Origin of the sequence: Nocardioides sp. LML1-1-1.1, from assembly GCF_040676175.1 — a bacterium.
Classification (GTDB): Bacteria; Actinomycetota; Actinomycetes; order Propionibacteriales; family Nocardioidaceae; genus Nocardioides.
Map to the genome: position 1 here is coordinate 1 of NZ_JBEGHK010000009.1, position 89912 is coordinate 89912.

83 protein-coding genes and 1 pseudogene are annotated in these 89912 nt (G+C 68.9%); 19 read left to right on the top strand and 65 right to left on the bottom strand.

The genetic code is table 11. The annotated features are described in order from the left end of the window. Positions 1–140: 140 nt before the first annotated feature. Positions 141–431, top strand: a pseudogene (locus MRBLML1_RS22495) (integrase core domain-containing protein); the annotation flags it as partial. Positions 432–647: 216 nt separating this feature from the next. Here MRBLML1_RS22495 and MRBLML1_RS22500 read toward each other — a convergent pair. The 28 genes from MRBLML1_RS22500 to MRBLML1_RS22635 all read right to left on the bottom strand — a co-directional run bounded on the left by MRBLML1_RS22500 (position 648) and on the right by MRBLML1_RS22635 (position 28234). Then, positions 648–1349: a helix-turn-helix domain-containing protein gene (locus MRBLML1_RS22500; RefSeq protein WP_364520330.1), complete on the bottom strand. Its 702-nt coding sequence runs from the start codon at positions 1347–1349 to the stop codon at positions 648–650. Between the two features lie 5 nt (positions 1350–1354). Further along, the gene (locus MRBLML1_RS22505; protein WP_364520332.1) at positions 1355–1903 is read right to left on the bottom strand and encodes a hypothetical protein; all 549 of its coding nucleotides are present in this window, start codon (positions 1901–1903) and stop codon (positions 1355–1357) included. Positions 1904–2067: 164 nt separating this feature from the next. Then, positions 2068–3543: a type IV secretory system conjugative DNA transfer family protein gene (locus tag MRBLML1_RS22510; protein ID WP_364520334.1), complete on the bottom strand. Its 1476-nt coding sequence runs from the start codon at positions 3541–3543 to the stop codon at positions 2068–2070. Between the two features lie 31 nt (positions 3544–3574). Next, positions 3575–4063 (bottom strand): hypothetical protein, encoded by a 489-nt coding sequence (locus MRBLML1_RS22515; protein ID WP_364520336.1) that lies wholly within the window; start codon positions 4061–4063, stop codon positions 3575–3577. A 34-nt stretch (positions 4064–4097) separates the two neighbouring features. Further along, positions 4098–4685: an ATP-binding protein gene (locus tag MRBLML1_RS22520; RefSeq protein WP_364520338.1), complete on the bottom strand. Its 588-nt coding sequence runs from the start codon at positions 4683–4685 to the stop codon at positions 4098–4100. Between the two features lie 94 nt (positions 4686–4779). Continuing rightward, positions 4780–7449 (bottom strand): endonuclease/exonuclease/phosphatase family protein, encoded by a 2670-nt coding sequence (locus MRBLML1_RS22525; RefSeq protein ID WP_364520340.1) that lies wholly within the window; start codon positions 7447–7449, stop codon positions 4780–4782. 69 nt (positions 7450–7518) lie between these two features. Next, on the bottom strand, positions 7519–9054 hold the full coding sequence (locus MRBLML1_RS22530) for an ATP-binding protein (RefSeq protein ID WP_364520342.1): 1536 nt from the start codon (positions 9052–9054) through the stop codon (positions 7519–7521). Positions 9055–9056: 2 nt separating this feature from the next. After that, complete coding sequence (locus MRBLML1_RS22535; protein ID WP_364520344.1) at positions 9057–9485, bottom strand: hypothetical protein; 429 nt, start codon at positions 9483–9485, stop codon at positions 9057–9059. Between the two features lie 105 nt (positions 9486–9590). Beyond that, positions 9591–9998 carry a hypothetical protein gene (locus MRBLML1_RS22540; RefSeq protein ID WP_364520346.1) on the bottom strand — a complete coding sequence of 136 codons (408 nt, stop codon included), beginning with the start codon at positions 9996–9998 and terminating at the stop codon, positions 9591–9593. A 205-nt stretch (positions 9999–10203) separates the two neighbouring features. Beyond that, the gene (locus tag MRBLML1_RS22545; protein ID WP_364520348.1) at positions 10204–11742 is read right to left on the bottom strand and encodes an SCO6880 family protein; all 1539 of its coding nucleotides are present in this window, start codon (positions 11740–11742) and stop codon (positions 10204–10206) included. Then, positions 11739–13220 (bottom strand): hypothetical protein, encoded by a 1482-nt coding sequence (locus MRBLML1_RS22550; protein ID WP_364520350.1) that lies wholly within the window; start codon positions 13218–13220, stop codon positions 11739–11741. The genes MRBLML1_RS22545 and MRBLML1_RS22550 overlap by 4 nt, the downstream gene beginning before the upstream one ends. Next, complete coding sequence (locus MRBLML1_RS22555) at positions 13112–13930, bottom strand: hypothetical protein (protein ID WP_364520352.1); 819 nt, start codon at positions 13928–13930, stop codon at positions 13112–13114. Before MRBLML1_RS22555 ends, MRBLML1_RS22550 begins: the two co-directional genes overlap by 109 nt. Position 13931: 1 nt before the next feature. Next, positions 13932–14261, bottom strand: coding sequence for a hypothetical protein (locus MRBLML1_RS22560; protein WP_179652860.1), 330 nt, complete (start codon positions 14259–14261; stop codon positions 13932–13934). Between the two features lie 18 nt (positions 14262–14279). Further along, positions 14280–15209, bottom strand: a complete 930-nt coding sequence (locus tag MRBLML1_RS22565; protein ID WP_364520355.1) for a hypothetical protein — start codon at positions 15207–15209, stop codon at positions 14280–14282. Beyond that, positions 15206–15457 (bottom strand): hypothetical protein, encoded by a 252-nt coding sequence (locus MRBLML1_RS22570; RefSeq protein ID WP_364520357.1) that lies wholly within the window; start codon positions 15455–15457, stop codon positions 15206–15208. Before MRBLML1_RS22570 ends, MRBLML1_RS22565 begins: the two co-directional genes overlap by 4 nt. Positions 15458–15532: 75 nt before the next feature. Further along, positions 15533–16420, bottom strand: a complete 888-nt coding sequence (locus tag MRBLML1_RS22575; protein WP_364520359.1) for a hypothetical protein — start codon at positions 16418–16420, stop codon at positions 15533–15535. A gap of 317 nt (positions 16421–16737) precedes the next feature. Continuing rightward, positions 16738–19956, bottom strand: coding sequence for a LysM peptidoglycan-binding domain-containing protein (locus MRBLML1_RS22580; protein ID WP_364520361.1), 3219 nt, complete (start codon positions 19954–19956; stop codon positions 16738–16740). Between the two features lie 24 nt (positions 19957–19980). Then, complete coding sequence (locus MRBLML1_RS22585; RefSeq protein ID WP_364520363.1) at positions 19981–20406, bottom strand: pilus assembly protein TadG-related protein; 426 nt, start codon at positions 20404–20406, stop codon at positions 19981–19983. After that, positions 20403–21008, bottom strand: a complete 606-nt coding sequence (locus MRBLML1_RS22590; protein WP_364520365.1) for a TadE/TadG family type IV pilus assembly protein — start codon at positions 21006–21008, stop codon at positions 20403–20405. The genes MRBLML1_RS22585 and MRBLML1_RS22590 overlap by 4 nt, the downstream gene beginning before the upstream one ends. Positions 21009–21112: 104 nt before the next feature. Next, positions 21113–21526, bottom strand: coding sequence for a TadE family protein (locus MRBLML1_RS22595; protein ID WP_364520367.1), 414 nt, complete (start codon positions 21524–21526; stop codon positions 21113–21115). Positions 21527–21573: 47 nt separating this feature from the next. After that, entirely contained in the window at positions 21574–21771 is a 198-nt protein-coding gene (locus MRBLML1_RS22600; protein WP_364520369.1) for a hypothetical protein, read from the bottom strand. Between the two features lie 38 nt (positions 21772–21809). Further along, positions 21810–22709, bottom strand: coding sequence for a hypothetical protein (locus MRBLML1_RS22605; RefSeq protein WP_364520491.1), 900 nt, complete (start codon positions 22707–22709; stop codon positions 21810–21812). A gap of 5 nt (positions 22710–22714) precedes the next feature. Further along, positions 22715–23590 (bottom strand): type II secretion system F family protein, encoded by an 876-nt coding sequence (locus tag MRBLML1_RS22610; RefSeq protein ID WP_364520371.1) that lies wholly within the window; start codon positions 23588–23590, stop codon positions 22715–22717. Beyond that, positions 23590–25086, bottom strand: coding sequence for a CpaF family protein (locus MRBLML1_RS22615; RefSeq protein ID WP_364520493.1), 1497 nt, complete (start codon positions 25084–25086; stop codon positions 23590–23592). The genes MRBLML1_RS22610 and MRBLML1_RS22615 overlap by 1 nt, the downstream gene beginning before the upstream one ends. After that, entirely contained in the window at positions 25086–25919 is an 834-nt protein-coding gene (locus tag MRBLML1_RS22620; RefSeq protein WP_364520373.1) for a hypothetical protein, read from the bottom strand. Before MRBLML1_RS22620 ends, MRBLML1_RS22615 begins: the two co-directional genes overlap by 1 nt. Then, positions 25919–26698 carry an SAF domain-containing protein gene (locus tag MRBLML1_RS22625; RefSeq protein WP_364520375.1) on the bottom strand — a complete coding sequence of 260 codons (780 nt, stop codon included), beginning with the start codon at positions 26696–26698 and terminating at the stop codon, positions 25919–25921. Before MRBLML1_RS22625 ends, MRBLML1_RS22620 begins: the two co-directional genes overlap by 1 nt. Before the next feature lie 4 nt (positions 26699–26702). Beyond that, complete coding sequence (locus tag MRBLML1_RS22630; RefSeq protein WP_364520377.1) at positions 26703–27665, bottom strand: hypothetical protein; 963 nt, start codon at positions 27663–27665, stop codon at positions 26703–26705. Further along, positions 27644–28234, bottom strand: a complete 591-nt coding sequence (locus MRBLML1_RS22635) for a hypothetical protein (protein WP_364520379.1) — start codon at positions 28232–28234, stop codon at positions 27644–27646. The genes MRBLML1_RS22630 and MRBLML1_RS22635 overlap by 22 nt, the downstream gene beginning before the upstream one ends. A gap of 589 nt (positions 28235–28823) precedes the next feature. Between MRBLML1_RS22635 and MRBLML1_RS22640 the strand changes: the two genes are divergently transcribed. The 4 genes from MRBLML1_RS22640 (at position 28824) to MRBLML1_RS22655 (ending at position 33922) form a co-directional block, all read left to right on the top strand. Then, complete coding sequence (locus tag MRBLML1_RS22640) at positions 28824–29180, top strand: ArsR/SmtB family transcription factor (RefSeq protein WP_364520381.1); 357 nt, start codon at positions 28824–28826, stop codon at positions 29178–29180. 208 nt (positions 29181–29388) lie between these two features. Continuing rightward, a complete protein-coding gene (locus MRBLML1_RS22645; protein ID WP_364520383.1) occupies positions 29389–29808 on the top strand; it encodes a hypothetical protein in 420 nt (139 codons plus the stop codon). 572 nt (positions 29809–30380) lie between these two features. After that, positions 30381–32531: a hypothetical protein gene (locus MRBLML1_RS22650; protein ID WP_364520385.1), complete on the top strand. Its 2151-nt coding sequence runs from the start codon at positions 30381–30383 to the stop codon at positions 32529–32531. A 92-nt stretch (positions 32532–32623) separates the two neighbouring features. Next, a complete protein-coding gene (locus MRBLML1_RS22655) occupies positions 32624–33922 on the top strand; it encodes an AAA family ATPase (RefSeq protein ID WP_364520388.1) in 1299 nt (432 codons plus the stop codon). A 49-nt stretch (positions 33923–33971) separates the two neighbouring features. Here the strand turns inward: MRBLML1_RS22655 and MRBLML1_RS22660 are convergent, their stop codons facing one another. The 5 genes from MRBLML1_RS22660 to MRBLML1_RS22680 all read right to left on the bottom strand — a co-directional run bounded on the left by MRBLML1_RS22660 (position 33972) and on the right by MRBLML1_RS22680 (position 38550). After that, complete coding sequence (locus MRBLML1_RS22660; RefSeq protein WP_364520390.1) at positions 33972–34793, bottom strand: hypothetical protein; 822 nt, start codon at positions 34791–34793, stop codon at positions 33972–33974. A gap of 20 nt (positions 34794–34813) precedes the next feature. Next, a complete protein-coding gene (locus MRBLML1_RS22665) occupies positions 34814–35422 on the bottom strand; it encodes a hypothetical protein (protein WP_364520392.1) in 609 nt (202 codons plus the stop codon). Then, complete coding sequence (locus MRBLML1_RS22670; RefSeq protein WP_364520394.1) at positions 35419–36366, bottom strand: ParA family protein; 948 nt, start codon at positions 36364–36366, stop codon at positions 35419–35421. The genes MRBLML1_RS22665 and MRBLML1_RS22670 overlap by 4 nt, the downstream gene beginning before the upstream one ends. 565 nt (positions 36367–36931) lie before the next feature. Next, positions 36932–38275: a type II toxin-antitoxin system HipA family toxin gene (locus MRBLML1_RS22675; protein ID WP_364520396.1), complete on the bottom strand. Its 1344-nt coding sequence runs from the start codon at positions 38273–38275 to the stop codon at positions 36932–36934. Beyond that, positions 38275–38550: a helix-turn-helix domain-containing protein gene (locus MRBLML1_RS22680; RefSeq protein WP_364520398.1), complete on the bottom strand. Its 276-nt coding sequence runs from the start codon at positions 38548–38550 to the stop codon at positions 38275–38277. Before MRBLML1_RS22680 ends, MRBLML1_RS22675 begins: the two co-directional genes overlap by 1 nt. 215 nt (positions 38551–38765) lie before the next feature. Between MRBLML1_RS22680 and MRBLML1_RS22685 the strand changes: the two genes are divergently transcribed. Beyond that, on the top strand, positions 38766–40094 hold the full coding sequence (locus MRBLML1_RS22685; protein WP_364520400.1) for an ISL3 family transposase: 1329 nt from the start codon (positions 38766–38768) through the stop codon (positions 40092–40094). Positions 40095–40218: 124 nt separating this feature from the next. On the opposite strand, the gene MRBLML1_RS22690 is transcribed toward MRBLML1_RS22685, so the two are convergent. From MRBLML1_RS22690 to MRBLML1_RS22715, 6 genes are all read right to left on the bottom strand, one after another. Next, positions 40219–40650, bottom strand: coding sequence for a hypothetical protein (locus MRBLML1_RS22690; protein ID WP_364520402.1), 432 nt, complete (start codon positions 40648–40650; stop codon positions 40219–40221). A gap of 9 nt (positions 40651–40659) precedes the next feature. Then, complete coding sequence (locus MRBLML1_RS22695) at positions 40660–41595, bottom strand: hypothetical protein (RefSeq protein WP_364520404.1); 936 nt, start codon at positions 41593–41595, stop codon at positions 40660–40662. 145 nt (positions 41596–41740) lie between these two features. Next, complete coding sequence (locus tag MRBLML1_RS22700) at positions 41741–43150, bottom strand: hypothetical protein (RefSeq protein WP_364520406.1); 1410 nt, start codon at positions 43148–43150, stop codon at positions 41741–41743. Positions 43151–43264: 114 nt separating this feature from the next. Beyond that, positions 43265–43744, bottom strand: coding sequence for a hypothetical protein (locus MRBLML1_RS22705; RefSeq protein WP_364520408.1), 480 nt, complete (start codon positions 43742–43744; stop codon positions 43265–43267). An 88-nt stretch (positions 43745–43832) separates the two neighbouring features. Further along, the gene (locus tag MRBLML1_RS22710) at positions 43833–44141 is read right to left on the bottom strand and encodes a hypothetical protein (protein WP_364520410.1); all 309 of its coding nucleotides are present in this window, start codon (positions 44139–44141) and stop codon (positions 43833–43835) included. A gap of 187 nt (positions 44142–44328) precedes the next feature. Next, positions 44329–50175, bottom strand: coding sequence for an SNF2-related protein (locus MRBLML1_RS22715; protein WP_364520412.1), 5847 nt, complete (start codon positions 50173–50175; stop codon positions 44329–44331). Between the two features lie 129 nt (positions 50176–50304). Between MRBLML1_RS22715 and MRBLML1_RS22720 the strand changes: the two genes are divergently transcribed. Next, positions 50305–51567 carry a DUF1173 domain-containing protein gene (locus tag MRBLML1_RS22720; protein WP_364520414.1) on the top strand — a complete coding sequence of 421 codons (1263 nt, stop codon included), beginning with the start codon at positions 50305–50307 and terminating at the stop codon, positions 51565–51567. 164 nt (positions 51568–51731) lie between these two features. Next, positions 51732–56528 carry a DEAD/DEAH box helicase gene (locus MRBLML1_RS22725; protein ID WP_364520416.1) on the top strand — a complete coding sequence of 1599 codons (4797 nt, stop codon included), beginning with the start codon at positions 51732–51734 and terminating at the stop codon, positions 56526–56528. 49 nt (positions 56529–56577) lie between these two features. Here the strand turns inward: MRBLML1_RS22725 and MRBLML1_RS22730 are convergent, their stop codons facing one another. From MRBLML1_RS22730 to MRBLML1_RS22755, 6 genes are all read right to left on the bottom strand, one after another. Further along, positions 56578–56733 (bottom strand): hypothetical protein, encoded by a 156-nt coding sequence (locus tag MRBLML1_RS22730; RefSeq protein WP_364520418.1) that lies wholly within the window; start codon positions 56731–56733, stop codon positions 56578–56580. A gap of 23 nt (positions 56734–56756) precedes the next feature. Next, entirely contained in the window at positions 56757–57668 is a 912-nt protein-coding gene (locus MRBLML1_RS22735) for a hypothetical protein (RefSeq protein WP_364520420.1), read from the bottom strand. Between the two features lie 191 nt (positions 57669–57859). Beyond that, positions 57860–58018, bottom strand: a complete 159-nt coding sequence (locus MRBLML1_RS22740) for a hypothetical protein (protein WP_364520422.1) — start codon at positions 58016–58018, stop codon at positions 57860–57862. Between the two features lie 20 nt (positions 58019–58038). After that, positions 58039–59100, bottom strand: coding sequence for a DUF4192 domain-containing protein (locus MRBLML1_RS22745; protein ID WP_364520424.1), 1062 nt, complete (start codon positions 59098–59100; stop codon positions 58039–58041). 77 nt (positions 59101–59177) lie between these two features. Further along, positions 59178–59786: a DUF3145 family protein gene (locus MRBLML1_RS22750; RefSeq protein ID WP_364520426.1), complete on the bottom strand. Its 609-nt coding sequence runs from the start codon at positions 59784–59786 to the stop codon at positions 59178–59180. 19 nt (positions 59787–59805) lie between these two features. Continuing rightward, complete coding sequence (locus MRBLML1_RS22755; protein ID WP_364520428.1) at positions 59806–60543, bottom strand: hypothetical protein; 738 nt, start codon at positions 60541–60543, stop codon at positions 59806–59808. A 323-nt stretch (positions 60544–60866) separates the two neighbouring features. Here MRBLML1_RS22755 and MRBLML1_RS22760 point away from each other — a divergent pair, with 323 nt between their 5' ends. The 4 genes from MRBLML1_RS22760 to MRBLML1_RS22775 all read left to right on the top strand — a co-directional run bounded on the left by MRBLML1_RS22760 (position 60867) and on the right by MRBLML1_RS22775 (position 63765). Next, complete coding sequence (locus tag MRBLML1_RS22760) at positions 60867–61340, top strand: hypothetical protein (RefSeq protein WP_364520430.1); 474 nt, start codon at positions 60867–60869, stop codon at positions 61338–61340. A 293-nt stretch (positions 61341–61633) separates the two neighbouring features. Beyond that, positions 61634–62752, top strand: a complete 1119-nt coding sequence (locus MRBLML1_RS22765) for a hypothetical protein (RefSeq protein ID WP_364520432.1) — start codon at positions 61634–61636, stop codon at positions 62750–62752. Further along, entirely contained in the window at positions 62749–62985 is a 237-nt protein-coding gene (locus tag MRBLML1_RS22770) for a hypothetical protein (protein WP_364520434.1), read from the top strand. The genes MRBLML1_RS22765 and MRBLML1_RS22770 overlap by 4 nt, the downstream gene beginning before the upstream one ends. Positions 62986–63486: 501 nt before the next feature. Beyond that, positions 63487–63765 carry a hypothetical protein gene (locus tag MRBLML1_RS22775; RefSeq protein ID WP_364520436.1) on the top strand — a complete coding sequence of 93 codons (279 nt, stop codon included), beginning with the start codon at positions 63487–63489 and terminating at the stop codon, positions 63763–63765. A gap of 60 nt (positions 63766–63825) precedes the next feature. Here the strand turns inward: MRBLML1_RS22775 and MRBLML1_RS22780 are convergent, their stop codons facing one another. The 5 genes from MRBLML1_RS22780 to MRBLML1_RS22800 form a co-directional block, all read right to left on the bottom strand. Further along, complete coding sequence (locus MRBLML1_RS22780; protein WP_364520438.1) at positions 63826–64029, bottom strand: hypothetical protein; 204 nt, start codon at positions 64027–64029, stop codon at positions 63826–63828. Continuing rightward, positions 64026–64661: a hypothetical protein gene (locus tag MRBLML1_RS22785; protein WP_364520440.1), complete on the bottom strand. Its 636-nt coding sequence runs from the start codon at positions 64659–64661 to the stop codon at positions 64026–64028. Before MRBLML1_RS22785 ends, MRBLML1_RS22780 begins: the two co-directional genes overlap by 4 nt. Before the next feature lie 422 nt (positions 64662–65083). Further along, positions 65084–65602, bottom strand: a complete 519-nt coding sequence (locus MRBLML1_RS22790; RefSeq protein ID WP_364520442.1) for a flavodoxin — start codon at positions 65600–65602, stop codon at positions 65084–65086. A gap of 232 nt (positions 65603–65834) precedes the next feature. Then, positions 65835–66689 carry an aldo/keto reductase gene (locus MRBLML1_RS22795; RefSeq protein WP_364520444.1) on the bottom strand — a complete coding sequence of 285 codons (855 nt, stop codon included), beginning with the start codon at positions 66687–66689 and terminating at the stop codon, positions 65835–65837. 53 nt (positions 66690–66742) lie between these two features. Beyond that, positions 66743–68146, bottom strand: coding sequence for an MFS transporter (locus MRBLML1_RS22800; protein WP_364520447.1), 1404 nt, complete (start codon positions 68144–68146; stop codon positions 66743–66745). A 103-nt stretch (positions 68147–68249) separates the two neighbouring features. Here MRBLML1_RS22800 and MRBLML1_RS22805 point away from each other — a divergent pair, with 103 nt between their 5' ends. Genes MRBLML1_RS22805 through MRBLML1_RS22815 form a run of 3 tightly spaced genes read left to right on the top strand, consistent with a single transcriptional unit; the run spans position 68250 to position 69616 of the window. After that, the gene (locus MRBLML1_RS22805; RefSeq protein WP_364520449.1) at positions 68250–69131 is read left to right on the top strand and encodes a helix-turn-helix transcriptional regulator; all 882 of its coding nucleotides are present in this window, start codon (positions 68250–68252) and stop codon (positions 69129–69131) included. Positions 69132–69161: 30 nt separating this feature from the next. After that, entirely contained in the window at positions 69162–69323 is a 162-nt protein-coding gene (locus tag MRBLML1_RS22810; protein ID WP_364520451.1) for a low temperature requirement protein A, read from the top strand. A 29-nt stretch (positions 69324–69352) separates the two neighbouring features. Next, a complete protein-coding gene (locus MRBLML1_RS22815) occupies positions 69353–69616 on the top strand; it encodes a hypothetical protein (RefSeq protein ID WP_364520495.1) in 264 nt (87 codons plus the stop codon). A 114-nt stretch (positions 69617–69730) separates the two neighbouring features. Here MRBLML1_RS22815 and MRBLML1_RS22820 read toward each other — a convergent pair whose 3' ends face one another. From MRBLML1_RS22820 to MRBLML1_RS22830, 3 genes are all read right to left on the bottom strand, one after another. Then, complete coding sequence (locus MRBLML1_RS22820) at positions 69731–70459, bottom strand: SDR family oxidoreductase (RefSeq protein ID WP_364520453.1); 729 nt, start codon at positions 70457–70459, stop codon at positions 69731–69733. Positions 70460–70483: 24 nt separating this feature from the next. After that, positions 70484–70765: a carboxymuconolactone decarboxylase family protein gene (locus MRBLML1_RS22825; protein WP_364520455.1), complete on the bottom strand. Its 282-nt coding sequence runs from the start codon at positions 70763–70765 to the stop codon at positions 70484–70486. A 78-nt stretch (positions 70766–70843) separates the two neighbouring features. Next, on the bottom strand, positions 70844–72001 hold the full coding sequence (locus MRBLML1_RS22830) for an aldo/keto reductase (RefSeq protein ID WP_364520457.1): 1158 nt from the start codon (positions 71999–72001) through the stop codon (positions 70844–70846). Between the two features lie 105 nt (positions 72002–72106). Here MRBLML1_RS22830 and MRBLML1_RS22835 point away from each other — a divergent pair, with 105 nt between their 5' ends. Further along, positions 72107–72748, top strand: coding sequence for a TetR/AcrR family transcriptional regulator (locus MRBLML1_RS22835; protein ID WP_364520459.1), 642 nt, complete (start codon positions 72107–72109; stop codon positions 72746–72748). A 52-nt stretch (positions 72749–72800) separates the two neighbouring features. Here MRBLML1_RS22835 and MRBLML1_RS22840 read toward each other — a convergent pair whose 3' ends face one another. Next, entirely contained in the window at positions 72801–73073 is a 273-nt protein-coding gene (locus MRBLML1_RS22840) for a hypothetical protein (RefSeq protein ID WP_364520461.1), read from the bottom strand. Between the two features lie 338 nt (positions 73074–73411). On the opposite strand from MRBLML1_RS22840, the gene MRBLML1_RS22845 reads away from it, so the two are divergent. Beyond that, entirely contained in the window at positions 73412–74467 is a 1056-nt protein-coding gene (locus MRBLML1_RS22845; protein WP_364520463.1) for a tyrosine-type recombinase/integrase, read from the top strand. 91 nt (positions 74468–74558) lie between these two features. Here MRBLML1_RS22845 and MRBLML1_RS22850 read toward each other — a convergent pair whose 3' ends face one another. Next, on the bottom strand, positions 74559–75497 hold the full coding sequence (locus tag MRBLML1_RS22850; protein WP_364520465.1) for an SDR family NAD(P)-dependent oxidoreductase: 939 nt from the start codon (positions 75495–75497) through the stop codon (positions 74559–74561). Between the two features lie 49 nt (positions 75498–75546). Further along, the gene (locus MRBLML1_RS22855; RefSeq protein WP_364520467.1) at positions 75547–76446 is read right to left on the bottom strand and encodes an SDR family oxidoreductase; all 900 of its coding nucleotides are present in this window, start codon (positions 76444–76446) and stop codon (positions 75547–75549) included. A 160-nt stretch (positions 76447–76606) separates the two neighbouring features. On the opposite strand from MRBLML1_RS22855, the gene MRBLML1_RS22860 reads away from it, so the two are divergent. Further along, complete coding sequence (locus MRBLML1_RS22860; RefSeq protein WP_364520469.1) at positions 76607–78100, top strand: OB-fold domain-containing protein; 1494 nt, start codon at positions 76607–76609, stop codon at positions 78098–78100. Continuing rightward, positions 78097–79290: an acetyl-CoA acetyltransferase gene (locus MRBLML1_RS22865; protein ID WP_364520471.1), complete on the top strand. Its 1194-nt coding sequence runs from the start codon at positions 78097–78099 to the stop codon at positions 79288–79290. The genes MRBLML1_RS22860 and MRBLML1_RS22865 overlap by 4 nt, the downstream gene beginning before the upstream one ends. 31 nt (positions 79291–79321) lie before the next feature. On the opposite strand, the gene MRBLML1_RS22870 is transcribed toward MRBLML1_RS22865, so the two are convergent. The 9 genes from MRBLML1_RS22870 to MRBLML1_RS22910 form a co-directional block, all read right to left on the bottom strand. Continuing rightward, positions 79322–80053, bottom strand: coding sequence for an SDR family NAD(P)-dependent oxidoreductase (locus MRBLML1_RS22870; RefSeq protein WP_364520473.1), 732 nt, complete (start codon positions 80051–80053; stop codon positions 79322–79324). A 13-nt stretch (positions 80054–80066) separates the two neighbouring features. Then, positions 80067–81584 (bottom strand): long-chain-fatty-acid--CoA ligase, encoded by a 1518-nt coding sequence (locus tag MRBLML1_RS22875; RefSeq protein WP_364520475.1) that lies wholly within the window; start codon positions 81582–81584, stop codon positions 80067–80069. Between the two features lie 38 nt (positions 81585–81622). Then, on the bottom strand, positions 81623–83218 hold the full coding sequence (locus tag MRBLML1_RS22880; protein WP_364520477.1) for an AMP-binding protein: 1596 nt from the start codon (positions 83216–83218) through the stop codon (positions 81623–81625). A 12-nt stretch (positions 83219–83230) separates the two neighbouring features. After that, positions 83231–83827 carry a thioesterase family protein gene (locus MRBLML1_RS22885; RefSeq protein ID WP_364520479.1) on the bottom strand — a complete coding sequence of 199 codons (597 nt, stop codon included), beginning with the start codon at positions 83825–83827 and terminating at the stop codon, positions 83231–83233. Next, positions 83824–84915: a CaiB/BaiF CoA transferase family protein gene (locus MRBLML1_RS22890; RefSeq protein WP_364520481.1), complete on the bottom strand. Its 1092-nt coding sequence runs from the start codon at positions 84913–84915 to the stop codon at positions 83824–83826. Before MRBLML1_RS22890 ends, MRBLML1_RS22885 begins: the two co-directional genes overlap by 4 nt. Continuing rightward, complete coding sequence (locus MRBLML1_RS22895) at positions 84912–85640, bottom strand: ABC transporter ATP-binding protein (protein WP_364520483.1); 729 nt, start codon at positions 85638–85640, stop codon at positions 84912–84914. The genes MRBLML1_RS22890 and MRBLML1_RS22895 overlap by 4 nt, the downstream gene beginning before the upstream one ends. Beyond that, complete coding sequence (locus MRBLML1_RS22900) at positions 85637–86329, bottom strand: ABC transporter ATP-binding protein (protein ID WP_364520485.1); 693 nt, start codon at positions 86327–86329, stop codon at positions 85637–85639. Before MRBLML1_RS22900 ends, MRBLML1_RS22895 begins: the two co-directional genes overlap by 4 nt. 55 nt (positions 86330–86384) lie before the next feature. Then, a complete protein-coding gene (locus tag MRBLML1_RS22905; protein ID WP_364520487.1) occupies positions 86385–88406 on the bottom strand; it encodes an ABC transporter permease in 2022 nt (673 codons plus the stop codon). A gap of 76 nt (positions 88407–88482) precedes the next feature. After that, on the bottom strand, positions 88483–89730 hold the full coding sequence (locus MRBLML1_RS22910) for an ABC transporter substrate-binding protein (RefSeq protein ID WP_364520489.1): 1248 nt from the start codon (positions 89728–89730) through the stop codon (positions 88483–88485). Positions 89731–89912: the final 182 nt, after the last annotated feature.

Consider the following 89912-nt stretch of genomic DNA (forward strand, 5'->3'; position numbering starts at 1 on the left):
ACAAGGCCATCGGTGGTTCTCCTTCAGTGCGTGACTTGGTCGTTTCACACCGAAGATCCCGCCGATGGCCGCCTACTTCACGCCACCACGCCGGTCCTCAAACCCCACCACTCCACGGGACTCTCCTCGAGGCTGTTGCGTCGGTCGGATCCAGAGGCGATTCCTATGACAACGCGATGGCCGAAGCGCTCAACTCGCTGTTCAAAGCCGAGTGCATCCGCAACCCCGCCATGCGCCCCAAAGGCGGCTGGAAGTCCGTCGGGGACGTCGAGATCGCGGTCGCCGAGTACGTCGACTGGTTCAACCACCGACGCCTTCACGGCGAGATCGGTCTCGTCCCGCCCGCCGAGTTCGAGGCCAGCCACTGGGCCAACGGAATCGTCACCGGCTACGTTGAAACACCCGTCCCGACCGGGGCTGGTTCCAAGTAACCGAGCCTCCACGAAACCCGGGGCGATTCATGGTCTTCGAGCCAGACCGCTTTGCGGTTGTAGTTGATCCAGCAGCCGTTTTGCGGTGCCGAGCGGCCGCCTTCCAGTGTCCCGCGGTCGCGGAGGCGATCGATGAGTGCGTCGGCCGCCATCCCGGCGCCCAGTGACCCCAGCAGTTGCTGTTGGTCCCGGCTCAGCATCGCGCTCGGCCCTGCACTACCTGGAGGGCGCGGCGGAGACCGCGAGCCGCTGGCCGTCCTCGTCCTGGTGGCGGCGGGCGGTGTCGTTGCGGGTCTGGTCGAGGGCGGCCAGCTGCAGCGTGGTGCTGCGTCCGCCGTCGGGGGCGGCGAGGTCCTCGGCGGGGATGCTGGTCGGGTCTGCGTAGTGCTCGTCGAGCTGGTCGACGATGCGGGCGCACACTGCGTTGAGTCGGGGGTTGTTCACGACCTTGTTCTGGGCGTACATGACGCTGGTGTGGTCCTTGCCGAAGTAGGTCGCGATCGCCGGCAGGGTCAGGCCGCCGCGGCGTGCCGCGGTCATGGCCACGGCTCGGGCGTCGCTCACCGCCCGGTGGCGGTCGGCGCTGAGGACGGCGTCGCGGGTGATGCCGAAGGATTGCGCGGCTGTGGCGATCGCGATCGCGCAGATGCCGTCGGGGCCGACGTCGGCCATCTCGCCGGTGGCGGTCTCGGCGGCGTTGACCTGGGTGGCCAGTGCGATCGCGAGCGACCGCAGCTGCTCGGCGTTCATCTGGTCCAGCGTGCGCTCGACGGCGGCCTGATTCGCGTTAGCGACTAGCGCGGCGAACGCCGCCGCCTGCTTGGCGGTGAGCCCACCATCATCGGGCGCTTCGGCGAGCTGGTCCTGCTGGTCGTCGACGAGCCGAAGCCGTCGGCTGTTGTTGTCTGGAGTGGCCATCGCGGCTACCACCTTTCGTGAAGGTCGTCGTGGTCGGGTCTGGCTTCGCCGGCCTCGCCGATGACCGCGGCCAGCTCGCCGGCGCGCTCAACGTCGTCTCGGTAGTGCTGCTTGCGGCCACGGCGCACCGGGGTGGAGGCGTGGCTCTCGTCGCGTTCGCGGCGGGGCCGGGGCTGGTGCTTGCTTGGCTGGCAGCCGTCGCCGAGCCGGTCACGTAGCCGCTCGAGGAAGCCGGGCAGCCCGTAGCGGTGCCAGTCCTCCAGCGCGGCCGGGGTGACGGCAAAGCTGGTGTAGTAGCGGCTGCAGGCGAGCACCGCGAGGTCGTGCACCAGGTGCGGGTGAGCGGGCCAGCACTCGGGGATCCCGGGGCGGGTCACGTTCCACAGGTGCTGCTCGTTGACCCACATCGCGACCAGGTCCAGCCACGCCCACAGCTCGGTGCGCATCAGCCCGGTGCACGTGGCTGGGTCCCACGGCCGCGGCATCTGCGCGAGCTCGCGCAGCTCTTCCTCATCGGCTGGAGGCTCGACGGTGGCCTGCTGCAGCTGCTCCATCGCCGTGCGGATCGTGGGGCCGGGTTCGGGGAACGGTCGCACCATCAGTCCGACCAGTGGCATCATCCCGTTGCCGTTCGGTGCGGCGGCCCCACCAGCTGCGCGGGAGGCGACCTGAGAGGGGTGCCCAGTGAACCCTTGTGTCGTCATCGGCTTCTCCTCGCCTACTTGGGCATCCCGAGCCGCTGCCGGGTCCGGGACACCGGCTCGGTCGGCGGCGTCGGTCCGGTGGTCACCGGGTGGATGGGCAGCTGCGTCCCCGGGGCAGGGCCGCGGGCCGCGAGCCGGGCACGCTTCTGCGCGGCGAGAAGCTCCTTGCCGCGCTTCCCGTCAATGCAGCGGTGCAGGTTCGCGATGATCGGGTCGTACATCTCGGCCAGCACGAGCGCCTTGCGCTGCTCGATGCGTCGCAGTTCGGCCGGCTCGAGGATCGGCACCCGCCGCTGGTCGTAGGACCGGTCCATCACCCCGAACAGCTCGTGGCCGCGCGCCGAGTACCGGGTTTCGGTGTGGCTGGTGAACCCGATCAGGTCGGACAGCTCCTTGTAGAAGCCGATGTCCTTGCCGCCACCGAAGACCACCAGGTTGTTTGATAGCCCGTAGATGGTGCGCGCCTCGTCCTCCCCGTAGCAGACCACGAACTGCCGCCATGTCTGGGCGGCGAGGATGAAGGAGAGCCCGAGCGCGCGCTCGTTGGCCATCCGGGTCGACAGCGTCGGGATGGGCGCTGTCGACGGGAGCTCGTCGAGACAGGCCAGGAACGGTGGGCACAGCCGCCCGTGCGGTGAGGTCTCCCCCAGCCGCTTGGCGGTGTCCAGGATCTGCTCGGTGACCGCCGTCATCAGCGGCGAGGCACTGGCGTACGGGTCGTCGCGGCCCAGCAGGTAGATAGTGCCGCCGTCCCGGATGAGGGCCTCGAGGTCGGTGGCCGGGCGGGTCGCGGAGGGAACGCAGCGTTCCCGGATCGAGCGCTGGAAGAACAGCGCCATCGCCTGCTGGACGGTCGTGATCGTGTTGCCGGCGGTCCTCTCGTCGCCGTACAGGGCTCCGCGCAGCAGCCCGTCCCACAGCGGCTCCGTGGCGGGGTGGGTACGCAGGATCTCCTCGGCCTGCGGGTACTCGCGCGGGCTGGAGACCCACATCAGCACCTCTTCCAAGCTGATGCCGGCGATCGCCGCGGCGTGGAAGTACGCCTGAAGGACCTTCGCGCACTCGCCGGCGTAGAACCGGGCGGCCTGGTCGGAGGACTGCGACGTCGCGCCCTTGATGGTTCCGTTCGCGAATGCCTTCGCCCGACGTTCCGCGAGCATCGCGTCCTCGCAGCCCGCGATGCAGTCCCACACCAACTCCGGGGTGCCGGGTGCGGCGTTGAACGGGTCCAACACGGCCACGGGACCGAGCTTCTGGCGGGCCTCCAGGGTGAGGAACAGGTCCTCGGGCTTGGTCAGGGTCACCAGCGCGGCACCGGGCGCATCGAGAAGTGCAGGCACCAGCAGGTCGAGGGTCTTGCCCGAACCCTGCGGGCCGATTACGCAGGTGGTCCGGTCGAAGGGCACCCACAATTCGGGTCCGCTGCGTCCGGCCTGGCCGAGTCGCCAGCCGACGTCGTGGGGCTTCACGTGCTTAAGGGCGGTGGTCACGTCGGGGATCCTCTCTGTTGTCGGGGGCCGGCTACTTGGTGCCGACGGGGGTCCGTCGGCCGGAGCGGGCGTAGAGGTCGGGTCGGATCACCGCGGCGCTCTTGCGCAGCCGCGGCACCCCGAGCGCCTCCGCGGCCTGCGTCGGGGTGGCCAGGCCGTGCCGGGAACCGGCGCCGGTCAGGTCGCGCATCCACATCCCGACCACGACGCCGGCGCCGAGAACCAACCCCTCGCCGAGGAGCGTGAGCACCCACATCACCGCATCCGAAGGCAGGGCAGCGGCGACGCCGCGGGGCAGCCCCGCACCGAAGTGGCCGTGCAGCAGACCGCCGTAGGCGTCGAGGAGCTGCCCGTTCGGCAACGCGAAGTCCCCCGAGGTGGCCCCCGCGACGACGCCCTGGACGACCAGCGGAGTGACCAGAAGGAAGAACAGGCCGGCCAGGAGGACGGCCACCGTGAACTCTCCCGCCGTCGGGGCGACGTTGGTGAACCGGGCTCGCCGGGACCGTTCCATGCTCATGAGACTTCCTCTCGGGAGGTAGTTGTGGTGGGGGTCATCGCGCAGCCGCCAACCACGCGCCTGCCGGTGCCTGCCAGCGATGGCACGGGAAGTCGATCGGCCCCCGCTGATCCGGGATGACTGCGACCGTGCCCATGGGCCAGTCCAGGCGCCCCTGCCCGTCAAGGACCGCCGCCTCGGCCGGGTCCGCGTGATCGGGGCGGACCAGGCCCAGGCATGCGATGTCGGCGGCGAGCAGTGCGCGACCCGCCAGGCTGTTGCCGCCGTGAGAGGTCAGGACCGTTCGTGCCCGGCCCACAGGCAGCAGGTCGAGACGGTCGTCGTCGAGCAGGTCCATGTCGTCGACCACGACCAGACAGGCTCCCGGACGGCAGTCGCGGCCGATCGGTTCGTCCAGCCGGTCGGGGTGCGCCGGCTCGCAGCGCAGGTCTGCCCACTCGCTGGGCGCTTGGGCGTACACGTGGGCGTGCCGCCGGGTGTTCGCCAGCCACCACCGGGTGAGGTAGCGCGCGGTGGTGGTCTTGCCTCGGCCGACGTCGCCGACCAGCAGCAGCGGCCGGGCGCTGCTGGTGTCGAACCCGGCGGCCTGGCCGTCAACTGTGGTGCCGATGCGTACGTCCATGCTTGGAAAGGCAACTCAGGGCGGCGTCGATCGGACACCGCAGAGCGACCGATTTCGACTTTTTGGTGGCGATCGCCTGTTGTTGGGTAGCGGCTTACGCGGCCGCGGCCGGCATCCCGCCGAGGTCGAAGGCCTGCTTGGGCAGCGCCCAGGTGACCGAGCCGCCGGGTGTGTGGACGTCGGCGAAGCCGACGCAGCCGTAGACGCCTTTCGCGCTGCAGCCATAGTCGTTGCCGAAGATCTTGCCGCCGCCCACGTAGATCGCCACGTGGCCGACGCCGTTGCCGGTGTTGTAGGAGACCACGGCGCCCACGGGCGGGAGCGGGTCGAGGCCCGTGCCGTGGGACTGGGCCAGTCCGGCGTTGATGATGCCTTGGGCGACGTCCTGCCCGTTGCCGTAGCCGCGTCCGACGCCGGGTCCTCCGTAGAGCGCGTCGACGACCTTGGGGCACTGGTTGTCGTACGTGCAGGGCGCACCCCTGGTCCACGACAGCGCACACAGGCCGTTGGGGGTGTTCATCATGGCGTCGAGGCGGGTCTTGAGTGCGGCCGAGAGCTCGCCGGCGACCTGGATCGGTGAGGCGGAGCAGCTGGTGCTGGCGATGTTTGTGGTGCCGCCGCCGGTGGCCGCGACTGCCTGGCGGGCGACGGCGAGGTATTGGTGGTAGTCCTGCTTCTCGAACGGGATCCAGTCGGCGAACTTGGCTTCTCCTGCCCCGGGTCGCGCGGAGTAGAGCGCGAAGGCGTACTTGGCGTTGAGGAGCGGGTCGAAGATGTCGGCCTGCGTGTTCCAGCCGGGCACCTTGCCCTTGTGTTGCGCGGAGATCTGCCACAACCCGAAGTGAGTTCCGTTGGTGGCCTGCGGATTCCAGGTCGACTCCACGCGGGCGATGGCCACCGCGGTGACCAGGTCCTCGCCGCGGAAGCCGGCCTGGTAGGCGGCCGAGGCTGCAACCTTGGCGGCGTCCAGGGTGCCGGTCGCCGCGACGGGCTGGAGCAGCACCGTGCTCAGGCTCCCGGAGGTGGGGCAAGGCGGGCAGCCGGCCGGGGTGGTTCCGCCGGGTGCGTTGCCGGGGGCGTTGCCGGGGCCGGCGCCGTTCATGGCCATGCGTGTGAACAGAGCGGGGTGATCGGAGTGGACGGCGGCCTTGCTGATCTCCCAGGTCTTGGTGACCTTCATCGGGGCGGCGTAGAAGTTGTAGATGACGCCGGAGTCCTTGGTGTACCGGTAGCCGGCCGCCGCCATCCGGGGCGCGGCCGCGTTGGGCCCGTCGTTGGGATGAGAGTTCATGTCGCCACCCATCAGCACCGGTCCGTACGGCGCCAGGACACCGACCAGGTCAATCAGGTAGTCCATGCCGAGGCCGTACTGCTCGGCGCGGCTCATCGGCGGGTTCCCCCACTGGCGGGGGAACCGATAGGCGTTGGTCATGTGGTGGGTTGCGATGACGGAGATGACCGCGCCGTCGGAGCGCTGGAAGATGCCCCAGGTGGCGAACCGGTCCCACAGCTTGTTCTTGCCCTGGAAGACGGTGTGGTCGTCGTCGACGATCTTGATGCGACCGCCGTCGAGCATGGTCCAGGTGTCGGAGCGCCACATGATGGCGCTCCCCATGGCCTGCCCCGCATCGTTCTTGTCCGCCGGCTGCTTCTCGCGGTAGGCGTCGTAGCCGGGTGCGGCGGCCCGCATCTGTGACAGCGGGACGTCCTCGACCTCGTTGAGGGTGATGAAGTCAGGCGACGGGCCGGCGAGGGCGCGGATGCCCGGTGTCGCCCCGGACCGGAGCTTGATGTTCGCGTTCGCGACCAAGACATTGCCGTTGACCGGGCCACCCGGTGTGGCCGTGATGCCGGTGGGCATGACACCGAGCCCGGGCGCGCTGCCTCCGGGCTGGCCAGGGGTAGAGCCGGCGAGCTGCACGCGGGAGTGCACGAACGGATGGTCGGTGTACTTGTGCGCCCTGTCGTTGGTGCTCTGGTCGACGACGGTCCCGGAGAAGGTGACGGCAGGGCTCCCCATGATCCAGTCGATCTGGTGGTTGCTGGGGTTGGCAGCTGACCAGCCCGACGCCAGAGACAGGAACAGCCGCTTGAACCTGGCCTGGTCGTTCATGTCGCCGGTCAGGAACAACGGGGTGCTGGGCTCGGCGGTCTGCAGCCGCAGTAGTGCCTGCGCCTCGGCACGCACGGCCTGATCGCGCATCGCGTCAGTTCCGCCCACCGCGCCGGCCGGGTTGTGGGTGTTGAGGACCCAGATCGACCCGAGGCCCGCGGTGGAGGTGAACCGAGCCATCGGGATCTGGATCATCGGTCCGCCGTAGCGAATCGACACGTAGCGGACCTCGTCCAGCTTCCAGGCGGAGGGCTGGTACGCGATGGCGTTCACGGTCGAGGCGTGCGGGCCACCATGCTTGCCCTTCACGATCGCCCAAGCGCCGTCGGTGGCCTCGAGGAAGGCCTGTGCCTGCGGCGGCTCGAACTCCTGGAATCCGATGATCGAGGCACCGGAGGCGCCGATCTTGGTCACCATGTTCGGCACGCGCTCGCCGTATGGCCGCTCACCCGGGTGGGGGTTCTTCTTGTAGTGCGACGCCCCCCGCCAGTTCAGTGTGCCGATCCCGAACGATCCACCTGCACCCGAGCTGCCGGTGGTCGCGCACGCCGCGCGGACCGCCTCAATGTTCGCGCTCCCCATGCCCAACATGAGCAGCATCAGCGGCGCGATCATCACCAGCGGCAGGCCGAGGAGGACGCCCTTCTTCACGGCTTACGGCCTCCTCCGACAGGCGCCGAACGGGTGCCGTCGCGAAACCGTCAGAAATCCGGGGAACATTCACGCCGCCGGATCGATCGCGTCGTTGGTGTACGTGAGCCGCCGCTCCAGCGGGGTCAGCAGCGTCTGCACCTTGTAGCGCTGGTCGCCGACCATCCACAGGGCGCGTCCCTTCTCCTGCATCGCCCAGTTGGTGATCACGCTTTGCTGCATCTCCGAGAGCCCCATCAGGCGGCCGAGCTCGTCGGCGACAGACTCGTCCTGGCCCATCAGGATGCGGACGTCGGAGAGGTTGAGCAGGTCCTTGGCGATCTGGGCGGCCTGGCTGCCTTGGTCGCCGGCCGAGAGCGGGTCGGACGGCTTGTGGTAGGTCACCAGCTGGATGTCACCTTCGGTGCGGGAGAGCCGCAGGTTGGCGTCGAGCGCCATCACCGCGTCCAGCGACAGGCGGGTTTGCAGCCACGCCTCGTCACGCAGCACGATCCGGCGATCCCCCGCCGACGCGGTCTCCCGCATGCCCTGACCCCAGGAGTTGAGGCACATCAGCGCGATGCCCACGGCGACCTTGTTGCCGGTCTCGTGCAGCGAGCGCAGCGACAGCGTCTGGATCGGCGCACGCCAGTCGGGGTTGAAGGTCGACTCGGTGTCGAACATGCCCTGCAGCGATCCCTCGCAGAGGGCACCCAGCGCGTCGCGCAGCGGCCGGGTGCCGTTGTAGAACGCCTGAGGGCTCTCGTAGCGGCAGTCGTCGACCAGCTCCTTGGTGGGCGAATCCAGTGCCGCCCACACCTGCGGGATGGTGACCGGCTTGAGCCGGGAGGCACCCACAGACCAGCCGGTCAGGTGCCGCAGCACCTTGTTGATCACCCGCTCCTCGGTCGGAGTGAACGTCACGCCTTGGGAGCCGATCAGGCCCCGGATCAGAAACAGCCAGCGGTTGAAGATCACGTTCGCGCGGCGGTGCTGCTCCTCGCAGGACTGCTTCTCCCAGTCCACGCCGAGAGGGCCGAGGTCGAGCGGGTTGATCCGGCCCGCGAGACCGGGGCCGATGCGGAACGGGTCGACGCCGAGGAACCGGGCCAGGTCCTCGTACTCGTCCTTGACGTCGCCGAGCACCAGAGACCGGTAGCCGTAGCGGATCATCCGGAGCATGAACGCCTTGACGGTCGCGGACTTCCCGCGGCCGGGCTTGCCGAAGATGAAGATGTTGGGGTTTGTGACCGGGATCGAGTCGTCGAGCACCCAGCCCATCGGGTCGCAGTAGAACTTGCCACCCGAGAGCACGTCGTAGCCCATCTCGGCGCCCCAGGGAGGGAGCCCGTCACCGGAGATCAGCGGCCACAGGACCGGGGTCTCCTCAGATGTCATCTGGTAGCCGGCCAGCGGCGGCATCGTGGCCGCCCACCCATGCCCCATCCGGCGTACGCCGTTGGCCTTGACCGAGCCGGGGAACAGCTTCTCCGCCGGCGGCTCCGCGACCGGCGCCGCCTTGCGTGGCATCGTGGTCCCGAAGTCCGACAGCAGGTCGTCGATCGTCCGCGATGCCGGCCTCGCGTTCTTCGCACCGCCACGAGAACGGGTCTTGGTCGCCACCACGCTCACCACTTCTCCGTGCCGTCGTTCGGTGAGCTGGAGGTCGCAGACCCCAACGCGAGCGGATCGAGCGTCACGTCGTTGACCGTGGAGAAGTCGAACGGCTCTACGGCCGCCGCTTCGTCGAGGACCACCACGGGCCGTCCCGAGAACCGCAGTGCGTCCATGTAGAGCCACCGCATCAGTGCGGTCTTGCTGCCGTCCTGCCGCAGCCAGCTCTTCGATACGCAGACGGCGCTCTGGCCGCGGCCGAGCTGGCCGAGCATCGCCATCTGCGGGCTTTGGATCAGCGCTTGGCCGGCCAGGCGCGGAGGCTGCCCCCACATCTGCGACGCGGGCGCGGTGGACACGGGGCGCGTGGTCGCCAGCTCGTGCAGGCGACCAACCAGCGGCGGTTGCGACGTCCGGGTGCGGTTACTCGATCGCGGCAACACGGGTGACTCCTTCGACAGGGCGGATTGGTGCTCCATGCCCGGAGAAGCAACAGCCCGGCCGCCAGATCGGACATCTGGCGGCCGGGCTCTTTGGGAACGCGGTGTTCAGCAGGACAGCAGGTAGTCGAAGCGGTACTTGAAGACGACGACCCGGGTGCCCTTGTAATGCGTCCTGGTCACACCCGAGAGGTGGTGGTCCCCGACTGTGCACTCGGATGCCTCGAGCCGCTTGTTGAGCCGCCCCTGGCGGTCCGTCATCGCGCGATAGGTTCTCTTGGACCAGCCCTTGCGGACCTTGCAGCCCTGGTACTTCGCGACCATCCCGTCTCGCCCGTAGGGGTGCTCCCAGAGGTTGTCGAACACGACCATCCGACACCCCATGTCCTCGACCGGGGTTGCCGCGGCAGCCTGCGACCCACCACCGACGACGGTCACCGCCGCACACACGAGCGCGAGGAGAGTGAGGCGGGCAGCCGGGCGCGCTCGGGCGGGCCCCGCAGAACTGTTGCTCATGGTGTCTCTTCCTTTCGTCGGCGCCCCGCACGGCTCGGCAGGGCGGACTTGGTTTAGGGCGGGCGACAGGTTGTGCGCGGGCGGGGACTGCGTGGTGACGCCCACCGCTCTTCCGTCTGCCTGGAGAAGCAACAGCCCGGTCGCCAGATCGGACATCTGGCGACCGGGCTGTTTCAGGCCGGGCCGGGTCTGCGCGCTTCTCGGGTTAGCGGCGCTTCTTCGGTAGGCCTGCCCCCAGCGGGATCGCGGACACCGCGAACGCCGCGTCGTGTGCCCCGTCCAGAGGGAGTGGGGTGAAGCCGCTGATACGGATTGAGGCGTCGAGACGACGGCCGAAGTCCTGCACGTTCCACCCGGCAGGAACCGTGACTGAGACTGCCGAGGACACCTTGACCAGCGAGCGACCCATCTCGAGCTTCTCGTCACGCTCGTGCAGCTTGCCGACCGACTGGCGGTCCTTGGCTCGCTCGACCTTGCCAGCCTTCTCCCGCAGCGTGCCGGCCATCACTGCTGACATCTGTGCCCGGCCGGTGGACCTGTCGGCCGCCTGCTGCGAGACCGGCCGGTAGAACACCGTCAGTGCGCGCCGCTCGCCGGGCTGGGAGGGGACCAGCACCCGCGCCAGCGCACCCATCCTGGCGCCCTTGCGGGGAAGAAGGATGGTGGAGGAGATCGACTCCCACTCCCCGTGCCGGTAGGACCGCATTGCGGTCGACGCGTTCGTGGGACCGGCGGCGCCAAGCGGGACACCGGCCGCGATCGACGGGTCGTCACGGTGATGGATCGCCGCGTCCGCGAGCGCCGGCGCATCACCGGGCTCGAAGCCGGTGCGGATCGCCACGGCGAGCTCGGAGCTATCGAGCCAGTTCACCCGCGTGCAGCCGATCGATCCGGTCAGCCGGGCTTCGACCTCGGCCAGCACGGAGTACAGGATCCTCGCCCGGCCCATCACGCCGCGGCCGGCGCGCTTGGCGTCCTTGTTGATGACGTCTTCTCGAACCACCACGGTCACGAACGCCTCGCGGCGCACCGCCGCGCCGGCAGTCATCGCCTCCAGTTGGGCATTGACCCGGGCCGAAACCTCCGGCTCGTCGGGTCGCGCGTTGTGACGCACCCACTCGTCGCGCTCGGTGCCGTCGTCGGGGATGGTGCGGACCTGCACCACGACCAGGTCGATCTGGTTGCCAGCGGTTGCGGCCTCCATCATCTCGGTGAGGCCGGCTCCCATGCGGAACCGGTCTGCGTCGTCGCTCATCCCGATGCCCGGGTGGACGACCCGCGCGGTGGCCGCCCACGTGCGGGTTGCGTGGTTCTGGATGATCGCGGGGCGCGCGGTCTGCCCGGTCATCGGCGGGCCGTCGTGGATCTGGATGCTGGACAGGATGCCGGGCAGGTCCGCCTCGCCTGCCTCGCCGTTGTCCTCCTCGTCGTCCTCGTCGCCGAGGTCGAGGTCGCCGGCGGCAGCCTTGGACTGGAACCGGGACCAGCCGAACGCCGCGCCGACCAGGTGCCGGAACAGGACGCCGATCCACTGGAATGCCGAGTGGCCTCGGATCGGTAGGCAGGTCAGTAGCGCAACCAGGCCCCACATCGGGACGAGGCCCAGCAGCGCGAGCCACTGCCCGATGGCGATCGCCATCCAGGTCGGGAACCCGGCGGCCAGCACCAGGAAGAACTGGGGTCCGGTCAGGCCGAAGAGCCAGGCCTGCCGGTCACGGGTTGCGGATGCTCCGTAGACGCTCATGCGACGAACGCTCCGTCCTCAACTGCGGCCTGGGCCTCGGGTGGGATGTCGTTGGCGACGCCGTCGCCGTTGGTGTCGTTGAACGGCCGACGCTGCTGGCCGTGCTGTCCTTGACGCTTCTGCTTGGGGGTGTGGTCGGTCGGGTAGTAGCCCTGGTTGCCGATTCCGGCCTGGCCGAGCACGTCGACACTCATCGAGGCGCCGGCCTGGGCGACCTTCCCGGTCTTCTCCATGGCACCACCGACGACCCCGCCGACCTTGCCGCCGAACTTCTTGAACCCCGAGGACTGGAACCTGTTCGCGGTCTCGGCATCAGCACCGTTCTCCGAGGTCGTGCGGCCGTCCGAGGCGGTCTCGCTCGCGGCACCGGATCCGGACGCCTGGGCGCCGGCGCCCTTGCCCTTCAACAGTCCGGCGACGCCGCCGTTGGCGTCCATCGTCGAGCGGAACGAGGCACCCGACGCGGTGCCGGGGTCGACGAAGGCCAGCATCCGGAACAACACCAGCGGCATGAAGCAGGCCACCAGCATGATGATCGACCCGACCACTGACATGCCGATGTTCTCTGACGTCGAACTGAAGTGCAGCGGATTGTCGCCGAGGCCCTGCTCCTGGCCGTCGGGCATGCCGGCCCACGCGAACTGCGTGCCCATCCCCACCACCAGCGCCAGGAGGGGCTCCATCAGCACGCAGGCCATGAACCAGCGGATCGACTTCCACATCCACGACTTGGTGCCCTCCGACAACGCTCCCGCCGCCGACATCGGCATGGTGGCCACCAGGATCAGCAGCGCCGCCGAGCGCACCATCATGATCACCATGTGACCGAAGGACGCCGGGATCAGGATGAACAGCGCACAGATCCCGAGCGTCGCTGCCTGTGTCGTGCCCGAGACGCGGTCGACGAACCCGTCGCCGGCCGCGTAGCCGGAGAAGCTGTCCACGCCGAGCAGGGTGTCCAAGATGCCCTTGGTCAGCCCCGAGGCGGCGGCGATGAGCCCCGCGCTCACGGTGATCCAGCAGGACAGGACTGCGCCGTACTGGACCACTCCCGCGGCGAGGGTGCCGAAACCGCGGCCGTCCTGCCGGAGGACCGCCAGCCCGATCTGGCCGAACGCCATCACCAGGGCGATCACCAAGGCGATCCACAAGGTGACGGAGTAGAGCTTGGCCAGGTCCGGGTCGGCGACGTTGGGGGTGAAGTTGTCGATCAGTCCGAAGGCGGTCTTGAGCAGCCACAGTGCGCCTGACCAGATCGACATCATCATCGAGGTGAACCCGTCGGCCAGGCCCTCCTTGGCCTTTTCCCCGAGCCAGTTCAAGGGGTTGAGATCGATCATCGGGACGATGCCCGCAATGGTCTGTGTGCTCATGACTGCGGGACCTCCAGCCACTGGTAGCCGGCGTCGAAGGAGGCCTGGGAGCCGGGCCACAACGACGGCGCCGGCGCCGGCTCCTCGCCCTCGCCGATCACCCACCGGTCGTCCTGCCACACCATGCGCTGGCAGTCGGCGGCCGCGACCTGCTGTGGCCGGCCCGACGCGGTGGTGGCGGTGATGATGAAGTCGATGCACGGGATGACGAAGTCGTCACCGACCGTGCCCTTGATGAATCCCATCTTCGGCTCTGCACCGATCGTGATGGTGTTCTGGGCGTCCGAGGACATTCCGGCCGACTCCAGGAGCGCGGCCAGGCCCTGCACACCCGACCAGCTCTCGGCCGTCGGACCGCCGGGCGCGGCCCACGCGGTGATGACCTCCTGGGCCACTCGGACCGACGCCGACGTCAGCGCGGTCGTGTCGATCGCGGCGAGCTGGGCCAGAGCGCCCTCCGGGGTGTGCGGGAACCCGGTCGCAACACCGACCTCCCCCACCTCCATTGGTGCCGGAATCTCGATCGTGCCGGTCTCGCCCGACGACAGGCTTCCGGGTTGCGCGGCCTCCAGGGGCGCGTCGGGCAGCTGCTTGTCGGCGAGCTGGTCCTGGGCGGACACAGCCGAATCGGACCCGGTTCCGTCTCCGGATGACGAGCCGGTGAGCATGCTGACCACCGACCACACGCCGCCCGCCGCCATGGCGAGGACGACGACGGCAGCGATCCCCAGCAGGATCTGCAGCCTGCGGCGGGTCCACTCGGTGTCGGGGTCAACCAGCTTTGCCTGGTAGACGTGTCGGGTCCGGTCGAACATGTCAGCAGCCGTTCCCGACGATGCCGTTGAGGATGGCGTAGATGCAGACGAACGCGATCGCGCCGATCACGGTCCAGAACAGCCCCGAGGCGCCGATCTGAGCGGCCCGGCCCATCTGGCCGAACTTCCCCACGATCAGTGCGCCCGACGAGGCGAAGCCGGCGCCGATGATGATGGCGATCACGCCGTACTTGACCCAGCCGAGGATGTCGTTGACGTACGGCTTGACGCCGGTCGGGGCCTGGGCGCAGACGTCGCCGACACCCTCGGCCCTGATGTGTCCCGCGGCCGCGATCTGGGTGGCGACCTCCGAGATGGTCTCGATGATCATCTTCTTCTCTCTTTCCTTTCAGGTCCGGTTCGCGGTCAGCGGGCCGGTGATGGTGGTGATCCGCTCCAGCAGGCGCTGGGAGGGGCTTGTGAGCTGCTTGGGCAGCGGGTCCGGGCCCAGGCCCGGCAGGGCCTTGGCGGGCAGCAACGGCATGAACAGGACGGCCTCCTGCTGGCGCGCTGTGCGCAGCAGCCGGCCGGCGGCCGCGAACTCGCGGTCGCTCCAGCGGTCTGCACCCACGACGACGACCACGACCCCGCCGCGGCCGAGCTGGTCCTCGACGTCGGCCAGCGCCGCCTCGGTCTGGCTCAATGCCAGACCGTGCGGCCGGGTCACCAGGACCTCTGCGCGTGCCGGCGTCGTGGCGACCCAAGAGCCCGCCCCGGAAGCGGCGAGCTCACGCATGGACCATCCGGCGTCCAGAACCGTTAGGTCGACGCCATCCACCGACCGCGGGCGGGGCACCTCAGCAAGGACTCTTACTGGGTCCTCGACACGGTCGATCAGTACGCCGTCGCCGCGGCGGCCGCGGCGCCAGCCCTCGGCGGCGCCGAGCTCGGTGACAGTGGCGCCCAGCAGTCCCGACCAGGCCGGGGCTGCGGCATCAAGTACGCGGGTGCGGATACCTGCGGCGTCTGCGGCATCGGCCAGGGCCAGGGCGATCGTCGAGGCCCCGGCGCCAGCGTTGGCGGCACGCACCCGCACCAGCGAGCCCGTCGACACCGTCGCCGCGGCGGCCTCGTCCGGCGTGCGGTCGGTGCCTCGGGGGGCCCGATCCCGATTCTCGGCCGCTGGCGGGGGCGCCGCGATCGCCTGCGGGTCCTGGTCCTCGGCCGCGTCCGGTGTCGCGGTTCGCGGGGCCGTAGTGGAGAACGTGCCGGCTGCCAGTGCGGCAGCTGCGGCCTGGAGCTCACGCGTGGAGTAGCGGGGCACGGTGCTGGTGCTCATCGGGCCGCCTCGATCCGTGCCGCCGCCCGGAGCCGCAGCGCCTCACGGAGAACGGCGGCAGGGGTGTTGCGGAGCACTTCGCGTGCCTCCGCGGCCTCTTCGGCGTCGGCGCGCAGGCGCGCAATCATCCGCTCGATGTCGGACAGCGCGTGGTCGACGCTGTGGTCGGCCACCACGTCCAGCAGCTGCGCGACGACCTCAGGGGTCGGCTCGGAGTCAGTGAGTGCGGTGGGTGCCTGCTCGCTCATGTTTGGAGAAGCAACCGCGCCCTGTCCGGATCGGACAGGGCGCCGGAAATTCTTCGAGAATGCAGACTGAGGTCTTCAGGCGATGGCGGCCAGGTACTTCGGGGCGGCGTCGCGCAGCCGCGCGGCGGTGCGGTCGCGTCGGCGTCGGATCGTCCGCATCGCGACGCCGTGGCGCTCGCCGACGACCCGCTGGGCCTGTTCACGGGGCATGCCGTCGTTCTCGGCGGCGAGGAGCTCGACGAGGAGGTCGATCTCGTCGGTGTCGATGACGCCGACCTCGCGCGCCCAGGTGAGCAGATCGGCCAGGTCCTCGACGGGGTCCTCGACCTCCGGGACCGTGAGGACCGCGTCGCGGACCAGGTTGACCGGGCCCGACCCGGGATCGCTGCCGATCCCCAACGAGTTCATCCGCTCGGACCGCGCTTCCAGAGACGTCGTGTCGACCCGGGAGACCATTCCGGCGGCCGGGCGGCTGAGGCGCTGGCGGGCGCGTCGCAGCAGGTACGTGGCGGCGTGGCAGCCCATCTGCGGCTCGGCTCCCTTGACCTCCTCCCACACCGTGGCGTTGACGTCGTCGATCTCGCACACGTCGGTCAGGGTCATCGCCACCCGGTTCACGCCCTCCTCGAGCAGCACCGCCACGGCCAGCGCTGCGTCGTCGTCATCGCCTCCGCGGCGGGACCCGAGGGCGGTCAGGCCGGCGACGACTTGGTAGCAGCGCTCATCGCGTCGACGCCATCCTTCCCGGGCCTCCTCGAGGCTGGTGAACCCGGCCAGACGGGGTTCGACCTGCTGCCACTCGGCCCACTTCCCGGAGCGCTCCAGGCTGCTGATGACCGAAGTGGCCAGCGCGCTTTGTGCCCTGCGGCGCTGGTGGTGGGCGTCGCTCCAGGACGGGCCAGGAGCCGTGGTGCGAGTTGGGGCGCCGATGGTGACTTCGTGGGCGGGGTGACTGGCAGACATGGCGGTCCTCCGAGAGAGGCGATCAGGACGCGCCTACTGCAGAGCCGACCCCTCACCACCTCGCTCACCACAGCGCTCACCCCACGCGCTGACCGGCCCGATGACCGCTCACCAACCCGCTCACCAATCGCAAAACCGCAGGTCAGAGCCGGTGAGCCGGCTCACCAGACCCTTCGGAGAAAAAGTCAAAAAAGTTCGTCCGAACGGGTTGCGGATACCCCGTGGACGACCCGAAAACGGGCTTCGGCCCTGTCCCACCATCCAGGTGAGACAGGGCCGAAGTCGTCCTCGGGGCCCCATTCGGAGCCTGCGGCGAGCTACCCGGTCGCTCCCCACTCGCGCTGTTCCACAACCGCCTCCGAGCGCGGCGGGAGGTCCTCGTCGTACGGGTCGAGGACCTGCTCGCGGATGAGCTCGCCAGCGGCGTCACGACCGCTCTCGGCTTCCGTGGCCGCGGCCTCGTCGAGCCACGCGATGTCGCTGTGAGGGCTGGCCTTCCGGGCTGCGTCGCAGGCCACCCTGACCAGGTCGGTCCGGCCAGCCGTGACCGCCCGCGTCGCCAAGATGTGGGCCGCGTCGTGGATGGCTCCCACCAGGATCTCGTCCCACCGCTGCTGCCCCGGCTTGAAGAGCCACTTGAACCGGTGCTCGGTGGCCGCTTCGAACGGTGCACCAGTCACCAACGACAGCGCGGTCACCAGGTCCTCCTCACAGCCCTCATCACCGCGGCGCTCGGCGCGGTGCTTGAGTCGCACGAACAAGTCCGCACTGTTCAGGACCCCGCCGGTCCCCCGCACGAGTTCGTAGGTGGGGCTGGTGCCCCGGCGGGCGCCGGCGCTCATGCTCGCGTCCGGCAGCCAGTCGCTGCCGTCGGGTCGGGTGCCCAACAGGAAGCGGGCGTTGGTGGCACGGTTCTGAACCGTCTTCTGCGTCTTCCACCCGCACGCTACGGCGGCCCGCTCCCCGGTGACCCCATGGTCTTGAACGGCCAGGTAGGCGATGAAGGAGACGGTGCCCCCGGCGTTGTCGATCGCCGCGGGGTCGCCACCGTCGCGTGCGCTGACCGACACCGGACCGAGCAGGTGCACCTTGGGCCGCGGCGAGGACTCGTCGAACCAATCAGCCACGTCTTGGTCCAGCGTCGGGTCGAGTGCCGCGATCTCGGCACGGACCTCCTTGGGAACACTCGGCGCGGCCGCAGCGAGGTCCTCCGGGGTCGTGGCCGCGGTGGCCATGTAGACCTCGTCGGCATCGGGCAGCATCGAGGAGGGGTCGTTGCCATCGGTGCGCCGCGGCTCGGTGTACTCCTCACGCAATGACCCGTCGGCTCGGGCGTACTTGCCCAGCGGCCCTTCGTCAGACTGCGTGTTCGGCACCGGCTCGTCTTCGAGGTTGCGGGTCGACGCCACCAGCGCTGCCATCGCCTCCGCCTGGGCGGTCGGCAGGGTGAAGGCCTTGACGCTGATGCCCCACATCGGCAGGAACGCCATGCCGTCGCCGGCCAGCTCCACGGCCGGCGACTCCTCCTCGCCGTGCACGACCACGACCCGGGAGCGGTCCCGGTCCTCGATGTCGGCGACGAACTCGCCCTCGGGGCGAGAGGACACCACGACCACCACCGGGCTGGTGCTGTCCAGCAGCAGCCCGTCTCGGCGACGAGTCAACAGGTCAGCATCCAGGTTCTGCTCACCCTCGCCCATCTCACCGGTCAGCACAGCTGCCCGAGCCAGGGCGTCGCTGCGCTGGACCTGCCGCAGGCGGGCCGGGTTGAGGCCGATGGTCTCGGCTCCGAACTGGTCGGCAAGCAGCACCTCACTGCCCTCCGACCATGCGTTGACCGCCAGCTCGGCCACCATGAACCGCGCCAGGTCAGCCACCTGCTCGGGATCGCCGCAGATCCCGCACATGCCCAGCGTCTCCAGGTCGAGCAGCCAGGTACGACCGCCCTCGTCCTGGCCGATGGTCACCAGTGCCGGGTACGGGGCCGGCTGGTTCTCCAGGTCCTCCTCGAGGAACGTCCAGCGCGGCAGCATCCAGGCTCGGGCGTCATCGGTCGCGGTCCAACCCTCCGGCACCTCGCCGGGCGCGGGGTGGGTGAAGAGCAGGGTCAGGTCCTCATCGCCCAGCACCGCGGCGCCCAGCTGAGGAAGCGGCTGACCGGCCACCTTGCAGCATGCGGCCACGTGTCGCAGAGCCCGGTCGAGGAACGTGACATCTTCCTGCGCCCCGGAGCCGTTCTCGATGATCGCCTGCTCCACCTCCACGAGCTCGTCAGGAGTCGAGGCAATCGTGCGGCCGATCCGGCGGCGACGGAACTGGCGCCGCCGGTTAGCGGCCACCATCCCCAGGGCTCCCACCGCCAGACACGCAGCGGTGGCCAGCAGCGCCCGCAGGCCCGTGATCCCGCCCTCGTCGCTGGCCTCTTCCGAACCGTCGGCTGCGGCCGGCACCTGCTCCGTACTTCCCGGCGCCTCCTGAGCCGACTCCTGCGACGGTGCGATCGGGGTAGCCGGCTCCTCGGGAGTCTGCTGCTCGTCTTGCCCAGCCTGGTCGTCGGCTCCCGAGGATCCGCCGGTCCCCTGACCACTGGTGGACTTGCCGGGCAGGTGGTCGCGCTCTCGCTGCGGCGCCCGGTCCGTGCCTGGGTCGACGTCGCCAGCGCCCGGCAGCACGAGGACCTGCCCGGGGTAGATGAGGTCAGGGTCGCTGCCGATCACCTCCTTGTTGGCCTCGTACAGCGCCTGCCAGTTGTCCGGGTCGCCGGTCGTCTCCTCGGTGATCCCGGTCAGCGTTTCACCGGCCGTGATGACGTGCTCGGTCTCGGGGGTCTGGTCGCCGGGCAGGTTGGTCGCATCGGCGGGCAGCAGCAGCTCCCAGCCGGGCTCGATACTGCGCGGGTTGTTGAAGGTGCGGCCGTCGGCCATGCCCCGCCCCTGGTTCAGGTCCGCGATCTCCTGCCACCGGAACCCGTCTCCCAGGTGCCTCTCGGCCAGGCCCCACAAGGTGTCGCCCTTGTCGGTGACGATCTTCGGAGGGTCGGCCCGGTGGTCCTGGGCCGTGTTCGGTGCGGCCTGGACTGGTGAGGCTGTGGGACTCGCATCCGGGTGCGCGGCCGGCGACTGGTGTGCGACATGGGTTACGGGCCGCACGGGTGCGGACGAGGCAGCCTCCGCGGTGGCTGCGTGCGAACCGAGCAGAGTTGTCGAGGTGACCCCGACCGCGAGGACGGTGTGGACAAGCATGCGGATGAACCTCTGCTGGCCACCAACCGCGATCGGCAGCCTCGAGGCCCCCTGGGGCTCGTGGCGCAGCGCAGGGGGGATCTCCCACAGGGTGCACAGCAGGAGCTGCGCCCACACGAACCAGCCCAGCAGCGAGATGATTCCGAGCACGGCCGAATTGCTCATGAGTGAGAGCTCGTTCAACCCCCCAGCGGGCCACGGGTTGCCCACGGCCGCGATCAACAGGGCGGGGAACCCGACGAGGAGCCCCAGCAGTAGTGCGAGGGCTCCGAGTCGCTTGACCAATCCCAGCATGGTGTGTCTTCTCTCTCCCGGAACCTAGTTCGGGCCCGTGATAGACGTTGCGGTGCCGGTCTCGTCGACCGGGAAGCTTGTGAAGCCGAGGACGTTGAGGAACGCGTTGTCTGACTTTCCCGTGACCCTCACGGTGACGTCGAGCCCGTTGATGTTCACGGTGCCGCTCCATCCGGCCTGCTGCAGGATCTGGTTGGCGCGCGCGGTCGCGGTCGCCTGGTTGATTCCCTCGGTCCCGTCACGGACGCCGCGCATCTCGTCGGCGGCCGCACGCGCGGCCTGTTCCGCGGCGCGGTGGGCAGCGATGCGCTGGTTCATGGCGTTGCCGCCGTCATAGACGAGGCCGAGCAGCACCAGGAACACCCCCGAGGCCATGAGGATCGTCCACGTAGAGACCACTCCTCGCTCGTCGCGCCGGTCCCGCAGCCGTCGAATGAGTCGCGACATCATGGCAGCCGCCGGTACTGCTCGATCGGGACCACGGCCGTGCTGGTGAAGGCCTTGGCGCCAGGCAGGCCGAACCCGACGACGTCGCTCAGGTTCGCGTGGCAGGTGACCTCGACCCGCACGTGACCCGAGGTCCGGAAGTCGGTTCCCGCGAACGACACCGTCAACTGGGTGCAGGCCTTCCCCCGATCGGCCAGCGAGTCGGCGGCCGCTTCGCGGCCTGCCATCTGCCCGGCCTCGAAGTTCGTTTCCAGGGATGCGGCCCGTGCAGCCGCGTATGCAGCGTCATCAACCTGGCTGTTCGAGTCGACGAACCGGCCGCCGCCGACGACGACGGTGATGAAGCCGACCAGGACGGTGGTCATCGCCAGCAGCTCGACGGCGGTGTAGCCGCGCTCGTCTCGCGGTGCGCGGAGCCTCTCGCGCCAAGGACTGCTGTCGCGGTGGCGGTGGCGAGAGGAGCGGAGCGACTGGACTACGACCCATGGTGAGGCAAGGTTCCGGTCGTTCCCGACGCGCCAGGCCCCATCTGGTTGGCGGGTGATGCTGTCGCGCCCGATCTGCACCGGCACGTCGCCGGGCATCAGCTTGTGCAGGGCAGCCACCAGGTCAGGGTGCTGGGCTGCGAGCGCTTCATCGCCTCCGGGACCGTCGTGGCTGAAGGAGTCGATGGCGTCTCGCCAGTCTGTTGTCGTGGTCGGCGGCCGCGTCATTCTGCGAACCTCTCCCGTGGCACAGTGGCAGTGGCCGTGACCCGCTTGGTGAACCCGGGCAACAGCGTCATCACGTCGCCGGAGACGGTGACGGTCACTTCGGTCGCCCCCACGTTGATCCTGACGCTGGTGTTGGACAGGTCGCTGCCAGAGTCGGCCAGGTACTCGTTGGCGGTCTGCCTGCCGGCGTCTTCGGTGCCTTCCCAGGCGGCAGCGTCGACGGCCGCCTCACGGGCCGCGGCGTGAACGATCCGGTCGTTGTACAGCTGCACCGACCACTGGACCAGCGTCAAGAAGATCAGCATCACCACCGGCATGACGACCACGAACTCCGGGGCCGCGATGCCGCGCTCGTCGCGGCGGCGCACCCGTAGACCCCAGAGGGGCCGGAGGCGCTTCGGGATGGTCATAGCTGGCTTCTCGTTCTCGGTGTCAGGAACAGCTGGCTCTCCAGGCCCTACCGGCCGTTGAGCTCGTTGCCCTTGTTGGTGACGAACGTGCGGACCGCGACGATCGCCAGCCCAGCGATCACCAGAATGCCGAGCAGCAGCACCAGGTACTCCGGCGCCGAGGCCCCGCGCTCGTCACGGCGAGCGACCTCCCAGCGGGAGCGCCAGTACTCCATCGCCATCTTCAGGTGGGTGAACTCGTTCATGAGGTGGGTTCCTTTCTTTCAAGCAAACGACGTGGGTACTAGGCGGAGAACAGGAACAGAACGCGGGCGAGGATCACGTAGGCGGCGGCCACGAGGGCCATGACCATCAAGTTGTTGCGCATCGCCTCGGTGGATTTGTTCGCACGGGCGTAGGAATCGGCCAGTCGGGCATCGCGCATCGACTGAGCGCGGGCGATGAGGGTGTTGCGGATGCTGGTGCCCTCGTCTTGGGCCAGGTTCAACGAGGCGCAGAGGTCGATCAGCTCCACGACGCCGAAGCGCTCACCGACCTCGCCGAGCGCCTCCCACGGCGTCATGCCGTTGGGTCGAGCGTTGTCGATCGCGTCGTACAGGGTGTGGAAGGCCCAGCCGGTGCCGATCTGCGCCACGGTGGGCAGCGCGTCGGCGTGGCTGCGGCCGCCCTCCATCGACATCACGACCAGGTCGAGGAAGTCCGAGAGCGCGTCGCACAGTTCCTCGCGGCGCTTGCCGGCGATTTCCCGCAGCTGCCGGACCTCGCCGATGACCGCGACCACGGCACTCGCGAGCCCCAGGGCGGGAGCGATGAGCATCGGGATACCCAGCCCGGCGCCGTTGCCGAGCAGCACCAGCGCGACCGGGCCGAGAAGGCCGATCAGGAACCACACCAAGAGCTTGGCCAGCCACTCCTCCATCGGCTGACCTGTGACGGCGAGGTCGCGCTCGTAGGTCTGCACGTCGTCGGGCCGACGGTTGCGCAGATGCTCTGCGAACCATTCCGCCGCCCTCTTCGACCAGGTCTGGTCCTCGGCGGCGATGTCGAGGCGGGCACGTCGGCCGGCCCGGGCGCGTGCCCGCTCCCACCGGGCCGCTTGGTCGGCCAGCGGCGGTGCGGCGGGGAACGCCAGCCGGTGGAGCCGTAGCAGCGCGACGCCCGCCACCGCGGAGACGATCAGCATCGGAATCACCAGGCCACCTCCCGACCCGTGGCCTGTGCCAGAGCGTCCGCCCCGGACAGGAACCGTGGGTGCGGCTCAGGTGCGGCCAGACGCTGCAGCCGCACCAGTAGGCCCACGTAGACCGCGGCCAGCACTGCGAGGACCATCTGGCCGTACACCGTGCTGTAGGGCTCGACCCAGCCGCGCAGGAAGACTGCCTGCAGCCCGGCCAGCGCGAGCAGGCCGAGCGCGACCTGGTTGGACTGCCGGCGTACGCCGTTGCGCTCGGTGAGCACCTTGCGGCGCATCTCGAGCTCCGCGCGGGTATTGGAGGCCAGCGTGGTGAGCACCCGCTTGAGGCTTCCGGCACGCTGCTGTGCGGTCAGCGAGAGGGCGATGACGACCTTGTCGGCGCCCCGGTCGTCGACCTCGTCGGCGAATTGAGCCAACGCGACCGGCAGAGGCGTACGCAGGTCCAGGGCGTTGACCAGGTTCCGCAGCGGCCGGCGCAGCAGCGCGGGCGCACCGTCCAAGGTGGCCGGCAGCGCCTGCTCCAGACCCGACTCGGAGGCTGCCGCATCGCGCAGCGACTCGGTCCAGTTCGCGATCGCCTCGATCTTGGCCACGCTGTGCTTCTCGATCGCACCCGAGCGCGCGAGCTTCGGCCACAAGATCACCACGGCGACCGCCATCAGTCCGGCCACCGGCCAGCGGGTCAAGATCCCGACGACGACGCCGACGATCAGCGCGATCGTGACCTGCCGGGCCGTCTGCTGGGGATCGGCAACCTTGCGCCGGGCCGTGGTCACCCGCGCCGGGAGCAGGTTCTTGCCGCGGGCGGTGCGGATGATCCCGAAGATGCCGAGGCAGACCGCCAGGACGCAGCCGATGAAGAGCGTCATTAGATCCGCCACCCCTCATCTCCGGGGTTGCCGCTCGGCTCGACAAACCTGTTCAGGTCCGTCGAGCCGTCGGGGTCCCAGCCGACATCGAGAAGGGCCTCCTCGCGAATGATCGCCTTCCGCGTGAACTCCGTGCGGCCTGTGGCCTTGTTGAACTTCCACAGCTCGGTCGTCTTCACCCCGTCCTCATCGCGTCCGGCAACCTCACGGATCGACTCGACGATGCGGCGCTGACGACCATCCTCGGTACGGATCCGGCGAAGGAACACGATGAAGTTCAGGGCGTTCGCGATCAGGCCGTTGGTTGCATCGAACGGCAGTCGCTCCTCTGCCTGCAGGGCGTAGGTCTGGATCTTTCCGATGACGTCGCGTGAGGAGTTCGCGTGAATCGTGCTCAGCGACCCGTCGTTGCCCTGGGCCATCGCGTTGAGCATCGTGATGACCTCATCGCCCAAGACCTCGCCCACGATCACCCGCGAGGGGTTCATCCGCAGCGAGTTGCGGACCAGGTCAGCCAGCGATACCGCGCCCTCCCCCTCAACGTTCGCCAGCCGCTCCTCGAGCGGCACGATGTCGGGGTGACGCTCAGGGTCCTCGTGCAGCCCGAGCTCGATCGACCGCTCCACAGTGATGAGCCGCTCAATCGGGTCAATCTCGGAGGCCAGCGCTCGCACGAGGGTGGTCTTCCCCGCGCTCACGGCTCCGGCGACCATGATGTTCTGACGCGACTTGACCAGCGCGGACAGGAACGCCGCGAGGTCGTGATCAACGGTCCCCTCACTCAGCAGGTCCTTGGTGCGCAACGACGCCGGCACGCCGGCTGCGGCCTCCCGCTCGGCCAGCCCGGGGACCGGAAGGAGGGTCGCCCTCTTGTGGCGGTGCTTGCGGATCGAGATCGACAACCCGTTGGCGCTCACTCCCTGGACCGCGTGAAGGCGCGAACCGTCGTGCAGCCTGAGGGTGACGTTGTAGTTGATCAGGTCGAAAGGACGCGTGGACAGGCCGTCGTGAGCCGAGATCGTCTTGACGATCTCCTCCAGCTCCTTGTCTGAGGAGGCCACGGGCGGCAACTGTGCCTTGCTGCCGTCGGCGTAGGTGACGAAGACGTTCTGCCAGCTATTGATCACGATGTCCTCGACCTCGGGATCCTCCAGCAGCTGGTCGAGGTTGCCCGCCCCGAACAGCTGCGCCTTGAGCGCGGCCTCCAGCCGAGCCCGGGCGTCTTCCTCCAACGGGGTACGGCCGTCCTCGACCAGGTCGGACTCGTACTCGGTCAGAACCGAAGCCAACAGCGCTTCGGTGTGCTGTCGGGCGTCCTCCCCCTTGGGGACCGGTTGGCCGTTGCGGCGGAACTCCTCCAACGCCTTCCCGCGACGTGCACCCACGCGCGACTGGAGACGCTTGACCAGTACCTGGTCGACCGGAACGAGCTGCTTCAGGTGCATCCCGTTCACGTGCGTGCCCCGGCCGTTCGAGCTGGTTCCGTTGCTCTCCATCACGCCTCTCCCCCCTGGCCGGCGTATGCGTCCACCGCTGCGGCAGCATGCGCGCCGTACGGCCCGAGATCAGCGGCCTGGTTGATCTGGTCGTTGAGGACGCCAGCCGACTTCAACAGCGGCGAACGCGCGTTCTTGCCGCCGACCTGGCCGGCGTGCATCGCCTCGACCCCTGTGGGGTCCAGCGCGATCCACCCGATGCCGGCGATGACGCCGGCGGCGTTGCTCGGCGCCAGCATCCGACCGACCTCCGCGACCACCCCGCCGGCCTGCCGCTTCGACGTCACCACCACCGGAACCACCACCGGAGGGGCGTTGCGGATGTTCGCCAGAACCGGAGCGAGCCGCTCCAGCCTGTCCTTGAGGTGCATCACCGCACCCACCTCCGGGCGGGTGACCATCACCATCACATCGGCGGCAGCCGCAACGGGGATCGTCGGCGAACTGGAGTGGATCCGCCCCAGGTCGGCAACTACCCGCGATGCGGAGGCCCGCAACGCCTCCGCCAGCGGAGCCCAGTTCTTCACACCGGCGGCCTGCTCGGCCGAGAAGTGACCCGGCACGATCCGCGTCGAGCCTGTGAACTCGTGGGCCTTGCTGGCCGCCAGACCGGGGGTCACCGACGTGCGAGCCTCGGTCGCGAGAGTCAGGACCGTCGGAGTGGGTGGGAACGCCTCACCATGGCCACCGGGTGCGACGCACCGCAGCGCCAGGTCACCGCCATAGGGGTCGGTCTCGACCACGATCGTCGGCTCCGGTGTCGAGACACCCAGTGCCAGCGACGTCGTCGTCGACCCGGGGGCGCCGCGGTCGCAGCACACAGCGATCAGCATCAGCCCTGCCCTCCGGTAGCGCTGTCGTCCTGAGGAGCGGAGTCAGCCGGGTCACCCTCGGTGATCGGGGCCTGCAGCAGCGTCAGCTGCCCTACCGCCCCATACGCTGCCACCGTCCTCGCGTCGGTCTCCGAGATCAGGATCGTCACCACCACGGTGCCGTCCTGGGACTTCTTCGAGGAGTAGACCGTCGCGCCGGCGGAGATAACCGTTGGGTCGTCGAGCGTCTTCGGGTCGCCCGACTGGCCTTCCTGCGGCACCGCGATCGCGTCGACCACCGAGCCGGGCGCCAGAGTGTCCGGCACGCGACCGGCCGGGAGATTCACCGCGATCAGTCGCTTGCCCGTCTGCGGCAGAAGGTCGCTGGTCAGCGAGTCCTCGGTCAGCACCTGACCGGGGAGCAGTGCCACCGTGGTGCGCTTCCCGAACACCGAGTCCACCTCGGAGACCGGGATCGCCCCGTCGATCCCGGAGACACTGCGCGAGACCAGCAGCGGGTCCTTGGAGGTGCGGACGTCGTCCTCAGTGATCGGGTGCCCGGCCGGAATCGGCTGGGCAACCACCAACACCTCCTCCACGCCGCCCTTGTTGACGTAGAGCCACCCGCCCGCGATCACAGCCGCGATCACGACCAGGACGCTGATCAGCATCTGCCCGTACTTGCGCGGCGCCTTCGACACCGCCTTCGACAGCGAGCCTGCACTAGGCAGGCCACCCGGCAGAGGTGCCGCACGCGGGTCGTTGGCGCGGCTCGAGGTCCGAGAATCCAGAGAGGTCACTTTGTCATCCGCCGTTCTTGTTGACCGTTTGGCGCTGGTAAACCGTGATCGTCGTCGAGTCACCGGCTGCGGCGAGCTGCGAGCCGAGGTCTCCACTGGTCGCGCCGCCACAGTTGCCCGTGCACGTCCACGCGAGCGTGTAGCTGATCTGCGCGGACACGGTCCACGTATCGCCCTTGGGGTCTTCCATCTCGTCGTAGGAGTAGGAGCAGTTCGTCGGAGCGTTCTCGGGCATCCCCTTCACCCACTCGCGACCCGGACCGACACACGACTGCGTGTCGCCGTTGCCCATGTCCCACTCGACGTAGGACGGAGTCGCCGTCAAAGTCACCGTCGCCCCTCGCACCGACTGGCTCGCAGTCACTGTGTGCCACTGCCCCGACTCGATCCACAGCCAGTTCTTGTACGAGATGTAGGTGTGATAGGTCGGCGGGGGCGCGATCTTCGCGTCAGCCAGCTCGAACGGGATCGTCACCACCAACTGGCGGGCGACCGCGGCGCCATCGACCGGCGCCGCACCTCCGGTAACCCACCAGACCGCGTAGCTGACTGCGGTGCCGCTCGCACCGGTCTGACAGGTCCACCACTGGCCGTTCTCGTTCTCATGGCCACGAGGAGGCGGACCCTGGGGGTTCTGCGGCTCGGCATAGCACCAATGCGGGCCGCCCCACCAGGTCAACCCGTCCTTCGTGCACGGAACCTCAGTTCCATCCTTGTCGTGGCACGATGCCGATCCGCCCGTGTCGCCGGGGTTCCCGGGGGTGGGCGACGGGTCGCCGGGAATCTCCCATTGGATGCAGGCACCTGTCTCCGGGTCGTACTTGGTGCACTCGCCGGGGCCGTCCGCCCACGATGTGCTCGTAGGTCCAACAGACACCAACGTCAAGGCTGCAAGGACCGCAGCAACTACGCCCAGGACGCTGAAACTCGTCAGGGCACCACGGGTCACGGTGCGGTCGGCGTGCACGTCTTCACCTCTTCGTCGTTTAGGTACCGCTCCTTCAACCAGCCCTTGGACGTCTTCCGCATCCGGATCGTGCGCTCAACGAGGTACGGCTTCTTCTGCGGCGTTACCTTCCCGTCAACCGTGATTCGAATGTTGGTGTTGTCGAGGCAGTACCTGAAGTCGACGGTGTCCTTCCCGATCTTGGCGGCGCTGGTCCACAAGACCTCGGGAGCAACCTCCATCCGCGCTCCGCCACGAACGTAGGTGTCCAGGAAGTTCGAGTACTCCCCCAGCGGAGACATGGAGTACTGCTCGAACCCCGACCTCACGCCGGGGGTGTCCACGCCTTTCCGTGCGGCCTCTGTGTAGAAGCGCCAGAACTCCAGCCAGCGGTCGCGCGCGGCGCGGTATCGCTGGAGCTGTGCGGGGGTGTACTTGTCGTCCCACGTGGGCTCTGGCGTCGTGGTGGCCGAGCTCGAGGGCGAGGCTGACTTCGTTGGTGTCGGGTCCGCCTTCGGCTCGTCGTCGCCGCAGCTGGAGAGTGTTCCGGCCATCGCGAGGGCGATGGCAGCGATCAGAGTGCGCTTCATGAGCGTCCTTCCTGAGCCCGAGTCGCCCGATGCACGGGCCTTGGGCACCAGTCTTGACGACATGGCCGACGGGTTGCCGACCGCGCCGTACTGCGAGTCGGGTTCAAGGTGAAGTCCTTCCCTCTGGGTGCGGCTCTCTAACAGCGAAGGCAACCGGCGATGGATGAGATCGGACACCGGCGGCGAACAATCTTCGGGACGCGCGATCAAGCGCCTCAGATGGGCGTCGCCAGCGTCAGAAGGGGCACTGGGTGCGGCGAATCGGCCGCTGCCGGCGGCTGGCCGCGGGACAGCGGGGGCGTCTCTACGCGGGACAGCGACGGCGGAGTCGGGCGCACCGGTGTCCACCGGGGTGTCTGTTTCCCCGGTCGTCGTCTCTGCTGACGCATCCCCAAGACCAGCGCCCTTCCCGCCCCGGCCCGAACCGGGGGCCTCCATTGTCCGCTGCGTCGCCAAGTCCGACGCACCAGGCGTGACCCGTGGTTCCCACCATCGGGTTCTGATCTGCATTACCCTGAGCATGACACATGACGGACGCTAAATATCCGTCATAACGAAAAGAGTTCGGCGTGTTTCGGGGTCCGGCACAATGCAGCGCGTGCCACGTCTGTCGAAGCCGCCCAGGATGCCCGAGGGGGTGCTGGCGATCATCGACGCGACTGGCAACAGTGCGCGCACCGAGATCCTGCGGCATCTCTCACTCCGGGCGATGAGCGCCACGGAGCTGGCAGAGGTGATCGCCGCGGACCCCCGCGTGGTGCGGCGTCACCTCTCTGTACTCGAGGACATGGGCCTGGTCACCGCTGACCATCCGCGAGGCGACCGACGCGCGAAGGGCAGGGTCGTGCTGTGGGCGACAGATCTAGCCCGCGCCGAGGAGGTCGGGCGCATCTGGCTCGACTACGTCGCTGGTCGTCCCCTGCCTGATCCAGAGCAGGATCAGTAGGGGCGACGCGGGGGTGGGACAGAATCTCGGGGCAAGTGTCCGATCCCGTGTTGCTGGTGTTGCTGTTGTTCGCGTGACGGGTTCGCAGACCGCCGGGGACACATGCCAGGCCCCCGGCATCCCGACCGGCCCTATTTCAGAAATTTTGCGACACGCCGCAGACCGCTGCTTGCGGCGGGCTCGGGTCGCCAGCCGGTTGGATATTCCTATGGGTCGCAAATCCAAGGGTGAACGCCACACGTTCATGACGCGCGTTCCGGAGCTCGCAGGTAAGAGAGTCCGGGCCGAGGCTGTTGCGCTCGGTTGCTACTACACCGATTACCTCGCCTACGTGATCTGTCGCCATGTCGATGTGCCGATGGAGTTGCCGACCGGCGACGTCGTCAACCACGCCGAGCCCCCGGCGGTTGGTGATGGCCGAGTTCAGTTCATCGCCAAGGTCCCGATGAGGGCCGCTTCCATCGTGAAGGACGAGGCCGAGGACATGGGTGTTTCGCTCAGCGACTACATCGCCAAGGCGATCTGCGATTTCCACGACGTCCCCTTCGAGCCAAGGGTGATGAAGAAGGCCCTCAGGGCCTGGGCGAAGGCCTCTGAGGCCGGAGAGCAGCTGCCGATGACCGGATGACCGGGTCAGGGCAGTGCCCTGAAAACGACGAAAGCCCCGCTGGAACGGGGCCTAGTCGGAAGCTTCACCGGGTTGCCGCCCGGATTCGCAATGAAAGTTCTGATCCTCACGAGGAGGTGTTGTGCTGCCCACTGTAGAGCAGGTCCACGTGGCGCGGAGGTCATTCCCGCGCTGGCGTGTCGACGCGCGAACGCAGCCGCCCGCCACCGCTCGTGCTGGTGACGAGAAGCGAGTCCTGCTCGCGGCACCGGCGCGAGGCGCCTGGCCTATGAGCTTCCTGCCCCTGCGAGCACGGAAGGCGGTGGTCGAGGCCGGCAGCGTTCGGGACGGCCCATAGGCCCAGAAATGACGAAAGGCCCCGTTGGCGCGGGACCTGACCGTCTTGGTGATGACCGGGACCAGTTGGCGCTGGTGACCGGGGTGCCTCTGAAAGGAGGTAGAGCAACTTGTTGCCGGTAACTGTACCGGCGTCGCATGGCGATGCCGCACACCCTGATGCAGGTCGGCGTGTCCCGCCGGGACTGCTGGCGCTCGATGAGCACCTGTTCAACCCTGACGCGTCCCAGTGGCTGGTGATCGACTCCGGCAACACTGCTGTCCCCCGGACCGTGGTGCCGTCGCTGGTCGACGGGCTCGAGTTGGTCGGCAAGGGCCGGATCGCCGCACTGGTGGGCCATTTGCGTGACGGCGTCGGTGTGATCGACGTCGACGTTCCCGGCCCGCTCGGTGACTTCCTGGCGGCTGAGGTCTCCGATTGGTTGTCCCGGCGCGACTGCTGGGTGCTGGAGCGACCCTCCGGTGGCGCGAAGGGCCGCTGGCACATCTTCTTCGCCCACCCCGACTTCCATTACGCCCCCGCCGCTGCCCGGACCGGGTTCGCGGCCGCGGTCAGCGACTACCTCGTCGCCCTGGCTGAGGGCGTGAAGGTTCCGCGCGGCGAGCTTGACCTGCGCGACGCTGTGCGCCCCCTGTCCTCACCTCACCGCTTCGGTGCGGTGACCAGGCCGAAGGGCGACCTCCGTGAGGCGCTGCGGGGCCTGAAGCGGCTGCTCCCGGATCCGCCCGCCGCCTCGCCGCTGCGGCCCCGCGTCAAGGTGAAGCCCACGAACGGTGGCCACAAGTCCGCTGCTGCGGCGGCCGGCTCGGGCCTGGTGGTGCCGCTGGCATTGCAGCGGTGGAAGCGCCAGCTCCGCACTGAGTGGCGCAACTACCTGCTGACCGGCGAGATCCCGGCCGGGTCGTGGGCCGCCGGCGCGACGAAGACCCGCACGGCGGTCGAGGTCGACCGGTCCCTCGTCGAGGCGGCCTGCACCCGCGAGATGGTGTGGGCGATCGGCGACCCGGAGATGGCTTGGCGGATCATCCGCGAGTCGCACCCGACCGCGATGACCAAGGCCAAGCACCAGGGCTACTCGTGGTGGCTCGGCTACGTATGGAACGACCTCGTCCGCTCCGCCAGCGAGTTCAACACCACCCCTGAGAAGCCCAAGCAGGTCGAAGCGCCGCCGGCCGAGGTCCTCGAGGCCGTCGCGGCCGCCCGCCAGGAGCTGGACCAGCTGAAGTGGACCGTCCCGGCCCGTCAGCGTGCCGCCTTGCTGCTGGTCGGACACCAGCTGCTCGATCGGGTGCTGCGTAAGGGGAAGCTGCGGGTCCCCTGCCCGGAGCGGGATCTGCTCCTCGACACGGGCCTGGGTGACCGCAAGACCGTCCGCGCCGCTCTCGCCCGGCTCAACGGCCGTCTCGGCACCCTGCACACCGACTGCCTGTCCCCGACAGAGCGGGACTCGACCAGCTATGAGTTCGAAATCAACTCCGCTCCGCTCCGGGAGGGACGGCAAATCCCCCCACCTGTGTTTGACCCACCCCCCACGCCCCGCGGCCTCTGGGTCCTCCTCCCCCGGACAAGCCACGCCCTCTGGCGCGCGCTGCTGACCAGCCCGGGGCCCCTGGACTTGGCTGACTTGGCAGTGAAGGCAGGACTGGTGGAGGACCGGGCTGATGAGCCGTCGAAGTCCCAGCGCTCGACCACGAAGGCCGCACTGGTGGCGCTGAGCAAGGCGGGGATGGTCCGGGTCGACGAGCATGGACACTGGCAGGCAGCGACACGACCTCGATCGGTCCAGGTCGAACGGGACGCGGCCGCGGCGTACGCCCGCCAGCTGGAGACGATCGAAGCCGAACGCGCCGCGTACCGCGCCGGCACGACGTCGAGCTGGACCGCCGGCCGGGCACGCGCGATCAAGGTGCAGAGGGCGAAGGAGAAGGCCTGGTGGGACCACCTCTCCCCCGCCGCCCAGGCAGAGCGTGCCGCGACCAAGCGGCTGGAGTTCGAGCAGATGTCGATCAGCCAGCAGGCCGCGCTGAAGGCCCGTCTCGCCGAGCGACGCATCCGCTCCGGTCTCGACGAGCTCGAGACCTACCACCTCTGGCTACGCAACCTCCCGGCCGACGAGTACGTCGCACGGAGCCTCGAACGCAAGCAACGCTTCCAGGACCTCTCCCCCGCCGAACGCGGCGCGTCCGTCGCCTCGTGGGACCGCCACAGGCTCCGCTACGGCCTCACCGCGCAACGTCTCACCACGCCTGCCCTGGACGAGCGGCCCGGGACGCCTGACGAGGAGCGGACAGCAGTGCTCCCCGACGGCGCGGCCGAACGCGATGCGGCGTTCCTCGAACGCCAGGGCAACCTTCTCGAACAGGATCAACGTCAGGTCGCCGGCTAGCAGGGTGTGTCCTCGGCGGGTCGTTCTGTAAAGAACGCCGCCCCGGCGTTACAGTTCCACCGCTCTGTAACCAACAGTAGGGAGTTCGGCCAGTGATCCCCAACCCTTACACCCCGAGCGGCCGCCCACGGGTATTCGTCGGGCGCGAAACCGAGCGCCGACGCCTCCGCGACCGACTAGCGCGCGTGGTCGCCTACGGGGAGATGATGGGTCCACTCGCCGTCACGACCGGCCCGCGAGGACTGGGCAAGACCTCCCTCATGCGCGACATGCAGGCCCAGGCGGATGAATCCGGGTTCGTCGTCGCCTGGGCGTCCGGCCTCAAACACCAGCCCTTCCTCGCCGACGTCGTCGACCGTGTCACCCGATCCCTCAGCGCGGCCGAGCAACTGCCCAAGGTCGGACGCCACCAACTCCAAGAGATCGGCGTCGAGGTCGGCGTGGGCCTCGCCAAGGTCTCAGCCAAGATCACCCGCACCGAAGAAGCCGCCGACGGCTCCCCCGCCCTGGTCGGGCCGCTCGAGGACTTCCTCCACCGCGCGTCGAACCTCGTACGCGACGCGGGCGGGGCCGGCCTGCTCATCATCATCGACGAGCTGCACGCGCCGCTGCTGTCGCGTCGCGAACGCGAATACGAGCCAGATCCGCGAGCCGTCCTCGACGCTGCAGTACTCCTCAACGCCGTGCAGAACATGGACGGCGAACGCGAGAAGTTCCCTCTCGGGGTGGTCGGCGCCGGCCTGCCCGAAACCAAGGCCTACCTGACACGTGCCGCCACCTTCGGCGAGCGCACGCACGAGTTCGTCCTTCGCGAGTTCGACCAGGCCGCCGCCCGCGCTGTGCTCGTCGAGCCCGCCGAGCAACTCAACGTCCGATGGGACGACGACGCGCTCACCGAAGCCGTCGCCGCGGCCGGCGGCTACCCGCAGTCGCTGCACATCATCGGCTCAGCAACCTGGGACGCCGCACAGCCCGAAGAGGGAGACACCCTCACCCTCGCCCACCTCAACGACGGCCGGGCCACCAGCGACGCCGACCTGGCCTCACTGTTTCGCGCCCGATGGGAAATAGCGACCAAGGCCGAACGAGACATGCTCAGCGCGATGGCCAACCTCACCGACACCGAGGTTGAACGCGGCGCCGTAGCGGCCGAGCTCGGCGTCGACACCGAAGCCCTCGGCATGACGCGGCGCAGCCTCATCAGCAAGGGCATCATCGAGGCGCCCCGCCGCGGCATCCTCCGCTTCACCATCCCCGGCTTCGCCGACTGGGTCCGCGCCAAGGAGATCGGAGGCGGTCACCCGGCCGTAGCTCTCCGCCCCGACCACTCCCCGGCCGTCCCCCCGCACGATCCTCCCGCCAGCCCGCCGCCGCGGCGCCCCTCCCGGTAGCCAGCCCGGGCCGCCAACCCGCCGCCCCAGGCCAGTCCGCCTGGGGGCGTCACCCGCCGTCGGACAGGCCCGACGTCACGGCGAGAGAGCGGGGCACCTGGGTAGAGGTGAGCACCCCACGGCGGTGAAGCGTGTCGATCATCGCCGACGCCAGCGGCCCCTCAACGCCAAGAGCGGAGGCCAACTCACGCCAAGTCGGCCCCTCCCCCGTTTCGGCCCACACCCTCGCGACATACGCACGGGCGGCCCCGGCGTGCTCGTCGGCCAGCTCGCCGGCCCGCTGCCGGCGCTGGGCGGCCCGCTTCCGCTGCACATCCCTGCGCCGCTTCTCCTCGGCGTAGATCTCCCGCACGTGCGGCACCTCGTCGCGGCCCTGGGCGCCGTTGAGCAGCGCCACCGCCGCCTTCCACCGAGGCAGTCCCGGCTTCCCGGCATGCGTCGCGAACCGGCGGTGCGCATCGAGGACCTCCGGCGTGATCGCCCGGTTGTATCCGGCCGCCTGCAGCAGCTGCCCGACCCGCTCGTCGGACGCCTTCGGGCGAGGTGGCCTTCCGCTCCGCGGCTGGCCACCAGCCTCCGCCTGGTCGTCGGTGGCCGCTTCAGCCGAAGGTGCCGCCTCTGCTGACCGGGTCGGCGCCGCCGGCGGAGACTGCGGCGGAGACTGCGTGAGCCTTCCCTTCGCGGCGTGACCGCAGGCCTGGCAGACGGCGTACGGCCACTCCCCCGCTCCGTCCGGCCCGCCGGTGTGGTCCTCGCGGCGCCACTCGATCCAGGTGCTGGTCGACCCGCAGGCCCGACACGGCTTGCCCAAGGGGCGCCGCGCATGGCCGACCCGCGCCCGCGTCGTCGTCTCATCGAGTCCTGCGCTCACCGTGCACTCCCCTCCAGTGTTCAGCTGAGGTACGCCGACAGGGCCGCTGCCACGAGCTGGGACCGCGAGTCGGCGCCATGCTTGTCGGTCAACTGATCGATCACCTCGAGGTTGCCCGCCTTGATCCGCAACGAGACCCCGACGAACCGCTCCCCCTTCGCGCCCGGGGTCCGGTCGAACAGGCCGTCGCTCACCGTCGGCTTTTCGCCCCGAGCCGCCACCAGGTCCGTCAACTCGGCCTGATGTGCCACGAGAGCGTCGAGCAGCACGTCCACCTGCGACGTCCGGTCCCGCTTCGCCCGGTCCCGCCACGCCTCCGCCATCGTCAGGGGCACCGACACCGAAACAGGCTTCATCGTGTCCGCGCTCGCACTGCGGGCCGGCGCCTTCTCCGTGCGCGGCTTGCGGGACCGACCTTGCTGCTTGGATCCCGACTCGGCCTTCGTTGTCGCTCGCGCCGTGTCCGTCGCCGGGGAAGGCGTCGTGGCGAGGTCCTGCGACTCCTCCGGCGTCGGGTCCGGGCTCGGCGCAGGCACCACCTGCAAGGTCTGGGGTCGGGCGCTCGGGGCAGGCAGGTCCGTGGGCTTCTTCAAGCCTGCGATCGGCGCCATCGGCTCGCGGCGGCTCACGCGCTGGCCTCCGCCCGGTTCGCCGACTCGAGCTTGTCGATCCTGGTCAAGATCGCATTGGTCAGCAGCAGGTGGTCATCGGCGAGTCCGCCGACGCTGCCCGGGATGCGTTCCGGTCGCCGCCCCTCCCGGAGAGCCTTCCACCACGGCTCGCCGGCCTCTTCCTCCTTCGCGATCTCCGCGAGCTCGTGCACCAGCTTGCCGGCGTTGCGGGCGTCGACCGCAGCGCTGGAATGGCGAATCGTGATGACCTCGCCCTCCTGATCCAGGAACAAGCTCGACGCCCCGTCGAGCACCGCGTTGATGTCCTCGACGGCGTTGCGTCGGATGCGGGCGCCGCTGGTGTCGAAGTCGAACGGGACCACCCCGAGAACCTCGACATGCGGATTTGCCTGCCGCACCTCAGTGAGCTCGGCGGCCAGCTCTGCGAGGTTGCCGATGCTGGACCGGTCACTCTTGGTGGGGACGACGACCCACCTCGTCGCACCCAGGACCAACTGCAAGATGATCGGCCGGGTCGGAGGCGTGTCAATCACGATCAGGTCGTAATCGCGTGCCAACGGCGCCAGCGCCTCGGCCAACATCAACCGGTACTCGGTGCCGCGGCGCTCCTTGCCCAACAGGACGTCCTCGATGTCCTTCAGCGCGTCCCGGCCCATGGGAATGACGTCGAGATTCGGGCGGATCTCGCGCAGCACCGGCTTCAGCGGCTGGTGAGCGTCGAGGACCTCAAGCATGTGGGCGCCGCGGTCGTTGTCCGGGGTGTGCTTGTAGCCGAGATCGTCGCCGGCATCGCCCTGCGCGTCGAACTCGATGAAGAGCGTGTGCCAGCCCGCGGCCGCGCTCAGGCCGGCAAAATTGGCTGATGTGGACGTCTTGCCGACGCCCCCCTTGCCGTTTGCGAACGCGATGACTCGGCTGAGCACATCTTGGGTCAAGGCCATTGGGGGAAGAGCCTCTCTGTGCGAAATCCAGGACTAGGAACGCGTCCGATCATCCCGCAGCGCACCACCGCAACGCAGTAGCGACACGCGGTAGCGCGGTGCGGTAGTGCGGGCACCATCGCAGCGCGTTACGTTCGTGCGGGGGTGCGCTGCGGTGACGCGGACCACCACGGCGACGCGGCGCCGCGAGGCACCATTGCCCACGGCAATGCGTGCCACCACCGCGCGTAAGTAATGCGGAGAACCACCGCCCGGCGTTGCCACCCTGCAATGGTGAGAGCGGCCCGCGCCTGCGCCACCGCCGCCCACTGACGCGGCGCGGCACCTCGCCTCACCATCGCGGCGCGGTAGTGGCGTGCGGTAGTGGTCTGCGGCAACGCTGCGCGGCAGTGCGGCGCAGTAGTGCCTGACCCGGAAGCAGGCTCTCTCGTGCGTTGGCCTCGTGAGGCGTGGTCTTGCCCGCCGCAACCCTGTTCGGCGGGCAGAGGGCCGTTCTAGCGCGTCTGATGAGGCCTGTGTGACAGGGCATGACCACTGAGTTGGAAGCGGGCCGCGGAACCGGCGATCAGATGTTGAACGACCCAGGCCGCCGGGGGAGTAACCCGGGTCCCGTCGCGGTGTCGGCTGCTGACGATCCCGGGGCCTCCAGGGCACCAGCTTGGAGGGCGGCGGACCGGTGTGCCGTGCGGCCGCCGCCGGCCCGTGGTGGGTGGGGGAGGACATCCGCGAACAGACGCTGCTCGTGTTCGGGGATGCCGTTACCGGCGGCGATGGTGCGCCACGACGCGACGGCGGCGTCGATCTCGGTGAGCACCTCGACGCCACGATCGGCCGTCATCCCGAAGTAGGGCGCGGCCTGAAGGAGTGCCTCGCGTTCCTCGGATGCTGAGGTTGCGCCACTGATCGAGGTTGCCCGGGCCTGGTTCGGATCCGGATTCGGGTTGACGTCGAACGCCGGCGCGAGCATCCAGCCGCCGGGGGAGTGAAGGAAGCCGTGGTTGCGGAAGTGGTCGTCGATGTTGTGGATCGCGGTGAAGACTGCCATCCGCCGCCACAGATCAGCCAGGTCGGCGTCGGGTCGGGCGGAGTGATCTGCGATCGCCGCGGCGAGGTCCAGATAGTCGGCCGAGGCGCCGTCGCTGAGACCGGTCAATGTCATGGCGCTGGCATAGCCCAGCCGGCCCCCGTCGGTGTCGCGGTCGAAGCGGCGCAGGATCAGGACGCTGCGGCCCTCGATCTTCGTCAGGTGTCGGGCTGGAACGTCGAGTCCCGCGTTTTCGGCGAGGTCCAGCGCGGTTTTCTCCCACGCCATGACGTCCCACTCGTCGCCCGGGTGCGGGAACTTCGCGATGGACAGGGCTCCGTCGGCATCGATCACCGAGGCCTTCGGGCGGGCACCGCCGAGGGTCGTGCCACCGACGTCGAGGAGCTCACGTACCGCGTGCATCTCGTCCTCGTCATGTCGGCGGCCGCCGCGAGCGAGCTGGTCGGAGGCGTGCAGCAGCCGGCCGAGGTCGACCAGCCGTGGGATCTCGTGCCCGTCGGCGACGTAGGCGGTGCCGTCGGGGCGGCGGTAGCGAAGGGCGCCCTGCCGGGAGTGGTCCGAGACGCCCACGAGGTAGTCGACCTCGCTGATCGAGGCGTGACCCGCCCAGACCTTCTCGATGAGCCGACGACCCCATCGGTCGGGGGCACTGTCGGCGAACGCGCCAGGCAGCCCGGTGGTGTGACCGCGGCCCACGTCGAGCGGCAGAGCCGGGTCGACGGCGTAGGCGTCTGGCCGCGCCAGGTAGGCGGGGGAGTAGGTGAAGGTGGTCGTGACCGCGCGGCCGCGGCGGGTGAAGTGAGCGGTGCCGACGTGGACGGCCTGCCCGCCCGCGTCCAGATCGACCTCCAGCTGGGTGTCCATCAGCGTCGCACCCGTTTCGGCAGCACCTGATCAGCACGCGCGCGGCCGAGCTCGGTCTCGTACGGGTCGAGCGCGGACACTGCGTCGTCGAGCCGACCCAGGGCGCGTAGCACGTTGAGGTAGGTCTCGAACGTCACCGAGGGATCACCGTGCTCGAGCTTGCGTAGTGTCGGGGCAGAGATCCCCGCCCGCTGAGCAACCTGCTCGGCAGTCAGGCCAAGCAGGCGGCGCCAGGTGACGACATGCGAGCCGATCCGCTCGGCCGCCAGACCCACCTTCGCTGGACTCGGCCGCTTCATCCTCCACCACCCATTCAACCTGATACCGAAAGCAACACTTCTAGGATAGTCGACAATCGCAAGGATGCTTTCGGTTAAAGGGGCTCTTCACAGTTGAGGGTGTAGCGGGCGTTGGCGTGGCGGTCCCGGGATAGACGTCGAGGCCTCCCGAAGATGGAAGTTCTCACGCTCACCATCTGGAAGACCCCGACGTGCCCGACGCTACCGTCGGCGAGCGCTCGCATGCGTTCGCCCACCCCGACCTGTCCACCTTCTGCCGCCTCGACGAGCTCGGCCTCGTCGTCACCGGTCAGCGCCTCGAGCCTGACCGCGCGGTCCTCGCCTGCCGGGTCCTCGAACCCGACCAGTGGTGTCGCCGCTGTGGCTGCGAAGGGATCCCGCGTGGCACGGTCACCCGACAGTTGGCCCACGAGCCGCTCGGCTGGCGACCCACGACGCTGCTCGTCACGATCCGCCGCTATCGATGCGGCGCCTGCGGGCATGTGTGGCGCCAAGACACCACCCGCGCAGCCGAGCCCCGCTCGAAGCTGTCGCGTCGCGGGCTGCGGTGGGCACTCGAATCGATCGTGCTGGCTCACCTCACCGTTGCCCGGGTCGCCGAAGGGCTCGGGGTCGCGTGGAACACAGCCAACGACGCCGTCCTCGCTGAGGGCAAGCGGGTCCTGATCGACGACACCACCAGGTTCGACGGCGTGAAGGTCCTCGGCGTCGACGAGCACGTGTGGCGCCACACCAGACGCGGCGACAAGTACGTCACCGTGATCATCGACCTGACCGGGATCCGCGAGGGCACCGGCCCCGCCAGGTTGCTCGACATGGTCGAGGGCCGCTCCAAGCAGGTCTTCAAGACCTGGCTCAGCGAGCGTCCGCAGGCCTGGCGCCAGGGCGTGGAGGTCGTCGCGATGGACGGGTTCACCGGCTTCAAGAGCGCCACCGCCGAGGAGCTACCCGACGCCGTCGCGGTGATGGATCCCTTCCACGTGGTCCGCCTGGCCGGCGACGCACTCGATCGTTGCCGACGCCGGGTCCAGCAAGCCATCCACGGTCACCGTGGCCACAAGGGCGACCCCCTCTACACGGCGCGCCGCACGCTGCACACCGGATCCGGGCTGCTCACCGACAAGCAGAAGGACCGACTCGCCGCGCTCTTCGCCGCCGACGAGCACGTCGAGGTCGAGGCGACCTGGGGGATCTACCAGCGGATGATCGCCGCCTACCGCGAACCCGACCGAGCACGCGGCCGCGCCATGATGAGCAAGCTGATCGAGTCCATCAGCAGCGGTGTCCCGGCCGCGCTCAGCGAGATCATCACGCTGGGACGCACCCTGAAGAAGCGAGCCGACGACGTGCTCGCCTACTTCGACCGGCCCGGCACCAGCAACGGCCCCACCGAAGCGATCAACGGGCGACTCGAACACCTACGCGGCTCAGCCCTCGGGTTCCGCAACCTCACCAACTACATCGCCAGAAGCCTGCTGGAGACCGGCGGCTTCAGATCGCAACTACACCCCGGATTGTGAAGAGCCGTTAAAGGCGCACCGTTGGTGGGCCGGTGCGGCAGCACCGCGTTCCCCAGCTCATCGACGCGGGCAGTTGTCGAACCGGAACAGCGGCAGCGCGCGGGTCACCGGACGGGGGAGTGGCTCATCGTCGCGGGGCCCGGTCGGGTGACTGGCCCTGCGAGCTGGCCTGAGGCTGGGAGCGTCCAGGAGTGTGCTGCGCCCGCAGCGCGGCAGCCTGCAGAGCGGCCGCCGGGTCCGGAGCCCACCCGGGCTGCTGGGGGAGAGGCTGGCCACCGGGAGTTGCGACACGCTCGTCGAAGAGAGCGTGCTCCTTGCTGCCGCCCATCGCCATCGGAACGAGCGACCTTGTCTCGAGCCGTACCGCGTCCCAGGTCGCGAGCCGGTCCGGCGCCGCCTCGCTCCGCTTCAGCGGCATGATCCGGTACTCACGTCGCGCATTCATCGCCGCGTCCGCGGCCGCGTGATACCCCTCGGTCGCGGCGGCCTCCCGGGCGAGGCGGCGGATGTGGTCGACGGCGGCGACCGGGTCGGTGAATCGGGGATCGTCGGACATCAGGACTCCTTACGTCGTTGGGTCGCCTGTCGTGCGTGGTTCAGCGGGCCGGACCGGAGGTCGGCGGGACGTCGAGGTCGAGTGAGGGCTCGGCTGCGGCGATGGTGTGTCCGGTGACGCGGTGAGCGCCGAGCGCATCAGCGAGAGGCCCGATGGAGTGGCCGGCGCCGCCGGCTGATTTGCGGGGCTGATCTGGCCGGTCACCTCCGCGAGCAGGGCGATGGCGCGGTCGGCGAGGTCGCATCCAGCGTCATCGCTGTCGTGCCAGTTCTCCGAGGCAGGGAAGTCGCCGACCGACTCGCCGGCAGAGAGCTCGGCTCGTTGCGCCCGCCATTGGGCATGTTCAGCGAGCAGGTCGGAGGCCGCACGGACCTGCTCGAGGGTGGGCCCGTCGACGCTCCTGCCCAGCGCGGCGGCGAGCAGGGGCAGTAGCTCCTCCGCGGTGGGCAGGTGCACGTCCGCGGCGTCTCGGTGCTGGCGGTCCCAGTCGGGCCGCGCTCCCGGCGGGTGCCCTTCGTAGTCGCAGTAGTGGCCGTCCTCGACACCGTCGAGGGGGTACCCGTCGACCGTCGCGCTCGAGACGGCCCATCTGCCGACGCCGGCGTGCCCTTCGCCGTTCTCGGCGAGAAAGAGCGACTGGAACGTGGGGCCCGAGTACGTTCCGCCCTGGTCGAACGACAGGAAGACGCAGGTCCCATCGGTGGTCCAGCCGGTCACCGTTCCGTGCTGCGCTCGGCCAGCGGCGTCGCGGCGGTAGACACGGGTCCCAGGGGGCGCACTGTCTTGTGCTGCGATCACCGGGTGTGTCGAGGATTGCTCGAGGTGGAGGTAGACCTTGACGTGGTTCTCGATCCGGTGCGGATAGTCCGGATCGTCACGCCACGGAGCCTCCTCGACAGGGGAGGGCGCGGCGGCAGGCGCCTGACGGGTCGGGTGCTGGCTCATCTCTGCTGCTCCTGTAGCTCGGTAGGGAGTGGTGTGTGCCCGGCCCCGCAGGTACACCTCCCCGGGAGACTCGGAGTGCAGGGATTGTGGGTGCCCTTCGCCGCAGACCGACGGCGTTGACGGGGCCGGGCAAGCTGTGGAGTTGTTAGAAGGCCGGCGCGCCGTAGGTGGCGCTACGAGCCGCCGGGAACGGCGTGGGTGGCCTGGCTGGCGCGGTGGGGGTCAGGTTCAATGACTGCTGGAGGGCGGCCCGTTGCAGCGGGTTGCTGTACCGGGCCACCGGCTCGCTGGGGGCGGGGAGGTTCACTAGGTCGGTGAGCGTGGTTTCCAGCCGCGACCGGCGGCCCACCCGGACCGGACCGTCGCGGTGCCGTGGGTGGGCATCGATCAGGTTGCTGTTGCCGCGCAGCAGCTCGCGGCGCAGCGCCTTGCCCAAGTTGTGAGTCACCTCGTGGGTTGCCTTGGCCAGCTCGACCATCTGCGTGGGCTGCAGCTTGATCGGTACCTCGTTGTCCTCCATCCGGGCCACCGCGGTGGTGAGCTCGCTCTGCTGCCAGAACCGGCGCGTGTTCGGCTCCTGGTCGGCCCTGACGTCGGCGAGGTGGCTGATCTGGGGCTGAAGCGCCTCCAGCACTTCGGCACGTTCGGAGAAGAACGCCGCGAACATGCTGGTCTTGGTCGACTGGGTGGCGGCCTCCGCGAACGCCCGGCACAGGTAGAGCTGGCTGGCCGTGACTTGCCGTGCGGAGTCGGCCGTGATCTCCGCCTCGCCGGCGTAGAACGCGTCGGAGGCGAGCATCGGGCGAAGGAAACGCGCCAGCCGCTGCTGCGCGGCGGCGAGATCGGCGGGCGTGGAGACCAGGGACACCGGCTCAACGACGGTCGACGGAGGCGCCTGGCGAAGCCGGGGCGTGGCCTCCTCGGGGCTCGCGCTCGTGGCATGCCAGGTCGCGACCCGCGCGGCCTGGGAGAGCACCATCCGCTTCTCGTCCAGCCCCATCGCGAACTCCGGTCGCTGATGCTCGGCGAGCAGCCCCACCTCCTCGAGGCGGGAGTCGAGCACCAGGACCGCCTCCAGGGCCACCGCCACGTCGCGCATCACCCACCAGCCGGCCCCCGGATCGGTAAGCCACGGCTGTTCCTCGGCCGCCGACAGTGCATGGGAAGCCGACATCAGCTCGATCGCCGCCATCCGCCACGCCTCGACCGTCGGGTCCTCCGAGGCTGGCGTGAGGTATTCCGCGTGCGGTCGGCGCTCGTCGAGTGTCAGCGTGGGCAGGGCGAAGGCGATGTTGTCCACCAGGTTCGCCAGCTTCTCGTCCAACCCCGCCAGCGTTGGCTTCGGTGTACGTGCCGGAAGATGATCCGGCGGCGGGTACCAGCTGTCCTGACCGACGTCGTAGAGCCGTTGACGGAGCGCGTCGACCGCGGCCTCACGACAGTGCAGAAGCTGGTCGACCGCGTGCTCATCGGCCGGGATCACGTCTTCACGGATCAGGAGGTTGAGTGCCTGGGCCGCGTTCTCGGCGTGCTCGCCGTAGGTCGAGACCGTCATCGCGGGTCGCCGGCCACTCGCTGGTGCGGACAAGTCATTGCCATGCCCGGAGAAGCAACCGCCGCGGCGCCAGATCGGACACCGCGGCGGAACTGCTTGTGGAGAAGTGGCGACTCACACGCCCGGTGGGCCGGGGGAGCGGTCCGCCGGCGCCGGACCTTCACCTACGGCCGGGCCGTTCTTCTGCGACCCGGAGGGGTGCAGTGCGCCTGCCTGCAACCTCCCGCTGCGAGCGGTGACCGTCCCTTCAGGGGCGAGGTCGCCGAAGTGGTTCGGGTCGCCGGGGTCGATCAGCGTCACCCGGTTCCCGTAGTCGACGCACATGCGGGCGATCGACGCAGGACCTGGGTCCACGTACACGTCATCGAGCCACTCGTCGCGGTTGGTGTCCTCAGCGAAGCCGTCGATGAGCAGCGAGTCCTGCATGGCGGCCACGGCCTGCCTGTGGGAGGAGTAGGGCCCGACGACCTCAGGGCGCGGGTGCTCGGAGTCGGCGTACCAACGCAGAGTGACCCACCAGCCCGACGCCTCCGGTCCACCGTGGGCGTTGACGTAGTCGGTCCAGGTCGCATCGCGCGGCAGCGGTTTCGTCATGCGCGGAGAAGCAACCACCGCGGCGCCAGATCGGACACACGTCGCCCGCGACCTCGCCGACCCGGCCCCGTGGACCTCGCGGTTGTTCCTAGGCGACGGCGGCCACGCCGCGGCGCAACAGCCGGCGAGCCGAGTCCAGGCGCAGGGTGTGCTGCAGGACCTGCGAGTCCGCGAGCAACGCGCTCAGACGCTGCTCGAGGTCGGCCAGGCCGGATCGAAGGTCTTCGATCTGCACCGGCACGTAACGGGCGGGACGTCGCTGTCCGAAGTCGGTGAGCTCGGCGCGGGCCATACCCAGGAACGGCAGCACCATGGCGTGCCCGTCCTGCCCCGTCGCGTCCTCCAGTGCCGCGATCAGAGAGACCGCGTAGACGAAGTCCGGGGTCGCGTCGTACACGTCACCAGCCCGATCGGTGGTGGGAACAGTCATTGCGGTGTGGTCCTTTCGAGAGGGGTCGGCCTCGGCTCGACCCCGCTACCCAGTGCAGCAGAGTCGGCCAGCGCGGTGCGTGTGGCGCGCCCGAACCAGTGGAGAACAGCCCCGCCGGGCGGCCTGTGGACGAGAACCGGACCTCGCGCCGTGTTCACCGCGACCACCTCGGAGCGACGGGCGGCCGCGGACTCTCCTCCGACCGCGGTCGTGAGGGAGGAGGCGGGGGCGCGATCGCGGGCCGGCCTGTCTGGCCCGCCGGGCCGGGATCAGGCGTGTCGTGCTGGGATCCGTTAGTGGCGGAGTCCTGTCCCGTGGTCTGTTCGCCCGCCGCCTTCTCGGCGCTGTCGGCGGCCAGCTCGGCCGCCAGCCGGTCGCGCCTTGCACGCACCTCGGCGAGCTCGCCGGCGCGCGGGAACACGTCGACCAGCCCGGCCTGGGCCCGCTCTGCCTCGCGGTTGATCTTGGTGGTGTCCATCTCGACGTCGTCGAACACCCGCTCCAAGCGCCGGGGGAGGTTCTCGACCCGGGTCACCAGGCCGATGCTCGGTTGACGGACGTCGCCGGCCTCGACGAGCAGGTGGACCCGCGGGACCTCGACGAGCGACACGACGTACCGAGGCTGGCCCATCCACGAGTCCGCGGACATCTGCAGGTGAAGGCCGCCGACCTCGCCGAGAGGCTGCGGGTCGCGCTGATAGGGCTGGACCGCAACCAGGGCCCGCTGCAGCGCAGGGGCGGCATCGGCCCGCTTTCCGTACGCCGCACCGTTGATCCGCATCGAGAACGCATCCCCGTCTGTGTCACGTCGCAGCGGCATCGCTGCCAGCAGCTGCTCACGGTCGGTCGCCAGCCGCTCCAGCCGCGGCCCGGCCTCCCGGATCGTCGCCGCGAGACTGCGCTGGGCTGCCGACCACGCCCGCTCCAGGCGCTCCAGCTTGGTCGCGTCCGTCTCGGCCTTGGCGAGCTCCATGATCCGCGGGTCACCGGACGCGAGAGCCTTCACCTCGGCGTAGGAGAGGGCTGAGTCGCCGATGTCCTCGATCTCACGCACATCCAGCCGGCCGCGCATCAGCTGGTTGATGAACTTCGCTTTCCGCTCCACCGTCTGCCACAGGTAGGTGTCGAAGCTGGACTCGGTGACATACCGGTAAACCCGCACCGACTCGTTCAGGTTGCCCTGCCGCATGATCCGGCCGTCGCGCTGCGCCAGGTCGGCGGGCCGCCACGGGCAGTCCACGTGGTGCAACGCGACCGCGCGGCGCTGGACGTTGGTGCCCACGCCCATCTTCTCCGTCGACCCGATGAGCACCGCGACGTGACCGGTGCGGGCCTGCTCGAAAAGCCGTGCCTTCGCGCGGTCGTTGTTGGCCTCGTGCATGAACCGCACCTTCGGCGCCGGTACGCCGCGGGCGACCAGCTGGGCCTTAAGCTCCTCATAGGCGTTCCAACCCGCTCCGGTCGGCGTGCCCAGGTCGCAGAACACCAGCTGCAGGGCGCCCGGCTCTGGGTCGGCGCCGAAGGCGACATCGGCGTGGTCGTGGTAGATGCTGGCGACCCGCTCGGCGACCGCGTCGACCTTGGAAGGCTCCCGGTCCAAGAACGCGCCCAGGCCGTCGAGCTGGTGGTCGACGAGTCGCAGGTCGAGCGCGGCCGCGCGGCCGTGGCCGCTGATCTTGAGCATGTTGTCCTCGCTCGGGTCGACCGCCCGCGAGGAGACCAGGTCGGCTCGGGCGGCCAGCTGGGCCATGAAGTCGACCAGTTCCTGGCTCGGCGGGACCACCACCGTCTCCGCAGCTCCGCCCTCCAGGTCGGGGGTGGGCAGATGAAGGTCGTCGGCGGTCTTGACGTCGGCGACCTGGTGCCACAGCCGCAGCAACTCGGGGACGTTGTTGAACTTCGCGAACCGGGCCTTCATCCGGAAACCCGTCCCGGACGGGGAGAGCTCGAGGTCGGTGACAACCTGCCCGAACGTGGCCGCCCAGGTGTCGAAGTCGCTAATCCCCGCCGCCTCCAGGTCAGCGGGGGCGAGGTAGCGCAGCATCGTGTACGCCTCTGCCACCGAATTGGCGATCGGGGTCGCGGTCATGAAGGTCGCGACCCGCCGGCCGTGGCGGCCGCGCAGGTAGGACATCTTCAAGTCCAGGTCGGTGGCCCGGTTCGACCCCTCCACCGCGACACCGGGGATGTTGGAGGCCAGCCGGAGGTTCTTGTAGCCGTGGGTCTCATCCACGCACAGGTAGTCGATCCCGGTGGCCTCGAAGGTGATCGCGGGGTCGCGCTCGACGTCACGCAGCTTCTTCAGCCGCTCCTCGGCCCGCGCCAGCGTGCCCTCAAGCCGCTTCACCGACAGCCCGCGCTCGGACTTCGAGGCGGCCAGCCACATCCGCAACTGCATCATCTGCTCGTCGAGGTAGGCCTCCTCGGTGTCCTTGGAGACCGGGATCTTCTCGAACGCCGAACGGGACATGATCACCGCGTCCCACTCGCCGGTCGCGGCTCGGGCGACGAACAGTCGCCGCTTGTCCTTGACCAGGTCCTCGGTGCCGCAGGTGAGGATCCGGGCCTGCGGGTAGGCCTGCAGCCACTCCCGAGAGAACTGCTCGAGCATGTGGTTGGGCACCACCACCGCGGGCTTGCGCACCAGGCCCAACCGTCGCAGCTCCGAGACACCGGTCACTGCGGCGAGGGTCTTGCCGGCCCCGACCTCGTGGGCCAACAACACTGAGGGCTGCGCCACCATTCGTGCCACCGCGGCGTGCTGGTGCGCACGCAACCGCAGCGGACGTCCTTCATGGACACGGGCCATGCCCGGGTAGTGCTTGTCCTCGTCGACGTCGTAGGAGCGCAGCACGATCGCGTTCAGCTTGTCGTTGTAGGTGCGAACCAGCTGCTGACACCGCTCGGGGTCCTCCCACAGCCAGGCCGCGAACCGCTCCTGCAGCTCCTCGGCCTTCTCCTGAGCAGCGAAGGTGGCGGTCTCGTTCGGAATCCGTCGCCCGTCCGGGGTCTCGTCAGTGACCCGGATCTGCCGCTGTTCCAGGCACGCTTGGACGATGTCGATAGCGCTGGCACGTTCGGTGCCCCAGGTGTTCCGGGCGGCCACCGAATGCCGGTTGCCCCGCACCGACCACACCGACCCGCCCGGATGCTCCACCTCCACCGTGCGGTCATCGAGGGTCTCGCGCAGGAACTGCTCCACTGTCTTGGCCGGCACCCACGGCACGCCGAGCTGGGCCACGATCTCGGTCGGCCCGAGGTCCTCGGGCAGCACCTCGGTCAGCGCCGCCTCGGCGGCCTGGAGCCGACGCACCATTGGCTGGGCGGTCTCATCGCCGGTTGCGGTGGCGCCCTCGACGAGCTGCTCGAGGACCTCTCCGACGCGGGTCAGCCGGGCACGGACGTTCCCGGAGAGGAACTCTGCGCGGGGAACCCAGGCTGCCGTCCAGCCGGCCCCGGTCCGCTTGACGGTGTCGGGGTCGACGAACGCGAAGGCCTCGAGCTCGGTCTCGGCCTGGTTCTGATCGACCCCGAGCAGCCGGGCGACCTCGCTGGTGCGCAGCTCGCCGTAGGTGTCCATGCCCAGCGACACCGCATCGGCGGGAGAGTCCGCGCGCGTGCGCAGTACCCGTGGTGCGACGACTCGCTCCGTGAAGATGTCGGCCTTGCGTGCCGTGCCGGTCGCGGAGTCGTAGTGCTCGAGCGCGAACACGGCAGGGGAGTGGGGGTCGCCGCGGAACCCGCCCTGCCGCGGCCGCACCTGTGCGAGCACCGGCTCACCGGTCTTCGGGTCGATCCTGCCGGTGTTGCGGCTGGTGACCCGGTTGATCGGGCCGTACCGCTTGACGTAGGCGTCGTACTGCCGGTTCAGCCGCTCACGAAGTGCCCCCATCCGCTCCTCGCCCGCGACTCCCGGTCCCTTGGGCAAGGTGGCGGCGGTCGGCAGGTCACCGGGTAGGGGCGTGGTCGCCTCGGCCTCCAGCAGCGTGACGACGGTGTCACGCACGTCGGTGAGCATCCGCAGCTCGTTCGTCTGCGATTTCGGCACCTCCAACGGCTCGGGGACGCCGTCGCGCACGTGCAGCCAGCCGCCGTCCTCGCCGACGCTGATGTGGCCCTCGGCCCGTACCACCGCCCCGGGCAGCACCAGCGGCTCCTCCTGGCCGGGACCGCGACGAGGGCGGTGGACCGGCCATCCCGGCCCCGATGGACTGGCAGCAGGATTCGGTGTTGGAGTGGCCGCTGGAGTGCGGTTAGGCCGAGTCGGGGCCGGGGGAGTGGTGAACAGGGGCCGTACGTCGGCGTAGTTGGACAGGTCGAAAGCCAGGTGGCGCTCCAGATCGGCCGCGACCCGCTCGGCCAGGCTCTGCCCCTCGCTGGTCAGCAGTCCCTCCACGGCGACCTCGGGTCCGAACCGGCCGGAGCGGGACGTCAGGCGACCCAACACCCGGGCCGGCTGCTGGACGAACAGGGTGTTGAGGTTGACCTCGGCGTCCTCGAGCCCGGTCCCGGCCCGGAACGCCGGCAATCGCTCCAGGTTCCGCCACCCGGGTGTGAGGTCCAGTGGGTCCTCTCCCTCGACACGGCGTCGGAACACCAGCAGGTCGGTGATGACGTCAGTTCCGGCGGCCCGGCGGTGGGTTTGGTTCGGCAGCCGGTACGCGGTGACCAGGTCGGCCATGTCGGCGAAGGCGTCACGGGCGGCCGGGTTCGCCGCGTCCATCGTCCATCGTGAGGTCAGCACTGCCACCACGCCGCCGGGGCGGACCAGGTGCAGGCTCTTGTGGATGAAGTAGTTGTGCAGGCTCAGCCCTAGCCGGTTATGGGTGGAGTCGTGCGGGACGACGTCGGCGAAGGGAACGTTGCCGATCACCAGGTCTCGCTTCCCCTCAGGCAGGCGGGTCTCGGCGAACGACTCACCGCGGATGTCCGCGTCCGGGTAGAGCAGGGACGCGACCCTGGCGGTGGTCGGGTCCAGTTCGATGCCGACCACGTCGCGTACATGGTCAGGCGCGAACCCGATGAAGGTGCCCGACCCACAGCCGGGCTCCAGGACGCGGCCGCCGACCTCCTTGTCGAACCCAGCCGCGCCCAACGCCGACCAAACCGCCTTGACCAGTGCGGCGTCGGTGTAGTGCGAGCTCAGTGTCGTGCGCGCCGCCGCGGCACGGGCGCGACCGTTCAGCAACTCCCGCGCTCTGGCCGCGGCCTCGTTGTGGTTGGCGGTGTCGTCGAAGATCTCCGGCAGGGAGCCCCAGCCCGACCAACGCGCCAACACTCCCTGCTCCTGGGCTGACGGGAGGCGGTTCTCCTCATCGAGCTGGGCAAGCAGCTCCAGCACAGCCACGTTCGCGGTCAGCCGCTCCCGCGGAGTCGACGGCGTCAGGTCCCGCTGCGAGCCCGGCCGGAACCGCCGCGACTCCCCAGAAGGAATCAGGCCGGCAGGTTCCACCGCCGGAGCGGTCGTGGTCGTCGCCTCTACGTCTACGACGCGGTCTGTCCCAGCTGTTACGCGTTCGGGGGAGTCCTCAGGCCCGGCCTCATGTGCTCCCGCAGAACCTCCGACTCCGCCGTCGTTCTCGCCTCGGTCAGCCGGCCCACTCGCTCCAGGTAGCCCTCCGCCGGGTCCGACGGGCCGGCGATCCGGTCCGCCAACATGTCGATCTCTGTCTCGATCTGCAGCCCCAGGTCCTCGAAGAAGCTCTCCGGATCGGCGATCGCCGCCAACTCCGTGGCCCGATGCTTCGCGTAGTGCTCCCGCATCCGCGTCCCGTACGGGTTCATCCCGAGCCCCTTCCTCCGTCACGACCTGCAGTGAGCCGACAGCGTGGCCCTCACCCTCGCTGCTGGTGACCTCACCGACCGGGTCACCTGGCTCCTCACCAAGATCCCACAGCGTCAGTTGATCGGAGTCAGCAACACTCGCCCGCCGTCGCGCCACTCCCGGCACCTCCAACCCATTGGTGAGGACGCCGGCCGCGGCACCCACGCCACGGCTCACCACCGTCCTCACCAGGAAAGGCACCCACCCGGGCCGACGATCGGACAGCTCGGAGCGAAAATGTGGAAAAAGTTCCCAGGACTCCCGGGTGGCGTCCGATTCGTGCGCGGGCTCGTTGCCTTTCTAGGCATGACCACGACACACAGCGCCCCGCCAACGAGCCGGGCGGACCACAGCAACGACCATTCCGGTGACCGGCAGACCTTCGAGCTCTATGGCCGCCGGATCACCCACACCAACAACCCCGACGTGCAGCAGCTTCTCGCTGCTGCGCACACCGACCGGGTCCGGCCCCTGTGCCTGTGCCGCCCCGACGGTGTCGCCATGTACGTCGCCAAGATCGGGCCCGACAAGTACGTCATCAAACGGATGCCCGACTCCGGCCTCGAGCACGCACCTCGCTGCGCCTCCTACCTCCCGCCCGAAGGGCTCTCCGGGCTCGGTCAGGTCCTCGGCAGCGCGATCACCGAAGAAGCCGACAGCGGCCTGACCGCCATCAAGCTCGGGTTCCGCATGTCCAAGGCCGAGCGAGCCGCCCCGACCGGCGCCGGAAGCGGGGCAGTGGCCGACTCCGTCGCCGCCGACCCCAACCGCCTGACCCTCCGCGCCGTCCTGCACTACCTGTGGCAAGAAGCCGACCTGGCGACCTGGACGCCGGGCATGGACGGCAAGCGCAACTGGCGCATCGTGTCCTGGTACCTGCGCCAGGCCGCCCGAGGGAAGTTCACCAAGGGCAAGCCGCTTGCCACGCGGCTCTACGTCCCCGAGCCGTTCAACGCCGAGAAGAAGACCGATATCGCCGCGCGGCGCCTCTCGGCATGGGCACCGATGCAGCAGCACGGCACCGCCCAGCAGTTCATGATGCTCATCGGCGAGTTCAAAGCGATCGCGCCGGCACGGTTCGGGCACAAGCTCGTCATCAAGCACATGCCCGACGCCCCGCTCATGGTCGACGACAAGCTGCACGACCGACTCCACAAGCGGTTCGGAGACGAGCTCGAACTGGTACGGGCCAACGAGGCTGGACACCTGATGGTGATCGCGACCTTCTCCGTGGGCCGCGCCGGCCTGGCCACCGCCGAAGAGATCTCCCTCGTCATGACCGACGAGCGCTGGCTCCCGTATGAGTCGCTGCGCGACAAGCTGCTCCTCGACGCCGCACTCAACGCGCGCCGCAGGTTCACCAAGTCGTTGCGCTACAACCTGGCTCCTGACAAGCCCATGGCCTCCCTGGTGTTCACTGACACCGAGACGCCGACCGCGGCGTTCGTGCTCACCAGCGACGAGGACCGCGACACCGCCGCCCAGATCGCCAACGACACCGGCACCGCGGTCTGGACGTGGGTCGTCACACAGGACATGCCGCCGCTCCCGCCGGTTGCCAACCACTGACCAGGCAGTCCCGCCGAGCGAACAGTCTCGGCGCCGCCAGGCACGGTAAGCCGCAAGGGCCATCCCAGGAGCCCCCTCGGCAGGTAGCCCACGAGCACCGGACGCCACACCGGATGCGCCGGTGCTGCTGCGGCCACCGTGACGGACCTGAGAAACTGCCAACCATGTCCACCATCCACGACGTCTTGGGCGAGCTGCGCGCCGCCTCGCTCGATGAGCGGGACAAGGGCGACAAGTTCGAACGACTCATCAAGGCGTACCTGACCACCGACCCGGAGTGGACGGCCCGGTTCTCCAACGTGTGGTTGTGGACCGAATGGCCCGGCCGCGCGGGACGCACCGACACGGGCATCGATCTCGTCGCCGAGCACCGCGACCGCGACGGTCTCGCCGCCATCCAGTGCAAGCTCTACGAAGCCAACCACAAGGTCGCCAAGTCCGACATCGACTCCTTCGTCTCCGCCTCCGCCCGCGCGGAGTTCACCGCCCGCTACGTGTTCGACACCGCGGCAGGCTGGACCGGCAACGCGGAGGAGACGCTGGAAGGTGTCGTCCAGCGCATCGACATCAACTACCTCAACGACGCCCGGATCGACTGGTCCCAGTACACCTGGACCAAGCCCGACCAGGTGGTCGTCAGCGCCGCCAACCGGCTCCGAGCTCACCAGAAGGCCGCCATCGACGCGGTGCACGCGGGCTTCGCCGGGCACGACCGCGGCAAGCTCGTCATGGCCTGCGGCACCGGCAAGACTTTCACCTCCCTCAAGATCGCCGAGCAGCTGGTCGGCGAGGGCGGCAGCGTGCTGTTCCTTGTGCCCTCCATCCAGCTGCTTTCCCAGTCGCTGCGGGAGTGGATGGCCCAGGCTGAGGTCGACATCCGGCCCTTCGCCGTGTGCTCCGACGTCCGGGTCGGGCGCCGCACCGCGAAGTCCGACGACGGCGACCTCTCCACCGTGGATCTCACCGAGCCGGCGACAACCGACGCGCCGACGCTCTACCAGCGCACCCAGGCCGGCCGGCACGCCAAGCAGCGCATGACCGTCGTGTTCGCCACCTACCAGTCCATCGACGTCGTCGCCCAGGCCCAGCAGCTCGGCCTGGGCGGGTTCGACCTGATCGTGTGCGACGAGGCCCACCGCACCACCGGCGTCACCCTGGCCGGCCAAGACGACTCCAGCTTCGTCAAGGTGCACGACGGCGACTACCTCAAGGCAGCCCGACGGCTCTACATGACCGCCACGCCGCGCGTGTTCGGAGAGGACGTCAAGCGCAAGGCCACCGAGGCCGAGGCCGTGCTCGCCGACATGGGCGACGAGACGACGTACGGTCCCGAGTTCCACCGCCTCGGGTTCGGGGAGGCCGTCGAGCAGGACCTGCTCACCGACTACAAGGTGCTCGTGCTCGCGGTCGACGAGGAGTACGTCGCCGGCAACTTCCAGAGCGCGATGGCCCAAGGCGGGGAGATCCAGCTCGGAGACGCAGCCAAGCTGATCGGGTGCTGGAACGGCCTGGCGAAGAACTACGGCCCCGAGCACAGCGAAGGCGAAGACCGCAGCCCCATGCGCCGAGCGGTCGCGTTCGCCAAGGACATCCGATCTTCCAAGGCCGCCACTGAAGCATTCCCAGCGCTCGTCGAGCGTGCACTCGAGGACGCAGACGAGGACAGGAACCACATTCGGGTGCAGGCGTTCCACGTCGACGGCACCATGGGCGTCCACGAGCGCAACACCCACCTGGACTGGCTCAAGGCCGAGCCCGGCGAGGGCACCTGCCGCGTGCTCACGAACGCACGATGCCTCTCCGAGGGCGTCGACGTGCCCGCGCTGGACGCGGTCATGTTCCTCACCCCGCGCGGCAGCCAGGTCGACGTCGTCCAGTCCGTGGGCCGGGTGATGCGCAAGGACCCGACCGGCCGCAAGAAGCTCGGTTACATCATCCTGCCTGTCGTCGTGCCGTCCGGCGTCGCTCCGGCGGAGGCGCTCAACGACAACCAGCGTTACCAGGTCGTCTGGCAGGTCCTGCAGGCACTGCGGTCCCACGACGACCGGTTCCACGCGATGATCAACAGCGTCGAGCTCAACAAGGGCAAGTCACCCCGGCTCGACATCGTCGACGTCACCCCCCGACCCCCGTCCGAGGACGGCGTCGACCTCACCGAGAGAGGCGACGAACGCGAGCCCGGGTCGGAGCAGCTGGCCCTCGACTACGGCTTCGACGGCTTCCGCGACGCCATGTACGCCCGGATCGTGCGCAAGGTCGGCGAACGGCGCTACTGGGAGACCTGGGCCAAGGACGTCGCCGACATCGCCCAGGCCCACATCACCCGCATCCACGGACTACTCACCGACCCGACCTCGCCCGCCGCCATGGAGTTCAGCGAGTTCCTCAAGGGCCTGCGCGGCAACCTCAACGAGTCCATCACTGCCCACGAGGCGATCGAGATGCTCGCCCAACACCTCGTCACCAGGCCGGTCTTCGAGGCCCTGTTCGCCAACTACGACTTCACCGCCCACAACCCGGTCGCCAAGACCATGGAGCTGATGCTGGCCAGCCTCGACGAGCACGCGCTCGAGGCCGAGAACCAGCAGCTCGAGAAGTTCTACAGCTCCGTGCGCCGCCGCGTTGAGGGCGTCACCGACGCCACAGGCAAGCAACGGGTCATCGTCGAGCTTTACGACAAGTTCTTCGCCACCGCTTTCAAGAAGACCGTCGACCGGCTCGGCATCGTCTACACCCCCATCGAGATCGTCGACTTCATCCTCCGCTCCGTCGACGAGGTGCTGCGCCAGGAGTTCGGCCAAGGGCTCACCAGCGAGGGCGTACACATCCTCGATGGGTTCACCGGCACCGGCACCTTCATCGTCCGGCTCCTGCAAAGCGGCCTCATCTCGCCGCACGACCTGGCCCGCAAATACGCCAACGAGCTGCATGCCAACGAGATCCTGCTCCTCGCCTACTACATCGCCGCGGTCAACATCGAGACCACCTACGCCGAGAACGTGCGCGACGGCCAGGCCGCGCCATTCCCCGGCCTCGTCCTCACCGACACCTTCCAGTCCTACGAGGACGGCGACCGCGACGACCTCGACATCTTCCCCGAGAACAACGAGCGCATCGCCAGGCAACGACAACTGCCGATCACGGTGATCGTCGGGAATCCGCCGTACTCGGTCGGTCAGACGTCCGCCAACGACGACAACGCCAACACCGCCTACGCCAGCATCGACGCCGCCATCCGGTCGACCTACGCCGCCCAGTCGGCCACGACCTCCATCCGCGGCCTGTACGACTCCTACGTGCGCGCCATTAAGTGGGCCTCACTGAGGATCGGGCAGCGCGGGGTTATCGCATACGTCACCAACGGCGGGTTCCTCACCTCCAACTCCGCCGACGGCATGCGCAAGTCGCTGTACGACGAGTTCGCCGCCATCCACGTCTTCAACCTGCGTGGCAACCGCCGCAACGCCGGCGCCGAGGGCCGCCCCATCTTCGAGGCCTACGCCAAGGGATCGGGCGGCTCGATCGCCGGCATCGCCATCGTCGTCATGGTCAAGGACGACACCCGCACCGGCGAATGCACCCTCCGCTACGCCCAGGTCAGCGACTTCACCACCGCACACGAGAAGGTTGCCGAGATCGTCGCCGCCGGCTCGATCCTCGGCACCAACGCCGAGGTCATCGTTCCCGACGAGCACGGCGACTGGCTCAACCAGCGCCGCAGCGACTTCGGCACCTTCATGCCCCTCCACGAGCGAGGAGGAGAGGGCTCGATCTTCGGCAGCACGTCCAAGGGCCTGACCACCAACCGCGACGTCTGGGTCTACAACGCCAGCAAGGACGCGCTCACCTCCAGCGTCGAAACCCTGGTGGCCACCTACACCAGAGCGCTCGACGCCGACATGCCTCCCAGCGACGTCCCCCGCGATCCGCGGTCGATCAGCTGGTCCCGCCGACTGCTGAGCAAGTACGCCCAGCATCAGCCCCTCGCGGTGGAAGTCGACGCCCACCGGGTCGCGCTCTACCGGCCGTTCCTCCGCCAACACGTCTACTTCTCCGCCGACCTCAACGAGGACCGCCGCCGTCTGCCCGAGGCGTTTCCCACCCCAGCACACCCCAACCACGGCGTGCTCCTCACCGGAGTTTCCTCGCACTACGAGTTCGGCGCGATCGCCACCGACGCCATCCCCGACCTGCACCTGCTCGACACCGGCCAGTTCTTCGCCCGCTGGCGCTACGAGCCGATCGGGGAACCCGACGACGGCACGCTCGACTTCGGCACCGCCCACGACAAGGCCGACGACGTCGTCGTCGACGGCTACCGCCGCATCGACAACATCACCGACGCCGCGCTCCAGCGCTTCCAGGCGACCTACCCCGCCCTGGACATCACCAAGGACGACGTCTTCCACTACGTCTATGGGGTCCTTCACTCATCGACCTACCGCGAGGCGTACGCCGCAGACCTGAAGAAGTCCCTGCCCCGGATCCCGTTCGTCGTCGACTTCGCCGGCTTCGCGGCCGCCGGCCGCGCCCTGTACGAGATCCACCGCGACTACGAGACGGCACAGCTCTACCCCCTCTCCGGGCTCGACACCAGCCCCATGGGCGATCCCTACGACTTCTACGCCGTGGGTGAGAAGAAGATGCGCTACCTCGGCAGCGGCGCCGACAAGGACCACACCTCGATCCGGTTCAACGACAACATCACTCTTGCCGGCATCCCCGCGGACGCCCACCGTTACCGGCTCGGAAGCCGGTCCGCCCTGGACTGGATCATCGACCGCTATCACATCAAGACCGACAAGAACTCCCGGATCGTCAACGACCCCAACGCTTGGGCGCGCGAAGTCGGCAACCCTCGCTACATCCTCGACCTCGTGGCCCGCGTCGTCACCGTCTCACTTGAGACGATGGCGGTCGTCGACGCACTGCCGGCGCTCGAGTCCATCGAAGCCGCTTAGTTGCGGGCGCAGGCGGGGGAGCGGAGCGCGACCGCCTGAAGCAGCCGGATCACTCGTCGCCGTCCTCGATCAGACGCTCCTGGGCGCGGGTCGGCCAGACGAGCTCCAGCTGCGGCTGGCGTGCGGCGAGGGCTGCTCCTGGGCAGTCCGGGTCGTTGCAGGGCCCGAAGAACAGGTCAGCCTGGAGATGCAGGTCATGCTCCATGAACAGTCGTCCTTCCTGCGGGGTCAGCGGAGCGCGGTGGGGTGTGCCAGCACCAGCGCACCAGGCTCATCACGATTCGCTACCTCGACCTTCTTTTCCTTCTGCTCTGTGGCCGCCGCCCTGATGCGCTGCACCCGCTCCAAGGACGCGGAGCCGTGCTGCCACTGCGCGAGCTGGATCAACGAGCCCGCGAGACCACGCTTGGCGACGATGCGGTCAGCGTCGCGCTGCACCGCCGCGCGCCAGGCCCGGTCAGCTGCCGGTGCGACGTAGCTGATCGCCACGAGCAGACCGGTCGCCACCCCGAGGGCGGGATCCCCACCGGGCTGGAAACCCTGGAAGACGACGACCACACCGACCACGACCCGCAGATGCCAGGCAAACTCGGCCGCGGGTACCCACGAGAAGATGCGCGCGGTCTGGCGCACCACGACGTACACCAGCGTCCACGGCAGCGCCCACAGGCGAGCCGCCAGGTCGAACCGCGCCGGGCCGACCCGCTGACTCGCGACCGCGTGCCCGATGGCCGTCGCGGCATCCTCGTGTGTCAGCCGCCGCTCGTACAGACCCTGCACGAGCCACGGCTCCACGATCACCGTTCCGCGCCCGATCGGGGAAGCCGGCAGCCTCTCGTCGTCCTCGAGCCGCACCAGCACGCGAGCCGGTACGAGATCGATCTTCTCGAGCAGCGCCAGTGTCGGTGCGAGGACGGCGCGCTCACCGGGACGAGAGCCCCGCGCAAACCCGAAGACCCGGGTAGCAGGTGCCTCCAACCAGCCGCACGCCAAGACCAGCGAGAACAGCAGCGTGCCCAGGAACGCGATCACTAGGCCGGCGTCGGGCAGGAACCCCAAGCCGATGACCGCGACGAAGCTGCCGGCGAGCCCGGCCGGCACGACGGCGCACAGGCGGATCACCTTGGTCGACGTCCGCATGTTCCTCACGTCCCCTCGTGGTGGGACCCCTTCCTGAGTGCCCCACCGGCCGGCACGACCCGAACGCGCCGACACTTCTCTCTGAGTGTGCACCGAACCCCCGACAGCGCAACCGCATCGCCGTCGGCCTGTGGATACCGGCTGGTTATCCACAGGTTTCAGGTGTGGACCTTGACAGGACCGGGATTCGCCTACTCGCGCAGGCACCTGTCGAGGCGGTCCTGGTCGTCTCCGGAGAGGTAGACGACGTCGATCCGGGCCTGTCCCGTCGCGGGGTGCGCATCCGACGGGGGAGTGGTGGCGAGGAATTGCGCGAGGCGCTTCTCCAATCGCGAGCGAGTGTTCTGCACGGGGCTGTTCTCCGTTCTGCTCAACGGCCGGGTGCCGACGACTCCGGGCCGTCGACCCCGTAGGTGTTGCGGCCGTCCTGGTCGTGGGAGCGGCGCTCCGACGGATTCGTGTCGCGCAGTGCAGCCTGCTGCATCAGAGCACCTGGGGCCGGCTGCTGAAGTGCGCGCTCCCACTCGCGCGGGTCGATCGCCTGCTCGAGGGCGGTCGCGACGAGGTCGGCCAGCGGCGGCCGCGCTTCTGAGATCTGATCGAGCGCAACCCAGGCCTGCGCCCCCTTGCCCTCCAGGTAGGAGCTGAGCGCCAGCATCGCTGCTGGCGTATCGCGCACTTCGTTCGGCGCGCGACGTACGAGATCGTGCCAGAACTCCGAGTAGACCGGCGCGTTCTCACGCGTCATCCGTATCTCGGCCGCGTTCCGAGCTCCACTGTCGTGGATCACTGCTAGGGCGCGCGCCGCGTCGACGTCGGAGAGGTACTCCCGGTCGCTCTGGAACTGGTCAAGCCGTGCGCCCAACCACCCGACCTCGGCTTGGAGCGTACCTGCGTCCATGTCCAGAACGCGTGCCTCGGCCGCCGGCAGGTGCTCGGCGACTGCGGTGGGGTCGCCCTGCATCCCGGCCGCGAGATCCGCTCGCGTGGCGACCGGCATGGCCCGACCCATCAGGGCGAACTCCGCGGCCATCCGGTCGCGGGTCGACGGGTTGACGCTGCCGCTGGTACCGGTCAGAACATCGAACCACTCTTCGCCGTTGACCCAGAGCATCGGCCCGACGTCGGGCCCCCGGTCGTGGTTGACCAGCGTCTCGCGCAGTGCGGAGAGAGCCTCGATGCAGGACCGTCCGTCCTCGCCGAACGCGATGAGTGCGACCCGACGAGTGGGGTGCCGGTGCAGGTAGACGTCGGACATCTGATCCAGGAATATGCCCATCGCTTCGGGGGAGTCGGGAAGGTCAACGCGCGAAGTGGGCCCGCCGCCGAGCGCGAGGCACACCATGCTCGACTCGATCTTCTGGAAGCCCAGCAGGTGCGGGACGTACGCGATCAGCTCGTCGTGCGAGCGGATCTTGAGGGTGTTGTTCATCGTGGACCCACCTGTTCAGATCGGTGACGTTTCCTGGAGAAGCAACCGGCCGGGCGCCGGATCGGACAGCCGGGCGGCTACCGATCTGCGGCCGGCCGCGAGCGTTCCTGCCCCGGCGCGTCTGGGGGCATCCAGCGCGACGGTCCCGCCGCGAGCTGGTTCAGCGCGACGGCTTGCAGTGGCGCTGACGCAGGGGGCGCGTCGGCGGGGATGACGATCTCCTTGTTCGCCGCGTCGAGCTGCTCCAGCGCGATCTCCCAGGTACGGCCCGTCAGGTGCCCCAACTGAACGCGGTCCGCGTCGGTGCGTTCGATGAGGCGGTAGATCTGCTCGCTGGTGAACACCGGGTGCCCCTGTGCGTCACAGTCGGCGACGAAGACGCCCAGGTCGGGGTGGTTCAGGTGCACCTCGCCGAGGTGCTCGTACTTCGGGTCCTCCCAGACCTTCCAAGCCGCTTCGGGGGGCAGTACCGCCGCGATCTCGGCGCAGGACCCGACCGAGATGTCGCTGTGGATGTACCCCCGACCCAACTTGAGACTTCGCCGATCGCTGGGTCCTGGCTGGTCGGCGCCGGGAAGCACGAACTCGTTTCCCAGGCCGAACTCTTCGAAGACCTCGAGGACGGCGTTCACTCGCTCCGGTGGGCAGGAGTAGACGACGGCTTCGATCGGTGTGCGATCGCCCATGGCGCGTGCACCCTTCCTTTCAGATCGCGATGCCGGGGTCGGCCGGCTTTCCGGGCTGATGAGCCTGCTGCGGGGGACCGCTGGACCACGACTTGCTGGTCGCGTCCCAGCAGCCCGGCGTGGACGTCGGCGGGTGGGTGACCGCGTAGCTGAGGGAACCGGCGAGCGCCGCTGAGGTCCGCGCCCGCGATCGTGCGCTCTCGATCACCGACCGCATCATCGACACGCCCTCGTCTGCCCGGGTCACCTCCTGCACGGCTTGGTGGACCCGTGAGTCGAGGAGCATCAGCGCCTCGGTCGCGGCCGCGGACTCTGCGGCGTGCTGGGCGTGGTGGGTGATCTGCTCCGCGACCGGCCGCGCCAGCGCCACGACCTCGCTCAGTACGTCGACCTGGGTTCGCAACGCCCTGACATCTGTGTCACGGTCGTCGCCGTCGGTGCCGCGGGCGAGCTCGTCACCAGCGCGCTCGATGGCGCTGCCGGCGGCGGCGAGGTGGCGGCTGAGGTCCTCACCGAGCTCGTTCATCAGGCCGGACCTGTTGCGCAACCGCATCAAATGGTCGCCAGCGGACTCCAGGTAGAAGTCCCGCCGCTCCTCCTGGTGGGCGTAGAAGGCGTCGGCCGCGGCATCGTCGAGGACCCGCAGTGACGACGCGGCAAGGTCGCCGAGCTCGTCGACGGCGTCAGCGGCACGCCGCAGCGCGCGCTCCGCGTCGAAGACCGCGTCGGCGGCCGCGAGCACCTCGCGCTCGTTCATCGGTGCTCACCGAACCCGCGACCGGGGTCGTCCACCGTGGAGAGAATCGACCTGAGCTGCTTCGCGGCCGTCAGGGTCAGCGTCAGCTGATCCCGCAGCGCGACGACCGGGTGAGCATGGGGACCTCCGGCGGCGAAGGTCGAGTCGTTCGGGGACTGGTTCATCACGGTTTTTCTCCTCTGAGGCGTGTGCTCTGACGCGGAGAAGCAACCGGGCGCGAGCCGGATCGGACAGCCGCGGGCGACCCTCTTCACCTCGGGGTGAGTGGGGTAGGGCGCGGATGGTCTTCCGCGTGGGCGCCCGGTGGTCGACACTTGCTGGCCATGGACGACGAGGCGGCCCTGCTCGAGCGGCAGGTGGCGATGGCGGCATCCGCCTGGCGCCGCGCGAAGGTCGACACCGAGGCGTACCGTCGTCTGGTCGTCGCCACCAGCGCTTGGGACGCGTACGTCGCTCCGACACTCGTCGGGCCCGCACCCGACGACGTCGCCGTCCAGTTACGCCGTGCGGCACGTGAGGTACTCCGAGCGACTGACGACGAAGCGGCCCGACACGCGCATCTGGTGACAACGACGGCGTCCGTTTGGTTGCAGGCGGCAGCGCCCAGCGACTCCGCGGCCTACGCGCGATTCGACCGTGCCGTCGATGCGTGGGATGCCTACGGCGCACCACAGCTCGGAGAACCGACCGAGGAGCTGCTCGACCAACTTGCAGACGACTCCGCACCGGTCTCCCTGGGCGAGGCCGTCGCTGACTTCACCTCGCAGATCCGGAAGGCAGCCCGCCGAGACAGCTGATGCCAGGGGGATCTGAGCCCCACCCGCCTGGGTTAGGTGACGGCTCTGCCCGGGCCGCGGCTTCCCGGACGGGAGGGAGGCCGTATCTACGACTGGACATGCTGAGAGCCCGCAGGCGTCTCGGGTCACCGGCGGGCTCTCTGGGCGCGAGCATCGCACGCCCCACCGACACATGTCCCGGAATTCCGTCAAGCCGGGCGCCCGCGACGGGCGATGTCCGCTCAGCGGGCGTGTTTCGTCTTTCGTTACGTCATTCTGTTTCGTTACGCCTAACGTAATGGTATTGTGACGTTATGAGCGAACAGGTGCAGCAGACAGAGCAGCGAACGTGCCGCTTCCCCCGCTGCGACCGCCCCGCGGCCGCAGGCGACGCCGGAACCGGCCGACCTCCGGAGTACTGCGACGACCCCAGCCATAACCGGGCATCGGCGTGGCGGGAGCGCCAGCGCCTCAAGGACGCCGGCCAGGCCGATGCTCGCGGTGCCGGCGACGAGGCGCGGCCTGTCGAGGCGGCCCGCCAGAAGGCCAGCGAACTCGTCGCGCAGCTCACCGGGATGGCCGAGCTGTTCCTGGACCAACTGCCCCGAGCGATCGAGGAGATCCGCACCGCTGGCGACCTCGACGCGGCCGAGGCTCAGATCGAGTCGGTCACCACCGAAGCCGAGGAGCGCATCGCGGCAGCGGCCGCCCGCGCATCTCGTGCCGAGCAGGCCCAGCGCCGCGCCGAGGCCGAGCGCGAGGAGGCCGACGCCGCCGCGGTCGAGTCCACCGAGGCCGTCGCCCGCCTGGAGGCGGAGCTGGCCGACGTCAGCGCTCAGGCCGACGGCTATCAAAACGAGGCAACCGCCCTGCAGGAGGAACTCACCAGCACCCGAGAAGCCGCGGCCGCGGCCGCGGCCGAGGCGGCGGCCACCGTCGCCGCGCTGCGCAACGAACTCGCCTCGCTGCAGACCCGTCTCGAGGAGCGCATCACCGTCCTCGAGGGGGAGCGCGACCACCTCGCCGAAGAGCTCGACACCGCGCAAGCCGCCCGCGCCGAGGCCGACGAGCGCGCGCGGGGCGCCGTCGAGCGAGCCACCGCCGAGACCGCCCGCGCCGACCGCGCCGAGCAGGCAGCCGCCGCCGCTCGCGAGCAGGTCGACACCGCACGAAGCCAGGTCGACGAGCTTCGCGAGCAGATCGGAGAGCTCCGCGCCGGCGAAGCTACAGCCCGGGCCGAACGCGACGCCGCCCGCGCCGAAGTCGAACGCGAACGCAGCCACGGCGAGCAGCGCCTCACCGACCTGCGCACCAGCTTCGGCGAGCAGCTCGACGAGCTTCGCGCCGAGCGCAGCAGCCTCCAGGCGCAGGTCGACCAGTTCCGTGCGGCCGCGAGCAAGCCCAAGACCCAGCGGAAGACGCCGAGCGAATGAGCGGCCGCAGCGTCACCGCCCAGTGGCCCGAGTTGTTCGTCGGCCTCACCCCGGGGCAGAGAGGCACAGTCGTCCGCAACCTCGCCCAGGCCCACGGCGAGGGCAGGGAGCCGACTCGGGCCGAGGTCGACGACATGGTGCAGTACGTCGTCGGCGAGATCACCCCGACGGAGTACGTACGACGCTGCTCGCCCACCCGGCCAACACCGGTCCTGACCGGGAGGGCTCGATGACCGAACGCGGGCCGCGTGCGCTCGCTCCCGATCCACATCCCCCCTCGTCCGAACCGTCCGCTCCCAACAGACCGAGGATACGGCGGACGCCTCCACGCGGCTCGGTGCAGCTGCGGTGAGTGGGGACCGTACGTCGACTCCCGTGAGGTCGACCCCGTCGCCGCGCTCGTCCAGGCGCACGGGGTCACCGAGGCGACCGCGTGCGCGGACTGCGGCCACGTCACACCCGTGGACCCGACCACGCCGCCCGGTTCGCGAGCGCCATGGCGGCGCTACCAGCCCATCGAAGAAGGCGGCGTGTGGAGGTATGTCTGCTCCGACCTGGCCGCGTGCCAGCAGCGACAGCTCGCACCCCCTCCTGAACCTGACTCCGACCCCCTCACCGCCGTAGTCGGTGGATGGTCAACCTTCACTGTCAGCCTCGACCTGTCGGGGGAGTGGGCTCACGCGGTTTGGCGGACTCGACGAGGCGATCGCTAACTTCCAGCACGTCCGGGCCAAATGCCCACGACGCTGGGACCAGATCGCGGCCCCGACGACCGTCGAGTGCTCACAGCGCTGGTCGCCGCGGTCGAGGCCATCCAGGACGCTGTCGACACCGCGCAGCACTACGTGCCCTTGCCTGCGCTGAAATCCGGGGCTACGTGGAGCGACCTGGCCGCGGCCACGGGGGAGTGGACCGCCGAAGAGTGCCGAGACTCCTACCTCGAGCGCGTCAAGAATCTGGACTGGCCCGAGCGAGAGCACGAGGAGATTCGGTCACTCCTCGACGGCGACTGACTCACGTTCCCCGGCAACGCCGGCGCCGCAACTGCTCAGCCGGTTCGGGGGGGATCGGGGTCAGGCCCCGTCGCGCTCGACGCGTAGGGCGATGATTCGCCAGCCTTCGGGGACGCGACGTCGCACCGCTTCGAGCGCCTGGTCGTAGTCGACGTCTTCGGCGACCAGCTCGTCGCGGCCGAGCGTGTAGCCGCCGCGGTGGTCGCGCGGGATCTCCTGGATGGTGGCGTACAGGGTGAGGACTCGGGCGGCGGCCGCGGTCACGTGCTTGGCTCCTGTCCAGCCATGGTGCGCATCAACTGCACGTCGCGGCGGAATGCCTCGGGGAGCCCAGCGCTCTCAGTCGGATCGGCCTGGTACCCGATCAGGCCTCCCTCGACCAGGTCCGCGGCAGTCTCCAGGATGCGCGCCATCCGGAGCAGAAGGGCAGGGGGCATCTGGACCGACGGCTCGTCGTAGAAGCCAGTGGTGGCCACCTGGTCGTGCACCAGCAAGCCGAAGCAGCTCTGCGCGTGGGCGAGCTGAGCCACCCTGTCGCGGGTGTGCTCGAGGTCGTTGCGCTCGACCAGGAGGATGCGGACCACCTCGCCGAGCCCCGCGAAGACCCGGCCGGCAAACCTCACAGGAACCGCGGCAGTTCGCGGTGCGCCCATGAGGTCCGCCCCAGGGGTCTCGTCGACGAAGCCGAAGACGATCGTTCTAGCCAAACCGGCGAGGGCCTCATCGGTGAGGTAACGGCGGGCGGTGACTTCGGTGACGCGCATATGCTCGGCGACGTAGGCGACGCGCTCATCGAGCACCTCGCCGGCCGCTGCGCGTGACATCGTCATGCCGAGCTCGGAGACGGCCTCGAGGAGATCGTCGATCCGTTTGTCGCGCCAGGATCGCGAGGCCACGCGATCAGCCGGCCGCGGGGGAGTACGGCGTAGTCATCATCGGGATTCTGCCATCCGGTTGGATCGCGGAACTGCTGCACCCTCCTGCCTCGCGCATCAGAGCTGAGTCAGCTCGGCCCGCAGAACTCCGTCGGCCGACGTCGCATCGACCTGGTTGACCTCCACCGGCTGCCCGCGGGCACGATGAACTGCTCGCCCAAGCTGCGGAAGGTGTCGAACCCATGCCCGAGCTCGACCAGCTCAGGGGCTCTGCTGTTCGGGCGTCGGAATGTACAGAGCCGAGTGGAGTGGAGTTTCAGCAAAGCTGGACGATGGTCGCGTTGGGCGATGCTGGGCCTTTCGATATGCCACGCGGGGCCGTGGATGGACTCATCGTGGCGAATGTCGACATGCAGCGGAGATTGACGACCCAGCGCTTGCTGCTAGACCGTTGCCAACCCGATCCGTCGTAACCAGTCGCCGAGTGGTGCCCGGGCTCGCGTGGATTCTTCGCCCTGGATGGCGATGCCTTCTCCGATGGACGCGCCGGGACAGGTGGCGGCGTAGTCCCGCTCGGTGGTGCCCAGGCCACTCATGGCGTGGGTGGTGAAGGGGTGGATGGTCTTCCCGGACAGGTCGAGGGCCTCGGTGAACGTGGACATGATCATCGGTGCACGGACGTTCCAGATCGGGCTACCGAGCAGCACGACGTCGTACCTGTTGACATCGGGCAGACGGCCGGCGATCTCGGGCCGGGCGTCCTGGTCCTGTTCTCGCACGTTCCGCGCGACAGTCTCGTCGTAGATGTCGGGGTAGGGGTCAGCGGCTTCGATCTTGTACACGTCGCAGGCGATGAGCTCGGCGATCGTCGTGGCGACGACCTCGGTGTTGCCGACCTCGAGCCAGGTGCGGTCGCCGTAGTAGTAGTTCTCGCCGGGTCGGGAGAAGTAGGCGAGCAGCACCCGCGGGCTCGTGTCGGCCGGTCGGCTCGCTTCGGTGAACGTGGTGGGGCTCCCTTCGGGGATGGCCGGCCGGGCGTCTTGCCCGTTGCTCTGAGGTGACCGTTCGCGTTGGCCGCATGCGGCTGCTACGGCGGCGACAGCGCCGGAGAGTCCGAGTCGGAGGAGGCCGCGCCGCCCGACCAATGGTGAGACCGGTCGGGGTCGGTGGGCGTGGGGCGTCGGGGTCAAGGTCTCAGTCGTGGCGGCTGTTGAGCCAGCTGACCATGGCGGGGTCGCGGTGGTCGAAGAACTGGCTGGCGCCGGTGTCGAGGGTGGCGATCTGGGCCATCTGCTCCTCGGTGAGGGTGAAGTCGAAGATGTCGAGGTTCTGGGCCATCCGCTCGGGCTTCACGGACTTCGGGATCACGATGACCTGACGCTGGGTGAGCCAGCGGAGCACGACCTGGGCGGCCGACTTGCCGTGCGCCTCGCCGATCGCGGCGAGCACGGGGTTGGTGAACAGGTCGTTCTTGCCCTCGGCGAACGGTCCCCAGGACTCGATCTGGACGCCGCGCTCACCCATGAGGTCCTGGTCGACCCGGCGCTGGTGGAAGGGGTGGGTCTCGATCTGATTCACCGCTGGGACGATCTCGTTGTTCTCGATGAGGTCGACCAGGCGGTCGGGGTGGAAGTTCGAGACACCGATCGCTCGGGCGCGCTTCTCGGCGTACAGCTTCTGCATCGCGCGCCACTCGCTGTAGTAGTCGCCGAGCGGCTGGTGGATCAGGTACAGGTCGAGGTAGTCCAGCCCGAGCCGGGTCAGCGACGCCTCGAACGCCCGCAGGGTGTTGTCCTCCACGCTGCCGGTGGGGGCGTACTGGATCCAGAGCTTGGTGGTGACCCACAGCTCTTCGCGCGGGATGCCGCTGGCCTTGATCGCGGCGCCGACGGCTTCCTCGTTGCCGTAGGAGGCTGCGGTGTCGAGGTGCCGGTAGCCGGCCGCGAGCGCGGCCTCGACGGCGGCCTGGGTCTCGGTGTCGGGGATCTGGAAGACGCCGAAGCCGATGATGGGCATCTCGACGCCGTTGTTGAGGGTGACGGTCTCCATGGTGTTCTCCTTGGTTGTCGGTTCTGGTTCGTCGGTTCTGGTTCGTGGGGTGGTCAGCTGGAGCGGTCGGAGGTGAGCGTGAGGCTGAGCAGCGCGGTGACGGCGAGCAGGATCACGGTGGCGATGAGTCCGGTGCGCAAGCCCGGCATGAACTGGGCGTGGGCGGCGATCACGGCGCCGACGCCGGCGACGCCGAGGGAGCCGCCGAGCTGGCGGAAGGTGTTGAGCACACCCGATGCCGTACCCGCGACCTCGACGGGCGCGCCCTCCAGGACGAGGGAGGCGATCGGCGGCACGGTGAGCGCGCCACCGCCACCGACGAGCACCATCGACAGGGAGACGACGGCGACGGGTACGTCGGCCGGCAGCGCGGCGATGATGACCAGCCCGGCGCACTGCAGCAACAGCCCGGTGGTGATGAGGCTACGGCGCCCGAATCGCTCCACCAGGGTCGCGGCGTACGAGCTGAGCACGGTCACGAGGGCGGTCATCGGCAGGAACAGCAGCCCGGTGGCCAGGGGCGTGTGGTGGCGCTGGTCCTGGAAGTAGAGGCTCTGGACGAACACCACGGCGTAGAAGGCGGCCATCGAGGTGAATGCGATCGCGAGGGCGATGCTGAGCTGGCGGGACCGGAACAGGCTGAGCGGCACCATCGGATGCCGGCCTCGAGCCTGGGCGGCGAGAAACCCGGCGCCCGCGGCCGCGGCGAGGAGCAGGAGCCCGAGGATGGACGGGCTGGACCATCCGAGTCGGCTGCTCTCGATGACGGCGTAGCTGAACGCGCCCAGCGCGACCACCGCGGTGATCTGCCCGGCGAGGTCGAACGGGACCCGACGCTGCGGCGAGGGTGCGACCCGGCTGACGCACAGGAGGGCGAGGGCGGCGACGGGGAGGTTGACCCAGAAGATCAGCCGCCAGTCCACCAGGGTCAGTGCGCCGCCGATGATCGGACCCGCGGCCGCGGCCACAGAGCCGCCGACGGCCCATAGCCCGATCGCGCGGGTGCGCTGACGCTCCTCGGCGAAGCCCTCACGGATGATGGCCAGCGAGGTCGGCGTCACCAGCGCCGCCCCTGCGCCCTGCACGACGCGGGCCGCAACCAGCGGGCCCATGCCGGGCGCGAGGCCGCAGGCGATCGAGGCGAGGGCGAACAGCACTATCCCTGCGGCGTACGCGCGACGGGCGCCCAGGCGGTCCGACAGGGTGCCGGCGAACAGGATCAGCGCGGAGAAGGTCAGCGTGTACCCGGTGACCACCCACTGCAGGGCGGACAGCCCGCCACCGAGCGAGGCGCCGATGTCGGGTAGCGCCACGTTGACGATCTGGGCGTCGAGCGCGACAACGAAGAATCCCAGCATGGCCGCACCCAGGGTCGCGATCTGGCGTGCGTCGAACCGGGCGCCCTCCTGGGTGGCCTCGGCGGCGTCGGGGACGCTGCTGGCTGGGATCTCGCTCATGGACCCCACTTCACCGGCTCACGCACGGTGAGTGGGAGTTCCCCTTGTGACAGGGACCAGCAGACCCTCCCTCCTGTGCGACCGGGCGCTTTACCGTGGTGGGGTGAGCAGCGATGACCTGAAGCGAGACGTGCGGGAGTTCCTGACCACCCGCCGCGCGAAGGTCACGCCCGAAGAGGCCGGCCTGCCGACCTTCGGCGACAAGCGCCGGGTTCCTGGACTGCGGCGCGAGGAGGTCGCCCTGCTCGCCGGCGTCAGCGCCGACTACTACATCCGCCTCGAACGCGGGAACCTCGCCGGCGTGTCCGAACAGGTCCTCGATGCGCTCGCGCGCGCATTGCGCCTCGACGAGGCGGAACGGGCCCATCTCTTCGACCTAGCCCGGGCTGCGACCAGCCCGGTTCGCGGCTCACGTCGGGCTTCAGTCTCCCGCATCCGTCCAGGCGTGCTGCGCATCTTGGAGACTATCGACGCGCCCGCCTACGTGCGTAATGGGAGGCTCGAGATTCTGGCCGCTAACCCGTCCGCGGTCGCCTTGTACAACGGCGTGCTAGACGCGCTGCCGCTCAACCTGGCCCGGTTCCTGTTCCTCGACGACCGGGCACCCACATTGTTCGTGGAGTGGGACGAGGTCGCAGACGGCGCGGTTGCGGCGCTGCGGGGAGAGGTAGGCCGCAACCCCTACGACAGATCCCTGTCTGACCTCGTTGGCGAGCTGGCGACCCGAAGTCCGGATTTCGCCACCAGGTGGGCCCGCCACGACGTGAGGTTCCACCGGACCGCCGCGAAGACAATCCACAGCGACCTGGTGGGCGACGTCGCCCTCACCGGCGAAGCGCTCGAGCTCCCAGGTGACGGGCTGGTGCTCATCACCTACACCGCCGAGCCGGACAGTGCCGCCGCGGAGTCGCTGCGGTTCCTGGCGAGCTGGGCTACCCAGCACCGGGTGGGGCGTACCGCGCGACCGACGAACGATCCCGCCTGACCCACTGCCGCAGCGTGAGAGAGTCGTCCGGTGAGCGGACCAGCACCAGCGTCGCCGGCGGGCACTGACGAGGTCTCGCCCCTGGAGCTCTTCTTCGACCTGGTTTTCGTCTTCGCGGTCTCCCAACTCTCTCACCACCTGCTGAAGCATCTGGACGTGCGGGGCGCCGGAGAAACTGCGGTGCCGGACTGATCTGCCTCGCGGTAGCCAACGAGCGCGCCATTGCCCACCCCACCGGCCACACCGATGCGGCGCTGCTGATGGTGATGTTCGGTGGACCGATCCTCTATCTGGGAACACAGGCCTGGTACCTGAAGGCCGTCACGGGCACCGGTGCCCGAGCAGGATTGCTGGGGTTGGTCTCGCTCGCAGCCGGCGCCTGCCTGGGCATTGTGGTGAACCCGGTCATCGCGTTCGCGATTCTGTGCGCGATCCTGGTGGTCTACACGTCCTCGACCGGCCAGCCCGCGTCGGCTCAGCGCTGAGCTCGTAGCGCCTCGGACGTGCGAGCGCGGCAGGTATGGCAGCGCACAAGCGCACATGTGACGTGCTTGCTCAATGCAGGTGCTTCGGAGACGCGCTCGGCGTGTTGATCCTGCTCAAAGCTCCTGTCCCGCGGGGCGCAACAGGATCTCGTGCAGGGCAAGACGGCGCGGGCGGCTGAGAGCGAAAGCGATGACCTCGGCGATGTCGTCTGGGGTGACTTCGACCTGACGGTAAGCCTCGACGACGCCCTGACGGGTCGCCGCGTGGGTGATGTGGTTGGGCAGCTCGGTCGCGACTGCACCAGGCTCGATGACGGTCACGCGAACGTCGGGCAGCAGCTCCTGACGCAGGGACTCAGACCAGCCGTTCAGGCCGAACTTGGTGGCGGCGTAGACGCCATTGCCTGCGCGGGCCCGCACGCCAGCGACGGAGGAGATGTTGATGATGTCGCCGCCGTCTTCCTTGAGCTGCTCGAGGAAGACCTCAGTCGTGGTGATCGCGCCGAGGAGGTTGACGTCGATCATGTGGCGGTAGTCGTCATGCTGCTCGGCGGTGAACGGTCCGAGGAGCATGACTCCGGCGTTGTTGATCAAGACGTCTGCGCCACCCATCTCCTCCTGCACGCGGCCGGCAGCGGCGACGATGGAGTCGCGGTTGGTGACGTCGGCCTCGATGGCGATGGCGCCCTTGCCGAGTTCCTCTGCCAATGCGGTGATGCGGTCGACGCGGCGGGCCAGCAGTGCTACTCGGTAGCCGTCGGCGGCCAGTGCTCGTGCGGTGGCCTCGCCGATGCCGGATGAAGCTCCGGTGATGACGGCGGTACGGGTTTCGTTGTTGCTCATGGTGATGTCGCTTCCGTCTGGTGCTTAGTGGTGCGTTGGCTCGGTCTCGTTGAAGACTCTGCGTGCTACGGCGATTGCTGCCATCGCGCGAGGCCAGCCGGCGTAGAACGCCAAGTGTGTGATGACTTCCTTCAGCTCGGTCTCGGTGAGGCCATTGGCGCGGGCGCGTTGCAGATGACCGCTGAGCTGTTCGGTGCTGCCGTTGGTGATGAGCGTCGCGACGGTGATCAGACTGCGATCACGAGGCGACAACTCCTCGCGCGCCCAGATCTCGCCGAACAGCACGTCGTCGGTCAGCGAGACCATCTTCGGAATGAAGTCTCCGATGATCTGCTGCGCTGGGGTTGGTTGTGATTGCTCATTCATACCGCGGCTCTCAGTCCGTCAGATGGTCTGGCCGCCGTCGATAGCGATGGCGTCGCCGGTGATGAAGCTGGCCTGGTCGGAGCACAGGTAGGTGATCAGGCCGGCGATCTCCTCGGGCTGGGCGGTGCGGCCCAGCGGGGAGTCGGCTTCCATGGCCCTGTGCACTTCGGGGTCGCTGCCGAAATCGGCGGTCATGGGGGTCTCGACCCAGCCGGGGCAGATCGCATTGACGCGGATGTTCTGGGGGCCGTACTCGACCGCGGCGCCTCGGCTGAGGCCGACGACGCCGTGCTTGGCGGCGGAGTAGGCGGCGAGCTGGGGGAAGCCGCGGATCCCGGAGACCGAGGAGAGGTTGACGATGGCGCCACCGGATCCTTGGGCGACCATGGCGGCCAGCTCGTGCTTCTCGAAGTCGAAGACGTCGAAGTTTTCGGCGATGCGGTGTGCCCTGGTCGACTTCGGGATGACCGAACGACCCTCCTGGAGGTGCCAGCGCAGCATCACCTGGGCCGGGCTCTTGGAGTGAGCCTTGGCAATCTCTCCGATGGTCTCGTCCTTGAGGGTGCTCTTCTGGCCCTCGCCGTAGATCGTGACGCCACCGATCGGCGACCACGCCTGCGCCAAGATCCCGTGCTCAGCGTCAAGGGCCTGAAGCTCCTTCTGCTGGAAGTACGGGTGCACCTCGATCTGGTTGACCGCCGGCACGACCTTGGCCACCTCGAGCAGCTGGGTGAGGTGGTCGACCATGAGGTTGCTGACGCCGATGGCGCGGACCTTGCCGTCCTCGAGGAGCTTCTCCAGTGCCCGGTAGGCGTCCAGCGTCCTCTCGAAGGCGCTCGGCAGCGGCTGGTGCAGGATCAGCAGGTCGATCTGGTCGACGCCGAGCTTGGCCGCGCTCTTCTCGAAGCCGTGCAGCGTCTCCTCGTAGCCGTAGTCGCTGATCCAGATCTTGGTCTCGACGAAGACCTCCTTGCGATTCACACCGGAGTTGGCGAGCCCCTCGCCGACCTCCTTCTCGTTGCCATAGGCAGCGGCGGTGTCGATGTGGCGGTAGCCGGCGGCCAGAGCGGCCTCGACGGCCGAGCGGGTCTCATCCGGCGGGGTCTGAAAGACCCCGAGCCCGATCGGCGGCAGCTCGACGCCGTTGTTCAGCTGGATGTTGTCGATGTTCGTCACGACTGTCCCTTCAGATAGTTGCGAACCGGATGCGTTGCATCCGCTTACGACAAGAGTACCGGAAAAGCGGATAGTATCAATCCGCTTCGTGTTAGCCTGAGACACATGACCGACACGTCCGCCCCTCTGCGCAAGGACGCAGCCCGCAACCGACAACGCCTGCTGGACGCGGCGACCGAACTCTTCGCGACCCAAGGGCTCGGGGTCACCCTCAACGACATCGCCCATCACGCCGGCGTCGGGGTCGGCACGGCTTACCGGCGCTTCGCCAATAAGGAGGAGCTGATCGAAGCGCTGTTCGAGGAGCGCTTCCGCGAGGTTGCAGACGCGGCCCAAAGGGCGCTCGCAGATCCCGACGCCTGGACGGCCTTCGTGACCTTCTTCGAGCGCTACCTGCAGATGCAGCTCCAGGATCGCGGGCTGACCGAGTTGGTGACCAACGCCCCCGTCCGGCACGAGAAGGTCAACCGCATGCGCACCGAGATCGCCCCGATGATCACCGAGATCGTCGAGCGAGCCAAGCGCGACGGCCACCTGCGTACCGACATCGAGGCCACGGACATCATCTTCATGACGATCGGTCTCACCGCCGTCATGGACAGGACTCGACAGGTAGCACCCGACTATTACTTGCGCCTCTTCGACGTCTACCTCGACGGTTTCAGGGCCGAACCGTCAAAGCGCACAGCCTTGCGCGTGCCACCGCTCACCGTCGATCAGACCCACGAGGTGACGACGAAGTCATGACGGATCTCGCCTGGGGCCAGGGTGCTCAGGATGCGCTGGGCCGCCACCGACATCATGACGGGCGGCACGCGAAGTACCCCTGAGAGGCATGCCCAATGAGCCCATGCCCCGACTGCCCCGGTGCAGGAAAGAGCTCGGCCACGTCGTCCGACGTGAGCGCTCCTCGGCCGCGGCGCGCCACGGCTGGCTGGCCGGCCAGGATAAGCGGCACCGGCGCGGCGGCCGATGCGGAGGGAGGCGTCCAGAGGATGCCGGGGATGTCCCCGACGGTGAAGCGGCGCTTGAGGAGGCCGTGGTTGAGGTGCTGTTCGGTCGTGACGTGCATGGTCGTGCCTTTCGTGAGAGCAGATGACGCGCTCCCGGACGACCTACCGCCCGACCGTGACCTCGCAGAGGAGCACCCCGCGTCGATACTGCGTTCACCGACACCACCTCCTCGTCACTCGCCAGCGGCCGGAACGGAACGCTAGCAACGATCGCTGCTGGCTGGCGCCAACAAGCTCTTTGCGGCTGCTACCTGCTCGATGCGGCGAGGCCTCCTGCTGGAATCACTTCCGGGCCTCGCTGAGCCCGATTCTCCCAGTAGTCATTGAGAAGGCCCATTCCCGCAGACTATGAGCGTGTCGGCCGCTCGTAGAGGCTTCCCGCCCCTACTGTCGAGGCGTGCCTGATCGTGACACCGTGGACCGCCTCGCGGCCGTCGACGACTCCCGGCTCCCTCCGTTGGTCATCGAGCCCGGCCAGCAGCCGGCGGCGCGTGATCCCTACAGCGTCTACCTGGGCCAGCTGACCGGCGAGACCCTGCGCACAATGCGAGGCTGCCTCGACCGGCTCGCCCGGATCCTTGCCGGCGTACGCCTCGACGAGCCGCCGTCCGAGGACCTCGAGCGCGGCGTCCCGCTAGTGACGGGCGCCTGGGTTCCCTGGTGGGAGCTGCGCTACGACGGCACCGCCGCCCTACGCTCGGTGATGCTCGGGATCGGCTGGTCGCCGAGCCACATCAACAAGCATCTGAGCGCGCTGCGGCGGATCCTCAAGGAGTCGTGGCGGCTCGGCCTGATGGACGCCGAGGACTATCACCGGGCGATCGACCTGGAGCCGGTCAAGGGCGATCGCGAGCCGGCCGGCCGCGACGTCGGTGAGGGTGAACTCGGCGCACTGCTCGAGGCGAGTGACGAAACCCCCCTCGGCATCCGCGACGCCGCTGTCATCGCCGTGATCTATGTGACCGGCATCCGCCGCGCCGAAGCGGCCGCCCTGATGCTCTCCTCCTACTCCGCGGCCACCCGCTCGCTCCGCCTGGTCGGCAAGGGCAACAGGGAGCGGATCGTGCCCGTCGCAGAGGCCGCGCTGCCCTGGCTTGAAGCATGGCTACGGCTACGAGGTGGCAAGCCGGGCCCGCTGTTCTGCCCGCTGCGCAAGGGCGGCAAGATCGAGTACCGCCACATGAGCTCTCAGACGATCGCGGACCTCCTCGAGCGCCGCCGACTCCAAGCCGGCGTAGCCCTGCCTGTGAAGCCACACGACCTCCGGCGCACCGTGATCGGTGACCTCCTCGACAACGGCACCGACCTGGCCACCGCCCAGGCCCTCGCCGGCCACGCCGACCCACGCACCACCAGCCGATACGACCGCCGCTCGCTCGACACCAAGCGAGACGCAGTCAACGGGCTGCGGCTGCCCAAGCCCTCGACTGACACCGACCCAACCGACCGATGACCTGCCGACCGCTCGCCCGATTCAAGCAGCGGTCGAAGCGGCCTACGATCTTGAGGTGACCACCGGAGGTCCCGGCCGGGCCGCCTCGCGCTCAGCCGTGCCAGCTCCGTAGCTCCGGGTGATCCGGCACGGCCCACGGGTTCTGCAGCCCCTCCGTGACGGTCGCCCACGTCGAGTCGCCCCCTGCGGAGTCAGGTTGGATCGATTGCTCGACCACCTCGTCAGCAAGCAGGGAGGCCGCGCCGCCACCCACGCTGAACACGCGACCGTTGACGTGCCGGGCATCGTCGGTGCAGAGCCAGGTGACGAAGGCGGCCACCTTGTCCGGTGAATAGGTGTCGGCGTCCAGGCCTTCGGTCGGCCGCACGCCGGTGGCGGCTTCGACGAGGTCATGCCACTTCTCGACGGCGCTCGCGTAGGCGGTGAAGGAGCGGCCCAGTGCGACGGGCCGGATCGCGTTGACTCGGATACCGAAGCGCCCAAGCTCACAGCCGGCCGTCCTGGTGAGCCCGACAACGGACTCCTTGGCAGCGGAATAGATCGAGTTGCCCGGGTCGCCGAAGCCCGACGCCGAGCTCGTGTTCACGATGACGCCGGACCCCTGCTGCGCCATGGCTGGCGCGGCCGCGCGGATCAGCCCGAAGTAGCCCTTGACGTTGACGTCGAAGGTGAGGTCGAACTGCTCCTCGCTGATGGCCCACAGATCGCCGCCCCAGGCGGCGGTCGCGTTGTTGACGAGGATGTCGAGGCGACCGAATGTATCGAGGGCGGTGCCGACGATGTCCTCGGCGCCGTCCCAGGTGGCCGAGGTTCGGCTGGCGACCGCACTCCCGCCAGCGGCCTCGATCTCGGCAACGACCGACGCAGCGTCCGCGCTGCGTCGATAGCTGGTGTCGTTCACCACGACCTGTGCCCCGTGGCGCGCTAGGTGGAGCGCGTGCTCGCGCCCGATGCCGCCACCAGCGCCGGTCACCACGGCCACCCTGCCGTCCAATGCCTTCATGCCCAAATCCCTGTCCTCACTGGTCATCGCGAAGCTCGTCCTGAGTTCCGCGCCGGACCGCTCGCGCCCCGGAGAGTCAGAGCGAAACAGCGAATTCCGGCGGAGCGCTCGGCACCTTGGCGAGCGCCTTGGCCAGCTCTTCCTCGGTCCAGGCGCTGTCCCGGTTCCACTGGTCGACGAGGGTCCAGCCCTGCTCTAGACCGACATGGCCGCCCATCACGCTGAACACCTGGCCGGAGATGTGACAATCCTCCTGAACGAGGTACGACACCAGCGGCGTCACGTTGCCCGGCGCCCACTTGTCCCAGCCGCCAGGCTCAGCGGCGAGCAGGTCACCCATGCCCGGTGTCTGGAGCGTGAGGCGGGTCCGAGCGACGGGGGCGATCGCGTTGACGCGCACGCCATACCGCTCGAGCTCGCGGGCCGCGACGATCGTCATCGCGGCGATACCGGCCTTCGCGGAGGCATAGTTGAGCTGACCGGGGTTGCCCTTGAGCCCCGACCCGGAGGAAGTGTTGACCACCGCGGCCTTGCGGGGCGTGCCGTTCTTGGCCTGGTCCCGCCAGTACGCCGCAGCGTGGCGCAGGGCGCAGAAGTGGCCCTTGAGATGCACCGCGATGACGGAGTCCCACTCCTCCTCGGACATGTTCACGATCGTGCGGTCGCGCAGGATCCCAGCGTTGTTGATGAGAATGTCGAGCCCGCCGAAGGTGCTCACGGCGAGGTCGACCATTTCGCCCGCGCTGTCCCAGTCGGTCACGCTGCCGACGTGGGCCACGGCCTGGCCGCCCTGGGCCCGGATCTCCTCGACCACCGCACGGACTGGCGAGTCGTCCGCGCCCGCGCCGTCGGAACTGGCGCCGTTGTCATTGACCACGACATTGGCTCCGAGCTCGGCGAAACGCAACGCGTGTTCGCGACCGAGTCCTCGTCCTGCGCCCGTGATGATCGCGGTCCTGCCTGCCAGAGACGTCATGCGCACACTCCTCGTGAGCCGTTGTGGATGTAGACGCACCCTAGGCAGCAGGTTCGATAAAGTCAACGGCGAGTAACTGGGTGACTTGCGCCTAGCGTCAGTTTCACGCACAGTGTCTCGTTGTACGTATCTGCGTATTCAGAGGCAATCCACACAGCAGGTGGCTGGGATCGGTCAGTCCACAGACCGACGGCCGCGAGAGAGGAGACCTGTCATGGCAGGGCTCACGACCTATGGAAGCTACGTGCCCTACTGGCGACTCACCGCGTCTGCGATCGCGTCGGTGACCGGGCGGCGAGAGGGCGGAGGGACCCGAGCGGTCGCCTCTTATGATGAAGACACGACCACGATGGCGGTCGCGGCGGGGCTCTCGGCCCTGGCCTCGGTGGGCAGTGTCGACCATCTCGACAGCCTCGGCTTCGTGACCAGTCACCCGGCCTATGTCGACAAGACCAACGCGACCGCGGTGCATGCCGCGCTCGGACTGCCCCGGGCGATCCGCTGCACCGACACCGGGGGCGCGGCGCGCTCGGGCCTTTCCGCGCTGATCGCCGCGCTGCGCTCCACTGAGACCACGCTGGTCACGATCGCCGACACCGTCACCGGCCCGGCCGGCTCGCCCGACGAGGTGGGCGGAGGCGATGCGGCCGCCGCGTTCCTCGTCGGCAACATGCCTGCGGTCGCGACCTTCCTCGGGTCCGGCTCAGCGAGCGACGAGTTCACCGACCGTTGGCGACTGCCCGGCGAGTCGTGGGCCAAGACGTGGGAGGAGCGCTTCGGCGAGGCTATCTACACCCGCCTCGCGGAGGAGTCCTTCGTCTCGGCACTCAAGGACGCCGACGTCCCGGCCGGCGACATCGACCGATACGCGATCGTCGGGCTGTCCCCCCGCGCAGCCAAGACCTTCACCCGCACGTGCGGCGTCGACCCGTCCCACGTGGTCGACGACCTCACGTCCGCCATCGGCAACGCCGGCGCGGCCCAGCCCGGCGTCCTGCTCGCCGCAATGCTCGACGAGGCCGCGCCCGGCGAGACCCTCGCCGTGACGATGCTCGCCGACGGCGCCGACACCCTAATCCTGCGCACCACCGACCTGCTGGAGTCGCGGCGCCAGCCCACGCCCGTCGCCGAGCAGCTCGCAGCCGGCAACGACGAGCTGCGCTACGCCGATTTCCTCACCTGGAAGGGCCAGCTCGTCCGGCAGACGCCACGACGCCCCGACCCCGACCGGGCCGCGGCACCACCGGCCTATCGGGCCGAAGCGTGGAAGTTCGCGTTCACCGGCAGCGAGTGCAACGCCTGCGGGACCCGTCACCTGCCGCCCCAGCGCGTCTGCCTGGAGTGCGGCGACATGGGTGACATGTCGCCGGTCCGACTCGTCGACAGCGCAGCGCGGATCGCGACCTACACGATCGACCACCTCGCCTACTCGCCGGCGCCGCCGGTGATCGGCGCCGTTGTCGACTTCGAAGGCGGCGGCCGATTCGCGTGCGAGATGACAGACGCCGACCCGGAGAAGGTCTCGATCGGCCAGCAGGTGGAAATGACGTTCCGACGCATGTCGGACACAGACGGCATTCACAACTACTTCTGGAAGGTGCGGCCGGCCGTCGAGCCGCCCACCGAGCTGGACACCGAGGAGAGCGCATCATGAGCTCGTATGGCATCAAGGATCGCGTGGCGATCGTCGGCATGGGCTGCACACGCTTCGGGGAGCGCTGGGACAGCTCGACAGGGGACATGTTGATCGAGTCGACCCGTGCTGCGCTGATGGAGGCGGGACTGGAGCAGGACGCGATCGATGCCTACTGGCTGGGCACGATGACCTCCGGCTTCTCGGGTATGACCCTCTCCTCGGTGCTCAAGACCAAGTACAAGCCGGTCACCCGCGTCGAGAACTATTGCGCGACCGGCTCGGAGGCATTCCGGAACGCCTGCTACGCGGTCGCCGCCGGCGCCTACGACATCGTGATGGCGGTTGGCGTCGAGAAGCTCAAGGACAACGGCTACTCCGGCCTGGTCAACAGCGACGACTCCACCGACGGCACTGCGACCGCGTTGTCGGCACCCGCTCGCTTCTCACTGCTCGGCCCCGCCTACGTTGAGAAGTACGGCGTGAGCCGCGAGACCTTCAAGCAAGCCATGACGCACACGGCCTGGAAGAACCACTACAACGGCGCCCGCAATCCGCGGGCGCAGTTCCAGGCCGAGGTGTCCAAGGAGAAGATCGACGCCGCGCCCGCTGTCGCCGGCGACCTGGGCATCTTCGACTGCTCCGGCGTGAGCGACGGCTCTGCGGCGGCGATCATTGTGCGAGCCGAGGATGCCTACAAGTACACCGACAAGCCCCTCTTCGTGAAGGGGCTCGCCTTCGCGGCCGGCCCCGGCACCGGGCCGATTGACCCGCGCTACGACTACACGACGTTCGAGGAGGTCGTGCACTCCGCCGCCGATGCCTATCAGCAGGCGGGGGTGGAGGCACCGGCTGAGGAGCTGATGATGGCCGAAGTGCATGACTGCTTCACCCCGACCGAGTTGGTACTCATGGAGGACCTTGGGTTCTCCGCGCGGGGCACGGTGTGCGACGACACCCTCTCGGGGAAGTTCACCCTGGAGGGCGCCCTTCCGATCAATCCCGACGGCGGCCTCAAGAGCTTCGGGCACCCGATCGGCGCCTCCGGGTTGCGCATGCTCTTCGAGTGCTGGCTCCAGCTGCGCGGCGAGGCGCCTGCCGAGCGGCAGGTCGCTGCCCGCGGCAAGAGGTACGGCCTCACCCATAACCTCGGCGGCAGCCCCGGCGACTGCGTCTCTTTCGTCTCGATCGTAGGTCCGGAGCTCGGCTGACGGCAGACGGTGGCTGGTCGCTCCAGCATTGCTAGACCGACCAGCCACCGTCGACGGTGAGCGTCGCACCGGTGCAATAGGTTGCGTCCAAGGCCAGGAAGGAGATCGCCGCAGCGATCTCCTCGACCGTCCCGGCGCGGCGGAGCAGGAGTCCGTCGACGACGGCCGCGACGGCGCCGTCCGGCAGCGAGGCGGTCATGTCGGTCTCGACGATGCCGGGAGCAACCGCGTTGACCCGGATCCCATAGCGGCCGCTCTCCTGGGCCACCGTGCGGCTCAGGCCCAGGAGAGCGAGCTTCGCCGACGAGTAGGCCGAGTCGCCGACTCCGCCGATCATGGCGACCGCCGACGACACGATCGTGATGCTGCGGTCGCCGTCCGCGGCCCGCAGCGCGGGGAGTACGGCACGGCACAGTTGCGCGGTGCCGACCACGTTCTCGTTGAGCACCCGGCTCCAGGTGTCCATGTCGATCCGCGTGAGCGGGCCGCCCGCCCATACGCCGGCATTGGCGACCACGGTGTCGAGGTGCCCGAGCCTCGCGACCGCCTCGTCGGCCGCCCGCTCGGCCGAGTCGAGGCTGCCCAGTTCGTAGGCGATCGGCTCGACGAGGCCGGGGAACTCAAGGGCCAGCGCTCGCGCCGGCCCAGGTGAGCGAAAGTAGGTGCACGCCGTCCGGACGCCGCGCGAGGCGAGCAGCCGAACGACGGCCGCACCGATCCCCCGCGACCCGCCGGTGACGAGCGCGGTCCGCCCCTTCTCCACGGACGGATGCCTCTCAGGCACGCGCGCGGCGGAGCTCGCGCTTGAGGATCTTGCCGGCACCCGAGAGCGGCCAGGCATCCACGAACTCCAGGCTCTGCGGGCACTTGTATCCGGCGATCTGCTTCTTGGCGAACTCGCGCAGCTCCTCCAGCGAGAGGGTCGCGGCCGGCGCCAGTTGCACGATCGCGTGCACCCGCTCGCCCCACTTGTCGTCAGCGAGTCCGATGACTGCACACTGGACGATAGCCGGGTGCTTGGCGATCGCGTTCTCCACCTCGATCGAGTACACGTTCTCCCCGCCGCTGATGATCATGTCCTTGATCCGGTCCACGACGTACACGTAGCCGTCCTCGTCCATGTAGCCGCCGTCACCGGTATGCATCCAACCACCGCGCAGCGCCGCCTCGGTCTCCTCCGGCTTCTTCCAATACCCGAGCATCACGTGGTCGCCCTTCGACTGGATCTCGCCGACCTCGCCGCGAGCCAGCTCGACGTCGTCCGGACCGGCGATGCGGCACAGCGAATACACCATCGGGCGTCCGGCCGAGCGGCGCTTCTGCGGATCGGCGTGATCCTCGTCAGAGAGGATCGTGGCGCACGGCGAGAGCTCGGTCATGCCGTACGCCTGGCAGAAGCGGGCCGACGGGAATGCCTTGCGCGCCCGGTCCAAGAGCGCGTCGCTGATCGGCGAGGCGCCGTAGACGACCAACTGCACGCCGCTCAGGTCGAACCGATCCCGCTCAGGATGGTCGACGACCATCTGGATCATCGTGGGGACGAGCGTCATGCTCGTCACCTCATCGTCCTCGATGAGCTGCATGACCCCGGTGGGGGTGAACTCCGGCAGCGGGATCCCGCCCTGCTCGAGCAGCATGCTCATGCACCAGTTGGCAAAGCCAGCCAGGTGGAAGGCCGGAGCGACCAGGAGGCAGCGCCCTCCGCGCGGGTATCTGCCCATCGCGATGCTGCCGATGCAGGAGAGCATCACCCCGCGGTGACTGAGCATGACGCCCTTGGGGAACCCGGTTGTGCCGCCGGTGTAGAAGATCCCGAGCAGGCTGTCCCCGCCGCGCTCGGCGTCCGGCACCGGCTCCGCCGCGAGCAGCTCGTCGAGCGTGACCATCCCCTCCGGCGTCGGCGCGTCGCCGACATGGATCACCGTGGTGATGCCCGGCGAGGCGGCGCGCAGCTCGTCGACCATCGCGAGGAAGGCATCGCCCACGATGAGCACCTCGACGTCGGCCTCGTTGAGTGAGTAGGCCATCTCCTTCACCGACCAGCGGTAGTTGACCGGGACGATGACCGCATCGGCCCACGCGATCGCGACGGAGGCGTGGAAGAAGTAGTCGGTGTTGAGGTCGAGGAGAGCGACCCGGTCGCCGGGCTTAACCCTCAGCCCGTGGAGTCCACCGGCGATGCGGGCGGCGCGGTCGGCCATCTCGGCGTTCGAGGTAACCCGGCCCTGGTACGTGGTGAACTCACCGTCCGGGTCAGCCTGGACACGGCGGTGAAGCGACTGCGTCAAGTGCATGGGTGGTGACTCCTTGGTGCTCGGTAGACAGATGGGCACTAGCGACGTTGTCCACGCAGCTCGCGTTTGAGGATCTTTCCCGTCGCCGAGACGGGCCAGAGGTCGACGATCTCCATGCTCAGCGGGCTCTTGTAGCCGGCGATCGTCTCCTTGCAGAAGGCGCGGAGCTCCTCGAAGGTCAACGACTGGCCGGCCACGAGCTCCACGACGGCATGGACCCGCTCGCCCCACTTCTCGTCGGGGACGCCGATCACGGCGCACTGGAGGACGGCGGGATGCTTCGAGACGACGTTCTCGACCTCGACGGAGTACACGTTCTCCCCGCCGGTGATGATCATGTCCTTGATCCGGTCGACGACGTAGACGTAGCCGTCCTCGTCCATGTAGCCGCCGTCGCCGGTGTGCATCCAGCCACCGCGGAGCGCGACGGCCGTCTCCTCGGGCTTCTTCCAGTAGCCCAGCATCACGTTCTCGCCCTTGCACACGATTTCGCCGACCTCGCCCCGGGGCAGCTCGACGTCGTCAGGGCCGACGACCTTCACCTGGTTGAAGGAGAGCGCTCGGCCGGCCGAGGCTCGCCGCACCGGATGGTCGTGGTCCTCGTCGGAGAGAACCGTCGCCGTCGGCGACAGCTCGGTCATCCCGTATGCCTGCACGAACTGAGCGGCGGGGAGCGCCTTGCGGGCGCGGTCGAGCAGGCCCATGCTGATCGGCGCCATGCCGTAGGTGACCGTTTCGAGGCTTGACAGGTCGTACTGGTCGCGCTCGGGGTGGTCGACGACCATCTGGATCATGACCGGGGCCAGCGCGGTTCCGGTGATCCGGTGGCGCTGGACCAGCTCCATGAACACGACCGGGTCGAAGTCAGGCATGGGGACGGTCGCGCCGTCGGCCTGCAAGAGCCCGATCCACTGGCCGAACCCACCCATGTGGAAGAGGGGCGAGATCACCAGGCCCACACCGCCGAGGCTCGCCTCGGTGGCGATCGAGGAGCCCAGGGGCGCGAGGAAGGTCCCGCGGTGACTGAGCATGACGCCCTTGGGGAACCCGGTGGTGCCACCGGTGTAGAAGATGCCCATCAGCTGGTCACCGCGGCGCTCGGCGTCGGGCACCGGGTCGGCCGTGAGCAGCTCCGCGAGGGGGACCATGCCCGCGGGGGTCTGCCCCTCCCCCAGATGGACGACGGTCGTGATCGTCGGTGCAGCGGCCTTGATCTGCTCCACGAGCGGGAGGAAGCGGTCGCCGACGAGGAGGACGCGTACCTCGGCCTCCTCCAGCGAGTAGGCGATCTCCTGGACCGACCACCGGGTGTTCACCGGCACAATCACGCCGTCGCCCCAGGCGATCGCCAGCGCCACCTGGAGGTAGGTGTCGGTATTGACCTCGAGCACGGCGACGTTCGAGTCGTGCGCCATGCCGAGACCCTGGAGCCCGCCAGCGAGACACTGGACCCGGTGGAGTGTCGCCGCGTTGCTGAAGACGCGGTCCGCGAAGATCGAGAAGGGCGCGTCCGGCGCGAGCTGCGCGCGGCGGATGATGGATTGGGTGAGGTACACGGTTTTCCTTCCGGCTACCGAGTCGGCATCAGCAGTACTGGTCAAGTGGTCGTCTATCCCTTGGCTGCCGAACGGCACCCAAGTGGAGCTCTAGGGGCCACCTGTTGGAGGCGTGGCTCTGGCAGTGGGGTGTCGGTCAAGGGACGAGCTGGAGTGACTCTGCTCGGGCCGAGCCGGGCGCACACTCGGCCCTGGATGGAGGAGCACCGCGGGCTCGAGTGGCCGCGCCGCGATCTGTGCATCGATGACAGGCGCCCAGTGTCCCCATTCGACGGGCCGCCGGGTCCGCATGTCGACGTGGGTCATCACGATCTCGATGACGCTGGCCAGTTGCTGCGTCGTCTGGTTGACCAGGTACGAGATGAGGTGCAGGTTGCGCTCGGTGCGACCGACCAGCACCGGATGCACGGTCACCCGGTGCCCCTTCATGCATTCGGCGTGATAGCGGATGTGGTGCTCGCGGGCGAAGGTGGAGCGTCCCGACGTCTCCAGCTCCTTAGTGTCCATCCCCAGCGTCTCGAAGAGTCGAGCGGCACCCTCAAGCTGAATCTCCATGTAGAAGCGCACGTTGAGGTGGCCGTTGTAGTCGATGAACTCCTCCGGGATCGTCCGATCCAGCATCGCGGGCACGATGTCGATCTCACTCAGCCGGGGCTCGGTCAGGATGGGCTGCTGGACGTCGGTCACCGGGTCCACCTCTTGACCGCCTCGACCGTCGGCATCACCCTGGTCGCCCGCGGGCTGACCCTGGGGCGGGTTCGGGAGAAGCGCGGTGCCGGCGCAGCCTGGTCGACACCGTCGATGGTCACGATCGTCCCCCGCGCCGCCAGGTGCGGGTCGCGGGCCGCCTCGTCCCAGCTGAGAACCGGTGTGACGCAGGCGTCGGTCCCGTCGAAGACACCGACCCAGTGATCGCGGTCGTGAGCCTTGAAGCGGGCGGCGAGTTCGGCGCGGTGGCTGGCCCATCTGCTTCGGTTCCACTGGTCACCCCAGTCGGACGGGTCGATCCCCAGTCCCTGGATCAGAAGCGCGTAGAACTGTGGCTCGAGGGAGCCGACGGCCATGAACCTGCCATCCGCGCACTCGTAGGTGTCGTAGAACGGGTGGGAGCCGTCGAGCAGGTTCACGCCGCGCCCGGCCTGCCACATCCCCAGCGACCGGAAGCTCCACTGCATCTGGGCCAAGGCGCTGGCGCCGTCGACCATCGCGGCGTCGATGACCTGGCCGCGGCCGGATGTGCGGCGCTCCACGAGCGCGGCCAGGACGCCGACCACGAGGAACATCGAGCCGCCTCCGAAGTCGCCGACGAGGTTCAGCGGCGGAACCGGCTTGTGGCCGGCCGGCCCGATGCTGTCGAGGATGCCCGTGATCGAGATGTAGTTGATGTCATGGCCAGCCATCTGCGCACGAGGGCCGGACTGCCCGAAGCCGGTCATCCGGCCGTAGACCAGACCGGGGTTGCGCGCGACGCACTCCTCGGGGCCAAGGCCGAGTCTCTCGGCGACACCGGGCCGGAAGCCCTCGATCAGCACGTCCGCCCGCGCCACCAGATCGAGTACCTGCGCGAGGTCGTCGTGATCCTTGAGGTCGGCCTGAACGATGGTCCTGCCACGCAGCGCAAGGTCGGAGGTGTCGGGTCCTTCACCGGGTCGATCCCCGGGGCGCTCCACGCGGACGACGTCCGCGCCGAGGTCACCGAGGAGCATGCACGCATGGGGCCCGGGACCGATGCCGGCAAGCTCGACGACGCGGATGCCGTCGAGTGGGCCGCTCACGCGACCTCCTCGTGGGAGCCGAAGTAGGCGGCCTCAACCCGCCCGGGGTCCGCGAGGAGTGCTTGGGCGTCGTCCTCGAGTACCACGGAGCCCTGGTTGAGCACGAGGGCTCGGTCGGAGACCGACAGCGCGATCGCGACATGCTGCTCGACGATGATGACGCCGATGCCCTCCTCTTTGGCGAGATCGCGGATGCCGGGAAGCATCGACTGCACGATGATCGGCGCGAGCCCCAGGCTCATCTCGTCGACCATCAGGATCTTGGGCCGCACCAGAAGCGCCTTGGCGATCGCGAGCATCTGCTGCTCACCGCCGGAGAGTAGGCCGGCCCGCCGCATGGTCAGCTCGCGCAGCGCCGGGAACCGGTCGAGGACCGACTCCAGACGTGATCGGTCGACCCTCGCCGCGGCCAGCCGGAAGTGGTCCGCCACCGTCAGGTCGGGGAAGATGCCGCGGTCGTCGGGCACGAGGATCGCGCCCGCTCGGGCCAGCTTCGCCGTCCGCCCGGGCTTGACAGCGCGGCCCAGGCTGGTCACCTCGCCCGACATCGTCGGAAGCAGGCCCATGAGTGCGAGCAGCGTGGTGGTCTTGCCGGCGCCGTTCGGCCCGAGCAGGGTCACGACCTCCCCCACTCGCAGTTCGAGCGTGAGGTTGCGGACGGCTGGCGCCAGCCCGTATCCGGCGGTGACGCCACGGGCGGCGAGAACAACCTCGGTCATCGTCATGCCTCCACCGGCGAGCCCAGGTAGGCCGCGACCACCTTGGGATCGCTTCGTGTCTCGGCCGGTGACCCGGAGAAGATCTGCTTCCCGAACTCCAGGACGTGGACGACGTCGCACACCCGGAGCATGAGGTCGACGTCGTGGTCGATCAGCAGCGCGCCGGGCCCGGTCTCGACGATCGCGCGGGAGCGTTGCGCGAACTCGAGGCTCTCCGAGCTGTCGAGGCCGGCCGCCGGCTCGTCGAGGAGGAGCGTCGAGCACCCGCCGGCAAGCGCCCGGGCCACCCCGACCAACTTCTGCTGGCCCAACGTCAGCGACCCTACGGGCACCGACTCCTTGCCCACCAGCCCGACGAGGTCGAGAATCTCGCGGACGATCTCCAGCCGATCGCCGCGGCGGCCGAACACGTCCGACCAGAGTGTGGAGAAACGTGGCGGATGAGCCGAGACCAGGACGTTCTCGGCGACGGTCAAGGTCGCGAAGAGCTCCCCTGCCTGCCAGGTGCGCGACAACCCCGCCGCTCGCCGTTGATGGGGCCGGAGTCGCTCGATCGACCGGCCGTCGAGTCGGACCGAGCCCTCGCACGGCGCGAATCCGGTGAGGGCATCCACGAAGCTGGTCTTTCCCGCCCCGTTGGGTCCGATGAGACCGACGATGGTGCCTGGCGGCACCTCGATGCTGACGTCGCTCACCGCCGTCACCCCGCCGTACCGAACAGTGACGTGCTCGGCGACCAGTCCTGATCGATCAGACATGGGTGTTCACTCCTTTCGCGCTCCGATCGGCGGGCATCGCGGCGTCCCCAGGGGGTGCCGGCTCGCGATGTGGTCTGCGATGGGTGGCGAAGCGCTTGATCATGGCGCCCTGCTCCTTCATGGCCCCGGCGATGCCCAGCGGGTTGAGGACGGCGGTGAGGATCAGCAGCAGACCGGCGATAAGGGCGTAGTTGTCACCCGTTTCCCAGACGTGCTCGACGATCGTGTAGACGACACCGAGCGGCGCGAGCAGACCGGCGACGGCGGCTCCGCCCCAGGTTGTGATCCCGCCGAGGTAGGCGAAGGCGAGCACCTGGAGACCGACGAAGACAGTGAACGAGCTAGCCGAGAGCTGGCCGTGGGCATAGCCGATCAGGCAGCCGGCAACACCGGCGACGAAGGCGGAGAGCGAGAAGCCGAGCATCTTTGTCAGTCGCACGTTGATGCCCGAGGACGCCGCCGCCCGCTCATTGGCCCGAACGGCCAGGAAGGCGCGGCCCAGATCGCCCGAGGCGATCCTGACGAAGACCACGATCGTCACAGCAGCCACGACGAGCACCATGAGCGAGAAGGAGAGCCGGCTCACCTCGCTCCCCCGCCGGATCGCGAGGTCCAGGCCGAAGAAGGCCGGGTCGCCGATGTTGTTGCCGGCGTCCGGGGTGAAGCTGTAGTTGCTGAACACGAACCGCTCGATGGCCAGCGCGGCGGCCAGGGTGACGATCGCCAGCTGTGCGCCGCGGATTCGCAACGCCGGCAGCGCGACGATGACCCCTAACGCTGTCGACACCAAAGCGCAGGCCAGCACCACGAGCGGGAACGGGATGTCGGTGCTCTCGCCGAACTTCGACAGCGCGAACCCGGCCGTCCCGGCGAAGGCCACCTGCGCCAACGAGATCTGGCCGAGGTACCCGGTGATGATCACGTAGGAGAGGGCCAGCAGCGTCATGATCACCGAGATGGTGATGCTGAAGCGCCAGACACCGTGAGTCAGCACCATCGCGACGCCGACGACGAGAAGCACGATGGTCGCCTTGGCCGGTCGGATCGCAGGGATGTCGACGTCGGGTAGCCGCATCGTCTGCAACGAGCCGCGCGCGGGCAGGCGGTTGCCGAAGGCCAGCAGAGCGATCATCACCACGATGAACGGCAGCACCTGGTCGACACCGGACGACGCCCACGAGGGCCACCAGTCCTTGGTGATCATGAAGGTGATCATCGACTGGATCGCGCCGAACGCCAGACCGAAGAGCGTGGCCACCGGGATCGAGAGCATTCGGGCCACGAGCATGACCGCGAGGGCCGGCACGACGTAGAGCGTGTAGATGATCGGGCTGATGCCCGTGAGTGGGCTGGCGAGCAGGACGGCAGACGTGGCGAGCACCGTGGCCATCACCATCGCGATCGCGGCCAGCCGGCTCGGCGCGTAGCCCATCAGGATCGCCGCGCGCTCATCGCTGGACGCCGCACGGGTGGCGACACCGGCTCGCGTGAACCGCAGGTAGGCCCACGCGAGGGCCGACAGGAGGATCATGGCGACAGCCATCCACAGGTAGTTGGTCGTCACCCGGATCCCGCCGAAGGTCAGCGGCTGGCTCGGCAGGAAGGGCTGGACCCGGATCAGGTCGGCGCCGAAGCGCAGCAGAGCCAGGGCCTGCATGGTAAGCATCACCGCTACCGAGACGACGACCTGCGCGAGGACGGGCGCGCGACGGACCGGCCTGAACGCCAGGTAGTAGATGAGGAGAGCGATCAGGACCGCGGAGGCGAGCGCGCAGAGGATCGCCACGAACGCGCCCGGGTCCTCCTCGCCCATGGAGACCGAGCCGACGGGGAAATAGAGCCGGCCCTCGTTGCGGGCCAGCGCGTAAACGTAGCCCCCCCACATGGCGGTGGCACCCATCGCGAAGTTGATGATGCCGGTGGCGCGGAAGACGAGGATGAGGCCGTTTGCCAGGCCCACGTAGACCACACCGAGCCCGAGGCCGAGGATGGCGAATGTCAGGTAGATGCTCATCTGGGTGTCCCGCTCGTGGTTGGGAGCGGGTGGACAAGGGCGAGGATGCCGTCCTCGTCCACCCGCACTGGGATGGTCAGCCGCCGAAGAGCTTCATATCGAGGTCGACGAAGCCCTCCTCGTTTCCGGGCGCATAGGTGCCATCGTCTTGGAGCTCGAAGTAGATCGACTGGGTCGTGCAAGACGTCGGCCGGCCAGGCCACTGCTGACCGTCACACTTCAGCTTGGGTCCGAGGAACATCTGCTGGTCGACTGCCTTGAGCGCCTTGGTGACCGTCTCCGCGTTGATGTCGCCGTCGATGGTCGACATCGCCTGGGCCACGGTGAGAACTCCGCCGAAGCCGTACATTGCACGGGATTCCAAGTGGTCGCCGAAGCCGACTGCGTTCATCGCCTCGGTGAAGTCGTCGAGCTCGGTGGCCACCTGCTCAGGCGCGTGCGGCTTGGACTCAGCCAGCCACATCCGCGGGATCACCAGCGTGCCCGCGGCGTCCTGGGGCGACATGGTCTCGACGTACTGCGTGCATGAGCCGACGTAGATGTCGCCGTCGAAACCCTGCTGGCGAAGCGCGGTGAACAGCGACGTGCAGCCGTCCTCAGGGAGCGAGAGCGAGCCCGCCATGTCGGGATCGCCTTCGAGCGACGCGGCCGCAACCGCGTTGTAGTCGGACTTGCTCGGGTCGACGTACTGAATCTTCAGCTCCACGCCGACCGCCTCGGAGAGCGGCATCAGCGCGGTGTCGACGTAGGTGTGGGACGAGGGCGCGTCCACCACGACCAGGTTGGCCGTCTTGGTGCCCTGGGCCTCCCACATGTTGAGCATGCCGCCGGCGGTCACCGCGAGCGGCCCCGAGAAGTAGAAGCCCTGGCCAAACTCGGCTGTCTCGTTGGTGGGGTCCCCGGAGACAGTGCCGGCGAATGGGATGCCTGCCTCGACCAGGATCGGTCGGGCGCCACCGAAGGAGAAGTCGTAGCCGTCGACGACGACCGGGTACCCCTTCTCGACGAAGTCGTTGGCACAGGCGACCGCCGTCTCGGGGCTGCCGTCGCCCTGACAGATGTCCAGCTTGAGCTTGCGGCCGTCCACGCCGCCGAGCTGGTTGTTCACGTACCACTCGGCGGCCTTGACGCCGTACTCGTTCTCCGGGGTAGCGAGGTTCCCGTTGGACGGCACCAACACACCGATGGTCAGGGTCTCGCCGGTCGCGACGTTGTCGCCCACCGGCACCTCAGCGGTGTCGTCCTCGGCACCACAGGCGGCAACCAGCAGCATCGCCAGCGCGACGGCCGGAACGCCGAGGAGTCCACTCTTCCTGCGCTTCATTGCGTCTCCAAATCGAGTTTCAACGGGAATGACCAGGCTGGTGCCAGAGGGTGCCAGGAGAGTCCCGTGGAGTGGTGGGGTTTGAGGACCGGCGTGGTGGCGTGAAGTAGGCGGCCATCGGCGGGATCTTCGGTGTGAAACGACCAAGTCACGCACTGAAGGAGAACCACCGATGGCCTTGT

What these genes read in the sequence shown, in the direction of transcription:
- MRBLML1_RS22770 (WP_364520434.1), top strand. Translation starts at nt 62,749, where the DNA reads ATGAGCGGCCGCAGCGTCACCGCCCAGTGGCCCGAGTTGTTCGTCGGC.
- MRBLML1_RS22505 (WP_364520332.1), bottom strand. Translation starts at nt 1,903, where the DNA reads ATGGAGCAGCTGCAGCAGGCCACCGTCGAGCCTCCAGCCGATGAGGAA.
- MRBLML1_RS22545 (WP_364520348.1), bottom strand. Translation starts at nt 11,742, where the DNA reads ATGAGCGTCTACGGAGCATCCGCAACCCGTGACCGGCAGGCCTGGCTC.
- MRBLML1_RS22675 (WP_364520396.1), bottom strand. Translation starts at nt 38,275, where the DNA reads ATGGACACCCAGCTGGAGGTCGATCTGGACGCGGGCGGGCAGGCCGTC.
- MRBLML1_RS22515 (WP_364520336.1), bottom strand. Translation starts at nt 4,063, where the DNA reads ATGAGCATGGAACGGTCCCGGCGAGCCCGGTTCACCAACGTCGCCCCG.
- MRBLML1_RS22865 (WP_364520471.1), top strand. Translation starts at nt 78,097, where the DNA reads ATGAGCTCGTATGGCATCAAGGATCGCGTGGCGATCGTCGGCATGGGC.
- MRBLML1_RS22670 (WP_364520394.1), bottom strand. Translation starts at nt 36,366, where the DNA reads ATGGCCTTGACCCAAGATGTGCTCAGCCGAGTCATCGCGTTCGCAAAC.
- MRBLML1_RS22605 (WP_364520491.1), bottom strand. Translation starts at nt 22,709, where the DNA reads ATGCTGATCGTCTCCGCGGTGGCGGGCGTCGCGCTGCTACGGCTCCAC.
- MRBLML1_RS22895 (WP_364520483.1), bottom strand. Translation starts at nt 85,640, where the DNA reads ATGACGATGACCGAGGTTGTTCTCGCCGCCCGTGGCGTCACCGCCGGA.
- MRBLML1_RS22645 (WP_364520383.1), top strand. Translation starts at nt 29,389, where the DNA reads ATGGGTCGCAAATCCAAGGGTGAACGCCACACGTTCATGACGCGCGTT.
- MRBLML1_RS22520 (WP_364520338.1), bottom strand. Translation starts at nt 4,685, where the DNA reads ATGGACGTACGCATCGGCACCACAGTTGACGGCCAGGCCGCCGGGTTC.
- MRBLML1_RS22595 (WP_364520367.1), bottom strand. Translation starts at nt 21,526, where the DNA reads ATGACCATCCCGAAGCGCCTCCGGCCCCTCTGGGGTCTACGGGTGCGC.
- MRBLML1_RS22800 (WP_364520447.1), bottom strand. Translation starts at nt 68,146, where the DNA reads ATGAGCGAGATCCCAGCCAGCAGCGTCCCCGACGCCGCCGAGGCCACC.
- MRBLML1_RS22775 (WP_364520436.1), top strand. Translation starts at nt 63,487, where the DNA reads ATGCCCACGACGCTGGGACCAGATCGCGGCCCCGACGACCGTCGAGTG.
- MRBLML1_RS22570 (WP_364520357.1), bottom strand. Translation starts at nt 15,457, where the DNA reads ATGAGCGAGCAGGCACCCACCGCACTCACTGACTCCGAGCCGACCCCT.
- MRBLML1_RS22745 (WP_364520424.1), bottom strand. Translation starts at nt 59,100, where the DNA reads ATGAACAACACCCTCAAGATCCGCTCGCACGACGAGCTGATCGCGTAC.
- MRBLML1_RS22560 (WP_179652860.1), bottom strand. Translation starts at nt 14,261, where the DNA reads ATGATCATCGAGACCATCTCGGAGGTCGCCACCCAGATCGCGGCCGCG.
- MRBLML1_RS22635 (WP_364520379.1), bottom strand. Translation starts at nt 28,234, where the DNA reads ATGAAGCGCACTCTGATCGCTGCCATCGCCCTCGCGATGGCCGGAACA.
- MRBLML1_RS22720 (WP_364520414.1), top strand. Translation starts at nt 50,305, where the DNA reads ATGACCACGACACACAGCGCCCCGCCAACGAGCCGGGCGGACCACAGC.
- MRBLML1_RS22725 (WP_364520416.1), top strand. Translation starts at nt 51,732, where the DNA reads ATGTCCACCATCCACGACGTCTTGGGCGAGCTGCGCGCCGCCTCGCTC.
- MRBLML1_RS22795 (WP_364520444.1), bottom strand. Translation starts at nt 66,689, where the DNA reads ATGGAGACCGTCACCCTCAACAACGGCGTCGAGATGCCCATCATCGGC.
- MRBLML1_RS22690 (WP_364520402.1), bottom strand. Translation starts at nt 40,650, where the DNA reads ATGTCCGACGATCCCCGATTCACCGACCCGGTCGCCGCCGTCGACCAC.
- MRBLML1_RS22750 (WP_364520426.1), bottom strand. Translation starts at nt 59,786, where the DNA reads ATGGGCGATCGCACACCGATCGAAGCCGTCGTCTACTCCTGCCCACCG.
- MRBLML1_RS22565 (WP_364520355.1), bottom strand. Translation starts at nt 15,209, where the DNA reads ATGAGCACCAGCACCGTGCCCCGCTACTCCACGCGTGAGCTCCAGGCC.
- MRBLML1_RS22500 (WP_364520330.1), bottom strand. Translation starts at nt 1,349, where the DNA reads ATGGCCACTCCAGACAACAACAGCCGACGGCTTCGGCTCGTCGACGAC.
- MRBLML1_RS22705 (WP_364520408.1), bottom strand. Translation starts at nt 43,744, where the DNA reads ATGACGAAACCGCTGCCGCGCGATGCGACCTGGACCGACTACGTCAAC.
- MRBLML1_RS22840 (WP_364520461.1), bottom strand. Translation starts at nt 73,073, where the DNA reads ATGCACGTCACGACCGAACAGCACCTCAACCACGGCCTCCTCAAGCGC.
- MRBLML1_RS22910 (WP_364520489.1), bottom strand. Translation starts at nt 89,730, where the DNA reads ATGAAGCGCAGGAAGAGTGGACTCCTCGGCGTTCCGGCCGTCGCGCTG.
- MRBLML1_RS22735 (WP_364520420.1), bottom strand. Translation starts at nt 57,668, where the DNA reads ATGCGGACGTCGACCAAGGTGATCCGCCTGTGCGCCGTCGTGCCGGCC.
- MRBLML1_RS22905 (WP_364520487.1), bottom strand. Translation starts at nt 88,406, where the DNA reads ATGAGCATCTACCTGACATTCGCCATCCTCGGCCTCGGGCTCGGTGTG.
- MRBLML1_RS22765 (WP_364520432.1), top strand. Translation starts at nt 61,634, where the DNA reads ATGAGCGAACAGGTGCAGCAGACAGAGCAGCGAACGTGCCGCTTCCCC.
- MRBLML1_RS22600 (WP_364520369.1), bottom strand. Translation starts at nt 21,771, where the DNA reads ATGAACGAGTTCACCCACCTGAAGATGGCGATGGAGTACTGGCGCTCC.
- MRBLML1_RS22820 (WP_364520453.1), bottom strand. Translation starts at nt 70,459, where the DNA reads ATGAGCAACAACGAAACCCGTACCGCCGTCATCACCGGAGCTTCATCC.
- MRBLML1_RS22640 (WP_364520381.1), top strand. Translation starts at nt 28,824, where the DNA reads ATGCAGCGCGTGCCACGTCTGTCGAAGCCGCCCAGGATGCCCGAGGGG.
- MRBLML1_RS22555 (WP_364520352.1), bottom strand. Translation starts at nt 13,930, where the DNA reads ATGTTCGACCGGACCCGACACGTCTACCAGGCAAAGCTGGTTGACCCC.
- MRBLML1_RS22855 (WP_364520467.1), bottom strand. Translation starts at nt 76,446, where the DNA reads ATGACGTCTCTGGCAGGCAGGACCGCGATCATCACGGGCGCAGGACGA.
- MRBLML1_RS22540 (WP_364520346.1), bottom strand. Translation starts at nt 9,998, where the DNA reads ATGAGCAACAGTTCTGCGGGGCCCGCCCGAGCGCGCCCGGCTGCCCGC.
- MRBLML1_RS22585 (WP_364520363.1), bottom strand. Translation starts at nt 20,406, where the DNA reads ATGATGTCGCGACTCATTCGACGGCTGCGGGACCGGCGCGACGAGCGA.
- MRBLML1_RS22700 (WP_364520406.1), bottom strand. Translation starts at nt 43,150, where the DNA reads ATGACGGTCTCGACCTACGGCGAGCACGCCGAGAACGCGGCCCAGGCA.
- MRBLML1_RS22875 (WP_364520475.1), bottom strand. Translation starts at nt 81,584, where the DNA reads ATGCACTTGACGCAGTCGCTTCACCGCCGTGTCCAGGCTGACCCGGAC.
- MRBLML1_RS22575 (WP_364520359.1), bottom strand. Translation starts at nt 16,420, where the DNA reads ATGTCTGCCAGTCACCCCGCCCACGAAGTCACCATCGGCGCCCCAACT.
- MRBLML1_RS22835 (WP_364520459.1), top strand. Translation starts at nt 72,107, where the DNA reads ATGACCGACACGTCCGCCCCTCTGCGCAAGGACGCAGCCCGCAACCGA.
- MRBLML1_RS22850 (WP_364520465.1), bottom strand. Translation starts at nt 75,497, where the DNA reads ATGACCAGTGAGGACAGGGATTTGGGCATGAAGGCATTGGACGGCAGG.
- MRBLML1_RS22730 (WP_364520418.1), bottom strand. Translation starts at nt 56,733, where the DNA reads ATGGAGCATGACCTGCATCTCCAGGCTGACCTGTTCTTCGGGCCCTGC.
- MRBLML1_RS22615 (WP_364520493.1), bottom strand. Translation starts at nt 25,086, where the DNA reads ATGGAGAGCAACGGAACCAGCTCGAACGGCCGGGGCACGCACGTGAAC.
- MRBLML1_RS22620 (WP_364520373.1), bottom strand. Translation starts at nt 25,919, where the DNA reads ATGCTGATCGCTGTGTGCTGCGACCGCGGCGCCCCCGGGTCGACGACG.
- MRBLML1_RS22610 (WP_364520371.1), bottom strand. Translation starts at nt 23,590, where the DNA reads ATGACGCTCTTCATCGGCTGCGTCCTGGCGGTCTGCCTCGGCATCTTC.
- MRBLML1_RS22825 (WP_364520455.1), bottom strand. Translation starts at nt 70,765, where the DNA reads ATGGTCTCGCTGACCGACGACGTGCTGTTCGGCGAGATCTGGGCGCGC.
- MRBLML1_RS22580 (WP_364520361.1), bottom strand. Translation starts at nt 19,956, where the DNA reads ATGCTGGGATTGGTCAAGCGACTCGGAGCCCTCGCACTACTGCTGGGG.
- MRBLML1_RS22755 (WP_364520428.1), bottom strand. Translation starts at nt 60,543, where the DNA reads ATGAACGAGCGCGAGGTGCTCGCGGCCGCCGACGCGGTCTTCGACGCG.
- MRBLML1_RS22695 (WP_364520404.1), bottom strand. Translation starts at nt 41,595, where the DNA reads ATGAGCCAGCACCCGACCCGTCAGGCGCCTGCCGCCGCGCCCTCCCCT.
- MRBLML1_RS22760 (WP_364520430.1), top strand. Translation starts at nt 60,867, where the DNA reads ATGGACGACGAGGCGGCCCTGCTCGAGCGGCAGGTGGCGATGGCGGCA.